The sequence below is a fragment of the Paenibacillus sp. FSL K6-1330 genome, assembly GCF_037976825.1.
Lineage (GTDB): Bacteria > Bacillota > Bacilli > Paenibacillales > Paenibacillaceae > Paenibacillus_AQ.
Window position 1 is genome coordinate 837055 of record NZ_CP150269.1, and the last position, 115343, is coordinate 952397.

The following is a 115343-nucleotide window of genomic DNA, read 5'->3' on the forward strand; positions in this document are numbered from 1 at the left end:
GGATATGCCCAATCCGAATCATCTTCGATATGTCGACTCGAATCCGGGACATCGGAATATAGCGGGCATCCATGATTTTCTTCAACAATTCAAACGCGAAGCGTTCGCCCATTATGACATTATGACGGTTGGCGAAGCGAGTGGCATTCCGATATCGGAAGCAGACCGCTGGATTGGGGAAGAGAATGGGGCACTGAACATGATTTTTCAATTTGAGCATGTCAATCTTGATTTCGGACTCGAAGGGCGCTGGGATTATGCGATCTGGGACTTGGCCGAATTGAAGCAGATCATGCATAAATGGCAGACGGGACTTGAAGGCGTGGGCTGGAATGCCCTCTATATGGAGAATCATGATCAACCGCGCTCCGTATCCCGTTTTGGCGATCCGGTTCACTATCATAAGGAATCGGCCAAGATGCTGGCTACTTTTTTTATGCTGATGCAGGGGACGCCGTTTATTTACCAGGGGCAGGAAATCGGAATGACGAATGTTGAGTTTGCGGAGCTGAGCGATTATCGAGACGTGGAGATCTACAACTATTACCGCGAGCGGCTGTTGGACGGGAAAGACGTGTCCGAGACGATGCGCAGAATCGCGTACCGGGCAAGGGACAATGCAAGAACGCCGATGCAATGGGATGATACGCTTTATGGCGGCTTTTCCACGGTTGTGCCGTGGATCCGCTGCAATCCGAATTATCATGAGATCAACGTGAAGCAGCAGTTAAATGATCCCGATTCCATTCTCAATTACTATAAAGCCTTGATTCGTCTGCGCAAATCCAGTGAGGCGTTGATCTACGGAACATATGAAGCGGTGCTTCAGGAGCATCCGGAAATATTCGCCTATTCCAGGTCGCTCGGGAACGAGATGTACTTGGTCGTACTCAACTTCTATAGCGGAACACCGGATTTTCAATTCCCTGTCGAGTGGCGTGAGCATCAACCGGAAGTTGTACTCTCGAACTACAAGCGCTCGGAGCGAAGTTTCGGCGAATTCGCTCTACACCCTTATGAAGCGATAGTTTATCGTGTAAACTAAGTTCGTAAGCGATTTCTTGAAATGAGAGGTGAATGCAGCTTGTCACAACCAAACATGATGTCTGCCGCCGTTCTTGATCGCCCTTTATCCATTGGGGTGAAGCAGGTTCCCATTCCGGAGCCAAAGCCGGATGAAGCCTTGATTCAAGTGTATTGCATCGGCATATGCGGTTCGGATGTGCATTACTATGAGCATGGACGGATTGGCAGGTATGAGGTGAAGGAACCGTTGATTCTGGGACATGAGCTTGCCGGCGTTGTCGTAAGGACGGGGGAGAAGGTGAGAAATGTCTCCGCCGGTGACCGCGTGGCCGTGGAACCGGGCGTTACGTGCGGGCGCTGCTCTTATTGTAAAAGCGGACGTTACAACCTGTGTCCGGATGTTGTATTTATGGCCACCCCGCCGGTTGACGGAGCTTGGGCCGAATACGTCGCGGTGCGAAGCGACTTTCTGTTCCGGCTGCCGGATGAAATGTCCTTTGAGGAAGGCGCTTTGCTTGAACCGCTGTCCGTAGGACTTCATGCCGTACGCCGCGGGCGTATGCACCCGGAGGACCGGGTGCTGGTTCTCGGCCTGGGGCCGATTGGCCTGCTTGCTATGGAGGCGGCCAAAATGTCCGGAGCTTCTCAGGTATATGGCAGCGACGTCGTGGAATACCGGCGTAATTTGGCCCTTCAGATGGAAGCCTCCGGCGTGATCAATCCGATGGATGAATCCGTTCCGCAGCGGTTGAACGAACTTACGGGCGGCAAAGGGATTGATCTTATTATTGAAACGTCGGGCAACGCCGGTGCCATCGCGGATTCAATCGGTTATGTGAACCGCGGAGGCCGGATCGTGTATGTAGGTCTGCCGACAAACGATGCCATCCCGGTGGATATCGGCGCTTTGGTTGACGCCGAGCTGGATGTATACGGCGTGTTCCGCTATGCGAACACGTACCCGGCGGCTATACAGATGCTGCAAAACAAGGGCAGCCGCATACGCGATATCATCACCCACCAGTTTTCCTTGGATCAGATCGAGGAAGCTGTAGAGCTTGCTCGTACGCACAAGGACACCAGCGTAAAAGTCATGATCTATCCTCATTCAACCGCATAATATGGTTGCAGCCGGGAGAGCCGCTTCCGGGACCGGCATGTTCAATATTGCCCAAACAACGTCATTGCATCATCATAAAAAGGCACCACTCCAGCATTAGTCGGAGCGGTGCCTTTTCATGATCCAGGTTAGTTCGGGCGTTCATTGCTCATCCAGCTGTCGATACGCAGATCATCGCTGTAGCTGTCGCGAGCCGAAATTTCACCAAGCTTTTGCTCGGCTTCCTCACGGGTATCGAACCCGCCGATGACCGCGATGAAGTCACCGCCAGCGGTCTTAATGAAGGTCACGTCGTCTTCCATATAAATCTCTTCAAGAATAGCAAGGGATTCCCCTTGTGGCATGGCTTCACTGCGGATATAGAAGACCTCGCGCGGGTTTACCGGCTCGCCGGTCGAAGTGAGCTTCAGCTCAATATAGCCGGGGTCTTTATATTCGGATACGGTATGCTTCACGCCATCCTTCAGTTCAACGACAAAACGCATGGCCGAGTCATCCAAAATCACATTTTCATAGACATCCTTCACCAGCGGCAGGGCCAGCATGTCTTTCTTGAGGGTTTCATAATCAAAGTTTCGTACACCGTTAAACGTGAAGATCAGACGGTTTGGTGCATCCCGGTGATCCACGGTGTAGGACGGGACACTGGAAACGGACTTGCCTTCCTGATCAAATTGAATCTTAATCACGTCCTCGGAAGCTTCCGTACCCACGGTAACGCCGTCGGTCCGCTCGCCTCCGCCCCCGAACTGCAGAACCTGAACGATGCTGCCCACCACGGGGACTTTGGCTAAGGCGTTTGCCACCGTCGGGATGTTGACCACGAATAGTACGGCAATGGCAGCTGCAACAACGGACGAATATCTCGTCAAGCGCATGGATCGTTTGCGGGCAGCCGCCTTTTTCTGTGCTGCGGCCATAACATCGGTTAGCTGGGCAGGGATCTCAATGTGTTCGTAGCGTTCTTTTCCTGTCATAGATTATCGACCTCTCCCTCGATTAAATACGATTTTAATTTTCCGATAATGCGGTAGAATCTGGTCTTGACCGTGTTTTCGGACAATGACAGCACATCCGCCATTTCTCGAAAGCGCAGGTCCTCAAAAAACTTCAGAATAATATAGGTTTTCTCTTCTGGCATCAGTCTGTCCAGCGCATCATATAAATCCATTTTCTCTTCCAGCGGTAGGGTATGCTCTGCGGCTGCATAGTCTTGCGTTTGGTCCTCCATATAAGTTACCCGCTTCTTGCGACCGAGATGGTCGATGGCAGCGTTAATGACAATCCGGGTCATCCAGGACTCAAAATACTGCGGCGTGTTCATCCGCTCGTAAGCGAGATATCCCTTATAGGTTGCCTCGGAGACGATATCGAGTGCCTCCTGCTCATTTTTGACATAGCAATAGGCCACCCGGTATAACTTGCTTTTGCATTTCTCAATATTTTCACTGAACTGTTTTGGTTTCGACTCTTTCGCTCTCAGTTCACTCACTCCTAACTACTAGCGCTAGTATTTTATGTCATGGCACGAATTCGTTTTGATCTATTCCTGGTTTAATGGGTTGGATCATGCTCAAGTACTTGAGTGCGCTTGACTGATCATTAGACCCTGGAGCGGGCCAAATAGTTTTAGCCGGGGATAAAAAAGTTGCGGTTGGTGAGATATGCCATCTGATTCGCTTGAAAAATTAATCCGTGGACTTAACAGAAGTCCTTAACGGTGTTACTATATTAACCATATAAAATGTACGGAGGCCAGAACATGTAGGTTTTTCTACCCTAACCAACACAACTAAATACAGAATTGGGGTAGAAAGATGAAGAGGAAATCTTTTCGGTATCTCTGGATAGGTCAGGCGCTCGCCAATAGCGGCGATTTGTTTTACATTGTCGGCCTGATGGCAATTATCTATGGGATTACGGGATCCGCCATGTTGATGGCCATGATACCTTTTGTCACGACGATGGCACGGTTTATAAGCGGGAGCTTTGCGCCCGTGTTGATGGATAAATACAGCCTCAAGTCGCTGCTTGCTTCGTCGCAAATCGGGAAAACGGCCGTGTTGTTCCTATTGTTAATGACCTACTATGTGCTGGGAGAGCAGGAGGTGACGGTCTATGCGATCCTCGGATTCGTATTCCTCATCTCTTTGCTTGATGGCTGGGCTGCACCTGCAAGCCATGCCATGCTGCCGCGTCTGGTGGATGCCACCGAGCTGACGAAAGCGAATAGCTTTGTTGCCATCGTGGAGCAGCTAATTCAACTGGGGGGCTGGGCCGTTGGGGGACTGCTGGTCGTAGTCTTGGGCGGAAGCAACGTAATATGGCTGACCTTTGCCCTAGCCCTCGCCGCCGCAGTCTTCATGAAGCTTATAGAGGATCGGCATGAATCCACCCAGGAACAGAAAGAGAAGGCTCACGTTTCGAATTGGCGCTCCATTCAGGAAGGCTGGACACTCATTTGGAAACAGCCTTCTCTTCGGGCAATTCATGTGATTTATGTATTGGAGACGATGGCGGGCGTGATTTGGATCGCAGCGACCATCTACGTGTATGTAGCCGATGTGCTGCACAGGGAGGAGGCATGGTGGGGATATATCAACGCAAGCTTTTTCCTAGGACTCATGCTGGGTGGACTGTTTGGAATGAGAAACGCGGGGCTGATCGACCGCAACATCCGCAAGTTCGTCATCTGCTCTTCCTTCGGCATTAGTATCATGACGTTCGGTTTTGGATTGACCTCGGTGCCTTGGCTGGCCCTGGTGTTCTCGGCAGGCTTCGGCGTTTTTGAACAGCTTAAGGCAGTCTCGCTTCAGACTACACTGCAGCGGGGCGTATCTGTCCATGTATTGCCAAAAGTGTACGCAGCTCAAAGCGCGCTTGTTTCGCTGGTATTCGGATTATCCACCCTGTTGTTTGGGTTCATAACCGATGAATTCGGCGTTCGGGCTACGTACATCATCGCTGCCACGGTATTGTTCATCTCGGGATGTTACGCATTACGGATACGAACGAGATTGCCGGAGTTAGGGGAGGGGCTTGAACAAGGACGGATCGGATAATCAATAAACAAAAGGCGAGCTTAAAGCTCGTCTTTTTTGCATGCATAAATCGCGGGGCGATACTAGTTTGAAAATATTTGGAAATCCGGTTGACAATCCATCTACTACGTATTACGATATACCTGTAGTAGGTCACACTGAATACCGACATCACTGAACAATGAGGTTGCAAAAATATTTTAAAGAAGTTGTTGACACCCCCTGCTACTCAGTATTACAATGTACGTGTAATGAGTAATACTTAATAGTGTGTTTTTCCAAACGCTATTAAGTAAAAATTTCCTTCGGTACTATGTTATACTGAATATAGGTAATACTAAGTAGGGGAGGGCGAAATAGAGGAGGCTTTCGAATATGGAAAATTTAACTGAAATGCTGAAGGGTTCGCTGGAAGGCTGTGTGCTGGAAATCATCAGCCGCCGTGAAACCTATGGTTACGAGATTACCCGCCGTCTGAACGAGCTTGGGTTTACCGAAGTCGTGGAAGGAACGGTCTACACCATACTCGTGCGGTTAGAAAAGAAAAAGCTGGTGAACATTGAAAAGAAACCGTCAGACATGGGGCCTCCGCGCAAGTTTTACTCACTTAATGAGGCTGGCCGCCAGGAGCTTGAATCGTTTTGGGAAAGGTGGGATTTCTTATCATCAAAAATCAACGTCTTGAAGTCAATCTAGCCTCATAAGATATTCCGTCCGATATTTTTGGAGTGCCTTGTTCCGCTTTATATAAAAGGAGGAAAATTATATGTTGGAAATGTTCAAAAAAATGATTGGTGATAAAAAAGAGTACAAAATGATGATGGCACGGGTTGAAGCCCTGCCTGAGGACTACCAGTTTGTATTTAAGAAAATTCAAAACTACATGTGGAATTTCTCAGCGGGCAACGGGATGGATATGCTGCACATGCAGTATGAATTAATCGAGTTGTTCGAAGCCGGAGCAGCTGAAGGCAGACAAGTGCTGGAAATCACCGGGGAAGACGTGGCGTCCTTTGCTGACGAACTAGTAGCAAACGCTAAAACCTATGTAGCCAAGTATCGGGAAGATTTGAATCAGAGTATCATGAACCGATTGGGTAAAAAATAAATTCAATAGATCATACCGACTGATTAGCTGGTTACTAATGTGAATTGCCACCTTCGCTATTCAGTTAATTTTTAACCCGGTAGTAAGTTATACAGATTATCAGTAATACTAAATAGTTGGGTGCAGGCAACCTAGCTCCGCAAGGCGCTAATTATGAGGAGGAAAAAATATGAGGAATGCAGCGATTTCTGTAAAAGGGTTAAAAAAATCCTTTAAAGACAAGGAAGTTTTAAAGGGGGTGGATTTTGAAGTGCGGCGTGGGGAAATTTTCGCGCTGCTGGGCTCAAATGGAGCAGGCAAGACAACGACAGTCAACATTCTCTCAACGCTGATGAAGCTCGATGGCGGCCAAGTAGGTATTTGCGGCTTTGACGTCCAGCGTCAACCGGATCATGTTCGCCAGAGCATCAGCCTGACAGGGCAGTTCGCAGCTTTAGACGGCATGCTTACCGGGCGGGAAAACCTGATGATGATTGCCAAGATGCGGGGAGTTTCCAATCCAGCTCAAGTCGCCGACGATCTGCTTGCAAGATTCAGCCTGACCGATGCGGCTAGCCGCCGGGCAGATAAATATTCCGGCGGGATGAAGCGCCGGCTTGACATCGCCATGAGCCTGATCGGGACACCGGCCGTCATTTTTCTCGACGAACCGACGACAGGGCTTGACCCCGAAGCGCGGATTGAGGTCTGGAATACCGTCAAGGAGCTTGCCGGCGGCGGCACGACCATCTTGCTGACGACCCAGTACCTAGAGGAAGCCGAACAACTGGCGGACCGCATCGCCATTCTGCATGGCGGAAAAATCATCACGACCGGTACCCTTACCGAACTCAAAGAGATGTTCCCGCCAGCCAAAGTGGAGTACATTGAGAAGCAGCCGACATTGGAGGAAATTTTCCTCGCGATCATCGGCAACAAGGAGGCGATGTAAATGAAAAGCAAAACAGGGGTGTTACTAGGGCGTTTAATGCGAAACATCATGCGCAGCCCGGACACAATTATCACGGTGGCGATTACGCCGATTATGATGATGCTGCTGTTTGTCTACGTATTTGGCGGCGCCATAGAGACAGGTACGGACAATTACGTCAATTATTTATTGCCGGGAATTTTGCTGATGGCTATCGCATCCGGCGTTGCTTACACTTCCTTGCGGCTGTTTACGGATGTAAAGAGTGGGTTGATGGCGCGTTTCATTACCATGCCGATCAAGCGCTCGTCGGTATTGTGGGCTCACGTATTGACCTCACTTGTTTCCAATGCGCTTACTGTCGTGGTGGTTTTCCTCGTCGCGCTCTTGATGGGCTTCCGCTCCGGCGCCGATATCCTGGATTGGCTCGCAGTAGCTGGGATACTCGGGTTGTTTACGCTGGCGCTGACATGGCTGGCGGTCATTCCCGGATTGACAGCGGGGTCTATGGAAGGGGCGACAGCCTACTCGTACCCGCTAATTTTCCTGCCGTTTATTAGTTCGGCCTTTGTCCCCACCGAAACCATGCCTAAAATTGTCCGTGCGTTTGCTGAGAACCAGCCCGTGACTTCAATCGTGAATGCGATTCGTGCCCTCTTATATGAAGGGACGGTTGGCAACGATATCTGGATCGCGCTTGCCTGGTGTGTCGGCATCATGGTCATCGCTTACTTCTTCGCCAGTAAAACATTTAAACGCCAGTTAGGGTAAGTAACCCATTGGGAATGTGGAGAAATTGACGTAACAGAGGCCCTCCCGTGTTACCCAGGGGAGGGCCTCTTTTGGAATGCTATGGTGTTACCGTGAAGGACCGATCGCAATCCAGGACATGAAACCATAGGCGAGATTGCAGTTAGGCTGGCGGCTCACTTCAAGGACGGCGGTATCCTCGCGCTGGGATTTCAGAGAGATTTGGAAGCCAGGATTGTTGCTCATCCCCACAATGATATAGTTGATCCCACCAAAGGCTTCCTCGAATTGGACGGTTACCTCGGTTAACGTCTCAGCTCCAAATACAAATGGCGTCATGCCGAATTGCTGCAGCTTCGGCTGGCCAGGTGTGCTGCGCACTGGCGTAAAGCATAAATGTTCTTCCGTTACTGCGCCTTTAGCCAATTGTTGTCCGGTAACGGCTCCTTCGGCCAGATGGGTGCTTGTGACGGCGCCGTTTGCAAGCTTATCGCTATCAATGGAGCCTTCGGCTAAGGTGAAGTCGTTGAAGGCATCCGGACCGAGATGCTTGCTGCTGATAGTTCCATTGGCAATTTGCGCGCCTGTGAGTGAGGCGTCGGCAACGTGAGCGCCGGTGATGGAGGCATCCGCAATCTTGCTGCCGTCAATGGAGCCATCAGCTAACGAGAAGTTATCGAAGGCATCTGGTCCGAGGTGCTTGCTGCCGATAGTTCCGTCGGCAATTTGCGCGCCAGTCAGGGAGCCGTTAGCAACGTGCGATCCTGTGATGGAGGCCTTAGCAATCTTGCTGCCGCCAATGGAACCTTTGGCTAACGAGAAGTCGTTGAAGACATCCGGTCCGAGGTGCTTGCTGCTAATAGTTCCGTCAGCAATCTGCGCACCAGTCAGGGAGCCGTCAGCAACATGCTTGCCGGTGATGGAGGCATCCGCAATCTTGCTGCCGTCAATGGAGCCATCAGCTAAAGAGAAGTTATCGAAGGCATCTGGTCCGAGGTGCTTGCTGCCGATAGTTCCGTCGGCAATTTGCGCGCCCGTGAGCGAACCATCTACAACGTGCGATCCAGTGATGGAATCCTCCGCAATCTTGCTGCCGTTAATGGAGCCATCGGCTAACGAGAAGTTATCGAAGGCATCCGGACCGAGGTGCTTGCTGCCGATAGTTCCGTCGGCAATTTGTGCGCCTGTCAGGGAGCCATCAGCAATGTGCGCGCTAGTGATGGAATCCTCCGCAATCTTGCTGCCGTTAATGGAGCCATCAGCTAACGAGAAGTTATCGAAGGCATCTGGTCCGAGGTGCTTGCTGCTAATAGTTCCGTCGGCAATTTGCGCGCCCGTGAGCGAACCATCTACAACGTGCGATCCAGTGATGGAATCCTCCGCAATCTTGCTGCCGTTAATGGAGCCATCAGCTAACGAGAAGTTATCGAAGGCATCCGGTCCGAGGTGCTTGCTGCTAATAGTTCCATCTGCAATCTGTGCACCAGTCAGGGCGCCGTCAGCAACGTGCGATCCTGTGATGGAGGCCTTAGCAATCTTGCTGCCGCCAATGGAACCTTCGGCTAACGAGAAGTCGTTGAAGACATCCGGTCCGAGGTGCTTGCTGCTAATAGTTCCGTCGGCAATTTGTGCGCCAGTCAGGGAGCCATCAGCAATTTGCGCGCCCGTGAGCGAACCATCTACAACGTGCGATCCAGTGATGGAATCCTCCGCAATCTTGCTGCCGTCAATGGAGCCATCGGCTAACGAGAAGTTATCGAAGGCATCTGGACCGAGATGTTTGCTGCCGATAGCTCCGTCAGCAATCTGCGCACCAGTCAGTGAGCCGTCAGCAACATGCTTGCCGGTGATGGAATCCTCCGCAATCTTGTTGCCTGTCACCGATCCATCAGTTAACGAAAAGCTATTGAAGGCATCCGGTCCGAGGTGCTTGCTGCTAATAGTTCCGTCAGCAATCTGCGCACCAGTCAGTGAGCCGTTAGCAACGTGCGATCCTGTGATGGAGGCCTTAGCAATCTTGCTGCCTGTCACCGATCCATCAGTTAACGAAAAGCTATTGAAGGCATCTGGTCCCAGGTGCTTGCTGCCGATAGTTCCGTCGGCAATCTGCGTGCCTGTGAGCGAACTATCTACAACGTGAGCGCCAGTAATGGAGGCATTAGCAATCTTGCTGCCGTCAATGGAGCCTTCGGCTAATGTGAAGTCGTTGAAGGCATCCGGACCGAGATGCTGGCTGCCGATCGCCCCGTTGGCAATTTGCGCACCAGTCAGGGAACCTTCAGCAACATGCGTGCCAGTGATGGAAGCCTTAGCAATCTTGCTGCCGTCAATGGATCCATCGGCTAACGAGAAGTTATCGAAGGCATCCGGTCCTAGGTGTTGTCTGCCGATGGCTCCGTCAGCAATTTGCGCACCAGTCAGTGAGCCTTCGGCAATCTGCACGCCTGTGAGCGAACCATCCGCAACGTGTTCGGCGGTGATGGAAGCCTTAGCAATGTTGCTGCCGGTCACCGATCCCTCATCTAGAGTGAAGTTATCGAAGGCATCCGGTCCTAGGTGTTGTCTGCCGATGGCTCCGTCAGCAATTTGCGCACCAGTCAGTGAGCCTTCGGCAATCTGCACGCCTGTGAGCGAACCATCCGCAACGTGTTCGGCGGTGATGGAAGCCTTAGCAATGTTGCTACCGGTCACCGATCCCTCGTCTAGGGTAAAGTTATCGAAGGCATCTGGTCCTAGGTGCTGTCTGCCGATGGCTCCGTCAGCAATTTGCGCACCAGTCAGTGAGCCTTCGGCAATCTGCACGCCCATGAGCGAACCATCCGCAACGTGTTCGGCGGTGATGGAAGCCTCCGCAATCTTGCTCCCGTCAATGGATCCATCGGCTAACGAGAAGTTATCGAAGGCATCCGGTCCTAGGTGTTGTCTGCCGATGGCTCCGTCAGCAATTTGCGCACCAGTCAGTGAGCCTTCGGCAATCTGCACGCCTGTGAGCGAACCATCCGCAACGTGTTCGGCGGTGATGGAAGCCTTAGCAATGTTGCTGCCGGTCACCGATCCCTCATCTAGAGTGAAGTTATCGAAGGCATCCGGTCCTAGGTGTTGTCTGCCGATGGCTCCGTCAGCAATTTGCGCACCAGTCAGTGAGCCTTCGGCAATCTGCACGCCTGTGAGCGAACCATCCGCAACGTGTTCGGCGGTGATGGAAGCCTTAGCAATGTTGCTGCCGGTCACCGATCCCTCATCTAGAGTGAAGTTATCGAAGGCATCCAGTCCTAGGTGTTGTCTGCCGATGGCTCCGTCAGCAATTTGCGCACCAGTCAGTGAGCCTTCGGCAATCTGCACGCCTGTGAGCGAACCATCCGCAACGTGTTCGGCGGTGATGGAAGCCTTAGCAATGTTGCTGCCGGTCACCGATCCCTCATCTAGAGTGAAGTTATCGAAGGCATCCGGTCCTAGGTGCTGTCTGCCGATGGCTCCGTCAGCAATTTGCGCACCAGTCAGTGAGCCTTCGGCAATCTGCACGCCTGTGAGCGAACCATCCGCAACGTGTTCGGCGGTGATGGAAGCCTCCGCAATCATGCTGCTGGTCACCGATCCTTCATCTAGGGTAAAGTTATCGAAGGCATCCGGTCCGAGATGCCGGCTGCCGATGGTCCCATCGGCAATTTGAGCTCCTGTGAGAGAGCCGTTCGCAACGTGTTCGGCGGTGATGGAAGCCTTAGCAATCTTGCTGCCGTCAATGGATCCATCGGCTAACGAGAAGTTGTTGAAGGCATCTGGTCCGAGATGCCGGCTGCCGATGGCTCCGTCAGCAATTTGCGCACCAGTCAGTGAGCCTTCGGCAATCTGCACGCCTGTGAGCGAACCATCCGCAACGTGTTCGGCGGTGATGGAAGCCCCCGCAATCATGCTGCCAGTAACCGATCCTTCGTCTAGGGTGAAGTTATCGAAGGCATCCGGTCCGAGATGCCGGCTGCCGATGGTCCCATCGGCAATTTGAGCTCCTGTGAGAGAGCCGTTCGCAACGTGAGTACCGGATATCGTCTCCTTCGCAATCTTACTTCCCGTAATTCCACGGTCCTGCACATGTTCCGTTGTGATTGCACTGGCTTCGATATGCTGCGAACCGATGCTAGAAATTTGCAGGTGATGGGGAAGAACGGCGCCCTCCGCCAACTGCCTCGATTTAACGGCCCCCGGCTGTAAATGATCGACGCCAACACTGTCCGGCTGCAGGTGGACATGACCGACAGACTGATTTCCTAGATGTGCTGCGTTGACCGAGTACGGCGCCAAATGATGGCTCTGAATCGAGAACAATTCAACATGCTTGGAGCTCACAGCACCTTCGGCGATATGTCCGCTCTGGATCGATTCTCCGGCGACATGCTCAGGAAGGACGGCGCCGTTTGTAATATGTGCGGATTCTATGCTCTCGGCTTGAATGTGCCGGGCAGTGACAGAGCCGGAAGCAAGATGGCGGCCGGTCACAGATCCTTCATCCATATGCTGTGATTTGACAATATCCACGCCCAGGTGGTCAGACTGGACGCTCGCTTCTTGCAGATGCACTGCTGAAATGGAGAGAGGCTTGATCTTATCGCCGCTCACGGCATTCGCTTGCAATGCGGTTCCCGAGACCGACGAAGGCGAGAGATGGGCTTCTGAAATGGATTGTGATCTGATTTTTACGCCCGGGATGCTGCCGTCTGCAAACAACGCTTCTGCAGAGCGGCTTTCGTCAGCCAGATGGCTTAACGTGATGGATTTTTTCTTCAAGTGATAGCCATGAATGGCTTCCTGCACGATATGTTTGCCCAGGATGGATTCCAGTCCCAGATGCGCGCCCTCTACAGCTTGCGGAGCAATTTTCTCCGAAGTAACGGCCTTATTCTGAATCGCTTCTGAAGTTACCGAATACGGCGAGAAGTGAGTGGATTGAACCGCTTTTGGAGCTATTTTGCCAGCGGAGACACTGCTCTCAGCTAGTTTATTTGAAGTTACAGCCAGGTCTGTCAATTTATCCGTGGACACGCTTTCCGGAGACAGCTTCAGCGAGGTTACCGCATGGTCCCCCAAATGTCGTGGTGCAATGACCCCATCGCCGATTGAGGACTCCACAATGCTGCCTGCAGCAATTTTATCTGTTGTTACCGCTCCCTGGGCGAGCGCTTGTGACCGTACGCTTCCCTTCTGCAGATGGCGGCTGGCCACAGAGCCATCGGTCAGATGCGGCTCGCGAACCGCACCATTTTGCAGGGCTTCAGCACCTACACTGCCTGCTGACAAGTGCTGCTGTTGAATGGCTTCGCTGGCAATATTTCCGGAGGTTACGCCATGTTTAGCAATAATGGCTCCGCCAACCGATCCAAGCGCAAGCTTTTGGCTGGTCACGCTTTCGGGTGCCAGCATCTCTTCGCCGACGGATGCAGGCTGAAGATGCTGCTTCCCGATCGCTCCGTCTGCCAGATGTTGTTCTGCGATCGTTTTGGGCTGAATGGCACGCCCTATGACGCTCTGAGGCGCGAAATGCTGAGGTAAGATGCTGCCCTCTGCAATATGCTCTGCATTTACAGTATCCGCAGCGAGATGCCGGGTTTGAATGGCATCCGATGCAATCTGATCCGATTCTACCGCACCCTTAGCCAAATGGCGTGTTTGAACGGCTTCATTGGCAATTTTGTTAGGGAGTATGCTCTGATCCGCGATTTTCGAAGCCGTAACCGCTTGTTCAACCAGCTTTACCGTGTGGACGGATTGATCGGCAAGCTTGGAACTGGTGACACTGGAATCAGACAGATGGCGGGCGGATACAGCGTTGATGTTGATCTGATCGGAACCGATGGAGCCGGGCTGGATTTGCTCTGATCCTATGGCTCTGTCCGCTAAATGTCGGGAGCTGAGCGAGCCTTCTTTAATATGCCCGGCGTTGATGGCACCGTCTGCAATTAGGCCTGGCCCGATGCTGCCGGCAGCAATGTGCTTCGCAGTTACGGCCTCGCTGGTCAAATGTTTGCTTTCGATGCTTTGCGGTTTTATGTGAGAACCTGAGATGGTGTCATCGGCGATTTTTTTGCCTGTTACGGCTTCGTCACGGATTTTGGTTGAAGTGACTGCATCCTCTGCAATCTTGGAGCTATGGACGCTCTCATTAGCGAGATGTCGGGTTTCTACGGCGCTGGATGCGATTTTGTCCCCTTGAACCGATTGGTCTTCGAGCAGGTCGCTTGTCACGAGGAGCTGTTGCAGATGACGTGCAGTAATAGCCCCATCTGCGATTTTGTCGCTGACCACGGCGTGGTCTGCCAGTTTTTGTGAAGTTACACTACCATCCTTGATCTTGCTAGCATTTACGGAACCGTCCCGAAACTTGCGCGTAGATAAGATGCCATCCATCAAATGTTCTCCTGTGACTGATAATGGTGCGATTTTTCCGGAAGTTACAGATTCATCGGCAAGGTGCAGACTAGTGATGCTGTAATCCTGTATAGCTTCAGGTCCGACGGCACCACGTGACAGCTTGGATGCTGTGACAGCTCTCGAAGCGATCCGGCTTTCGGTTACCGCATATTCCCCTATGTCCTCTGTATATATGAATGCGCCCTTAATTTCAGGCATTTCCTTTTCCAAAATCAACTGCACATGCTCGTTCTCCATCTCTGGAAGGGATGGGGGATCGTTAGGCATGGTCGGGGGTTCAGCGGCTACAGCATCTTCTGTAGGTATGATAGCCTCTTCGTCAGAAGTCGATAGTGGGGTGTTTTCTTTATTTTCTTTGTTTTCTTCTTGTTTTAATTCCATGAGGCCGATAAGATCCTCATCCAGATCCATAATGGTTGCTGCTGAGAGGATATGGGCATCTTTATCTTTTTTGTGGCTGCGTCCTTTATTTCGCTCAAGCAGATCGAATTCCCTTGTAGTGGGATCTACCCTGTAGGGCTGGGAAGAGGAAGATGATGGGCTTTTCTTCTTTTTCTTCAAAACAACACGCTCCTTCCGAATACTCATCGTCTTCGGTATCATATGCAGCCGTTTAGGCGGCTGTCACTGGTCTTTTGGGATTCGACACACGAAAGGGCAGCGTAACATGGAAAAGGACCCGGCCAAAGGCCGAGTCCTTGATTGAGCGCTAAAAAGCACATATAAAATTTAACCCCTGACGGCCGATAACGGCTGTACAGTCGGTTCCGTATTTGAAGTATTTTCAAGAATCTTTGCTTCTAAAACGACAAAAGCCCTGCCTCTCTTTCGTCCTTGCGGCTCCGATGACCGCGCCAGTGTGAATCAGAAATCCGTTCCATAAAACTCATACTCTAGGGTCATAAAATAGGAATTTGCACTTCAACAGAGATGTAAATAACCATGTTTCGAGGAACTAACGGGGTTAAACTTCATGTAACAATTACTTATTATAGCACAGTTGCTCGCAATAAGCAAAGATATTCAAATGTATATTAGAATGTTATGCAAAAACGCTTGATTTTTTCTGGAAATCCAACGATATTCATATTAACAGTTTTTTCTTGCAAATTCTGCTGTTGGGCTCTTAAGCTTGTAGCATCATGTCGAATACGTTCGGATTCACACCTGCCTTGCCGATGTTTATTATCTGTTAATGAAAGTAGGCGTTCCATGCAACTGTATAAGTCTTTTCTTAAACAGCTAATCCGGAACTATATGATCGGGTCCATTGCAGCTGTGCTTGTTGTGGGTGGCGTATTAATGGTAACAACTCTGGAAATTCCTTTTGAGGAAGGCGCGCGTCTTGTGGTCATACTGGCTATTTCGTTCATGGTGATGATGGCGTCGGAGCTGACCGTCTTTCTTCGGTATTTACGACCGATTCACGCGGGCTTTGATGAAGGCCATACGGATTTGGAAACGTTGGAAAAAGCATATTTGAGTATACACCGCATGCCGCGTATGGTGGTATACCGCATATTCGGACCTCATCTGCTCGGTTTGTCACTTCCGGCTATACTGCTTACGGTTTGGATGATGGAGCAGGGAAAACTGAATTTTCCGCCGTTCTATATATGGCTGGCTTGCCTGGGGGCGGTCTTGCTAGCCAGCTGTCATGCCATGATCGAATTCTTCCTGACGATTGCTGCTATCCGTCCGCTGATCAAGGAGATCCGGCGGCAGGCGTTGTCGCGATATGGCGTGGATTTTTCCCTTGAGGGCCATGTATTCATGGCGATTCGGACGAAGTTTCTGCTGAGCACGATGCTGATCGGCACCTTTCCGCTGTTTCTGTTCAGTCTAGCGGTGCAGATCCGCCTGGAGGGGCTCAGTCAGATTGTAGCTCAGCAGTACTGGGGTTGGGCGGGATTTATATTGCTGCTGGGTGTCGGTTTTGCTTATATCGGCGCTTGGCTCTTGACCCAGGATTTACAGCGGCCGATCCGGCAGCTGTACCGGGCGATGAATGAGATTAAGGAAGGACGTCTGATCCAGACCTCCAATCTCTATTCCGATGAATTTTCCAATTTGATCGCTGGTTTCAATATGATGGTTCGCGGTCTGCAGGTGCGGGAGGAGCGGAACCGCAAGCTGCTGGACAGCTACTTTGCTGCCCTGGCAGCGGCGCTGGATGCCAGAGATCCTTACACAGCAGGACATTCGCTTCGGGTGGCGGAATACTCGGTATTAATCGGCCAGCTGGCGGGACTCAGCGAAGTGCAGGTTGATCTTTTGCACAAGACGGCATTGCTGCATGATATCGGTAAAATCGGGGTCCGGGACAACATTTTGCTGAAGGAAGGAAAGCTGACGGCAGAGGAGTTCGATCAGGTAAAGGCCCACCCGGCTCAAGGAGAGAACATTCTGCTGCAGATCGAGCCTGCCGATGCGATGGCGCCTTATCTGGAGGGAGTGCGATCCCATCATGAGCGTTATGACGGGGGCGGATATCCTGATGGGTTGAAGGGGAAGGAAATCCCGCTGTTTGGCCGGATTATTGCTGTTGCCGATGCCTATGATGCCATGACGTCGGATCGGCCCTACCGCAGCGGCATGAAATCCGTTGATGCCTTGAACATATTAGAAGCCGGTAGGGGAACCCAGTGGGATCCCGATTATGCGGGCATGTTCGTTAAATATATGAAAGCGGAGAAGAAGGTCATTACGATCCGCTAGAGGTGACAAGCAGGGAATCGCAGCTGGGTCTGTGGAATAGGAATAAGAAGGAGACCGTACCTTGCAGGTAAACGGCCTCTTTTTTGTGTGGCTGTCGTTAACATATCACTGGACCCCAGGGCAGCCAGACAAGTGTTGCGATTTTCATGCTGCTTCTGCCAGTTGGCTAGAGATGAATGAAATATGGATATCATATCATCTGGTGAGTCGCATACCGTCTCATCGTGATGACATCGTTTGCCAGGATTCAGAGAAACTTCTACGGGGTATACACAAGTACAGGCAATTCTACATTTCATCATTCATTACTCTAAGAGGAGCTGATATTTATGGATAGCAACGTATTTAAAGGGAAATGGAAACAGATGAAGGGTGAAGCGAAGAAGCAATGGGGCAAATTGACGGATGACGATCTTGATGTGATCGACGGCGAGAAAGATAAATTGGTTGGCAAGCTGCAGGAACGCTACGGACATACGAAGGATGCGGCGGAGCGTGAATATACGGATTGGAGTTCAAGATACCGCGACTAGTCTTGAGGAAGATAAGGGAGGCAGAACGAATCATGTTGGAATCCCGGGTTGTGACCGGCAAGGTGATCGATATTCGTGACGGCAAGGTGTTTACCTTACACGGAGACATGGTCAGCACCTATCATTTGGGATACTATGAGATGATGAATGAGGAAGTTCTCCCTGTCGCAGACAGTCAGCAGGCGGCATTGTCCACCGCGGGGCTTATGGCGGAGGAAACGGCCGAATCCTCCGGCCGGCTCCGCAGGGAGTGGAAACCGCTGACCAGCTTCATAACCGCTTGGAGAAAGAGTGCAAATCGAGCCTGATTTGCGCTCTTTTTTTTTGTCTTTTTATGCTTGGATGTTCAGGTTATGCGCCATGAGAAATTCATGTGAGTTTTATATTTAAAAAGTCATATTGACTTGGGTCCGATGCGGTGTAGAATGGGGTCAAAAGGAAGTATGATCAGCCCATTTGAAGTCATCGAAGGAGTGTATCACCATCAAGGCTGTCCAGGTTATTCACAAGCCGCACAAACAGGTTTCGCATCAGCGTAAACATTTGATGACGGCCACATGGGAAGGGGTGCCGGCTGTCATCTTGCAGACACTGTTGGGCGGTCCCTTCTTGACAGGGTATTTATTGTACTTAGGTGCGGAATCCAGTGAGGTTGGGTTTGTTCTGGCTGTCACTACGCTGTTCAACGTACTTCAGATTCTGGTTGCGTACCTGATCCAGCGCCTGCAGTACCGCAAGAAGGCGATGATTGTCTTCACCTTTATGCACCGCATTTTGTGGGGGGCCACGGGGATCATCCCGTTGATCTTCCCGGAACGATGGTGGATTCCGGTGTTTATGATCCTCTATATGGCCGCCTTTATTGCCAATACCGTATCCGCTATGCTCTGGACCTCGCTGATCAGCGATATGGTGCCGTCCAAGGTCCGGGGACGTTATTTTGGCATACGTAATACCATCTTGAATGCGCTCGGCGCCTTGACCCTGTTTGTTGGCGGGATCATCCTGGACCGTGTTCCCGGCGGCGGGGGCTTTCTTATTCTGTTCATCATCTCTTGGATCGCCATTGCTTCGAACTTATCCTTATTCTTTTTATACCCTGACCCTCCCTTCGAGCACTCGAGCGAGCGTCAGTTTAAGGCGATGATCCGAAAGCCGCTGTCGGATACCACATTTATCAAATCTACACTGTTTCTGGCGGGCTGGCTCTTTCTGCAGACGTTGATTGTTCCGCTCTACTCGTATGCCATGCTGGACATCCTGCATATCTCGTATTCGGTCGTATCCATTATGACCGTTGCACAGACCGTGATCATGATGATCGGTTTCTACGTATGGGGGAATTTGAATGCGCGCTACCGCAACAGAACCTTGCTCTATTGGACATTGCCGCTAATTGCGGGGTCATGCTTGACATGGGGCTTGCTGTCCGTCCTGCCCATGATTCCGGTGCTGCTGCTGTCTCATATGCTGCTTGGTGCCGGCGTAGGTGGCTTTAACCAGCTTGCCTTTAACTTTATGATCGGGGATACGCCGAAAAGCGAACGACCAATGTTTATCGCCGTATACTCCGCCATCACGGGGTTTACCTCTTTTCTAGGTCCCGTGCTGGGCGGGTTCATATTCAAAAGGATCGCAGATGCACCGGACTGGGTAGCCCGATATGGCTTCCAAACCACAGTGGGCCTGCTGATGGTGCTCATTGCTTTGACGGTGGGGCGGAGAGTGCTTCGTGCTGCTTAGAAGAGCGGCAGGCTGCAGAGGCCTTTCATGTTATTCATATTTCATATCATGAATTGAGGGAGGGTGTGAGGTGGAGTGGTTGCACTCGTAGTCGGGGCCACAGGGCTTGTGGGTCGTATGGTAGCCGAAGAACTGCTGGGCCGTGAGGAGGTGGAGGAGGTCCGCGTGCTGGTACGAAGACTTCCTGATGTTGCGCATCCCAAGCTGTTGCCTATTCTGGTGGAATGGGATCAGCTAGATCGATATAGCGAAGCTTTTTCCGGCGTCCATAGCGTGTATTGCTGCCTGGGAACAACGATCAAAAGGGCCGGTTCCCAGCAGCAGTTCCATAAAGTGGATGTGGACTATGTCATCAAGACAGCGGAGCTGGCTAAGCGGCACGGGGTAAGACAATTTATGGCGGTCAGCTCCGCAGGCGCCAATCCGAAGGTGCGTAATTTTTATCTTCGGACCAAGGGAGAGGTTGAAGAGAAGCTGGCGAAGATTGGTTTTTGGGGGCTGCATCTGTTCAGACCGTCATTACTGCTGGGCGAGCGGCCCGAGTGGCGGTTTGGAGAGCGGGTGGCATCGGTTCTCATGACTTCCCTCGACTTTGCATTCAAAGGTCCGAAGCTGGCCCCATACCGGGCTATACCTGCGAGAAAAGTAGCCAAGTCGATGGTGAATATCGGCTTAACGGATATGAAAGGCCACCATGTGTATACCAATGAAGTCATCCATGTTCTCGGCGAGGCTGCCGATTAAATTTGCCAGAGTACCTGTGGCAGATTACAATGTACACAGATAGGAATACATAGAAAGGGTGACAAAACATGAGTAAACATATCATATCGACCAACAAAGCCCCTGGAGCTATCGGACCATACAGCCAAGCTGTTGAAATCAATGGATTTGTGTATACTTCAGGCCAACTGGGATTGAATCCGGAAACAGGGGAATTCGGTGAAGGGGTTCAGGAGCAAGCGAAGTTGTCGCTCAACAACGTAAAGGCGATTCTTGAAGCAGCCGGGACAAGCCTCGACCACGTGGTGAAAACCACCGTATTTTTGAAGGATATGAACGATTTTGCAGCGGTGAACGAAGTGTACGGCAGCTTCTTCTCCGAGCCATACCCAGCACGCAGCGCCGTTGAGGTTGCTCGTTTGCCGAAGGACGGACTGGTTGAGATTGAGGTCATCGCCGTTAAGCAATAAGCGATTATCAATGTAAAAAGGAGCTTTGCCTGCATTGGCAAAGCTCCTTTTTTAAGAGACAAGAAAGTATAAAGATCCGAGGCTCAGCATCCTTATCTCGCAAGAAAAACTTCCTGTCTTCTGAGAAAGTACGTCGATGGACGTTTTTCTTATGTTTATTGGAGATCGTGCACATTGAGTAATACGAACCTACGTTCTATAATAAACGGAGAAGCAAGTATATAGGTCAAACTAATAATAGGGAGGGGATATCTTGGGGATGGAGCCTAATATGAATAAGAATATTCGAGAATGGATGGAGCAATATCAGGTATCCGGTTTAAGCATGGCACGGATTGCTGAAGGTCATATTCGGGTGGCAGAAAGCTACGGCACTTTGGAAGCTGGAACCGGCAACATGGTAACCGGACATTCAATATTTAATGCTTGTTCGATCAGTAAATTCGTTACCTCGATGCTCGTTATGAAGCTGGTTGGTCAAGGGCTGCTGGATTTGGATGAAGATGTTAATGTTAAACTTACCACCTGGAAAGTTCCAGAGAACGAATTCACCCGGCATAGCAAAGTGACCCTCCGAACATTATTGTGCCATCAGTCGGGAATCATGGATCCTGAAGGCAGTTTTGGCGAATGGGACTCCGCGCATGGTTTCCCTTCTATGGTAGAACTGTTGGAGGGAAGGACGCCATATTGCAATGAAGCGATTCGTGTCACATATGAGCCCGGGAGTGAATTTGCATACTCGGATGCCGGTTTTTGCATCATTCAATTGCTGATCGAAGACGTGTCTCGTAAGCCATTTCAGGTGCTGATGAAGGAGCAGGTATTTGAACCGTTAAATATGAAGGACAGTATACTGAATCCGACCATTTCCCAATCCATAAGCGGACAGTTATCATGTGGCCATAACAAGAACGGGGAGTTAGTTCAGGGCAAATATCCGATGTACCCCTACGCGGCAGCATCCGGTTTATGGACCACACCATCCGATCTAGCCATCTTGGCGATTGAATTCATGGATTCTTTAAATGGCAGAAGCAGAATAGGGTTATCCGAGGATAGAGCGAAGGAATGGATTACTCCTCAATGCAGCAAGGAATGGACCGGGCTGGGTGTTTTTTTGGGTGAGTCTGATCAAGAGGTTGAGGTTTCATCACTCGGATGGGGTGTAGGATTTCAATGCATGATGACCATGCGGCCGTATTCAGGGAAGGGGATCATAATCATGACAAATACAGATCTGGGTGTTCATCAATCCAAGGGGATTATAGGAGATATTCAAAGATCAATGGAATAGAACCCTTTCAACCCCTTGGATTAGATCAACAACAGTCTTTACGTTTGATCGAGTAGGAAGCGAATCGAAAGCAAGAAACTTCTCTTTTGCGTAAGATCCGGTCTCGGTTTAATACCGGGATCTTCTCCGATTGCGCGTAAAGAAGAGCCATATGGCATATACAAGCAGGACGATAGAGAGTACAAAGGCGGTCATTAAGATGCTGTCGGTCTCCCGGTGCTCGGCTGCGATGGCGATGTAAGCCCAGGTGAAGACCAGCGGCACGATGCTGTCCCGGTAACGTTGACCGATCAATATGGCGAGTAATGCACCAATACAGAGCAGCACAATCCCCAAAGTGGTCTCGCGCAGGCCAAAGAGGCTCCAGTCATTCTTCTGAAACACGATCCCGACATTGACGATAAAGGCAGGGCACACCCAGCCGATATATAGGCTGAACGGCAATTTCAGACAGAACTTCTCGCCTGTCGTCGGATAATCTATCGTATGCGTACGCACATACAGAACCCACAGGGTTAACAGCAGTAAGAACATCATCACGACAGACCATTCAATATACAAATAGTGCCACAATACAAGCCACGCCATATTAAATACACAGCTAAGTATAAACCATGGTCCGATGGATCTTACGGAATCGCGGTTTCCGGTATCACGACGCAGCTGGTAGATGACAAAAAAGAACAGCAGCACATAGATGACGGACCATATGGAAAAGGCATATCCTGCGGGGGTGATCGCCGTATAATACATATCCGATATCTCCCCGGTTGTTCTGCCGCCAAGCGGCAGCATGCCTGATAACACATTCATGGCGATTACCCCGGCGAAAAACAGCAGATTCCACCAGCGGTACGGGTTGTTGCGGTACATATAATCTCCTCCTGATATCAGTCTGGAATATATAGAATATACCCAAAAGAATGAATATCGAGCCAGCAGCTAAGAAAGGGGCACCGGCCCTTCACTTAACTCATATGTTTCTTGCGGTATTCGTTGGGCGTGAACCCCTCCATCTTCTTGAACACTTTGCTGAAATACTTCTCATCCTGGTAACCGACCATCTCCGCGATTTGGGCGATCCGGATCTGGGGATTGAGCAGCAGCGTTTTAGCCTTGTCGATTCGAATCCTCCCGAGAAAATCCGATAGCGTCACACCGAATTCCTGCTTGAATTTGCGCGAAATGTATTCCCTGCTAAGAAAGAACTTCCCCGCAATTTGCTGAAGTGAAATCTCCTCATGATAGTGCTGCTCCAAATAGCGGGCAATGTCATGAATGATATGATTGTCCTTGGAATGAATCTGAGTAAGAACGCGGGATGCCGCATAAAGCCTTCCGCTGATCTGTTCGCGCCAGCGATCCCAGCAGATCATGCCATCCTCGCTGTAAGGAAGCGGGAAGGGAGGGTCTTGCGAGATTTCAGCGTCTTCGACGGGTTCTTGCGTGCTGCTTACCTCATTTTCCGTCCAGTGATACTGAATCCAGTCCCATTCTGAATTCCACCTTGCCAGATGCTCAGGCGATACGAGATCCCTCTCCCGAACATCCTGCAGCCACTCTTCCGTGGCTGTCTCGATGCGTTCCTTACTCCCGCTGAGTGCAGCCAGCTTGAATTTCTCCTCGTAGGAGGAGAGCCGCAGGGTGCGCGAGCCTTCGCTTTCAACGGCACGTTCGCGATGAATACGGCATTTGCCGGTTAATAAATTGCGGCTGTATAAGGCTTGGACGGCATTTAGATAAGCCTTCGGCAGATCGTCGGGAAAGGCGCCTGCTTTGGCGGCACCGAAATGGCTCCGCCTGCGAAGGGTAGAGAAGAACCCGTCATTTATTCGATCCAGTACGTCGTTAAAGGGAAGCCGCGGATTCCAACAGAGAATAATGATTTCCCCGGGTTTGTCGATATGTCGAAAGGCAACCCCCTGATCCATTAACAGCTCATTGCAAATATTAATGAGCGTGAAGGATAACAGATGGCGCCTGTTGCGGAATTTGGACAGCAAAGCTTCGTCAAATTGATCATCGCGTAGCACCGCAACATTATAGACCATGCTGGTTACTGGCAGCGTCATCCGGTTCCGCAATTGAGAAACCACGCTGTCCTTGTTGCCATAGCCGTTAACTAGATCCGAGAGCAGGCGGTCCATATAGAAAGGGGTCATCTGATTCATTTCGATATTCTGATTGGTAATCTGCTGCCGTTTCTCTTCCTCGAGCTGCCAGGTTTGAACCGCTTTGGTCAGTGCCTCGTTCAAGCTGTCCGGTTCAACGGGCTTGAGAATATAGTCAATGCCTCCCGAACGGATCGTATGACGTACATATTCAAAATCATCATATCCGCTAATGACGAGCACTTTAATATCCGGTTTCGTGTTATGCAGCCAGGTGAGCAGCTCCAGTCCGTTTTTGCGGGGCATTCGCATGTCGGTCATGACAATTTGCGGTTTGTTCTCCTCGATTAAGCGCACCGCTTCCTCACCGTCAGCGGCCTGATCGATTTCCGTGATTCCATGCCGCTCCCAGTCTGCCAGGAGCCCTATAGCCTCCCGCACATGCTGTTCGTCATCTACGATCAATACTCTCATTCTACTGTTCACTCTCCCATATGTTGATATCGAGCGTGACCCTGACGCCGTGTGGCACTACATTCTCTATCGTTAACCCAGCCTTGTTGTCGGAGTATAAGTTCAAACGCATCAATACGTTTAAGAGCCCGATCGAATCATTGCCGGCATCGTGTCGGTCAGGGTGGCCGTAAGCAGTTGCAAGCTTGCTGCGAATCGAAGCGAGCTCGGCCTCTTCGATGGATGACCCGTTATTTTCAACGACGACGATCAAGCGGAGATCTTCCGAGATGAGGGAAGATATGGATATATGTCCGACGCCGGCGTGTGTATTCATGCCATGCTTGAAATAATTCTCGACAATCGGCTGCAGGATCATTTTTGGAACCGGAGCCGTAAGGCTCTCCGGATCCAAATCCCATGTGATGTCCAGTTGGTCCCGGAACCGTTGCTTCTGCAGCTCAAGGTACAGCCGCACATGGTTGATCTCATCCTGGAGCGTTACTTTGCCCTCGCTGTTGCGCATATTGTAGCGCATCATATTCGCCAGTGAAGAGAGCAGGGAATAGATTCGCGGCACATTGTGCTGCAGGGCCAAGGTACCAATCGACTGAAGCGAATTGTATAGGAAATGCGGATCGATCTGAGCTTGGAGTGCCTTCAACTGATTGGTTTTATTGGCGATTTCCAGCCGGTACTCACGCAGGATCAGGTTGTTGATGGTGTCCATCATGGTTCGGAAGCGGCGGGAGAGAATCCCGATCTCATCCGGGCTTGTAACCTCAATATCCACGTCAAGCCGCCCGGTTTTCACCTGATTCATATAGCTTGTGAGTTGTTTAATGGGTTTTGTAATCCGAATGGATATCCATAGCGTGCCGAATATGACAATGAACAGTGCTAATATCGCAATAATCGCGTTAATGCTCGTTAGTTCTGTCGAATGTTTGTACAGCGTTTGATGCGGGATTTGTTTGACTAGCGTCCAGGGAGCATAGGGCAAATCCAGCTTCTCGTAGACGATCATCGCGTCTGCGCCATCGTAATATCCATGATCCGCTTGAGCGATTTTGCCCATAAGCACAGGGTCGTCCAGACGTTGCCCTCTCTGCTGCGGATCCGGACCGTAGATGATGCTTCCCTTGTCATCAATCAAGTATAGCTGTTCTTCCCCTTTAGCATACAGCTGATCGCAAATAGCCAAAATACTGTCAAGTTTCACATCGATGGCCATAAGGGCATATTGGTCGGGTGACGGTACGTTGGTGATGGATCGATAGAAGGTGAAAACTTCAAAATTCAGAATGTCCGCAGGCCGCGGTGGGAACCCGTAACTGTGCACCTGATGGACGGGCTCGATGGCCGTATTGCCCGTGCCGAACTCTTCAATTTTGTGATAGGGCGCCTGTCGGAATTCCCTGCGAGGCAGATTGCTGGATACTTGGGTGGACTGTCCAGTCAAATTATTGTGCAGATAGATTTGATGCACGTCTTGCGTGCCCGTTTGAATGGCCTGCAAGGTCGTATATAGCTCGGCTACAACCCGGTGATTATCGGGATCCAGAGCAAGATTGCGCAGAAAATGGGGATCGGAATATACGGACAGGGAGGCGCGGTCGATGCCGCGCAAATAGTTCATCAGATTGGTCGCTCCTTGATAAATCAACCGTATATTTTCATTCACCGTCTGCTCCTTCACGGACTCGCGGGTATGCGTAAAAGTAATGAATAGCGAGAGCAGGAGCGGAATGGTAGTGACAGCGAGCATGAACGTGATCAGCCGGGTCTGGATGCTGCGGTATTTCATGAAGGATCACCCCCTGGATTATCGAATGGGCATAAGCGCGTATGGTCAATATTTTACACCTAACGGTTCATGATTCTCCGTGTTTATTGTTTACAGGTTACCGCATAATGGCTGTACATCATACAACAACTTAACGAAAAGGGGAGATCAAGGGATGAATCGAAAAAAATCTTCGGCGCTGCTGCAGCAGTTTCTTTTCGTGGGACCTTCCACTATTTTTTTCATCCTGATCATGATCATTCCGTTCCTTCTGGGTCTTTATTATTCCTTCACGAACTGGAATGGCGTGTCAAGCAAAATCGACTTTGTCGGCTTTGATAATTTTGTTACCATCTTTACCAATGATGATAAATTCCGTGATGCTTTCTGGTTCACAACCCGGTTTACGGTGCTTGGCGTCATCCTGACGAATCTGCTCGGATTTTTACTGGCTTACTTCCTGACCAAGCCGCTTAAGACGCGAAACATCCTCCGGACGATCTTCTTCATGCCAAACGTGATCGGCGGCTTGCTGCTCGGTTTCATCTGGCAGTTTATCTTTGTCAAAGGGTTTGCAGCGATCGGCAATGCCACGAACCTGGGATTCTTTAACTTGCCGTGGCTTGGCACCAAGGGGACAGCCTTTTGGGCAATTGTAATCGTTTTCGTCTGGCAGACGGCCGGTTACCTGATGGTTATCTACATCTCCTCACTTAACAACGTGCCGAAGGATATTCTGGAGGCTGCCGAAATTGACGGTGCGAGCAGAGGGCAGGTCCTGCGGTCCATTATTATCCCGCTTGTCATGCCGGCGGTTACGGTATGTTTGTTCCTGGCAATTTCCTGGTCCTTCAAAATGTTCGATTTGAACCTTTCCCTGACCAAAGGCGGGCCGTTCGGTTCCACGGAGTCGGTGGCCATGAATATTTACAACGAGGCTTATACGAATAACCGTCTCGGACTCGGAACGGCGAAGGCAGTCATCTTCTTCATCGTAGTTGCCATCATAACAAGTCTGCAGGTTCGATTCACGAAGAGCAAGGAGGTTGAGGCGTAATGGAGACCACGAGAAAATACCGGCTGAACACCATGGCCACCGAGATCATCATGATCATCGTAGCCTTGCTCTTCCTGGTCCCGTTCTACTTCCTGTTCGTGAACTCTGTCAAAACCTTCGGCGATCTGTTGACGGACTCAGCAGGGCTTCCGACCACTCTTGAATGGAGCAACTATTCACGGGCGTGGGATATCACCAACTTTCCGCAGGCGTTCTGGAACTCGCTGGTCGTTACGATTGCGAGCAATCTGCTGCTGGCGATGTTAAGTGCCATGACCGCCTACCAGATGGTTCGCCGGAACACGCGTTTTAACCAGATCATGTTTGCGCTGTTTGTGGCGGCGATGGTCATTCCGTTCCAATCGATCATGATTCCGCTCGTGAAAGTGACGGCAACGCTTGGGATTAACAACAGCTTGTATGGACTTATTATCTGTTACTTGGGCTTTGGAGTTCCGCTTAGCGTATTCCTGTTCCATGGGTTCGTGAAATCGATTCCGATGGAGATCGAAGAAGCTGCAACTGTAGATGGATCCAGCGGATACGGCGTCTTCTTCCGGGTGGTATTCCCGCTGATGAAGCCGATGTTCGTTACAGTCATCATCCTGAACACCCTGTGGATCTGGAATGACTATCTGCTACCATCCTTGATCCTGCAGTCCGCAGAGCTTCGGACCATTCCAATTGCTACTTTTGCCTTTTTTGGGCAGTATACGAAGCAGTGGGATTTGGCTCTTCCGGCGCTGGTGCTGGGGATCATGCCGGTCATTATTTTCTTCCTGGCCATGCAGAAATACATCATTGAAGGCATCACGCAAGGAGCGGTGAAGGGATAGCCGTCAATCGGTCAATTCCCTCCCCCTCAAAGATCAATATAATACCTGATTTAACGAAAAAAGGTTGATTATACTGAAAAAGAAAACGCTATCAATGAATGCTGCACACAATTTATAGAAAAAAAGGGAGGATTCACAATGAAGAAATACGGTAAGCTGCTCCTGGTCATGGTTCTGGCTTTCTCCACGCTTCTTGCGGCCTGCGGCGGCAAGAGTGAGGACAATCAAGGCGCTGAAGGTGGTGCCGAAGGCGGAACGAAAACAATTAAGATTTTCCAATTTAAAGTCGAAATCGCCGAGGCTCTGAATAAACTGAAAGCTGAATACGAAAAAGAACATCCCGGCATTAAGCTGGACATTCAAACCGTTGGCGGCGGCTCCGATTATGGCGCGGCGCTGAAAGCGAAGTTCGCTTCCGGCGATGAGCCGGACATTTTCAACGTTGGCGGATATCGCGATCTCGAAACGTGGTTCGAGAATGTCGAGGATCTCTCGGATCAGCCATGGGTGAAGGACGTGGTTGACGTTGCTAAAGAGCCTATGACCAAAGACGGTAAACTGTACGGACAACCGATGACTATCGAGGGTTATGGATTCATTTATAATAAAGACTTGTTTGAGAAAGCGGGTATTACCGAGCTTCCTAAGACGCTTACGGAGCTTGAGGAAGCGGCCAAAAAACTGCAAGCGGCTGGCATTACGCCATTCGTTAATGGATACCAAGAGACCTGGATTTTGGCCAACCACTTGTTGAACATTCCATTCGCCCATCAGGAAGATCCAGGTTCATTCGTCAAAGGAATGAATGAAGGTACGGAGAAACTGGTAGGCAACGCGAGATTCGACGAATGGATGAGACTGTTCGACCTTACTGTTCAGTACGGTCAGAAGAACCCGCTGACGACAGATTACAACACGGAAATCACGACCTTTGCCAGCGGTGAAGCAGCTATGACCCAGAACGGGAACTGGACGCAAGTGCAAATCGACGGCATCAATCCGGATCTGAACATTGGCCTTCTGCCAATGCCGATCAATGACAATGCCGAAGAGAATGACAAGCTTCCGATCGGTGTGCCAAACAACTGGGTCGTGAACAACAAATCCAAGGTGAAGGATGAAGCCAAGGAATTCCTGAACTGGCTCGTTACTTCGGAGACCGGTAAACGTTATATTACAGAAGAGTTCAAGTTCATCCCGGCACTGACCAGCATCGAGGCGAATAGCGAGACGCTTGGCGATTTGGGTAACGATGTCGTGAAATACAGTAAAGAAAACAAAGCGCTCAGCTGGGAGTTCAACAAATTCCCTGATGGCGGTATGAATGAATTCGGCAGCCAGATGCAGGGTTATGTTGCTGGCAATGTGGACAAGAACCAATTGTTCGAAGGCATTCAGAAATCATGGGAAAGCTTGAAGGCGAAGTAATCACGAAGGTGACGTCTACCATGCTATACCATCGAAATGATCCATTGACGTGAATAGGGGCTGTCTCAAAGATATATCGTCTTTTTGAAAACAGTCCCGATGTCATTCATGCATCATAAAAGGTCGAAGACAGACTCATTTAGAGCGCTGGTCTTCGACCTTTTTGTTTGTCACATACCTTAGCTTTGGGGCAACGTCTTTATAGTTGATAAGTATGCCCCGTCCCAAGGGGAAGAAGAATCGGAGCATGGTTATTACTAATAATTATTTCGGATCAGTAAATAAATAATGAGACCGACAATAGGGAAGAACAACAAGCCCAGCACAACCAGAATCGCAAATTCGGGGCTGCGGCCTTTTCGCCGGGCGTCATTATAACCCCATACGCAGACGGCGATGTGAAGAAAGAAGAAGAAGAATCCCAGTAATAACGTCACAATTCCTAAGATACCAAAGCCAACAAAACTCATAATAAAATACCCTCCCGAACTCTAAATGTATGATTTACATACGGTCGATCAGCAGAAGGGTCGCAAAAAAACAAAAAGATTTGGAATTTTCCTGCCGGGGGTAACCGGAGATTGCATAAGAATAGGGATATTTTATTAACCTATATAGGAGAATTCTGCAATACATAGATCACAACGAAATAGTAAATACATGGTATGATAAAGGTTGACGTTATTTTGGCGTGGGAACGATTTCGCCATCGTTTTGAAATGTTGAAGCTATCGTATAAGATAGTAATAATATCTATAAAGCAGGAAAAGACGGGAGACAACGATGAATCAACCGCTCTATGGCGTATGGCTAGGTGACGTATTCTTTTGTTTTTCCGGTGAGGTTTCGGAACCGAGAGTGGATGCTTGGAGCCGCGTGGTCCGTACCTTTCGCAAACCGGATGGAACCCGTCCCTTCGCTAACGCTTCCCTCCGGCTTGCCGAGCTCAGATATCCGGCCAAAGTCCTCGGATCGAAAAGCACACGGCGTCCGGAACGGAAGACACTTGGCGGACGGACGATGGAAGGGCTTGCTCTGACACCGGGAGACGCATTTCAATTGCTGATCTCGCTGGATTCTGAGTATTATCAGACTCAGGGACTAAACGTCGGTGAAGAAATGGAATATTGGGTACAAGTGAGCAGATTTGCATTGGAGCTGCTCCTGCAAGGGAAGTTTGCACCGGGGACAGCCGAGGTGCCTGCCGTGGGCAGGCGCCGGACAACGATGCAAAATATAAAAGCGGTATGGAAGCCGCAGCTGTCTGCCGAGGATACAGCACGCTTTTTGCAGCTGGCAGCGAATATCCCGCCCATTGCGATGGGGACGCCCGCAGCTCTTGCCGGATTCGATCCTTCAACCCGTGAGGAAGCAGGGGCTATTGTGCTGTATTCTTTTCTGTGCGGTGTGATCGACAGCCAGGCCCGGGCAGCTGTCCGTGAATCGGAGGATAAGCTTCGGACCTATCTGGCGAATTATCGGCGGGGACAATCTCCCCTGGCCGAGCTGTGGTGGAACAGCCTGTTGACCGTCAGTCGGGATATTCCCATTCAAGGGACGGCTGAGGAAGTCAGCGAGCTGGAGGAAGCTGTTGAACGTGTTGGAGGGACAACGTTTCCTTATGCCAGCGGGGAGGATCAGCCTCCCGAGAATGGAACCGTTGGACTTGGGCTGCGGCTTGAGCCGCCTTTGGACGAGACCCAGAAGGACTGGAAGGTGTCCTTCTGGGTACGAAGCCAGGAGGACGAAGGCTTATCAATGCCAGTCCGCAGCATTTGGGGAAATCCGGAATCCGATCAGCTGATCCGTGGACGGATGTATTCTAGGATTCAGCTGCAGCTGTTAATGAAGCTGGGAGAAGCGGTAGAACTGGCACCGGAGCTGGCCGCAGGCTTGTACGGGCGTGCTCCCGAGAGCGTGTCGCTATCGCTTGACCGCTTGTCCACGTTTATGAAGGAATCGGTTCCGAAATTAACGGCGAGCGGAGTCACGGTCCAAATGCCTTCACGATGGAGCAGGGAAGGGCGCCGCCGCGTCGGCTTATCTCTCAAAATGATGCCGGATGCAAAATCATCCGGTGAAGCGCATCGACTGCCGGTGTTAGGCATGGAGCATCTGGTCAGCTTTCAGATCTCTGCAGCGATGGGAGGCCAATCCCTGACGCGCGAAGAGTTAAAGTTTCTGGCCGAACAGAATCTGCCCTATGTCCAGTTCCGCGGGGAATGGGTTGAGGTGGATCTGAAGGAGATCAACCAAGTGCTGCGGTTCATGAAGCGCCATGAGAAGGGCGAGATGGAGCTTGCGGAATGGATGCACCTTAGCGCTGATATGGATGGAGAACGCCTGTGGAAGGGTCTCTTTATCGAAGAAGTGGAGACAACGGGTTTGCTATCTTCTTTACTGGATGGAGAGACGTCCCGCAAGCTGCCATCCCGCCCGATTCCTTCCTCGCTTCACGGCGAACTGAGACCGTATCAGGAACGGGGATATCAGTGGCTAAGCGTGATGCGCGATTTGGGATTTGGTGTTTGCCTTGCCGACGATATGGGACTTGGAAAAACGGTACAGGTCATCACCTGTCTGCTGGAGCGTCTCAATACGGAATCCGCTGGCGGTCCGGTGCTGATTATTTGCCCGACCTCGCTTCTGGGTAACTGGCAGCGGGAAATTCAGCGATTTGCACCGGATCTGACCTTGCATGTGCACCATGGCGTTCGACGCCTGCGTGGCGAAGACTTTTTGCAGGAAGCGGCCAATCATGATATCGTGCTGACCACCTATCACTTGGCGGGAAGAGACGGCGGTGATTTATCCTCTATCCAGTGGTCGAGTGTGGTGCTCGACGAAGCACAATATATTAAGAATTACCGTACGAAGCAAGCGCAGAGCGTCATGAAATTATCCGCGCCTCACCGTATTGCCATGACCGGAACACCGGTGGAGAACCGTTTGGCGGAGCTGTGGTCGATCTTTCATTTTCTCAATCCGGGATATCTCGGCTCCTTTAACACCTTCCGTCAGCGCTATGCGCCAGGAGAGGGGCAGCAGGAGAGATTCCGTGAGCTTCATAAGCTGGTATCTCCATTCATGCTGCGCAGACTCAAGAGCGATCCGGATATTCGCAAGGATCTGCCGGAGAAGCTGGAATTGAAATCATATTGCCCGCTGACCGAGGTTCAAGGCGCGATGTACCAAGCGGTTGTCGATGAGATGATGGGGCAGATCGAGAGCCGATCGGGCATAGCCCGCAAGGGACTCGTGCTTTCGTCCCTCACCAAGCTGAAGCAAATATGCGATCATCCGCAGCTCCTTCGACATGACGAAGGACGCGCGGTGCGTGCGGAGTCCTCGGGCAAAATGGAGCGTATGCTTGAAATTCTCGACAACATCGCAGATGTCGGAGAATCGGCGTTGATCTTTACCCAGTATGTGGGCATGGGTGAACTGCTGGTAAGCATGCTTGGACGTAAATACGGGAAGGAGCCGTATTTCCTTCACGGAGGGGTGCCCAAACGGGAACGGGATGAGATGGTACGGGCATTCCAGGCAGGCGAGGGGCCCGAGTTCTTTGTTCTCTCGTTAAAAGCCGGGGGCGTAGGCCTGAATTTGACCCGCGCGAACCATGTGCTTCACTATGACCGGTGGTGGAACCCGGCGGTCGAGAATCAGGCGACGGACCGTGTATTCCGGATCGGGCAGCACCGTAACGTTCAGGTGCACAAGCTGATTTCTCAGGGAACGCTGGAGGAGCGGATTGACGAGCTGATCGAACAGAAGAAGGCGTTATCCGAGCAGGTTGTCGGGTCAGGCGAAACATGGCTGACGGAAATGTCGGACGGTGAGCTCCGCCAGCTGATTGAGCTGCAGGAGCAAGATTGGATGTAACCGGATTGCGTACGGCGCATGGAGCAGCCGATAAGACATACAAAAATGGATGCCAGGGAGGTGTGGGCTATGGAATCTGCGGAATCGGCCGAACGAATCAGGCTGGAGATCGAACCTGGATGGTTAAAGGGGAAAGTGGACGGAGCTGATGAATCATCGGGGACGTATGAGGTCAGCGTTCAGGTGAAGACGCTGAACCCCGCTGCCCGTGAGGCGGTGCTGGCTTATCTAGAGGAAGACCCGCAGGCGCTGTACCGCCTGCTTGCAGGGCAGGACGCCCTTTGGCTGGCCGAGCTGGCGCCATCGCCCCTGCAGGGCGAAGAGCCGGCCGCCGATGCCCGCTGCACCTGCGGCCAAAGGGCCTGCGGGCATGCCGCAGCCTTGCTGGCTGCCGCGGCCCTGCGGCTTGCGGCAGAGCCGCTCCAGCAGCTGACGCTGCTGGGGCTGCCGCGGGAAGCGCTGCTGGCCGGCGTCTTCGACGCCTGGGCCAAAGCAGCCCCGCCGCCAGCAGGCGGCTCTGCCGCAGAGCAGGCCACCCGGGCGAAGGAGAAGGGACCGTCCGGTCCTTCTCCGGGCGAATGGGTGGCCGAAGCGGCGGCCGAGGGCCGATTGCACCGGCCTGGCCCGCAGCTTAGCGAGCTGGCGGTGCAGCTATCACCGCCGCCTCCGGCAGATCAGCTAGGTCCAGTCGGCGACTGGACAAGCTTACTGCCTGGCGTTCGCGGCGCTTCCAAAGCGCTCAGCGTGATTGCCCGCGGAGCGGCCAAGCAAGCCGAGCAGAAGCGTCGCAATTTGAAGTCGCCGTAAGGTTGGAAATCCATCACAGAATTGTAATGGATTTGATAGAAGCGGCGCCATAAATCGAGGGAAACGGCCGGATATTTGACGTAAACGGAGATTATCCGGCAGGATTCGACAGCTGCTCGTTTGTTCTGTTCATTCTGAATGAGGTACAATGGGGTCAGGACAAACCGTGGGAAAGGAAGAAGCAATAGATGAATGCATTTTCGGGAAAACGAACACGATTTACAAGCGTAATGCTGTCATCCTTGATGTTAGCAGGGGCCATTTTGGCAGGATGTCAATCGAATGATACCGGTTCCGGTAAGGAACAGGGTCAGGAATTGCAGTCGCCGGCCGAGGGCCAGGAAGGAAACACAATTCCTGAGGGTGGCGCGGGTAATGGAGAGGCAGGGGCTGAGAATCAGCCAGCGGATCCGGTTATGGCGAAGCGCAGCGAGAATGCACTTCAAGCCACGATCCAGGAGAGCGGCGGCAAGCAGGTCGTAACCAACGCGGAGGCTATGACGGTGGTTGTAAATAAGCAGCGCAGCTTGCCTGATGGTTATGAACCAAGTGATCTCGTGGAGCCGAATGTCCCATTTTCTTTTGATGAGCCGCATGAAAAACGGCATCTGAGAAAAGAAGCGGCTGACGCGCTCGAGGAATTGTTCGATGCGGCCAAAGCGGATGGCATCGAACTGCGCGCCGTATCGGGATACCGTTCCTATGCCCGTCAGAAAAGTATATATGAGAATAATGTTCGTACCAAAGGGGAAGTCGAGGCTAATCGTGTAAGCGCGGTGCCGGGTACGAGTGAGCATCAGACAGGCCTTACGATTGACGTGTCCAGTCCAAGTGCAGGTAATGCGCTGGAGGAAACGTTCGGTCATACGGCGGAAGGGCAGTGGCTGGCGCAACACGCGTCGGAATTCGGCTTCATTATTCGTTATCCAGAAGGAGCCGAGAATATTACCGGTTATGTATACGAGCCATGGCATATCCGTTATGTAGGCAAGGATCTGGCGCCGGATATTGCCGACAGCGGCATGACGCTGGAAGAATACCTCGATGAGGCGAACATTAAACTGTAAGCTGTGCTAATAGTCGTAGGATAAACGGGACTTTTTATCCTTGTACACCGGCTTGCGAATCTATAAAGTAGAACAGGACCTGCGCAAGGCCGGGTGATGTTCTTGTTATACGAATGAATCCCGGGGCGGCTTGGCTCCGGGATTCATTCGTATTTTAAGAGATAAGAAAGCATCAACTTCAGAGGCTTACCATCCTGATCTCGCAAGAAAAACTTCCGCTAAATACGGTCTGTCATCTGAAAAAGTTCGTCGATATACGTACGGACTGATAGTCTTTACTTATTTAATGGCGAGTCCTCATAACCGGGATCATCGTAGCCGGTGTCGGTCAGCTTGCCGAGGATATTCATGTCCTCAATGGTTTTGCGCGTGCGTTCATCACCATGTTCATGGAGAAAGTGGTAGAGGTTCATCGTTCGTTCATCATATTGCTCGGCAGCATCGTCATGATCCGCCGACTTGTAAGGGACGAAAGTACGTTTAAACGCATACCGATCGCTGCTGCTGACTTCATACAGCAGCCCCCTCAGCTTGGAGACCTCTTCATCATCCATATATACGACATATTCATTCGTATCGTTCGGTACATCCTGGATCAGATTGTGATTGACTGAAACATAATACGTCTTTTTATCGTTTCTCATATTAAATCCCTCCAGACTTCGGCAGCTAAGGGCTGCTCGGATTAGGACGAGGCTGCAAGCCGACAGTATAATGGCATGGTACTGACCAGTTTTCTAATCATATACACGTTCGAGACACGGATGAATCAGCAGCGGGGTTGGAAGGTGCTTCCTTTTTCACATGGGGCAAGGAATTTGGTATGATAGAATCACCATGGTAGCAGTATACTGGACGATGAGGAGCATATCATCACAATAAGTAGTATGCGAAACGGTAAAAAAACATGGGATAGCCGGTTTATGGCTAGCTAAAAATCGTTAATAACCTTAATGAAGAGATATGACAATGCGCCGGCGGCTCGCTGGTGAATCGGATATGAGAAAGAGGAGGATTCATAAATGAATATTTTACAAAAGCTCAAGGATGGAGCCAACCGCGCAACGGAAAAGGCTCAGCACGTGGTGGAAGTGAATAAGCTCAACAGCCAAATTTCCGAAATCGAACAGCAGAAGAACACATATTACTTGCAGATGGGTAAAGTGTTCTATGAGGGCTACCGTCAGCAGGACATGGCGATGGCTGAAAAAGAAATGGTCGAGCTTGCGCAAACCTGCGATGGATTGCAGGAGCAAATCGAAGCAATTCGGAACCGCATTGCGGTCCTCAAGAATGAGCGGGTCTGTGAATGCGGGCGGGTGGTCGCGCTGGATGCAAATTTCTGTCCATACTGTGGGAATAAGCTTGATAATTTAATTCACCCTGAGAAGTCAACAGCGGAAGAACCAAGGGAGCCTGAGCGTAAGATCATGTTTGATAAACATGAATATGCAGCGGCTGAAGAACAACAGGAGCAGGACGAATTGCATACCTATGATTTCCGTTCGAATCCGGATCCATACGAGCCGGATATGTATGAACCGGAGCCGGAGCGGCAGCACGAGGAAATGGAGCTGTCTGAACCGGAGGTTGATCCGGAACAGCTGCGTATCGAGCAGGAGGAGCAGGAGAAGGAGCGCCGTCACTGGGAAGAACTCGAGCGGGAGCGGGAGAGGCAGCTGGAACTGGACCGCCGCATTCGTTTCTGGCAGGAGAATAACCAAAGTCAGGACTATGTTGGTGATGATGAGGCGGTGCGCGATATGGTGAAGTGCCAGATTTGCAGTGTCGACCTGCCAAAAGGCTCAAAATGGTGTCCGCGCTGCGGAGCTGAACAGATTTAAGATATAGGGATTCGGACGATCATGCCCTTAACGCGAGTGTTAATATGACAGTATGAATGATAGAGCAAGCGTTCGAGCATCTTGGGAGGACTAATATTATGGAACAATTGCTGCATCATTTGCGGAATTTGGGATTTACGGAGATTGAATCGAAAATTATGGTGGACCTTGCCGAGTATGGGCCGGCGGGTGGTTATGAGGTAGCTAAACGACTTGGAGCTTCGCGCTCTAATGTCTATGCAGCCATGCAGCGTTTGGAGCGGCAAGGGGCACTTGAGCGAATGGACGGGGAACCCGTCCGTTACCGTTCGTTGAAACCGGAGGAACTGACACGAATGATATCCGGCCGTGTGGAGGCATCACTCGCTTTTGTTGAGAAGAGCTTGCCGCGAGGAAGCGGTACCGCTGCTCCCTTCCTTAGTATGGAAGGTGATCAGGCGGTGCTTGATGTGCTCGTCCGGGAATTGAAGCGAGCGAAACAAGAGATCGTGGTTGACGTCTGGCGTGAAGAGGCATCGCTTCTGCGTGAACCGCTGGCGGAAGCGGAGGCTAGGGGAGTCAAGGTGCTGTGGGCTTGTGACGGCCCGGACCAGGGACTCTCAAGAACGCTGGCATGGTCTGGCTGGAACGGCCTTGCGGAGCGCAGAGGAGGCGGCCGGAAATTTTCCTTTGTTGTGGACCGGCAGTGGTGCATATTAGGGATGCGCGGCGGGGAATATGATACAGGAGCGGTCATCACGGAGCATCCGGTACTAGCGGAGCTCCTGCTGCATCATTTTACTCAGGAGATGGTATTGTTCCAGCTGGAACAGGACATGGGTGAGCAGCTGGAGGCGCGTTATGGAGAGCACTTTGGTCTGATCCAGAGCCTGTATCTTAATGCGGAAGCCGATGCCGAAGCTCAGGAAGACCAGGCTCCAGAACCGAAATCCAAACTAGTGGAGTATGAAGCTGATTCTAACTCAATGGACGGGGATAGCAGTCGAAATACGGCCTAGGGTTTCGGCTCAGCTCATGGGAAGCTTTTCTAGAAGTGACTTTTGTCACAGTTAGACATTATGGTTCATCGTACAATGTAATAAACATATAGATAAGGAACGCCGGGATTTATCTTGGCGTTTATTTGCTTAAGATCCAGCAACAGGTGGGAATGAAGGTATGTAGCTGGTAGGAGAGCATGAATGAGACGATTTTTAATCGCAATCATGACAACCAAGAGAAGGGGGATGAATGAGCATGGAATGCATCGTTCATTTTACAGTGGGACATAAGGAAGAACCTAAGAAGCTTCGGGGATTGATTTTTGTGGATAAAGGAGAGAATCCCACAGGTCAGCAGCTGCTCGATATGTTTCATGAAATGGAGTATAAGGTGGTACCTGACCCGCATGATGAACTTCTTTTTAAACCAGAGAATCCCACGGAAAGTTATACTTATATACGTGTGAACGAACTCGATATGGGTCAAGAAAAATATACGGAAGACCGCAATCTGAAATCACTGCTAAACGAGCTGCTGCCTAAACAGCGCACCGGCCTGTAACGGCTTGCTGGAGACATCATACTTGCGAAGAAATGAATAACCCCATCTGCCTTTCGTAACGTCCGCTGGGATTCGCAAAATCCGCTTGTTATAATGGATGTACGGAAGGGGATGGAGATGTTTATTTTTGCAGGAATCGTTGCATTATTGATTTACGGCTTGCTGGTTTATTATATTGGTCGAAGCGTATGGAGCTGGATGAAACCGGGCCCATCCCTTGTGCTCAAATGGACATACATAGTCGTACTGACGGTGGTATCGACATCGTTTATTTCAGGACGGTTCTTTGGTAACCTCACCTTGCTGAGTGTGATAGGATCGTATTGGATGGCTATTTTCTATGTCCTGATCATCCTTCTCCCGTTGATGCATATCATGTTGTGGCTGCTGAGATTGACGGCATTGCGAAGAGATGGCCTGGAGAAGGCGGCGGGTTCTATCGTGTTGGTGCTCATGGTGATTGTGATCGGTTTCGGCTCATTTAATGCGTATAGTCCAACGGTTCGAGCTTATGATATTCACGTAGATAAGAACGCCGGCACACTTGAGCAGCTGAATATCGTTATGGCATCCGACATGCACTTCGGCGTCTTGTCAGGTAAAGCCCATGCTGCGCGCATGGTGAAGGAGATCAATGACTTAAAGCCGGATCTGGTATTGTTTCCAGGTGATATCATCGATGACGACCTGGATGCTTATTTACGCCAGGGGATCGATCAGATTCTGACCGGTATCCAGGCAACGTATGGTGTGTATGCCTCACTGGGCAATCATGACCGATTCGAAGGGGAAATTCCGGAACTGATCGAAGCACTTGAGCAGAGCGGCATGACCGTGCTGTATGATGAGAAATTGACGGTGGAGGGCCTGACGCTGGTTGGCAGACGGGATAAACAGGATCAGGAGCGGGCCGAATTGTCCACGATCATGGATGGGACCGATCTATCCCAGCCGATCCTTCTGCTTGATCATCAGCCGAATGCGCTGGAGGAAGCACAGCAGCAGGGCGTAGACCTTATCGTTTCTGGGCATACGCACCGTGGGCAGGTATTCCCGGCACATCTGATTACGGAGGCCATGTTCGAGAATGATTGGGGATATCTGCAAAAAGGCCAGATGCATTCCATCGTGTCCTCGGGCTACGGCTTCTGGGGACCGCCGATTCGTCTGGGTTCCCGCTCCGAGATTGTTCAAATCCATGTTACATTTCAATAGATGATATTGAGGGTTGAGGGGTATACCGAGTGAACGCAGGTTTAACCGCTGGTGACATGGAAATGGAATGGAAGGGAATGGGAATGGGAATGGGAATGGGAATGATATCTTATTCCCCTAGCAGCAAGCTCATGGTGGAACTTATACGCTCCGTATCCAACTGGTTGATGTAAACGGCGATGTGTCGGTGCCCATCGGTGATCCTATGGAATCGATTATGGAGGTTTTTTAGCGGATTTAGTGCCTCTGCAGGCTGTCCCATGAAACTTATGGGGCAGCTTTTTTTCCTTTAATTGACCGGCAGTTTATTATTTCCGTAAATTTTCACTTTATTTTTTCATAGGGAATGCGTTATACTTCATTCATTCGGAAATATACCATTTACACGTAAGCATTCTAAGGAATTTGGATATTATACATTTTCTCGTATAGGTGCAGGAATTGGCCTGCATGTCTCTACCCGATCACCGGAAATGATTGGACTACGGGTTATAGCAGCAGCAGCGGACAAGCCAGGTCAATTCCATTTGACCTCAGGTGGCTCACGGTGCGTTTTTGTTGCTTATGCCCACTTGTTTCTTTCCCGGCGATTCGGTGAAAGGAGGAAGTGGGCTTTTTTTGCTTGGAATGTAAACAAATTTAAGGGGGAGCATCATGCAATTACTGCAGAACAAAGTGAAAGAGGAAGGCATTGTATTAAGCGGACAGGTACTTAAGGTGGATTCATTCCTGAACCACCAGATGGACCCGGTATTGATGAAAGAGGTGGGGAAGGAATTTACGCGATTGTTTAAGGAAGCGAACGTGACTCGTGTATTGACCATTGAATCCTCCGGCATCGCGCCCGGCATTATGACCGCCCTTGAGATGGAAGTGCCTCTCATCTTTGCACGGAAGCAGAAGTCGCTGACCCTCCGTGAGGATATATTCGTGGAGAAGGTGTATTCCTTCACCAAGCAGGAGACGAACGAAATTACGGTCGCGAAGAAATTCATCAAACCCGGCGATAAAGTGCTGATCGTGGATGACTTCCTTGCTAACGGCGAGGCGGCATTCGGGCTTGCTCGAATCGTAGAGCAGGCGGGCGCCGAGGTGGTAGGCATCGGGATCGTCATTGAAAAGGCATTTCAACCAGGCGGACGCTTGTTAGCCGAAGCGGGCTACCGGGTAGAATCGCTCGTACGGATTGCATCACTTGAAGATGGGGTAGTGACATTCGCATAGACCGAAAGCTGACAATTTAATTGGGGGGAATCAAGGAGCCATGGAACAACAGAAACAAGCGGTGCAAGAACCGATTTTTGATAAAAATCGGAGTCCGGGCAAAACCTTTTCACTGGGTTTACAGCATGTATTGGCAATGTACGCAGGGGCTATCATCGTACCGCTTATCGTTGGCGGGCAGCTCGGCTTAACGACGGAGCAGCTGACGTATCTCATCGCCATCGACCTGCTTGCTTGCGGGGTTGCAACCTTGCTGCAGGTATTCGGCAACAAGTACTTGGGTATCGGTCTTCCGGTCATGCTCGGCTGCGCATTCCAGGCTGTAGGTCCGATGATCATTATCGGGCAGAAGCACGGGATGTCGGCAATTTATGGAGCGATTATCGCTTCCGGTTTATTTGTCATTCTGTTCTCCGGTTTATTCGGTAAGCTGATTAAGGTATTCCCGCCTGTCGTGACAGGCTCGGTTGTTACAATTATCGGGTTGACGCTGATTCCCGTAGCTTTGAATGATCTTGGCGGCGGTCAAGGCAGCGAGGATTTTGGCAGTGCGCTCAACATTTCCCTTGGCTTCGGCGTTCTTGCCTTCATCATTATCATGAATCGGTTTGCCAAAGGTTTCTTGCGTTCGATATCGGTACTTCTAGGTCTTATTCTAGGCACCTTGGTAGCCGCATTCTACGGTGGAGTGGATTTAACCCCGCTGCGCGAAGCCGGCTGGTTCCGTGCTCCGCAGCCTTTCTTTTTTGGTACGCCGGAGTTTAAGATCGTTCCGATCATGACAATGATTCTGGTGGCGATTGTCAGTGTTGCCGAATCGACAGGCGTATTTATGGCGCTTGGCAAAATCGTGGATCGTGACATTACCTCCAAGGATTTGTCCCGTGGTTACCGTGCGGAGGGTCTTGCGATTGTGGTAGGCGGTATTTTCAATTCGTTCCCTTATACGACATACTCTCAAAACGTGGGTCTGATTCAGATGAGCCGTGTGAAGACGCGTGACGTGATCGTTGTGGCAGGCGGCTTGCTGGTCTTGATCGGATTTGTTCCGAAGATTGCCGCCATGACACAGCTTGTACCAACATCCGTTCTGGGTGGAGCCATGGTAGCCCTGTTCGGCATGGTTGTATCTTCCGGTATTCGGATGTTAGGGGATCAAGTAGACCTTAACCGACACGAGAACCTTTTTATTATTGCATGTTCCGTCGGCATGGGCCTTGGTGTGACAACCGTACCGGGTCTGTTCGCGAGTCTGCCTGACAACCTGCGTATTCTTGCCGATAACGGCATTGTGGCGGGCAGCTTGACAGCGATTGTGCTGAACCTGATCTTCAATGGTTTGAGAAATACCAAGCCCACTTCCACAGAGCAAGGTGATTCAGCAGAAGGACACGCTGCGTAACAAATGTCTTTAAAAGCAGCCGGATGAACTCCGGCTGCTTTTTTGTCCGGTCCCGTTAGTTCGAACCCCAACAAAACGGCTACCTTCATAGAGTGAAGGTAGCCGTTTTTTACGTGAGGTACAAAATCTTTAGACTCGCTGCATTTGTTTCTCTGCAATATTGCCGATCCAGGGCAGCTTGAACCATTTTCCCTGAATGGCGTTGGCCATAAGCACCAGCCACATCAAGACGCCGACCAGCGCCAGGAGGGCGGAGGCCAGTAGGCCGATGATGGGCACCGCGCTCGACAGCAGGTGAGCGACGGCCAGGATGCCGAAGGCCAGCAAGGACTGCAGAGCATGGAATATGACGTAGCGGCTTCTTTTTTCTAATGATAGAAACAGAATTCCTCCGACCATCGGAAATAGATAGCACAGCGTAGCCGCCAGATTCTCGGGAAGTCCTGTGGACGATTTGAAAGGGGACATCTCATCAACTCCTTGTCTTAGACCGGTACTGGGGTAGGGCAAGCTTTATACCTTACCTTATGAGCCGATGGGACAAAGTATGATGGTTAAATCCCGAACTTATTTCATTTTTAATTGCAGCAGATACTTCACGAGAGCATCCTGCTGCTCTTGCGTGAAACCGCTGCTTTCGTCCACCCAATACTCATGCCCCTGACCGGTGACATGGGTGTCTCTCAGCCTTGAATCCTTGCGGTTCGCCTCGATGACCTGCAGTCTCAGCTTGCGGTCAATCAGGGCTTTCAGGCTGTTGTATGGGTCCGGGTGAATCCCTTTCATAAGCGTCTGCGAGACGCCGGTTTGTGTCAGCTCAGGCCCAACCGCTACGCCGCCGTCGTGCAAATACGGTGCGGACCAGCGAAGACCGATCAACCCTTTGACCTTATAACCGCCGCCCAACTGTTTATGGCCGAAGCCCAACTCGATCTGCTCGGGGGCGATATCATCCAGCGGGATTTTGGTTACCTTGGCATCCGGAGGGATCGGCACAGGCGTGTCGGGTGGATAGAACTCTGCTTCGCCAAAAGCGTTCTGCGTACGATGGAAAGCCTTGGCCCTAGCAGGCTCGGTACCAATTTCGGTCGCGCGCATAACGCGATTATTCGTAAAGAAGTCGCCAGCATGGCAAGTGATGCATTGTGCTTTTTTGAAGACTTCCGCTCCGAGGTTGATCGTTTTGGCATCCGAGATTTCCTTGGGATCCGTTTCAGGCGGACGGATGGTATTCTGATAGGCGGACATGGCATTAACCTGCTCCCCAGCCTTGAATCCCGGAGAGCTGACGTACAGCCCGTTCGGTGCGATGGCTGAAACCTTCGGGAAATTCGGAATCTTAATCACCTCATTCACGCCGGGGGTTCCAGGATTGGGATCCAGCCGGTTAAAGAATTCGGTTGGCTTCAGCCCGCTGCTCGGATCATAGCGAAATTTGCGATGGGCTGCATTTTGCAGAATGGTGCCCACATAAATCTCTTTATCGATCCCCCATAACGGTTCGCTAACCTCAGTTTGACTCAGGGTGTCCGTATTCTGGGCGTGAACATTGTTGCTGAAGGTACTAAGTCCCTTGAAGGGACCCATGGTAGCGAAGCCGCTCCAGCTGTAGGGATGATCGCCCTTCGTAAACATATCGGGAATTTGGGTCACGTCGCTCACCAGATCCACGGTTGTATCGAAAGTGCCGGGCATCCATTTGATCAGATTTTCGTCAACGGCTTTCTCTAGCAGGGTGGGATCGGGCAGCGCTTCGGTTTTTCCTTTAGAGTTTACAACCGTACGCTGCTCATTCTTAACGTAATCCACCAGACTCGTAATGTCAGTATGGGTAAAATACGCCGCGCTATTCGGAGCCAGTGCCAGCATTAAACCGAGGTTTAGATCGGAATTGGGCGCTCCTTCCACAACCATTCCCGTTTCCCGGTTTACGGTCGCATGGCAGGCCATGCAGCTAACGCCGATGCGGGCTTTGCCTTCGGCATATTTAACCGTAACGCCAATGGGGGAATAGGCGCCTTTGGCTACGTCAAAGCCGGTATCAATCTTATCTCCCTTACGGAAGGATTTGTCGCCGATCGTAACATCCTGATCGAGTTCAACGCGTAGATTGGTTGTTCCGCGTCCCTTTAACTCGGCGATAGCTTTTGCCACGTTTTTCAGCTTCATCGGACCATCGACGATCCCCAAGATATCCGTTAAAAACACCTCATTGCCAAAGGACTCCTCATACAGTGTACGGCGCCCTAAGGCAAGCAGCTCTTTCGTCACCTCAACGGCGCCATGGGCGGCTGTTAATCTGGGGTCCTGATCCTTCAAGGCGGTACCGGGAACCGTAAGTGTCTTGCCCCAGATATCATACTGACGAATGAAACCCGTTTGCTGGGCTTGGAGCTGCGTAGTATTCTCAAGCTTATGTGCCGGTGGTATATAGGCGTATTCCGGCTCCACGATAGAAGCTGCAAGCCATATGGCTCCTACGATGGCGATCGGGATCAGCCATAGCAGAAGACGCTTCGATTTTCGCATGTCATATCACCCTTTTATAAGCAGGTCTGATGAATCATCTCTTCACTGCCGATATGCAAGGGTTTTAATCTACTTCCACATCATGCCGCAGCGGAGATTCGGCATTCACCTGTTTATCAGGACCTTTTTCCTTCGGAACCAGTCGCTCATCTGTCATGCCTCGATGGTGGTTTTCAAAATCATACTCCGCCAGCCGCCACTCCGTGGAGCCCTTCTGGGGATCGAACGGAAATTCCTCACCGCGTTTCAAATATTCCTCCCGTCCCCATTCATTCGTGTAGGTTCCGTCTACTTCAACCTCTTCTCGTGAAATAGGGTGGAGATCCTTGTCTTTACCGGACATGTCGTATGCTCCTCTCAGGCTTGATTTTAGAAATGATTCATATCGCATAAAGTAACCAGAAAGAGGAGGTACTATCCGCTGAAATTTGCATGAAAGGTCAGGTTATCGGCGTGCCAACGAATCGAGTGCTTCTTGCACAGAGTCCGACGCTGGCGATCTGTCAGCTATTTGGCGAAGACGTTGCGGATATTGATTTTAGAGCATCGAGAATATAGCGCTCCAGCAGAAACCGCGGGTTCTTCCAACGGCTGACCTTGCTGTCGGCCGTAAATACGGCGACTGTACCCAATTGGGGGAAAAGGTAGATTTGCTGTCCCCCATGGCCGTGTGCGAGTGCAAAGGGAGTCCCGTTCTGAACTCCGGTCCACCACTGGAATCCGTAATCGCCAAACGCGGGATAGCCCTCAACCTGCGGAGCGAGTGCTTGCTTAAGCCATGATTCCGGGATGAGTGTTGCACCTTGCCAACGTCCCCCATTCAGGCAGCAAAGACCGAATTTGGCCATGTCGCGTGAGGTAAGATTGAGGCCAATGTGACCCATACTGTGGCCCTCGGGGCTTGGGGACCAGGCGGTATGACGAATGCCGAGCGGCTCGAATACATGTTGTCTGGCATAGGCGTAAGCATCCATTCCTGTAGCCTCGCTAATGGCAACGGAGAGCAGATGGGAATCAATGCTCCGGTATTGAAAGAGGCCCATTTCCTGTTCAATGACAGGGAGGGATAGCGCGAAGCTCGTCCATTTTCGGGTGGCGTGGAACCGGTGAATGAGCGGTTCCCCGAGCTTTTTACCGGTTTGCCACGCAAAGCCTGAGGTCATCGTCAGCAGATGATGAAGGGAAACCTTTTGCAATAGGGGATGGGCTCGTTCGGGAACATATCGCTGGAAGATTTCAATTACTGAGGAATTCAGGTCAGGTAATTCGCCGCGTGAGTGGGCGATGCCGCATAATACCGACGTAAAACTCTTGGTAGCGGACCTGAGATCATTCAGCGAGGTCATGCCATGACCGTTGTAATAGCGTTCGTAGATGAGTTTGCCGGCATGGAGCAGAAGAAAGCTGCGCATTTTCGGGTATTGTTTCTGAATAATCTGATCGACCTGATCGAGCACATCGCGCTGAAGGCCTGCGTCTTCAGGCTCCGCGACAGGAATAGGCGAGCTTATGTCAACAGAGGAGTGGAGAAAAGACTGGGTATTCGACATCATATTTAAAGCCTCCTTGTATCTTACATATGTTATTCTGAGTATCAATTTGTGATATTCACTGATTTCTAGAGTTGGCGGGAGGTTCGATTGAATGTATCTTAACCAATTCCGGGCACAAAGAATGACCTGATGAAAAAACATAGGACATAAAAACATTTTTTGGGAAAGATGAAACAAACAGAAGAATATGATATAATATATTAATGATTCAGTTGCATGCTGTTAGGGTATGTATAGTGTCAGGTGCATTGGTAAGTTGCTGAATATCAACCTAATCATCACCGTAAGAACTGCAATATGGCTTCAACTTAATGAGGTAGATCTTTTCGGCATTCTCTTTAAACGGAGTAATTTTATTCCACACGTTTTGGGAGGGATCCATCATGGCAACGAAAGGTCACAATGAGGTTAAGGAAAGTCTGCGGGAAATGACACGAATTTTCCGGCCTAAAGATCCGAAAAAATTTGTAAAGGAGTATGTCCGGAAGTACCATATTATGGGAGGCTATGAAGAAGAGCTTACTCTTGTTGTTGAGCATGAACTTGGCAAGCTGAATTCCTCCGTTTCGTAACCTGTAATAGCACCTGGTCTATAGAAATATCACCAACACGCATCGCATCTTCACCTTGTTAATGACTAATGACATGAACCATTTAGATTCTATGGTTAAACCGTTTTTGGGACCAATGTCCCGAAAGCGGTTTTTTTGCGTTTGTCAGTCTCCGTTTTTAGTCAACAGGCTCATACTTCCTCGGAAAGTCCATTTTCTAGGGGCATTTTGCAATTGTCCCCACATATATTGTTAGCAATCGATCCGATTAGGATATAAGGGAGTGGACAGATGTGAGGATACAGCTGAGACGGAAGGAAGAGATCGGACATATCCGCGAGGCGGGACGTATATTGGCTGCGTGTCATCGTGAAATAGCGAAAGTTATTAAACCGGGGATCACAACGAGCGAGATCGATGCCAGGGTCGAGAAGTTTCTGGAGAAGAACGGAGCCTTTCCCGAGCAAAAGGGCTATAAAGGATTTCCATACGCCACTTGTGCATCAGTAAATGATGTGGTGTGTCACGGTTTTCCCGACCAGAGGCAGCTGAAAGCGGGGGATGTCGTGACCATAGATATGGTGGTGAACAAGAACGGATGGCTGGCGGACTCCGGCTGGACCTATGCGGTAGATACGGTTTCCCCAGAAGTAAAGCAGCTGATGAAACATACGCATGAAGCGTTGTTTAAAGGGATCGAGGCGGTACGGCATGGGGCAACCTTGGGTGACGTGGGCTATGCGATCGAGCAGGTTGCCGAAAGGGAAGGCTACGGGATTGTAAAATCGCTAGTCGGTCATGGCATCGGCCGGGCCATTCACGAACCGCCCGATGTGCTGAACTATGGAATTCCGGGAAGGGGACTCAAACTCAAACAAGGAATGGTGATTACCATCGAGCCGGTGTTCACCCTGGGACCTTCGGGTGCCGTGTTCTGGGGGGATGACGGCTGGACCATATCCAGTGCGGATGGATCGGTAGGCGTACAGTATGAGCATACCATTGCGGTTACTCGTGAAGGTGCTGTTATTCTGACGGATTAAGATCACGAAAAATATACCATAATAATAGAAGGTATTCTTCGCGATGTTGCCTAGGCTTGCGGAGAACACCTCCTTTATCATGGGGGCTCAGATGAACGTGGAGTGGCTGCAAACAGATTCAAAATGGCGGAAATGACTGTATATATAGCTATGAAGGCTGTCGCTGACGGGTTGCAGAGGATGTCGAATGATAGGTCGTCGGGTGGGGGATACCGCTTGAAAGCGATTGCAAAATCAGTAACGGCGCGACTTTGACGACTTTTCGAACAATTTGTGAACTCCCTGTGAATGATTGACAAAAGCAACCCATGAACTTATATTTAATAAGTGATTGCTTTAATTGACAGGATTACTTCATCCGTGATTGTGCAGGTAGATTACCGCTGTTTGCGCCGGATGGTAGTCTACGAAAATCGGAAAAGTGGGGTAGATCAATGATGAAACGGTGGCAGGCTGTAAAGCGTCTTCTTCCTTTGATGGCCATGTTTGCTTTGGTGTTATCCGGCTGCGGCCGAGAGGACTTGTCGGTCTTAAGACCACAAGGTCCGGTAGCACAAGGTCAACTGGATTTAATTAAGCTCTCCATTTCGATTATGACCGTCGTAATGGTTGTGGTATTTGGAATTGCCGCATACGTGCTTGTTAAATTCCGTAGAAAAAAGGGACAAGATGAAATTCCTGAGCAAGTAGAAGGTAACCATAAGCTGGAGATTATTTGGACGGCGATTCCGCTGCTCTTGGTTCTCGTGCTTGCAGTTCCTACTATTCAAAAGGTATTTGCTTACGGAGAGAACGACTGGAACAATCCAGAAGCAGTTAAGGTGGAAGTTACTTCTCATCAGTTCTGGTGGGAGTTCAATTATCCAGACTACGGCGTAAGAACCGCTCAAGAGCTGGTTATTCCTGTAGGCAAGAAAATTGCGTTCCAATTAAAAACGAATGATGTGCTTCACTCCTTCTGGGTACCATCGCTCGGCGGTAAGATGGATACAAACACAGAAGGCAGCGTTAACTACATGACTCTGGTTGCTGACAAAGCGGATACATACATTGGTAAATGCGCAGAGTTGTGCGGTCCTTCTCACGGCTTCATGGAATTCCGGGTGAAAGCGGTTGACGATGCGGCATTTGACAAATGGGTAGCGGCATTTAAAGAACCTGCAGTGCTTCCTGCGGATGCGGCACTCGCCGAGAAATTCAAGACCAACTGCCTTTCTTGCCACGCTGTGGGCGACCAAGGCGGAGCGATGGGTCCTAACCTGACCGGCATTGGATCACGTGAGACGATTGCGAGTATCTTGCTGAACGACATAAGCGGCAAACCAGGCACAAAGCCGACGAAAGACAACCTGGTGGAATGGCTGATGGAGCCTCAGGCTGTAAAACCTGGCAACACGATGCCTAATCCGAAGGATCTCGGCTTCAGTGATGAAGAAATCGTGCAGATCGCCGATTACTTGGCCAATTATAAGTTGGATAATTAATACAGCAGCAAGAACTTTAAAAGGGGGTACAAACCTTGGCTCACGCTCATGCTCAAAGCCATAGCGTCAAACGCTACACGGGGTTAATGGATTGGCTTACAACCGTTGACCACAAGAAAATCGGTATATTATACCTGATAGCGGGCGGCTTATTCTTCGGGATTGGCGGTATTGAAGCGATTCTGATTCGCTTGCAGTTGATCAAGCCGATGAACGATCTAGTATCAGCTCAAGTATTTAACGAATTGATTACCATGCACGGAACGACGATGATCTTCCTTGGCGTAATGCCAGTTATCTTTGCCGTGATGAATGCGGTCATTCCGCTTCAGATCGGTGCACGTGACGTCGCGTTTCCATTTTTGAACTCGCTCGGATTCTGGACATTTTTGTTCGGTGGAATTTTGCTTAACCTTAGCTGGATTATGGGCGGAGCCCCTGATGCGGGCTGGACATCCTATACGCCGCTATCCACAACGGACTATTCATCTACACATGGTGTAGACTTCTATACAATAGGTCTTCAGATTGCAGGTCTGGGTACGTTGATCGGTGGTATCAACTTCCTGGCTACCATCATAACGATGCGTGCACCTGGAATGTCATTCATGAGAATGCCAATGTTTACATGGACGGCTTTCATTACATCGGCCATGATCCTGTTCGCATTCCCTGCAGTTACGGTAGGTCTCGTATTGCTCAGCTTTGACCGTTTGCTCGGTGCCAATTTCTTTGATGTTGCGGCTGGCGGTAGCCCCGTGTTGTGGCAACATATTTTCTGGATCTTCGGTCACCCTGAAGTTTACATTCTGATTTTGCCGGCATTCGGTATTATCTCAGAAGTTATTCCGACATTCTCCCGTAAACGTTTGTTCGGATACAGCTCCATGGTATTTGCAACCATCCTGATCGCCTTCTTGGGCTTCATGGTTTGGGCTCACCATATGTTTACGACAGGTCTTGGACCTGTAGCGAATGCGCTCTTCTCCATCGCAACGATGCTGATCGCCGTTCCTACCGGTATCAAAATCTTTAACTGGCTGTTTACGATGTGGGGCGGTCAAATCCGCTTTACCAGTGCAAACCTGTTCGCGATCGGTTTCGTACCGACGTTCGTTATGGGTGGGGTTACCGGCGTCATGCTGGCATCTGCTCCTGCAGACTTCCAGTACCATGATACGTATTTCGTTGTAGCTCACTTCCACTACGTTATCGTTGGTGGTCTGGTATTCGGTTTGTTTGCCGGACTCCACTACTGGTGGCCAAAAATGTTCGGTCGCGTACTGAACGAAACGCTTGGCAAATGGACGTTCTGGTTGTTCGCAATCGGCTTCCATTTGACATTCTTCGTACAGCATTTCCTTGGACTGCTAGGTATGCAGCGGCGGATTGTCTCATACTTGCCGAACCAGAATTTTGACGAACTTAACTTTATAAGTACCATCGGCGCAATCTTGATGGGTATCGGCGTTTTGGCTTTCCTGGCAAACGTTGTTGCCACTTCGAGAAAACCGGTTGGTGCTCCGAACGATCCATGGGAAGATGGCCGTACGCTCGAGTGGAGTATTCCTTCTCCACCGCCAGAGTACAACTTCAAGCAAATTCCGCTTGTTCGCGGCATTGACGCTTATTGGAAAGAGAAGATGGCAGGCAATAAAGAGATGACACCATCCGAACCGGTTGGTCCGATTCACATGCCTTCGCCAAGTATTCTACCGTTTGTAATGTCACTGGGTCTGTTTATCGCGGGTCTTGGTTTCATGTTTAGCACGGAGGACTTCTCGAATTCGTTCATGAGCTTAATCTTCAATAAATATATCGTTCTGATTGTTGGTCTTCTGATTACGTTCGCGGCTATGATCGCTCGTTCCCTGTACGATGATCATGGATATCACATCGAAGTTGAAGAACTGGAAGGGGAGGGGAAAGCATGAGTCACGCTGAACATGTAAACGGCGAACTTCCTCACGAGCCGGAGAAGGCAACACTCGAAGGCCGTAATAAGGTTCTTGGTTTCTGGCTCTTCCTCGGTGGAGAGGCCGTGCTCTTTGGTACGTTGTTTGCAACGTTCCTGGCGCTTCGCGGCCAGAACAACGAAGGCCCAACCGCAGCCGAGCTGTTCTCTCTGCCAATTACGGCAGCAGCAACGCTGATATTGCTTGTCAGTTCCTTGACCAGTGTGTTCGCCATTCAGGCGCTTCACCGTCACAATATCGAGAAGCTGAAGTTGTGGCTGATCGTAACCGTTGTTCTGGGTCTTGGGTTCCTTGGCCTTGAGATTTATGAGTTCTATGAATATGTTGTGCATGAATCGTTTAACATGAAGACGAGTGCATTCTCGTCTGCATTCTATACGCTGGTTGGCTTCCACGGTGCCCACGTTGCTTTCGGGGTTGTGTGGATCAGCCTGTTGATCGCTCAGCTGTACAGAAAAGGGTTAACCGTGGTTACAGCACCTAAGGTATATGTTTCTGCCATGTACTGGCACTTTATCGACGTTGTATGGGTGTTCATCTTCTCGGTCGTATACCTTCTTGGAAAGGTGGGCTAAGGAATGACTGCGAATCAACAATCTAATGAGGGGCCTACAGTTAAACACCGCCATCGTGTGGAAGGCCCTGAGAAACACATTGTTGTCTTTATTTTCTCCATTGTCCTGACTGCGATTGCTTTTGCGGCTGTCGCAGCCGGTGGCATCAACACAGCATTTACGATCATCATTTTGCTGGTTATGGCTGTGTTGCAGGTGTTCGTACAAATGGGTTACTGGATGCACTTGAAGGACAAAGGGCATCTAATGCCAATCCTGTTTATGATTGGCGGCTTCTTCGTAGCTAGTACCTGTATTGTCATGGCACTGTTCTGGGTTTGGTGGTAAAATGAAAAAGAGGTGGGCTACTTTCAGCCCCCTCTTTTTTTAAATCGTAGGTAGGTGTCACAATTTGGACAGAATTTAACCCGTTATGGGGAGGTTTTTGCATGCTGGGCTTAGAATATTTTAGTTTTGCAGATAAATGGAGTCCCTTGTTCCTAGCATTTATGCTGCTCGTAACAGCAGGTTACTTCCTGTTGACCGGGCCGCTGAGCAATCGATTCGAAGGGAGTGCTCCGGTTTCCGCAGGGAGGAGAACACTGTTTGTAGGCGGTATGCTTGCGTTCTATCTTGCACAGGGTGGACCCATTGAACTGCTGGGGCATACGATGTTCTCGTTTCACATGGTCAGTATGGCAATGTCCTATTTAATGGCGATGCCGCTCTTGATTCTGGGTATTCCTGTTTGGATGTGGCGTGCCTTCGATAAGGTCAATCCGTTTAAGAATCTCGGTTTCCTTGCACGTCCGATTGTTGCCGCGGTTCTGTTTAACGGCTTATTTTCTTTTTATCACATCCCGGTTATCCATGATTTTGTTATGTTGAATTTCTGGGTGCACCGTTTGTACTATTCAATCCTGTTTATCGCTTCGCTGCTGATGTGGTGGGCCATTATTAACCCGATCCCGGAGAAGGACAAGTCCTCAGGGCTTTTGAAAATGGGGTATATTTTTCTCAATATGGTCTTGCTGACACCGGCATGTGCGCTCATTATTTTCTCGAGCGAGCCGATGTACGCAACTTATAGCGATCCGGTGGTATGGGCAAAGGCGATGGGGTACTGCGTAGCTGGCGATACCTCGGCGTTGCTTAGTAAATTCGGCGGACCTGAGTTCTTTGGTTATCTAGAGCCTGCAATTGACCAGCGAGTGGGCGGGATCATCATGAAGTTTTTCCAAGAGATTATTTTTGCTTCGATGCTGGCCTATGTGTTCTTTCATTGGTACAAACGAGAAAATCAGGAAGACGATCCTTTGCCTGGCGAGATTCCTCCCGGCAAGCTCAATCAGGCGTAACAGGATTATTGAAGGGGGATCCATATGGATTGGTTTTTTATATTTCCCACGGTCAGTACAACGTTTATTGTCATCAGCGCCGTGCTGGTAGCGATTGGCTGGGGTCTTATTATTAAGGGGAAGCGCGAAGCCCACAAGAAAGTGATGATCTGGGCGGCCGTCGCGGCTGTCATCTTCTTTATCATCTATTCCTCGCGCACCGTATTCATCGGCAACACGTCATGGGGTGGTCCCGATGATCTAAAGCCGTATTATCAGGTATTCCTGGTCTTCCACATTGTACTGGCTACCGTAGCAGCGGTCTTTGGGATCACGACATTGACCCTCGGCTTTAAGGAGAAGTATTCCAAGCACCGCAAGTGGGGCAGAGTTACGTCGATCATCTGGTTCTTTACCGCCATTACCGGCGTAGCCGTGTATACCTTGCTTTACTTGTTATATCCGGGCGGGCATACTCAGCCTGTATGGAAAGTGATATTTGGAATGTAAGCGTGGGAGAACACCCGTCAGAGAGATCTGGCGGGTGTTTTTTAATTGGCAGGGCGGCTCATTATTCAAGAGCAATTTGAGGGCGGGGGTGGGGGAGTGTATCCGTTCCGGTCGCTGTTGAAACCAGGAAACTGGATGAGATGAAATGGTTGTTTCCCGGTTTCAAAGGCGAACGCCAGGTCTCCTCCACGGCTACACTCCCTTGTGCATGGAAGCTCTGGAATGAGCCGCAGTAGGGGAAGGTGACACCCGGCAGGAAACCTCTGCCGGGAATTTTTTTACAACTTCTATTGACACTGTTTATATACACACTATATACTGTGTATAAAGATATACACAGTGAGCACAGTAATCACACTAAGCACAGTGAAACTTAGACTGCGATGATAAAACGAAATGAATATATGAAGGAATGAAAGGATGAGACGCATTGCAACAGGTTTTCCATAATGCGATGAAGATCGTGAAGAAAGACTTCGCAAGCGATAAGTTCCAACTCATATGGACGATACTGTTCATGCTGTATCTGGGGCTTTCCACGAGTTTCGTCATAAACGTTCAGTTTGAGCATCTAGAGGAATACAACAACCCATTTGTCGATTTTATCATGGTGCTTTTTGCTCCTTTTGTAGGTTTTGTATTTAACAGAAGGTCCTTCAAATATTTGAACGAGGATTCATACACCCGAATGCTGTACTTTTACCGGAGCATACCGGTGCCGGCTTCCGCGATTTTTGTTAGTCGGATCATAAATAGCCTGATCGCTTTTGCCATCAACAGCATCGTGTTTTATGGATTCATCTACGCAATGGGGAATCACCTAAGAAGTGCGATGGCTATTCCCGAATATATCGCCTTTATGCTGACGTGGGTCGGTGTCGGATTTTTATTAACGGGGCCTTATATTTACTGGGAAAACATGTGCAGCGGCAAGGTGTATCTCAGGAACACCGCTCTTCTGAATCCGCTCATTGCCGGATCAGTAGCCGTACTAAGCCTTCTGGGATACAGCATATTCGAATTCGTAGCGGATGCCGCCATGAAATGGGGACTGTTATCCCCGGTGATGTGGGGCTCGTTGATTGCGGGATTGGCGTCTATGATGCTTATGAGCAAATTAACATACATTCGGCAGCAGACCCGGGATTTATCATGAAGAATATGAAGATGAATCCGTATGGCATGCGATGGCACGGGTTTATGTTCTTAGAAAAGCGAGGTGGTAAAAGGTGCGACTTCTGATACAGATCAATGAAAATAGCGCAGAGCCTTTATATCACCAGATTGAAACACAGCTGCGCTCGCTCATAATTAGCGGTCAGATCGAGGAGGGAACGCTATTGCCATCCATTAGGGAATTTGCCGGGAATCTGAAGTGTAGCGTTATTACGGTGCGCAGGGTGTATCAGGATCTTGAGAATGAAGGGTTGCTGCGAACGAGACAAGGTACGGGAACTTTTGTTGCTGGTGTCGGCGACCAGGCCCGAGAACAATATAAACGCGATGCGGTTATAGAGGCATTAAGGATTGCTGTAGATAAAGGGCTTGCCGTTCAATTCAATGAAGATGAGATGAAAGAGATGTTCATGGAAGTTGTCCGCGAAAAATATGACACAAAAGGAGGTCGCTAACATTCCATGGAACCGCATGTTATTGAGTTTCGTAATGTCATTAAACGACGGAAAACGAAAACCATCGGTCCGATACAATTATCGATCCCTCAAGGATATATTGTTGCTCTGGTGGGGCCTAATGGCTCGGGGAAAAGCACCTTGCTGAACATGATGATGCAGACCGTGTTTCCGGACGAAGGTGAGATTACTTGGTTCGGCGAGCCTTACCGGGGAGAGCTTCCCATCTCCATCCGTAAACAAATGGGCTTCGTACCTGAACAGCTGAGCGTAGAGGAACAGAATATGTCGGTGGATGAAGCGGCCAGCTTTCGCGCATCCTGGTATGACACTTGGGACGGTTATTTTTTCGATGAGCTGTTATCCCGGTTCGATGTCCCGCGGGGCGTAAAACTTCGCAAGATGTCCAAAGGGGAACGACGCAAATTTGAGATTGCCGCTGCACTTGCGCCAAGGCCCAAGTTCTTGCTGCTGGATGAACCTTCTTCCGGTCTTGATCCTTTCGCTTGGAAGCTGATGATCGATCAGCTGCACAAAGTGATGAAGTCCATGGACACAACAATCGTGCTCTCAACCCATGTGGTGGATGAAATTCGTCGTCTGGCGGACTACGTCATTCTAATCCATCATGGGAAGCTGCTGGGCATGGTGGAGAAGGACTCGCTGCTGGATAACTGGAAGGAGTGCTGGATTCAAGAGGATGCCTCCATTGTCGAGGAGCTGCCGGGTATTCTGAGTTTCAAACAAGAGACAGCGACTACGATTTCTTTTATAACGACGGAATGCTTGGAAGTGGAGAAGATCCTGCAGTCTGCAGGCATACCGTTTATTCAGACCCGTTCCCTGGAGCTGGATGAAGTGCTTCGATTATGGATTGACGGAAACATTCCTGCCAACGTGCAGAACTAGGATAGAGAGGGGTTTTTACGATATGCAACGCTTGCAATTAGACAATGTAGTTAAGATTTATGCGGACAAAACGGCGGTAAACCGGATTTCGCTTCAGGTTGAGGAAGGTGAAATCTACGGACTGCTGGGTGCGAACGGCGCCGGCAAAACAACCACCATGCGAATGGTGCTTGGATTGATCTACCCGGATGACGGAACAATTCTGTATAACGGAAAGCCGTATAACAAGGAACTGCGCCACATTATGGGTTACTTGCCGGAGGAGCGCGGGTTATACCCGAAAGTGAAAGTCAGTGAGCAGATTTCCTACTTGGCACAGCTGCGGGGCATGTCCGCGAAAGACGCGGATAAGAGTCTGAAATACTGGTTGGAACGGTTTGAAGTACCTGACTATTACGATAAGAAGATTGAGGAACTGTCCAAGGGTAACCAGCAAAAAATGGGCTTTATCGCAGCGGTTGTTCATGACCCGCAAATTCTGATTCTGGACGAAGCCTTCAGCGGACTGGATCCGGTGAACGTCGAACTTCTGAAATCAACAGTAAAAGAACTCCGCGACAAGGGCACAAGCATTCTGTTCTCCACCCACCGGATGGAACATGTTGAGGAGTTGTGTAAGAACATTACCATTCTGCATCGCTCCAATACGGTAGTGAAGGGGAATCTGAAGGATATCAAATCCAAGTATCCTCGTGAAGAAGTGGTGCTCGGCACGTCCGGTGAAGTCGGGGGTCTTGAAGCCCTGCCTGGCGTAACGGCTGTGGAGCGAACAGAAGACGGCTACTCCATCCGGATCAGCCAGGTTGAGGCAGCGCAAAACATTTTGAATACAGCCATGTCGCAAAGCACGATCCATCGGTTTGAAGTGAAGGAGCCGACACTCAATCAAATCTTCATAAAGGCGGTAGGTGAATCCAATGAATAATATGTGGACCGTTATCCGATTTACGTTCATGAATAAAATAAGAACAAAGTCCTTTCTCGTTTCAACCTTGATTTTTGCACTCATTATTACGATCGGGATCAATCTTCCTTTTCTGATCCAAATGTTTACGGGAGATAAGGCAGGATCCGAAGAAACCACCCGCATCGGCCTGGTATACGGACAGGAGCAGACGCTGGCTGAACAACTGGAGACTACCTGGAGTAACCTGCCGACAACCTCCTATGAATTGGTAAAATACGAAACGGCTGATGAAGCCGCTCTGAATAAGGATATTAAGGATGGCGTAATCGAAGGTTATCTGAAATTCGAAGCGCAAGAAGGCAATACGTTCCCGACCGTGGTCTACAGCTCTGAAGATGAGGCTATGAGCCCGGAACTGCAATCCAATCTGCAAGCAGCTCTGCAAGTGGCGAAGACGCGCAGCATTGTAGACGGACTTGATTTGTCCGATGCGCAGATTAATGAACTGAATCAACCGGTTCAAATTGACGCTCGGAGTATCGATCCTACAGAAACAGGTAACGCTGACGGAGCTTCCGGAGAGAAGGAAGGAGCTTCCGAGGTTATTAACTACATTGTTGTGTATGCACTGATTATTCTCTTCTTCTTCACTTTGATGGGGACAGGTAACATGATCGCTTCGGAAGTAACAACAGAGAAGAGCTCCCGCATTATGGAGATTTTGATTACAAGCGTATCTCCGCTGAGCCAAATGTTTGGTAAGGTTATTGGCATGTTCCTGCTGGGACTGTCCCAGATCGCGGCATTTGGAGTTGTAGTTGTTGTGAACTTGATACTGCCGCACAATATAGATACATTGAAGGACATGAATCTCGACCTGACAGCCATAGACCCGATGCTGCTGGTGTTCGGTTTAATCTTCTACATCCTTGGCTATTTCTTGTATGCGATGCTCTACGCGGCTATCGGTTCGATTGTCAGCCGTACCGAGGATTTGGGGCAGGCGGTCATGCCGATTACGATGCTGTCCCTGGTGGCATTCTATATCGCCATCTTTAGCCTAAACGCTCCGAATTCGATGCTGATGAAGGTATCCACCTACATTCCGTTCATCTCGCCGACCACGATTCTGGTTCGTATCGGCCTTGGCAGTATCCCATTCTGGGAGATCCTGCTTTCGCTGGCGATCCTGATTGTATCCATCCTCGTTTTCGGTTGGCTGGCTGCGAAAATCTATCGTACCGGTGTCCTGATGTACGGCAAGCGCCCTACATTCAAGGAGCTTAGAAAAGCGATGAAGGCTTATAAGATGTAAGCATAGGCAGCACTAATATGTGTGGTGTCTCATGAATAAATATATAACTGCATTCATTGTTAATGGTTAATATGTAAGGAGAAACGGAGAGGTGACTCTCCGTTTTTTTTTGATTTTTATATGTATTTTCCAAGTCATACTTAACAGCCATTGTTCGCAGCCTATGAATTTCCTATGTTACGACGTACAATGGGTATTTAACGTCTAGCATCCATAGGGTTCGGCTGTATATATTTTTGTGTGCTGTCAGTTGAAATCAGATTTTACAACTTCTATACAAGATGATCTAACTTATCATATATCGACTTGCTACACTTGTTGAGTCATTGAAGATATCAGCATGTACCGATTAATCGGAGTAAGGAGATCGTATGAAAAGGAAAAACAGAAAACAGCGTCAACGCCGCCAAGCGATATTGGTGGTCATTGTTGTTGCTTTGATAGGAATGATTTGGTCGATCTATGAGCAATTTTCACCCTCGGTTTCCGCGGAGCTAAAAGTTGCACTGTTCCCAAAAACGGCAGTGCCACAAGAAATATCTAAGCGCTACAAAATCGTGATCGATCCAGGGCATGGAGGCAAGGATCCTGGTGCGGAAGGAGTCAGCGGAAACCATGAGAGAGCGTACACACTAGCGCTGTCACAGAAGGTATTCGACCTGCTCCAGCAAGAGCCAATGTTCGAGGCGTACATGACACGTACGGACGATACCTTTGTCGATCTAGAGGATCGTAACCAATTCGCAAACGATCTTGATGTGGATGCATTGGTCTCCATTCATGGGAACACCTATGCAGATCCCGATGTATCTGGCACCGAAACATATTATTACGCGGACGATAGTATTCCGTTTGCACGCGAGGTGCACGAGCACTTGGTGGAGGCTACTGGATTCAGGGATCGCGGCGTGAGAAAGGAAAGTTGGAAGGTACTGACAGGAAGCAACAATCTCGCGATTCTGTTGGAGGTAGGGTTCCTCACCAACCCGAGCGATGAAATGGAGATGCTCAGCGAGAGTCATCAGGATCGAACCGCTCAGGGCATAGTGGAAGGGATCAAAGATTATTTTACGGATAGAGAAGATTGGAAAGGGGTTCGTGACACAACTGAAAATTCATAGAAGGGCTAGATAAATAATGAGAATATCACGAAATGATAATAAAAAAAACAGGGTAATTAAGGCGAGAAGAAGATTAGTCGTTGTTCTAGCAGCTAGCTTCCTAATGATCTTTTTAATAGGGAAACTCACTGCTGCTCCTGAAGAAGATGTCGTAGCCAAAGAAAATATTGTACAAAGTACCGAACAACCAGCCAAACAAAAAAGGACAGATGGAAAGCCTGGGGATAAAGTTGTTTATTTAACATTTGATGATGGTCCTACTAAATTAACGAATCAATTCTTAGATTTATTAAAAGAGCAAGATATACAAGCCACCTTTTTCATGCAGGGGACGAATTTACAAAAAACCGACTTACAGGAAAGTGTCAAACGAGCCACAGAAGAAGGCCATTATGTTGGAGCTCATAGTATATCGCATGATTACAAAAAGTTATACAATAACGGACAGTTTGTATCAGAGATGAAAGAAACACTGTCTCTGATTGAAGATATTACAGGTACAAATCCTAAGTTGGTTCGTCCACCTTATGGATCAGCACCAGGATTGGAAAGTGAACAGGTTCGTAATCAAGTTGTGAAATCTGGAATTAAGGTTTGGGATTGGACCATTGATTCTAAAGACTGGGATTTAAAAGATAATCCAAGCCAAATTGTAGAAAACATTAAAAGGCAAACTAGAATTGACAGAGAAGTGATTCTCATGCATGAAAAACCACAAACCTTACAAGCGCTTCCCGAAATCATTGCATTTTACGAGGAAAAAGGATATGAGTTTGCTGTATATAATGATGCAGACCATTTTTCGGTTAACTTCCAAAATGACAAACGTTTGTAAAAGGTATTTGGCTCTCGCGAAGTTAGTGCTTGAGCCTAGGACATGGTTGCAATTTTAATGTGGCTTCGTTATCGTAGCATTAAGATCGTGACTATTACTTGTGTTAGGAGATTCAGAGGCATGAGCAAAAAGATTTTGATTGTTGAGGACGATGTTCATATATCCAAAATCATTAAAATGAATCTCAATATTGTGAGCTACGAAACGATGGAGGTTTACGATGGCGAAGCTGCGCTTGAGCTGGTGCAACAGGAAAAGTTCGATCTTATTTTGTTGGATGTCATGATTCCGAAACTGGACGGTTTTGAGCTTATGAAACGCATAAAGCCGTACAATATTCCGGTTATTTTTTTGACGGCGAGAAACTCGGTTTATGATAAGGTGGACGGGTTGAAGCTGGGGGCTGATGATTACATGGTCAAGCCTTTCGAAGCGATTGAGCTGCTGGCCCGTATAGAAACGGTACTGCGAAGATATGAAAAGGAAGAACAGGTGATGGCATTCCAAAACCTGCTCGTCGATCTGGACAAACGGGAAGTAACCAAACAGGGGAAAGTTGTAGAGCTAACGCCCAAAGAATATGATTTGCTTGTCGTTCTGTTAAAAAACAAGAACATCGCCTTATCCAGAGAGCAGTTCATCGATAAAGTATGGGGCGGCGATTATTATGGCGAAACAAGAACGGTCGATATGCATATTAAATCACTGCGCAAAAAACTAGAGCTGCAAGATCATATCAAGACCATTTATAAACTCGGCTATCGGCTGGAGGATTGAGGGGAATGAAATTTTGGCAAAAAATTTATGTCTTCTCGATTCTAGTTTTCGTCATTATCTTTAACGCAGCCTCCATTATGGTTATCGAGCGCAGCCATAATAGGATGCTTGAGCAGGAGATCAATAGCGCGTTAAGCCAAAATATGAGTATTCAATCCAGTGTTAACGCGATTGTGCCGATCCTTCGCATCTATGATTCGATTGATTACGAGAAAACCGTATTAACGAGAATCGGTAATGAATTTGTGGGTACCAATCATGAACAGCGTGTGTATTTGGATATCAGAAATCAGAAAAATCGGGTAGTCTTCAGTAATACCGATTTCCCAATACCGACACAACGTGAGGAACTGGGCAAGCTGGGCACGGATGAAATCCATTATGTTTTACGGGATATCGGTGAGCGAACGATCCTGTTCACGTCAAGTATGGTGGATGTTAACCGTACAAGCTATCTATTTACTTATATGGTAGATGTCACCTCGTTATATCAGGACCGTGTAGATCAGTATCGGTTCTTTGTGCAAGTGGATGTGGTGGCTTGTTTCCTCTATATGTTGATCATGTTTTTTGTAAGCCGGGGACTGACGAGATCGATTGATCGGCTGGGTCGAACTGCTCAGGTTATCGCACAGGGGAATTTCTCCGAACGCGTCCAGTTAAAATCAAAAGACGAAATCGGGATGCTGGCCTACAATTTCAACAATATGGCCGCTGTTGTGGAGGACACCATCACAGAACTTGAGCGGAACAATCAAGAGAAACAACGGTTTATCAATAATTTCACACATGAATTAAATACGCCGCTGACTTCGATTATCGCCTATGCGAATTTTATGAGAACAACCAAATATGATGAGGAAACGTTTCTGGACGGTCTCAATGTGATTTATTCAGAAGGCAAGCGATTACAGATGTTGTCCATGAAGCTGATGAATTTGATTGTGTTGCAAGAGGATCAATTCGAGATGGAGCCGCACGATTTGGGAGCGATTATAGCTGAAATCAAGCCTGCGCTGGACATGATGGCCAAAGAAAAGCAGGTGACGATCGTCGCGAAGTGCGAGCCGGGCGAGCTGAGATTGGAGAAGGATTTGATCAAAGTTCTGATCTTCAATCTGGTAGACAATGCAATCAAAGCTTCGGATGAACAGCAGACCATTACACTGCGCGTCGTATGGCACAACGGAGATTGTGTGCTTGAAGTGACGGATCAGGGCATTGGGATCGCTAAGGAACATCAGGATAAAATTTTTGAGCCTTTTTACATGGTGGATAAATCGAGGACAAGAAACGGTAAAGGGGCAGGTCTCGGTCTTGCGTTATGTCAAAATGTTGCGAGTGTCCACAATGCCGTCATTCGGGTAAACAGCAATGAAAACCAGGGTACTACCGTAGAAGTTGTATTCTCGCTTACCCATCCGAAAGGTGGGATAAAGGAATGAACAAACTTATTTTAGTTATCATTTGTGTGTCGTTCATCATCCTGACGACAGGGTGCCAGAGCGTCTTCAATACGATTCCCAAAGATACCGTCATGGTTAAAAAAATAATCAGAGAGAACGAGAATATGGAGGAGGAATATGAGGGCGTTCTGTCCCAGGATGCGGTGAAGACACTTAGTCTTAATGCAGTAAATAAGTACTTCGATGAAGACTTGACGAAGGACGAGCTTCAATTTGAGTTGGCGGTTATTGACCAGAACAAGTTTAAAGTTATGCTAAATGAGGCGGAAAAGGGCCTCGTTGTTACACCAACAGGGGTTTCAGCAGCGGTTCCAGAACTAAAGGTGAACGATCAAATTGATTTTGCTACGTATTCTAGCGGCGTATATTATACGACGCTGACCAAACCGACCGATCCTGATCAAGGCTATCAAATCGTGCTGAATGCGAGGGACGGCGATGTCATCAGAGCTGTCAGAAGGCGAGAAACGATGCAGGATCATGCCAAGTCTACGGTGGAAGACGATCGAATGGTAAAATATCATATGAACGAAGTTGAACCTCTCGCAACAGAGTTTATTCAGGATAAAGGGAGCTATCCATTGTCCGATTTAACGCTGAATGAGGACATGACGCGCTCGGGCGGTGTTGTGGAATTGTATTACATGAGCAAGGACGGGGAGAAGTTAAAATATAATGTTACAGTCGATTTGAAACGAAATGAAATTATCGGTTTCAGTAAGGATGTCATGGCGCTGCTTAGTTACTATTCCAGGCTCTAAGCAGACCTGCCCGCCTAACCCAGTGCTGCAAGACCACACCAAACGCTTTTAGCGGCGATAAGCAAAGGACTGTCAGGGAATCATTTATCTCTGACGGTTCTTTTTTTTTACTTTTACAACTTCATTACAAGTCGATCTAACTCCTCATATATCCCTGTACTACACTTAATGGAGTAACTTTCGCGGGATGATCGCGGAGAGATCGATTATGGGAAGGAAGAGAAACAATGAAAAAAGCGATGATAATTCTATTCACGTTCATCATGGTCATGGTCTCTGCTTGCAGTGCCCCTACTGGCGGCAATCAAGGGGGAGCACAGACGACAGATAAAACCAGCAGTAACAGTAATAATCAAGCTAAAGAAGATGAAGGAATGCCGGTTGATGAAACGAAGGACGGCAAGAAAACCGTTGTTGTCTCGCTGCTTGCAGCGGACGATTTCTTCCTGCAAGCGAAACAAAAATACGAAGTCCAGCATCCGAATACGACGATTGAGTTCAAAGAGTTTCCTGCTGAGGGGGCCATGCTGTCCCCGGCTGAAGTGGAAAGATATGCAAAACAGACCACTACGGAGGTTTTATCAGGTAAGGGAGCAGATCTATATGCTGTTTCAGTTGTTCCCCTGCCCATTGAAAAGTATGTTAACAAAAAGGCGTTTGTTAATTTAGAAGAGTTGATTCAGAGGGATAACACTTTTGATCCCAGCCTGTACGAAATGAATATTATTGAAAATTCCCGAATGAATGACGGTATTTATACCCTTCCTTTACAGTTTAACTTAGAAGTTTTGTTTGGGGATGCTGCAAATATCGAGAATGCCGGTGTCACCATCGATGATAAGAAGTGGACTTGGAGCGATTTTGCAGAGATAAGCAAAGAATTGGCTAATAAGGGAGGGCATTCGGTCTCCATGGACAATTGGCCTCCGGAGCAGCTGTTAAATAACCTTGTATCCGACAATTATGCCAAATTGGTCAATGGGCGGACCGCATCTTTTGACTCTGCGTTATTCATAGATTTGCTGAAGCAAGTGAAAGCATTGTATGACGACAATATTATCACGTCGGAAGTCATGGGTGGTTCGCAAAAAACTAATTTCTTACATTCTAGAATCCTCTCCCCTTCAGATTATCTTGTCCGTCTCAGTTTATATTATGAAAATGCAAAAATCTATCAGAAGCCGCATTCAGCCGACCAACAATCAGGTGTATCCTTTAGCGTGACCAGAGAGCTAGCGATGAATGCAAATTCTACGGTCAAAGGGGAAGCGTGGAATTTCATGAAGTTCTTAATGTCGGAAGAGATGCAGTCCTTCCCGCAGCTATCTGATATTTCTATAAATAAGGCGGTCAATGATAAAGCTATTAAAGATGTAGTGGAGAAAGGGATTAATGATCCTAAGGTTGGCAAGGTCATTAAAGCAACCGAAGAGAATCTTCAACCATTTAAGGAATTGGTATCGGAGGCTCGTTTAAGAAATTATGGATACGATGACGAACACAACATGTTTTCAAAGATCATCGCCGAGGAGGCCACAGCATTCTTCACGGGTCAGAAATCTGCCGAAGCCACTGCTGAGCTCATACAGAACCGGATCATGACCTATTTGAATGAATAAGTCCCACGCTTATTTCACTGGGCAAAAATCGCCCGAAGAGGTGGCAGCGCTTATTCAAAACAGGGTGACCACTGTATTAAACGAATAGGAAAGCAAAGAGGGATGGGCCCTAAACAGTTGATGCAGGGTTCATTCTCTCTTTTTCGAAATGGTGAAGGAGGTACAAGGTGAAAGGCAATCTATTCTGGAGAAAAATGAGGGGCAAGCTGCGTCAAGACTGGACCGTTGCAGCTCTGTTTCTGGCACCAAGTCTGATCGGTTTTTTAATCTTTTATCTCGTTCCGTTCGGCATGGGATTTCTCTATTCGTTTCAGGATAGTACGATCGATGGTTCATTTGTTGGATTGGATAATTACAATACATTGCTTGCAAGTTCTTCCTTCCGCAAGGCAGCGACGAATACGTTCCTGTTCACAAGTGTGAGCGTGCCCCTTATGATCTTGGTGTCATTGTTGCTTGCGCAGTTGTTAAACAAAAAGTTGTTTTTTCGGAATTGGCTGCAAACGGCTTTTGTATTGCCCCTTGTCGTACCCGTAGCATCAATCGTTATGATCTGGCAAATTGTATTTGACTGGAACGGAACCTTAAATGCATGGTTGCAGAATTTCAATGTGGAGCGGATCGATTGGATGAAATCGGAGTGGTCCATTGGTGTACTGGCCATCGTCTATACGTGGAAAAATATTGGCTACAACATCATATTGTTTCTAGCGGGGCTGCAGAGCATTCCCAAAGACTACTATGAAACGGCAGATATCGAAGGAGCGGGCAGATTTCATAAATGGTTCCATATTACCCTGGTTTATTTGACTCCAACGATGGTATTTGTTTTTCTGATGTCGATTATTAATTCATTCAAAGTGTTCCGCGAAACATACCTGATTGCAGGCGATTATCCACATGACCGCATTTATATGTTGCAACATTATATGAACAACATGTTTCTTTCTCTCGATGTTCAGAAATTGACAGCTGCTGCTGTGTTAATGGTAGTTTGCATTCTTATTTTCGTCATAATGATGTTAGCTGTCGAACGTCGTTTTAGGAATTCCATGGAATAGGCAAGGTGGTTGGAAAATTGACTTTCATTCAAAAGCTTAGTCTATCGTTAATGATGGGTGTGCTGGCTTTGATGATGCTGTTACCGATTGTGATTACGGTCGTAAACTCATTCATGACGGAGGCCGAAATCGAATATAACTATCATCTCATTGGCCAATTGATCAATATCGAAGCAGGGGAAAAGGATGGATTTATTAATGTAAAGCTGCTTCCTGATTGGGTATCTTTCCGCCAATATGCGGAGGTACTGGTTCACAAACCTGTGTTTCTCCAAATGTTTTGGAATTCTGTGTTTATGGTCGTACCTATTATTGTTTTGCAAGTGCTGGTTGCGTCATTAGCTGCCTATGCGTTTGCAAAGCTGAGATTTCCGGGACGAGACAAGTTGTTCTTTCTATATGTTTTAACGATGCTTATGCCATTTCAGGTGACGCTCGTGCCCAATTATATCATTGCCGATAAGCTGGGACTTATCAATACAACCTCAGCCATTATATTGCCGGGTATATTCAGTGCTTTCGGTGTATTTATGCTCAGACAGTTCGTGATGCATATTCCAAATTCTTATATTGAAGCGGCCAAAATCGATGGCGCGGGGCATTTGAGAATTTTTTATCAAATTATTGTCCCGCTTGTCCAGCCGGGAATGGCTGCGCTCGTCGTTTTACTATTCGTTGATAATTGGAATATGGTTGAGCAGCCGCTTATTTTTCTTGAGGATGCATTTAAACAACCGCTGTCTCTGTATTTGTCGCACATTAATAAAGATGCAAGGGGCGTCGCCTTTGCTGCATCCGTCTTATATATGACTCCGATGGTGCTGTTGTATTTGTACGCTGAGTCATATTTTGTACAGGGCATTCAGCTATCAGGAGTTAAAGGTTAGTTTATTACGGGGGGATATGAATGGAAGTGCAACTTGCTAGTAAAACGATATCTGGACGCAAAAGGAGGATTCGCATCTTCTTTGGCTTATTTGTGTTGCTACTCGTTGCATTGACGTTGTTTAGCAATACTCTTAAGGCGTTAACGCTCCCTAAGGTTGCAGTTACAACACCGGAAAGAGGGGAGTTAAATCATACTTTTCAAGGTATGGGAATTGTGAAGTGGCGAGAGACCGCAGCTTTATCGGGCGCTGTCGGAGGCAAAGTTGAGAAGGTCCATGCCAAGGAAGGCAAAACGGTTAAGAAAGGAGCGATCCTGGTTGTTTACAACCAACGGACCCTCCAGCGTCAGATTGAGGATGAAGAGACGCAATTGAGCCAGTTCATGCTTACGCTAAAGGAGCAGCAAGATAGTTATAAGGAAGCTTCACTAAGCGACGATGAGAAAACAATCGTAAAAGCTAAAAACGATATGAAGAGGACTCAAATGGATATCGATGTCCAAAGACGGAAAGTTCATAGATTGCAGGAGGATTTGCAAGAAAACAGCACATTGATTGCACCTTTTGACGGGATCGTTACGAAGATTAATGCAGTGGAGGGGCTTGAGTCGAAAGGGGAAGAGTCCGATGTTATAATCGCCAATTCGAAACTCGGCTTTGAGTTTGAGTTTACTGCCCCAGCGACATTAATGGATAATCTGGAAAAAGGAGCAAAATTGAATGTTCGAATAGGTGGCAGTAATGCCAGACAAGTCGAGGGGAGCATTGAGGATATTAAAGATACCGAACAACCGCTTGGTGAACCGGAAAACGGCGGAAACACACCTGCTTACACAACACCTATGAAGCAACTGGTGATTGCTATTGAGGATAAGGAGCTAAAGGGCGGAGAGCCGGCAGAGACTCAGTTGATCAAAACGGTGAATGATTTGATCCTAGTATCGAATGAAGCTATCCACAAAGAAGGAGACCAATCGTACGTATTTGGTGTCGAGGAAAGAAACGGACCGCTAGGTAACAGCTTTGTTGTTAAAAAAACCTATATTACGATCATGGATTCGAATGAAAACCAATCGGCAGTAGACGGTGTAATGGAGCATCAACCGATCATTGTTGAGAGCAGTGCTCCGCTGCAAGAAGGCGATAAGATTCGATTGCACTAAATTATTTTTATCAGGAGGTACATTGATGTACAGGCCAAAAAAGATATGTATGACCATGATGCTCAGCGCTGCGGTGTTGAGTCAATTCGTTGCCATGGATACATATGGGGCATCTGCAGCTAATGCGTCCGGTTCCAAATCTGCTGCAGCTGCTTCTATGTTCACACTGGATAAACTCGGTTCGGTCACATTGAAGCAAAACGTCAGTGTGAAGCTGACGGGGATGGATATGATGACTGCGCCTGACGGCAATATTCTGGTATACACGCTTCATTACAGTAACCGTAGTAACAATAGAATAGATCTGATCGACTATTTCTCCAAAGTTTCCACGCCGAGTGGCGCCATTGTAAAAGGAAAAGCAGTTACGAGTGATGCTGGTAAAAGAACGCTGCATGCAAATAGCAGTCAATCCGTAACGTACTATGTGAATATTGGAAAATCGTCACAGATAAACGGAATTAAGGTCTCCATGTTCGGATGGGATTTTAGCAGCCCCACTTATGATAAAAGACTGGGTGGTTTCACGATTCCTGCCCATTATTCATCTGTAGTTCCTGTAGGCAAGAGCAAGCAGATTAAGATGAATAATTATTCCGTTACGGCCAAGGCAGATACCGCGCAGAGGTATAAAATCAATGGAAAAGTATATATAAAACTGGGGATGAAACTCTCGAATGGAGGAACCACGGTACTTAGCGATCCCGGATATAAAGCATATCTAAAATCGGCCGGCGGCTCGGTATTCGAGCTCTTGCCTGATTCAGCCAGCACCAGCTACAAGCTCCAGCCTCAGGAGAGCAGAATCATCTACTATTGGACAGAGGTTCCTTCCACGATGAAGACGAATGGCATGACATTGCAGCTCGCGCTAGAAGACAAAGAGTTGAACATAAATCTTCCGGTGCAATCGTTCAAACTTTCTGCGGCAGCTTCCGAGCCTGCTGTTGCTAAAGGCAAAAGCGCAAAGGTTATGATGAAACAGCTGCCCGTTACGGTCAAGGCGGAAAGTTTGCAACGAATGAAAGATAATGGAAAAGTGTATATGAAGGTCGGGGTTCATCTCGCAAACGGAGGAAAGAGGGTACTAAGCGATCCTGGATTTAAAGCACAACTGAAGTCAGTCGGCGGCTCGGTGATCGAACTTGTGCCTGAGGATGATACAGGAGGAAGCTTTAAGATCCAGCCAGGGCAGAAAAGAACGATATACTATCTGGCTGAGGTGCCTTCCAATCTGAAAACGGACCATTTGACGATTCAATTCACCCAGGAAGACGAAGGTTTGAAAATGACGCTCCCGGTAAAAACCTTCAAGCTTCCTGCCGTTAGCGCTGACGTGCCTGCGGCTAATAATGCCGTCAAAAAAATATCCATTAATAACAGTACGATTGAAACGCAATTGAAGAGTGCTTCCGTATTTGCTGAGAATGATACCGGGAAATGGAGCCTTCAATTCCGCGTTAAAAATCTCGGTCAAAAATCAGTGAAGCTGCCAGCTTACGAACTTTCCATCCGGACTGCGGAGGGTTACAGCATACCGGTAAATACGAAGGCGTTTGAGAATGTTACGTTGAAGCCGCTGGAGGAGAAACTTATTGATCTCGAGGCAGATGTACCCTTGCACATGAAACAGAATATGCTGCAGCTGCAATTAATGGAGCCTGCTATGGAAGGGAAGATCCGTTTCCCGACGGCCTTTTATAAAATTCCTTATGCTCAGGAAGAGAAGAGCCATCTGGGCTTGGAGAACATCATGGAGAACAGTCATGGAACATTCGGCGTAAAGCTAAGCTTGTATCAACGGCTGCCTTGGGGAGACGGCGATCAAATTGCCGCCCGGATTAGTATTCGCAACACCAAAGACTCGACCGTACAGCTGCCTGAGCTAAAAGCCAAGGTTAAGGCCGATATGCGTGATTTGAGCAGTACGGCTCAAATCGTGGTGCCAACGGATCAAACGACCTTGGCGCCTAATGAAACCGTAGAGATGTATGTGCTTGCCAAGGTGCCATATTCCTATAATTTCAATCAATTACGAATGGAGCTGCAGGAAGTATCAGAAGAGAAGGTCACGAAATTTCTGTCGCTCAATACCAAAGCGCTCAACAATGTAATGAATCAGGTCGCTGCAGGCGAATCATACCGTATTTCTACTCCAGGCAAGAAAGCGGAAATCCGTGAACGCATGTCTACGGTTTACCAGGGAAGCAGCTCCAATTTGATGTATACGGAACTGGAGATGACCAGTCAGGAAACACGTTACTCCAGGCAGGCACAGTTGGTGGCGTACTACAAGACACCGGACAACGAGTATTTTGAAGCTGAAATCAATCAATCGACCGACAAGACAAGTCCGAATGGGAAAAATCTGGTTACGGTTTGGAGCAAGCTTCCGCTGAATGTGAATACTTCAGAACTTGTGCTTTATATCGGCGAAGGTGTGGCCGACGGAAAACTGACAGCTTTAGGGGAAGAATCAACAGGATCGATTAATACCATGGGATTAGCCTTAAGGCCTAGAGCTATAGATCCGGGAGCGAGTTTAGGAAATGTGGAATTGTTCCCGTACAGACTGTCCGTAACGAGAGGGGAAGCTGAGCTTAGCAAAGGGAAGGATCGGCTTGATACTGTCATTCATTATAACCTCTCCAGAGATGGCGATTACGAGACAGGCGAATATGAACACAAGCTCATCATGGAGATGATTGACCCGACCGGACAATCCACAGAGAAGGCGTTGACACTCGGCACCGATTTGACCATCGGCAGCAATAAATCATACGCCATTACATTGAATAACAACTTCGGCAAAAATGTAAGCGGAGGGACTGTTCGCATCAACCTGTATGATGAGTTCCAGGGGCGGAGAATGCTGCTTGGAAGTCAGTCGTATCCCATTATTTATGAAGAGACCCCAAGCGAAGGAACTGACAAGGCGAACGATTAACGAATGAGCGTCACATATACCTGTTACAACAACCCCGAAATAAAATTCGGGGTTATTTTTATTAAAGAGGCAGCCAGTTCGTAATGTAAGAAATGCAGCATGCCGCGAACCTTCGGAGGGCAAGTTATTGCATAAAATAGTAAAAGATATTCACGGGTTTCTTTCTAATTATGATATCATAGAAAGAGTTGTGAGTTGCTGGAGTAAGAAAGCGGAAGACAAAGGGTGTCAAATCGGTATGGCGCAAACTATCAACTCACATTGAAAATAAAGGAGATTACATAAATGAAAAACTGGAAAAAAATGCTCTTGTCCCTCGCGATTTCGGTTGGGCTGCTCGCTTCGGCAGTACCTGCCATGGCTGCCCCACAACAACAGCCGGCAGTAAAAGTGGATAACCAAGTTGTTCAATATTCGCTTGGCACACCGATTATAGATAAGGGCACAACGCTTGTTCCGCTCAGAACAACGCTTCAGGCTCTGGACGTGAAACTGAAGGGTACAGCAGATGACACGATCCATGTCGTTGTGGATGGCAAAACCATTACCCTAAAAGGTAAGCTGAAACAAATCAATGGCGTAACCTATGCACCAATTCGAGTTGTTGGGGACGCTGCCGGTTATAAGGTTAGCTGGGATGCGAAAACTCGCGCCGTTCTGCTGGTTTCCAAGGAAACAGAAACCGCACAAGCTGGCGGCCGCGGCTTCATGTGGGAAGTGGAGAGCAACGGGAATACAGTGTACCTTGTAGGTTCCATGCATATCGCGGATGATAGCTTCTACCCGTTACGTCCGGAATTTGAAGAAGCATTTGCCGAGGCCGACTATCTCGGTGTCGAAATTGATATCAGCAAAGCGGCTGATGAAGAGCAGCAGAAACTGATCATGGATCTGGGAATGTATCAGGATGGGACAACCTTGAAGGACCATGTATCCAGTGAGACCTATGCTAAGCTTGGCGGAATTCTGAAGCAAAGTGGCATGCAGCCGAATGCACTCGATGCATTCAAGCCTTGGGTTGCCGAAACCACGATCAGTAGTCTGAAATCCGTAAAAGCCGGGTACGAAGCATCAGCTGGGATCGACCTGTATTTCATCCAGAAGGCCATCGAACGCAAAGTTCCGATTCTGGAGCTGGAATCCTACGAATCCCAGCTGGGTATGTTTGATGGCTTCTCCAAGGAGCTGCAGGAGAAAAACCTCAATATCGCCCTCGATAACTTCGACGTACTGGACGAGAGTGTGAACCAGATGGCCGAAATGTGGAAAACAGGCAATGACGAGCAGCTGCTCGAGTTAACAAACAGCATGTCGGGTGACGAGGAATATAACAAAGCGATGCTGATCGACCGCAACATCGGCATGGCAGACAAAATCGACAGATATTTGAAAAACGGCAAAAACGAAGAGTATTTCATTGTGGTAGGGTCAGCTCATTATCTGGGTGAGCATGGCATTGTGAAGCTGCTTAAGGATAAAGGCTATACGGTTGTTCGCAAGTAAAATAACTGCAGGGTGGTAGTCTTCGGGAAACAAAAAACCTTCAATGATCGTCATTCGATCATTGAAGGTTTTTTGTTGTTCTTGCAGGTATATCCGTGACAAATGATGAGTAGAGCAAAACTTGCTCCCTCTGTGTAAGTTGATCTTGGAAGGGGGGGCTATTACCTTCCAGCGTAGGTGTTTCCCCAACCAAAAATTTCATGATGTTTCAGAGTCTGGATATCGGCTACAAACCGTTCTGTATCAGTCTTTGGCAGACTTCCCGTCAAATGGTTTCAGCAGCGGCAATCAATGCAGCGCTTTCATTTTTCCAAAAAAACAGTTGATAATTGAGAAATCATCCTCTATGATAATGTCATCAGACCGGATATGAAAATTAAAGCACTTTAACTTTTATACATACATCATCCTATGAAACCCTGAAAACAGGGGAAACTTTATATTGAAAGTTAAAGCGTTATAATTTTCAAAATAAAAAGAAAGGTTGGTGTTTCCGTGACCCATCGCGAAAGCCGACGGCAGACGTTATACATGTACCTCTTCATCGCTCCATGGCTTATCGGTTTCCTGGTGTTTGCCTTGTATCCGATTCTGTCATCCCTTTATTACAGTTTCACGGACTATGACATTATCCACCCACCGAAATATGTCGGCCTGGCGAACTACACCGAAATGTTTCAAGATGATCTGTTTTGGAAATCCGTTGTGGTAACGGTGCGGTATACGTTTATAAGCGTACCGATCCAACTGTTGCTGGCACTCGGGTTTGCGCTCCTGCTCAATACGAAAATACCGTTCCGTGGATTTTTCCGGACCGCCATGTATTTTCCGAGCATGGTATCCGGCGTGGCGATGTCACTGCTGTGGTACTGGATTTTCAATCCATCGATCGGTCTGTTCAACTACGTTCTGTCCTGGTTCGGCATCAGTGGCCCGTCCTGGCTTATGAGTCCGGATTATGCGCTTTACGCTCTGATGATTATGTCCTTCTGGACAGTAGGTTCAGGCATGATTCTGTTCCTCGCAGGACTCATGAGCGTGCCTGCAAGTCTCGTGGAAGCCGCCAAGCTTGACGGTGCGGGGCGCTTCCGGATTTTTCTGAATGTGACACTCCCCATGATATCACCGGTGCTGTTGTTCCAGCTGATTATGGGTGTCATTGACTCCTTCCAGGTATTTACGCAAGCGTACGTCATGACCCAGGGCGGTCCTAACTACTCGACATGGTTCTATGTTTACAACCTGTACACCAGCGCCTTCAAAGAATACCGGGCTGGATACTCATCCGCTCTCGCGTGGGTTCTGCTGATCGTTGTCATGCTGTTTACGGCACTAATTATGAAATTCTCGAACCGTTATGTTCACTATGAAGGAGGCGGACGCAAATGAGAACCATTCCGACAGCCAGTCCTTCGGCTTCACCTTCTACGAATAAACGCCGGCGCAAAATCGATGTCGTAAGCATTGCCAGCTTTATTGCCTTAGTGGTTACTACCTTTCTCATGCTCCTGCCTTTGTTCTTCATGGTTTCGACCTCGCTGAAATCGAAGAAGGAACTCCTGAAGTTTCCTCCAACCTTTTTACCAGATTCCTGGGAGTGGAGCAACTACAAGGAAATTTTCGAAACGCTAAACTTCGGCCAAATGTACATGAACAGTCTCATTATCGGCACTTTGACCGTGGTCGGCACTCTGTTGTCGTCGGCGCTGGCAGCCTACGGCTTTGCCAGATACCGGGGCAAGGGCAGCAACCTGTGGTTCATGTTGATGCTCAGCACCATGATGCTTCCTTATCCAGCGATTATGATCCCGCAGTTCATTCTTTTTTCCAAGCTGAACTGGATCGATACGTTCTTGCCGCTGATCGTACCTGCATTTTTCGGCTCGGCATACAACATCTTTTTGCTGCGCCAGTTCTTCTCCACGCTGCCGGATGAGTTGTTTGACGCTGGACGCATGGACGGTTGCAGCGAGCTGCGGATGTGGTGGCGGATTGCCTTGCCTCTGTCTGGTCCAGCACTTGCAACCGTTGCCATCTTTGCCTTCATTTACAGCTGGAACGACCTGCTGACACCCGTGCTCTACCTAAGCTCATCGGATAAATTTACGCTTCCGGTCGGTATGTCTTCCTTCACCTCGTCACGGTTTCGCATTCCGCCGTGGCATCTGCTCATGGTTGCCTCCGTGCTCGCCATGCTGCCGATTGTCACATTATTTGCGATAGCCCAGAAACGATTTGTTGAAGGAATTGTACTTACAGGCATCAAGTGAAGACCCTGCCGCAGCGGCGGCAAACAAACTTGAGTATATGGGGGACTGTAGTTCATGAAAAAAAGAAGGATTAAAAAGACCTATGCACTTCTGCTTGCGTTCAGCATGCTCGTCGTATTGGCATTGTCCGGCTGCACCGGTGGCAAATCAGCGGGAGAAGTGGCTCCCGAAGGCAAAGGCGACAGCGGCGGTTCTTCAGGCGAGCAAGTAACCATTACGCATTACACGATGGATTCGGAAGACCGGACTTTTATTGAGAAGCTGGTTCCGGACTTTGAAGCCAAACACCCTAACATCAAGGTCAGAATAGAAAAGGCTCCTTACGAGCAGTTTGATAGCAAACTGCAAACGCTGATCGCTGGCGGTAAATCGCCTGACGTGACAAGCCACTATGGCTACGGCGGCTTTGCGGAATATTTCAACAAAGATATGCTGCTTGACATGAACGACATTATAAAGGAAGACGGCTTTAAGGCATCCGATTACAGCATCCCGGAAGACCTCATGGACATCTATACCATCAAAGACCATGTATACGGGATTCCGGTCAATATGTATGTGACCCTCATGCTCTATAACAAAGACATGTTCGATGCTGCCAATGTTCCTTATCCTCCAAGCGATTACGAGGACAAGAGCTGGACGTTTGACAAAATGGTTGAAGAAGCCAAGAAAATGACGCATGTATCCGACGATATCGCTAAAACACAGTATGGCGTCGACTTCACATGGTCCGAACGCGATATGCGCCCGCTGTATTTCGGCGTTGAGCCTTACTCCCAGGATACCTGGACCAACGGCGGCGTGCCTTCGGAGACTCATTTTGATTCTCCTGAAGTGATGGCAACCTACAATAAACTGTTTGACCTGATTTTGAAGGATAAGGTCTCCCCGACGACGGAATGGAGTAAGAGCGTAGCCGGGCAAAATGGCGATGCATTCGTAACCGGCAAGGTTGGCATGACCGTCAGCGGCTCCTGGAGCCTTGCAGGCTCCAATGACTTTCCGTTCGAGGTCGGCGTGGCTGCAGTTCCTGCTGGCGGCAACGACAAGATCCGCAGCGTGCTGTTCGTCGATCCACTCTTTATTCTGAAAGGTTCCAAGCATCCGAAGGAAGCTTTTGAATGGATCAAATATCTGGTCAGCGAAGAAGTTCAGGAAAAATCCATTGACCTGAGCGGCGGCAATCCACCTGTCAATACGAAGGCAGCTGAAGCTTATTACAAGCATTTTGAGGGCATCGATCCGGAAGATGTGAAAAAGGTTTATGAAGGCGCTGTGAAATACGGCTTTGAATCCTATAATCACTTGATTACCAACTACTCGCAAATCAATGACATGTTCATCAATGAAATGCAGCCGATCGATACCGGACACAAGACCGTTGAAGAAGTGATGCCAACGATTCAGAAAAAAGTCATGGAAATTATCAAACGTTAATGCAGACTATGGTACCGCCCCGAAAGGGGCGGTGCATCTGTTAATTTAGCTTCGCGGCCAGGCCTCCGTCCATGTATACTAGTGTTAAGCCAATGTAAACGTACGGAAAATCCGCCGCAAGGAGTATAAACAATGAAGGTTAGTATATTTGACGTAGCAAAAAAATCAGGCCTGTCCGTTGTAACGGTTTCACGTGTCTTAAACGGCGCCGAATCTGTTCGAGAGAAAAACAGACAAAAGGTTCTGGAAGCCATCAAGGAGCTTGATTACCGTCCTAATGCTGCCGCTCGGAGTTTAGCCCGCGGTAAGACAGGGATTGTCGGTTTGATCGTGACCACCCTTCAGGACTCCTTCTTCGACGCTGTAGTCAAGGAGTTGAATGAAGTGCTGGCACTTCACGGTTATTTCCTGGCCATTTCGGTCTCTACGGGCATAGGCTCTGACGAAGCCCATTATCTGATTCAGGAAGACCGCGTGGACGGACTGATTCTGCTCTCGCCAATGGAAGAAGACAACTATATCGTGGAATTGAAACGGCGCAATATCCCGTATGTCCTGATTGACAACCAGAAGCCGGATAATGACGCTTTTTCCGTCACCATAGACAACTACAAAGGCGGTTATACCGCAACGAAGCACCTGCTCGATCTCGGCCATACTTCCATTGCGCATTTAAGCGGGCAGGATATGTTCCGCAGTACGAGGGAACGCCGAAGCGGCTTTCTGCAGGCACTTAAGGAAAAGAGCCTGGCGCCGTTCGAAATGATTACGGGCGATTTCGAAATCGACTTTGGTTATGATATTTGCCGCAAATGGCTGCAGGAAGGGCGACTTCCTTCCGCCGTATTCGCAGGCGATGACAATATCGCGCTCGGGGTCATGAACGCTCTTCTGGAAGAAGGCATCCGGATTCCAGAACAGGTAGCCATTGTCGGCTATGACGATCAGTATATCTCATCCAAGCTGCGCCCACATTTGACAACGGTCCGGCAGCCTACTGACCGGATTGGGCTTGCCGCAGCGGAAATGCTGCTGAAGCGTATGGATGGTACGATGAAACGCGGGGGCAATGTTCGGATTGACCCTGAACTTATCGTGAGAGAATCTACGGTTATACCTGCAGAATAGTCAGTTGTTTCATTCAAAGAAGAGTGCCTGGTCCCCGTATTTACGGGGACTTTTTCTTTTTATCGAGTGTATGAGTAGATAAGCATGCAGCTTCAAATACCATACATCGGTTAATAGTACAATGACTCGATGGAGTGATTTTTTTGTTTTTCACCGAGTTGTCGGAAAGATACGATTGTTTGTTGAACGAGAGGCTTTCGTGATTCATTTGAGACATTGCTTCGTTATAATAACGTTTAAATATCGGGTATGTACTTATTAGGGTCAATCCCGATCAACGAATGAACAGGGTTTGAAAGGAGGCAGTATCTCGTGGTTATAGATACGGTGCTGTGGAGCAAATGGCTGACAGGGCTAACCTTGGCGTTTCATGTCATTTTTGCCACGGTTGGCGTCGGTGTTCCGTTAATGATTGCCATTGCCGAATTTGTCGGTATACGTAAGAAGGATCCCCATTACATGCTCATGGCCAAAAGATGGACGCGAGGATTCGTTATTTCGGTGGCGGTTGGCGTGGTGACTGGAACGGCGATCTCCTTGCTGCTCGCGCTTGTTTGGCCGAACTTTATGCAAGTGGCGGGGAATGTTATCGCCCTCCCGTTATTTATGGAGGTTTTTGCATTCTTTTTTGAAGCCATTTTCCTGGGGATATATATGTACACGTGGGATCGGTTCCGCAACCCGTATATCCATTGGCTGCTGACGATTCCGATTGTTGCCGGGGCAGGCATGTCCGCTGTTTTTATTACGACGGTGAACGGATTCATGAATCAGCCTGGAGGCTTTGTCATGGAGGCAGGCCACTTTACGGCGGTTAACCCGCTGCAAGCGATGTTGAATACGGCGACGCCTTCAAAAGTATTCCATGTACTAACCTCGGCCTATTTGACGGGAGCTGCCCTGCTGGCGGGAATCGCAGCCTACGTTATTCTGAGAAAAGGGCCCTCGGCATATTACAAGAAAGCATTGAAGCTCATGATGGCGGTTGTTCTGGTGTTCAGCTTGCTGACAACCTTAGCCGGGGATATGTCGGCCAAGTTTTTGGCGGAGCATCAACCGGAGAAGCTGGCCGCTGCAGAATGGCATTTTGAAACGGAAAGCGGTGCGGATTTGATATTACTGGGCTGGCTTAATGCGGAGCAGAAGGTAATGGGAGCCATCCATATTCCGAAAGCGCTCAGCTTCCTGGCCTTTGGGGACTTTGATGCCGAGGTAAAGGGGCTGGAGGAGTTTCCGCTTGATGAAAGGCCGCCTCTGCTTGTCCATTATTTGTTTGATTTCATGGCCGGGATCGGTTTTGTTATGTTAGCCATTGCGGTCCTGTATTTCCTGTTTTTGTTCTGGAAGAGACGCAATGAGCTCAACAAGTGGCTGCTTCGGGCCATTGTTTTTAGTGCGCCTCTCGCATTTTTGGGCGTTGAAATGGGCTGGTTCTATGCGGAGCTCGGGCGGCAGCCGTGGATTATCCGCGGATATATGCGCGTAGAGGAGGCGGCTACGACTTCACCGAATGTGAGGATTCTCTTTTTCCTCTTCCTGCTACTGTATATTGTTCTTGGGACCATGTGTGTCTTTGTCCTGAGACGTTTGTTCCGTAACAAACCGGCAGAAGCCGAGCTGGACGAGTTCGTGAAAGAGAAACGCGATCAATCCACGGGAAAGGGTGAGCCGGTATGATCCATTACGAGTTGATAGGCATCTCCGTCCTTTGGCTGTTTTTATACGGCTATTTAATTATAGCCTCCATTGATTTCGGCGCTGGTTTTTTTGCCTTCTATGCCCGTCTGACGAAGCAGGACCACCTGATCAATCGATTAATATCCCGTTATTTATCGCCGGTCTGGGAGATTACCAATGTGTTTTTTGTCTTTTTCTTTATCGGCATCGTCGGGTTTTTCCCGGACACGGCCTATTATTATGGCTCTGCGCTGCTTATACCGGGAAGCATCGCCATTATCCTGCTGGCGATCCGTGGCTCCTTTTACGCTTTTGAAAATTACGGCTCCAAAGAAAATATCGTGTATCTGTTTTTATATGGGGCCACAGGTTTATTGATTCCGGCTTCCTTGTCGGTAGCATTAACGCTTTCCGAAGGCGGTTTTATTGTGGATAGAGGCGGAGCTGTTTCTCTGGAATATTGGACACTGATGACGAGTCCGTTGTCGTGGAGCATCGTTGCATTGGCCATCGTATCGGTGCTGTTTATAAGCGGATCGTTCCTGGCCTTCTACGCCTCCCGGGCGGACGATCAGCCAGCGCTAAAGCTGGTGCGGACATATGCCCTGTTCTGGAGTACGCCAACCATTATTGCCGCGCTCACGGCATTTATTTTCCTCAGTCAACATAATGAGCGGCATTTTCAAAACATGATGGATTTATGGTGGCTGCTGGCGCTTTCCGTTGGTTTTTTCATGATAGCCATTTGGCTGCTGTACAAAGGTCGCCGCTACGGACTCGCTTTTATTTGTGTTATGCTGCAATTTTTCTGTGCATTTTTTGCATACGGTATCGGTCAATATCCTTATATTCTGGATCCGTACATTACCATTCAAAGCGGGGCCACGCATGAGTCGATGGGTGCTGCGCTTGTGGCGGCCTTTATCGGCGGCCTCTGCCTGCTGATTCCGTCCCTTATACTGGTCTTCAGGCTATTCCTGTTTGATGCGGATTATGTAAAAGGCAAAAAATAATAATCGTGCGTGGGTATCACTTCATTTAGGAGTACCTTGCAGTGGTTTGGTATAAAGGAGGGGAGTTACTTGAAGGGGAAAACCAGTCTGCTGTCTCAGCAAATGTCCGCACAAAGGAAACGTATTATTCTCTTGGGGATTATGTCGCTTGCGCTCGGTGCAGCCATGACAGGCCAGGCCGCGCTGCTCGCCGAAGCGGTCCAGAGGATTTTTGTGCAGCGGGCTTCCTTTTCGTCGGTTGTTGTCATACTTGGCTCATTGCTGGCTGTGATGGCTGCGCGGACGCTGCTGTCTTATGGAAACGGGATCATTGGCTTGCACATGGCCGCAAGCGCCAAGACGGAGATGCGAGCAGCGGTGCTGCGTAAGCTGGCCCATGCTTCCGTAGCTTCAACGCTTCGTGGACAAACGGGCGGAAAGGTCAGTGTGGCGCTGGATGCGGTGGATGAGGCGGACAGTTATTTCAGCCAGTATATGCCGCGTATGATAGAAGCCGCCATCATTCCCGTCCTGATTCTGGTCATTGTTTTTACTAAGCATATGAATTCCGGCTTGATTATGCTGGTTACCGCCCCCTTTATCCCGATTTTTATGGTGCTTGTGGGGCTGAAAACGAAGAACAAATCGGAGGAGAAATTCGCACAGCTGGCCGAGTTTTCCGGTACGTTTCTCGACTCTCTTCAAGGGCTGGTTTCGCTCAAGCTGTTTGGTCGGACAGATCATCAGCAACAGGAAATTGAACGCAGCAGCCTGGGCTATCGGGATGCAACGATGGGCATTTTACGGATTGCGTTTACCAACACCTTCATGCTGGAATCCATCGTTATGCTTAGCATTGGCGTTGTGGCGCTTGAGCTGGCGCTGCAGCTGCTGGTTTTCAAATCGCTTTCCTTCCACGCTGCCTTTTTGATCCTGCTGCTGGTGCCCGAGTTTTATAGCCTGCTAAAAAACACGGGAACTGCTTTTCATAGCGGTCGTACCAGCATGGGGGCTGTCCGAAAAGTAGAGGAGATGCTCACTGAAACAAGGGAAGCAGGAGCAGTGACAGATGGGCAAGAGGGCACCGGGAAAAAGGACAGAACAAACTGGGGTGATCAGATGGATACGGCGGATAAGCCTGAGACAGCCGACTTGGGTTTGATTCGGATGCCGCCATCCATCGAACTGAGGGATGTCCGGTTTCGGTATGCGCCGGATTCGTTCGAGCTTGCAGCCGGCTCCATGTCGTTTGGACCAGGGGAGCAAATCGCCATTGTCGGTAAAAGCGGATCCGGTAAAACCACTTTGCTGCATGTGATTGCCGGGCTGCTTGGGCCGACGTCGGGAGAAGTGCTGGTGAACGGACGTCCGCTTGCGGGGTACGATGAGGCTCACTGGTTTGATCATGTTAGCTACATTACCCAGCATCCGTATATTTTTGCCGGCACGTTTGCCGACAATATTGCGATTGGTGCGGGCAGGGACGCCTCCAGGGGCGAAGTCGTGCAGGCGGCGGAGGCCGCCGGACTAGCTGCGGTTGCAGCCGAGTTGGAACAGGGCTATGACACCTTTGTCGGCGAAGGGGGCCGGGGGTTGTCGGGCGGCGAGAAGCAGAGGCTAGCGCTGGCGCGTGCTTTTTTGAAGCGGCCTGCCGTTATTTTGTTTGATGAACCCACCGTCGGATTAGACTTGCACACCGAACGCGTCTTACAGCGGTCCATTGCCGAGCTTGCAAGCAAGGCGACCATGATTACCGTGGCGCACCGCTTGTACACGATACGGCATGCCGACCGAATATTGTTTATGGACAACGGAGTGCTGCTGGACAGCGGGCGCCATGATGAGCTTCTAGCGCGTCTGCCCCAATATGCTGAAATGGTGGATGTCCAGCGGAAAGGGGGATTCGCATGAATGAGCTGGCTATTTTAACCAAGGCGATGATTCAGGAACGGAAGGATATTGCCATCGCCATCATTGGAGGATTCGTTGCCGGCATCGCAGGTGTATGCCTCTTCGCCGCAAGCGGGTATCTGATCTCCCAGACTGTATTTGCCCCGCCGCTCTATACCTTGATTGTGCTGACGTCCCTGGTAAAAATACTTGGTCTGCTGCGGGCGGCAAGCCGCTATGCGGAACGCTTGTATTCCCATCGGGCGACATTCTCTCTGCTCAGCCGTTTGCGTACATCCTTTTTTGCCAAGCTTGTTCCTTTGACGCCAGGGATATTGGGCAAAAAACGGAGCGGAGAACTGCTCGCACGGATCGTTGGGGATGTAGAGAGCTTACAACATTACTTTCTGCGTGTCGCCTATCCGCCTGTCATTGTTGTCATGGTCTTTCTGGCTACGGTTTTGTTTACTTCCGCCTTTTCATTCTGGATTGCCTGTTTGTTTGTGCTGGGGATGCTGGCAACGGCTTTTGTGGTTCCTGCACTTGTTCTTCTTGGACAGAGAAGGATATATGGTCGCGTTCGCCAAGAGCGAGCGGCGCTTTCCACAGAAGTGACCGAACTGCTTTACGGCTTCCGCGATTTGAAAGTATACGGGCAAATGAACAAGCGCGAGCAGCAGCTGCAGCGTACCTCCGCCGCATTGGCAGCGGAACAGCAAGCGGCAGCCCGGCATTTGCTGCGCGGGCAATCACTGCATGTTTTTGTAACGTATCTGATTTCGTGGGGCGTACTGATTCTTGGCGCCTTTTTGATTATGGACGGCTCGCTTGCCGGCGTGTTTCTCGCCATGCTGGTCATGGCTTCGCTTACGGTGTTTGAAGAAGCTGCGCCAATGGCCACACTGCCCGCTTATAAGCTGGATAGCGAACATGCGGCTAAGCGGCTTGCGGAAACGGTTCTTGCCGCAGATAGGCAGCCGCCGCAGCCAAGCGGTGTCCTTTCCGTCGAGAAAGCCGTTTCCATTGAGCTAAGCGGTGTTTCATTTCAATATGAAGATGAATGGCGTCCAGCGCTGAAGGACATTTCCCTCTATCTTCCGCCGGGGTCTAAAACCGCTATTGTCGGTCCGAGTGGATCAGGGAAAACAACCCTCATCGAATTGCTGCTCAAGCTGCGCACACCGACAGACGGCCAGATTCGTTTAAATGATACTTCGATTAAGGAACTGGATGAAGCGAGCATTTGGCAAGCCTCAAAGGTAGTGCTGCAGCACAGTCATTTCTTTCGGGGCACCGTTCGGGACAACCTGCTGTTGAATGAGGAACATCATTCCGATCAGGTGTTGTCGGTTATGCTGGATAAAGTACAGCTGCCGAATAAGTCCCTGGACGATATGGTATATGAAAAAGGGGAGAACTTGTCGGATGGAGAGAAGCAGCGCTTAGCCTTGGCCCGGGCGATGCTCCGAGAAGGACGGTTATGGCTTCTGGACGAACCGACGTCTTCACTGGATTACGTTACGGAGCAGCGTGTTTTTCGGCATCTGTTGGCGCAAGCGGTTAACGACACGCTTCTTCTGATTTGTCATCGGCTGACCGGCTTGGAAGAGATGGACCAGATTCTGGTGATGGACCAAGGCAGAGTCATCGAAGCGGGCACGTATTTAGAGCTGATGGAGCAACAGGGATATTTTTATGAAATGAAACAAATTGAGCTGCAAATGATCGGCGAAGATGGGTAGAACGAGTGTGTTAGCATGAACTGTTGTGGAGCACGCCTACTTATAGTTTCGATTTAGAAAACCTTTATGTTTAGCGTTTGATATAATACAAATTAGCTTTTGAAATATAATCGGAAGTACAAAAAGAAGTCGATTAATCGGGCTTCTTTTTTTTTGTTACTGATGCAATTGAAAGCTTCCTTCCATTACCATATATACTTATTATTTATATATCGGACATATAATATATTATTTCTTAATGACTTGTCTCTGTATACTTAGGATGCACCACGAGACTGGACTATACGAGAAATGGAGATGATTCGTGTGAGAAAAAGTGTGCTGCCCTTGATTGCAATTGTATGTTTATTGATCTCTGCCGCCTGTTCCGGCGTTGGCGGGGGAGAAGCCAAAGAATCGGAAAAGCTGCAAGTTGAAGTGAATCCTGTTCAAGACGTCCTCGTATCCGGCCGCGCCATTCTCATAGATGCCCATATAACGAAGGGAAGCGATCCAATCGTCGATACCGCGCAAGTTGAATTCGAAATATGGAAAAAAGACAGCGCCGAACATGATATGATCACTGCCATTCCAGACCAGGATGGGAATTACCGGATTAAAACGCTGTTCTCTGAAGGCGGGGAGTATTTCGTCAAAGTCCACGTGGAAAATGGAGGGGCGTCGGTAACGACGAGTGAAAAGAAACTGGTCGTTCAAAACGATGAGATGAGCTAAGAATCACTGCTTATTAATGGATAGTACCATTTGGAGGAAGCCGGAAAAAACGGCTTCCTTTTTTAATCGATAGACGACCATTGACCATTTCAGCGTGGATCTAGCCTTTTTTTGCGATCGAAATAAAATCGCGGATGAATCCCTCCAGATCATCTTTATCATGAGAGCAGAGCACGATTTTGTTGGTAAAACGGACGCCAATGACATCCACTTTAGCTAATTCTCCCCGTTTGATGAATGGACTGGCCACAAGAGAGGATACAAAACTGACGCCATATCCGGCGACCACAGCCTGGATGGTTTCATTAAGGCCGTTAAATTGCAGTTCGATCTTTGGTGGGCTGACATCTTGAACGCTGCACAGCTCAAGGAGCCTCTTTCGGGTCGTGCTGCCTTCCTCCCGCATAATAAATGGCTCTTTCACCATGTCTTCCATGGAAATTTGCCTGTTGGCATACTTATGATTTGGCGCAACCACAAATTTGAATTCGTCTTGATATAATTCCAGGCAATGGAGGGAATGGTCATTCTGATTTGTAATTTCGCTATTTCCAAAGATGGCGATATCCGCCTCGTAATTCGTCAATCTTTCAAGTGCAACTTGTGAATTCACCGTCGTAATTTCCACTTCCACTTTCGGATACCTTTGCTTGAATAAGGAAGCCCACTTGGGGATCAGAACGCTGGTCGCCAGGTAATTTCCGGAGAGCCGAAGTTTTCCCTGCGGATGTTTATGATAGTCTTTAATCATGGTTTCGATTTGCTCTTCGAGAAGAAACAGCTTTTCGGTGGGTTTAAACAGCTTTTGGCCAAAAGAGGTCAAAACCAGGTTTCTTCCTTTTTTCTCAAATAAAATGACGTTGTACTGTTTTTCAAAATTCCGAATTTGGGCAGAGATGGCAGGCTGGCTGATATTCAGCCTCTTGGAGGCCTCGGTAACGCTTCCGGCAAGAGCAACGTTATAGAACAGCATCAATGCATGCAGATTGAGAGACAATCCAATCACCTTCTATACATTTTGTTGATACATAATATAAAACATATATTTTTATTTTATACATTACGGACGTATACTTCAATTACCAACAAAGGAGGGAGCAACATGACGACCACCACCATTTATTTCGTAAGACACGGCCAGACCCAGTGGAACGTGGAAGAGAAGATGCAGGGGCATATGGACTCACCGTTAACATCTGAAGGCAGACGGCAGGCTGCACGGTTGCGTGACCGGTTACAGACGGTTACGTTTGATGCGATTTTTTCGAGTCCCAGTCCGAGAGCGTTGACAACGGCCCAGATGATTTGCGGAAGCACATCGGAAAGTATCAGTATATTAGATGAACTGAAGGAAATTCACATGGGGCTGTGGGAAGGACAAGACGTACCAACAATACAGAATGAGCATACCGCTGAGTTTGATCATTTTTTGCATAAGCCTCATTTATACCGTCCAACAGGACAGGGAGAGACCTATCCCGAGCTGCTGGATCGGGCGGTAATCGCTGTGGAAAGAATCCTGCTAAGCTGCCCAGGAGGAACCGTTCTGATCGTAACCCACCGCATGACCTTAAAAACGTTAATGAACCATTATTCCGGAATGCAGTTGAGCGACATGGGGAATTTGCCGGATATTCCTTCAGCGAGCTTAAGCAAAATTGTATTTCATGATTCTCATCCATTCATCGAGTTGTACGGAGACACCTCTCATTACGAGGAAAGCGCAGAAGTGTTACCGGAATAAGGGGAGGATGCATGAACACGAAGAAAAGGAAAAATCTCTTGGCTTACACGATGGCCTTCGCCATGATTATCCTGATGGCCGCGGCTTCGGAACTTAGTCATAATCATGAGTTCATCCTGCCCGAAATCGCAGCCATGGTGATCGCCATGTGGGTCTACCGGGATCCGAATTGGCTCAGGCATCCGCTTCAGATTTTCCTTGCTCCCACACTCACATCCGTGATCGGTTTTACCGTCAATCATCTTCCTGCTGCTTATCTCTGTAAAGTGGGTATCGATTTCATCTTGATTATGGCCTGTTTGCGTTTGATCCAATCCAACTTCGCTCCGTCCCGGTGCGGGAAATCCGCGCGCCGGGTTCTGTGGGGGTTCGGGCCACCAGTTGGGTGGTCCTTACAGCAATAGAATGGCAGCACCAATCATTGGGGTGAGGACCATGCAGGTTTTCAGCCAGACAACGGGTACCCGCTTCGTAAACTTTGCCCCCACATACGAGCCGGACATCGTACCGATCACAACAGCGACGAGCAGTTGAACATCCAGGTACCCGATCGAGAAGTACCCGGCTCCTCCAGCCAGTGCGATTGGCATAATGACCAGCATGGTCGTGCCTGCGGCAAAACGCATCGACATGCCGAGGATCAGCATAAGCCCTAACTGGATGAAAGGGGTGGAGCCGATTCCGAACAGCCCCGATAAGGCGCCGGTTATGAGTCCGATGAGCAGCGCCTGCAGCCAGTATCGGAAGCCATGGATGACGGGTGGCACCGAGTCCCCGGAAGCCTTCGACCGACGTGAGACGTACAGCATCCTGAACCATAAGGCTAGTCCAGAGGCGAACAACATGCCGGATGTCATGAAGCCCAGCTTATCCTCGGGAATCAGCGAGGACCAGCCCGAGCTGATCCATGCCCCTGCCGCACCGGCCAAGCCGACGATGGCCCCCGTCTTCAGTGTCATGTTCCCTTCCCGGTAATGGCTGACAGAACCGGAAAGTGACGAGAAGAACATCGCCGCGAGTGCGGTACCCAGCGCGGTATGAATGGGATAACCGAATACGACGGTCAGGATGGATATAATGAAACCTGAGCCGCCTGCACCTACAAAACCGAGAAGGAGTCCGAGCAGCACCATAACGAGGGCAATATCGACCAACTGCATCAGACTATCCTCCAAACCTGATGAGGAACGCCGATCCCAGCCGGAACCGGCAGGTCATAGCGAACGCAGCAGTTTTGGTCCAGTACCATGGTGGGGTGCCCGCTCCCATAGACGGTCCAAACCGGCAGCGCACGGATATTTGGGTCTCCGCTCTGTATGAATGCAACCCATGCTTCCCGCATGGCGCGTGCCAGCGCATAGCTCTCGGCTGCTACAGCATACGGATCCTCATTGGTGGGCATTTCGGACATAGGATTGCGGGTTACCACCGCATGGATGAGACTGCCTTCATAACCGTGTATCGCGCCTAGCGAGCCGCCGCCTTGGAGCCGATACATCCATACCGATGTTCCGGACGATGCCGCGGCTTCTGCGAACTGCATCGCTCCAATCGTATAGAGATGTTCGGTCAATGCTTTGCTCCACGCTTCACCCGATGCCATCGATTGCTCATAACGAGCATAAGCATTCCACGCCACAGCGGCATTCCCTCCGAAGAATCGTTCGAGCGTCTCGAAAGCCGGAGACTGAAGCACGGGATCGTTATGGATAAAAATAGCCGCTTCATTCTCATTCGTGCCGATCAGCAGCGGTGGAAGGTCGGCGTTCCCGGTTAGACTCGCCAGCGGATCCAACGGAATGACATGGCCGTCGGCAACCGGGCCGAACATATGCAGACTGCGCGAGGTGTCGGAGCCGATCGCCGACTGCGCTTCGATGATTCTCTCCGCAGGCAGTTCAAGCAGCTGATGCGCCTGCGCTTGCGATAACCCCAGCTCTTCAAGCAGCCGGTGAGTCGTGACATTGGCGGTTTGGCAATCCCGTATCGACTGCGTTGCGCCGCTTTGGGCAATGGCCCGGTGAAATAAGCCCTGTGCCGCTTCCATCACGTAGAGGGTGGCGGTACACTTGGCCCCGGCAGAGTTGCCAATGACGGTTACGCGTGACGGGTCGCCGCCGAAAGCAGCAATATTAAGCTGGACCCATTGGAGGGCAGCAGCGATATCCAGCATTCCATTGTTACCGGAGGTTTCATACTTTTTGCCCAGCACTCCTCCCAAATATAAGAAACCTAGCGCACCAAGCCGATAATTGATCGATACGTAGACGATTCCATCCTCTGCTGCATATCGTGATCCATCACACTCCGCTCCGTTGCCCGATACGAAACCGCCGCCATGGATATAGACCATGACTGGCTTTAGCTTATCGCTTGCACCTGAAGTCCACACGTTCAAGTTTAGGCAGTCTTCGGACTGCACAAGCTCCGGCATGCAGCCTTGCGGATTATGCTTCTGCGGTGCGATGGGTCCGAATTGATTGCACTGCCTCACGCCCGGCCAGGAGAGCGGAGGTGCCGGAGGCTTGAATCTTCGCTTACCGATTGGCGGGGCTGCATAAGGGATGCCCCGGAATACATACGAACCTTTTAATCTTTCGCCTGCAACTTTTCCTGATAATATCTGTACGATCAAGTTGATTGTCCCCTATCCTTACGATTTGAGACTATTATATCTTGTATATTTCATGAACCCTAATATATATTGAATTATATTAATAATAACTTACAGGTTATGTATTGTGGAAAGTGGGGATCGGAATGGAACTGTTGCAATTAAAGTATTTTCAGACTGCCGCCCGCATGCAGCACATGACAAAAGCAGCCCATAGCCTACATATCTCTCAGCCGGCACTTAGCAAAATGATCGCGTCGCTTGAAGCCGAGCTGGGAACCAAGCTGTTCAAACGGGAGCGTAAAACGATACGGCTGAACGAGCACGGCAAGCTGTTTCTGCATCAAGTGGATATCGCGCTGCAAGCGCTGGAGGATGGAAAGCTGCAGCTGCAGGATGCTAATGGCAGCGTCCCCGCCGCCATCACGCTTGATGTTCGCGTCTCCTCGCATTTACTGCCGGATCTATTGGCTGATTTCCGCAAAGAATGGCCGAATGCAGAGTTTCAATTACAGCAGCATGTTTCGTCATTCGAAGGTATGCCGAGCTTCGATTTGTGCCTATCCGATGGCGCAACACCACCAAAGGGAACAGCGTCGGTCTGCTTGCTCGAAGAGGATATCGTGGTTGCCGTTCCCGCCGGGCACCCGCTCGCGGATCGGAACCATGTCAGCTTGCAGGAGCTTAAGGAAGAGAGTTTCATTACCCTGCCTCCGGGAAAATCGTTGCGTGAAACAACCGATGCCTTTTGCCGCCTTGCCGGATTTATCCCCCATATCCGATTTGAGAGCGACGATCCCGCCACCGTCAGAGGATTAATTCGAGCCGGTCAGGGTGTTGCCTTCCTGCCAGCCGTTACATGGGGCGGATCAACCGGACCGGATGTCGTCCAACTGCGGCTCGAAGAAAGCTGGTGCAAACGCTCAATCTCCTTGTCTTGGCCCGAGGACCGATACCTCATGCATACTGCGGTACTGTTCAGGGATTTCATCATTCGATACTTCGCAAGGCTGGCCGAATCGCACCGGCAGGACATCGCTCGAAGAGGATTCTAGCCTGTTTTTCTTATCCGTGTTGGAATTATTGTAAAAATCAAAAGCGAGAAGGAGGCGTCTTAAGTGGCAACCAAGCAGCCTCCCAGGCTAACCAATGAGGATTACCAATTGCAGCCCCACGCGCCTGTTCAGGTGTTCCACGGCATTCATCCGGGGACGATTCCGCTGCATTGGCATGAATTTTACGAGCTGAGTTATGTGGTTTCCGGAAAAGGCGAGCATAGGCTCAACGGTTCCTCGTATCCGTTGTCTTCCGGAACCATCTTCTTGCTGACGCCAGCCGATTTTCATGAGCTGGTTTCCTTGGAAGAGGAACCACTTGAAATTTATAATGTCATTTTCACCGAGGCTATGATGGATGATAACGTCTACCATTGGTTATTCGGCGGGAAACTTCTGCTGCAAGCACAGCTTGAGGAGAAGCGGCTCCCGGGGGTATTCGCCGACTATGAACGGATGAGGGAGGAGAACGGAGCCTGGCGGGAAGGCAGCGAGATCGTGATCCGGGCTACGCTTCAGCGGCTGTTGGTGGATCTGTATCGTGGCAGCGCCGCAAATCGCATCCAGCCCACGAACGGGACGCGAGATCGGCAGCTCAACTTAAACCTGCAAAAGGCTCTGATCTACATTCATCACCATTTCCGTGAGGATTTGAGATTGGAGGATGCAGCTGGCCAGGCCCAATACTCGGCTACTTATTTCAGCGAGTGTTTCTCGAAATCCGTGGGGCAATCTTTTCAACGTTATCTGCAAAATGTCAGAATGCAATTCGCTGAATCGCTGCTTCAGGCATCCGCGCTGCCTGTTACCGAAATTTGTTACGTCTCCGGCTTTAATACATTGGGGCATTTTGAAAGGGTGTTTCGTCAGCGAAAAGGAATGTCCCCCCGACAGTACCGCAACAAGGCAGAGAAAACCGAAGATATGCAGCATTTATCCTAACGAATGCGCAGTATGGCTCTGACCGTCCGGGATATAATGACCACAGTTAACGAAATCCCTACTTGACTGGAGGTTACGATGATGACAACGCAAGCCCTTTCGAAGCAAGAAGTTGAGTTTTATAAGGAAAATGGGTACTACTTGTACAAGAAACCGCTCTTTAGTGCCGAAAAAATGCAGGTTCTGACATCGATCTTTGAAGAGCAGCTGGAGGAGAAGGGCAGCAAATTATCCGACGAGCTGGATACGCCGCATTTCCGTGAAGAAAGGCTGCTCGACTTTCTATTATCCGATGAGGTACTGGATCTGGTTGAACCGATCATCGGCCCGAACATCGGGTTGTGGTCCAGCCACTTTATCTGTAAAGATCCGCATGTCGGACGTGCTACGCCATGGCATGAGGATTCGGCTTACTGGAACGGCAGATTAAGCAGCTTCGACAAAATTATCACCGTATGGTTGGCGATCGACCGCAGTTGGAAGGAAAACGGATGCATGCGGGTCATTCCAGGTACGCACCGCAACGGTTTCTCGGATTATGAGGAAGTGGACCGGGCGAGCAATTTGTTTGACACCCAAATTAAGAGCGGTTCCGTCGATGAGTCTCAAGCGGTTTACTTCGAGTTGGAAGCGGGAGAATGCTCGCTTCACGATTCGCGCATCATTCATGGCGCAGCCCCAAATACTAGCCCGTACCGTCGCTGCGGCTACACCATGCGGTATTTCTCGACGGAAGCGCTTGTCTATCCGGATAAGAACCCCGGCTTTAAGGTGTGGCTGGCCCGCGGAAAGAACATAGCCGGAACGAAATTCGTCAACGAATAACCTGAAGGGGAAAAGGAGAATTCGCGAATTGAATATTCAGCTGTATAAAGCCCTATGGGGCATGGAAGGAAGCTACAGGGACCAATTGACGCGGGCTGCACAAGCCGGTTACGCGGGGATTGAAGCCCCGCTGCCTCCTCGGGATCTGGAACGCGAATTCAAAGACCTGCTTGCCGAACTGCAGCTTCACTATATTGCACAGGTGATCACTGCCGTTCCCCATCAAGAAACCTTCGCTGAGCAGGTTCGCCGGGCAACCGATTTCGATCCGAAGCTGATTGTATCCCATAGTGCCCGCGACGGCATGAAGATAGAGGACCAGTTGCGTTTTTTCGAAGCTGCGTTGAAGATCGAGCAAGGGGTCGGCATTACCATCGGACACGAAACCCACCGATCGCGGGCGATGTTCACGCCATGGACGACGCGCACCCTGCTTGAGGAGTTCCCCGAGCTGAGCATTACAGCTGACTTCAGCCATTGGTGCTGTGTGACGGAGACCATGTTGGAGGACTATGCGGAAGACATGGAGGTCGCTATTCGCCGCGCCGTTCATATTCACGCCCGCGTAGGTTACGCTCAGGGCCCGCAGGTTCCCCATCCCGGAGCGCCTGAATATAGGCGGGAACTGGCCGCATTTGAAACGTGGTGGAATCGAATTGTCCAATACCGGAAAGAGCAAGGGTTCAGCTATACCAGTATGACGCCTGAATTCGGGCCTGCCAATTCCGGTTACATGCATACGCTGCCCTTCACAGGAGCTCCTGTTACTGATCTATGGGAAGTAAACGAGTGGATGGCCAAGAGGATTTCGGAACGGATGACACCATAAAAAAGGAAACCAAAACAAGCCGGACCATGAAGGTTCCGGCTTGTTATTCGTGCTTTGGAAAGGCAACCTTGTCCAATCCTTCACGTACGGCCGACAGCCATCCAACTTATTAGAATAAAACAATACCGGCAGCGCCGGCCATGAGAAGTATCAACAACGGGTGAAGTTTATACTTCAGCAAGAGAAATAAACAGGCTCCGCAAATCAGCAGCGTAGGAATGAGGCCCTGAATGAGCCCTTCACCCTCATCGGGATACCCAAAATGAATAGCTGCATATATAATGAGTCCTGTCGTTACGGGACGCAGGCCATATAAAGAAGATTGTACATATGGATTGCCCCGCATGCGATAGAAGAGGGCGGACAGCAGCACGATGACGACCAGCGACGGCAGGATGATTCCAGCGGTTGAGACGGCGGCTCCGATATAGCCGGCGGACTGATAGCCAATCAGCGTAGCGGCATTGGTGGCGATCGAACCGGGCGCCATGCCGGCCAGCGCCACGGTCTGCTGGAATTCCGCAGCAGTCAGCAGTCCTTTTTCCGATACCTCCTTCTGAATGACCGGGATTACCGCATAACCGCCGCCAAAGGACACGAGGCCTACACTTATGAACATCATGAACAAGTCCCAATACATGTTTCAATCGCCCCGATTCGTTTCGCTCAAATGTAATATTCCAGTTCCGGGCAGCTGTTGATCCCTGCCTTCTTCTCTGTATTCGCTTGAAGGCCCAGCCGTTTTTTTATCTGAATGACAACCATTCCGCATAGTAAGCTTAGCGCAATAAGATAGAGGGGGTGCACCCCTGTAAACAGCATCACGGATACGGTGGCTAGGGCGGATATCGTTGTCGTTGCATCAAAGACGGCATGTTTGGCCATCCGGTAAGCCGCGACAGCGATCAATGCAATAACGGCGCCATGCATCCCCTTTAAGGCAGCTTCAACCTTGGGTTGATCCCGAAAATACACGGCACCTACGCTGATCAGGATCACAATCAAAAACGTGGGGCATGTCACGCCAAGCACGGCCGAAACAGCCCCGGCAATGCCGGCTTGCCGGTGGCCGATCATCGCGGCCGCATTTACGCCGACTCCTCCAGGAGCGGAACCGGCAAGCGAGATAAGTTCACCGATTTCCTCCTCGTTTACCCACTTTTTCTTGCTCACCACTTCGTGCTCAATTATGGGCAGCATGGCATATCCGCCTCCGAAGGTGGAAGGCCCGATGCGAAAGAAGGTCCAAAATAGCCGGGCCAGCAGCGTTAACCGTTCTTTCAGCCTGCTAAAGTATGCGTTTTTCCTTTCCATTAGGCGTGATGAATTCTCGGCATCGGCATCGGCTCCTTACCAAGCTCGGCCCAGATGTATTTGAGCAGAAGCTCTGCCTTCAGCTGCTCGTACCCCGGTTCGTCCCATAAATTGCGCAGTTCGCCGGGATCTGCATCTAGGTCAAAGAGCTCGCCGTAGGTTTGATTGTAATAAACGGTGATTTTATAGCGCTGCTCGATGTACGTTTTTTGATGAATTGTCGAAGGCTCGTGCCGGAATTCGCAGATAGCGTGCTGCCGCGCGGCGTCCGCGTTACCGAGCCACACTTCCTTTTGGTCGATGCCCGTCATCGCTGGCGGGATCGGTATATTGCAGAAGGAGAGGAAGGTAGGGGCCAGGTCGACCAGGGATTGCATTGCAGTTGTCCTTTTTCCGGCAGGCACCCACCCTGGATATCGTGCAATGAATGGAAGCTTGATTAAATCCTCGTAATGGAACCCGCCCTTGGCTTGAAGGCCGTGCTGGCCGAAGAAATGTCCATGATCAGTGGTGAAGACAACGATTGTATCCTCGGTCAGTCCCAGTTCATCCAGTTTATCGAGAATGCTGCCGATATATTTATCCATCATGCTGATCATGCCGTAATACACAGCGACCAGCTTCTTCTTGTCGTACTCCGTTAACCTGGATTTCGAACCGTATTCGTAATAGTGATGGGAACGGTAGCCGTGAATGCCGAACCCGGTTTCAGCGAGATGTGAAAAATCCGGATCTTCTTCCTGCGTCAAGCGGAAGTGCGGCGGATTGCGGTCATGCTCACCTGGCTTCAGGGATGGGATCGTGAGTTTATCCGGATCGTACATCGAAGCCCATGGTTCCGGTACCAGGTATTCCGGGTGCGGGTCGAAGAAACTCGCCCACATAAAGAAGGGGTCATCCGCTTTCTTATATTCTTCCAAAAGAGAGTTGGTTCGATCAGCGATCCAGGTGTTGTAGTGGTATTTTTCCGGGATGGGCCAGGTGTATGTTTTGGAAGGATCCATGGTTCCCGTAGGCGGCAGGAAGTAATCCCGCCAATTGGCACATCCTTGCTCCTCGAGCCATAGGGCATAATGTTGTCCGACATGGGCCTCATTCGTATGGTTGCGGGCCAGCTCGACGTGATCGAATCCGTAAAAAGGCCCGTTAAAATTCCGCCAATACTCCAAATCCTGAAGAATCGGGTAGGCCTCCACGGATGGGTAATCTTCCGTTGATTTCAACGGCTGAAAATGCGCTTTTCCCACCAGTGCGGTCCGGTAGCCTGCGTCTTGGAAGCTTTCCCCCACAGTATGGCGGTCTTCCAGCAGCTTCGTCCCCAGGGTCCATGCTCCATGCTGGCTCGGGTACTGCCCCGTAATGATGGAGGCTCGACTCGGCGTGCAGGTGGGATTGGGGCAATACGCCCGATCGAACGTTGTCCCTTGACGCGCAAGGCGATCCAGGTTGGGCGTAGAGATTTCAGGCTGAAAGGCTCCGATTGTATTCCAATGCTGCTGATCGCTTGTGATTAGCAAAATGTTAGGTCTTCTCGACAAGTGTAATCGCCTCCTAGTATGATGATATTGAAAATAACGGGTTATAAAAATAGCGAGGTGTTATATTTTTGTTGTCATTTTGTTATTCTTGATGGAAAAATGAAGGAAGAGGAGGGAGCCATGATGCAGGAATACGAATATGAATATGCGGAATTCATCTATTATACGCCGGGATATTTGGATAAAGAGGAACAGATCTGGCCTGTCCGGGCGGGGCGAAGCATTGCCAAGCCCAATTACAGAGTCGGACCGAAGCGAATCGAGTGTTATAGCCTGCATTTTGTACATGAGGGCATGGTACGGCTAGAGTTCGATGACAAGCGAGTGGATCTGCAGAAGAATGATCTGTTCTGCCTGTTCCCGGGCCGGACCTATTATTATCACATGCTTCCCGCGGATACACCGCTTCAGATGAGCTGGTTGGCAGTGGACGGGAACAGGGTCAAGCCATTGCTTGCGCTGGCCGGCTTATTTCCGGAAAGCCCGTTCGGCAAACAGATGATATCCTCTAAGGTCAAAGAATCCTCCGAACGCGTGATTGATGCCCTGGCCGGTGTCGAGCGCTGGAAACCGGCGGTATCGCTGGAGCTGCACGGCTTGATTTATGGACTGCTCGCCGGCATGGTCCCGGATATGGCTTCCGCACAGCCGACGGAGCTAGCGGGATGGATTCACGAGTGTTTGGATTATATGGAGCTGCATGCTACCGAGGGGATTTCCGTACAACAGGTTGCCGAATTCGCGGGGGTGCATCGGTCGTACTTCTCCAATATGTTCACCCATCAGGTAGGAATGCCGCCGTTAAAATACCTTCAGCGCATACGAATGGAAAAGGCAAAACGGTTGTTACAAGAAACGGACGCAACGATTACCGAGATTGCCTTGTCTCTCGGCTATCCGAATTTGTATTCGTTCACCAGGGCTTTCAAGATCTATTATAAGGTGCCTCCCATAACCATGCGCGGAGCTAAATGCTGACCGTACGTACGGCAACACGCTTTTGTAAACGTTTACTATCGATTTCTTCTGATCTGGAAAAAGGAGACACGCCATGAAACTCTCTACGATTCAAAGGTGGATATCACCCAGACGAAGTATTCAGGGGAAAATTTTCATTGCGTTCAGTGCGGTTACGCTCGTGTCCATCGTCTCCATTACGGTCATCGTGTATATGAGCATGCGCGAGACGATCATGCAAAATGCGATCACCTCGGTTTCGGACAGCATCAGGCAGGCGGATGAATCACTGAATATGATGCTGGAAGAGATCGACCGGCTGAACACCGTCGTGGTGACCAACAAAAATACGGTGATCGACACCTTACTGAGCCCTCATGAAGAAATTAGCTATGAATGGTTTCAAGAGCAGAAACGGATCGATGAGTTTCTATCCGTGCTGATCGATTACAAGCCTTATATTTCACGGATTGCCGTGGTCGGTTTGAACGGCAAGGTGTTTTTCTCGGGTGGTCCGTGGCTGGACAAGACGGTCTTGGGGACCGGAATGATGGATTACATGCTCCAGAATGGATCACGTCATGCGTATTTCAAGCAGACCGGGGTGTCGGATGCCATCACGATCGGGCGGGAGATCCGATATAACCGGGAACCGATCGGGGTTGTCATGGTGGATTTGAATTATGATTTCATCCAAAAAACATACGGCGTGAAGCCGACCACCGATAGCATGATCTACGTGCTGGACAAGCAGGGCGGGTTTGTCTATGAGGCCGAATCGGCGCCGTCCTTTGCCCCTTCGTTCGAGAAGATCCTCAGCATCCACGGAGAACTCGCAGGGAATGGGGATGCCATCAAGCAAGCCATTGACGGCAGAGACTACATCGTTGTCAGCCGCCAATCCGGTTATACGGGATGGACTACCCTGGCTTTGATACCGATGGATTCGCTGCTTAGCGAATCGACAAAGCTCCGTAAACTGTTGGCGGAGGTATCGGTTATCGTCTTCGTCGTTGTCCTGATCGGTTCGCTGCAGGTATCTTCCCGAATCACCCTTAATATCCGGAGGTTGAAGTCATTAATGATGTTTGTGAAGGAAGGGAATCTGACGTTTCCGAGAAAAGAGATAACAAGCGAAGACGAGACCGGGCAGCTGTACCGCGTCTTTATCAGCATGGTGGAGGAATTGAAGCGACTGCTGGAAGGGATCCGGGTCAGCGAGAAGGAGAAGCGGGAGGCCGAGTTAACGGCGCTTCAGGCGCAAATTCATCCCCATTTTTTATACAACTCGCTGAACACGATCAAGTATTTGGCCAAGATGAATGGCGTGCCGAATATCGAAGAGGTGTCCGGATCGCTGATTGAGCTCATGCGCGGCGTTCTGGGCAATTCGAGTGAATTTCTGACGGTGAGGGAGGAGCTGGATTATGTTGAACGCTATATCTCGATCGTGAAGTACAGGTATATGGAGCCGATCCGAATGGTTACCCAGATCGAGGACGACGTTTTGCTGGAATGCCGGGTGCTGAAGCTGATGCTGCAGCCCCTTGTGGAGAATGCCATCATTCATGGAATCGGAGCGATGGAGCAGGAAGGGCTCGTGCTGATACGCGTATGCGATGAGGGCAGCGATCTGAGGATTGAAGTGATCGACAATGGCAAGGGCATCACGGAAGGGCAAAGGGCACACCTGCTGGGTGAGACGGGCAAGAAGGGGGAAACCTCCCGTTTTAGCGGTATGGGCGTGCGCAATGTGCATGAGCGGATCGTTCACATGTACGGCGATTCGTACGGCGTCAAGCTGTACAGTGAGCCAGGTTTATATACAAAGGCCGAGATCCGGCTGCCGAAAAAAATGGAGAGTAAGGACAAATCCCGACAAGAGGTGATATAAAGCTATGTTTCAAGTGCTGCTCGTTGATGATGAGCCGCTCGTGCGGCATGATCTGAGAACGTTATTGGACTGGAATGAGCATGGATTCGAATTATGCGGCCAAGCGCATAACGGATTGATGGCCTTGGCCATGATTGAGCAGTCTCCCCCGCATATTGCGATCATTGACGTGAATATGCCCGATATGAACGGTGTAGAGCTCAACCGGGCGATTAAAGAACGGTTTCCGTTCATTCAGACGATTATGCTCAGTAGCTTTGATGATTATGACTACGTGCGGGAGTGCCTGAAGAACGGCTCCATCGATTATCTGTTGAAGCATCGGCTGGACGGTGCAGCGCTAGTCACCTTATTAAACAAAGCGGTCCTGGAATTGCGGCAGGAAGATCGGTTGCTGGAAGTACGCATGACTCACGAGGTCGTGGCCGAAAGGCCGAGTCCCGTGCTGCTCCGTGATTATATCGTGTATCTCGTTAGCGGGAGGAAGGATGCAACCACGGAGGTGGAAGCTTTTTCACAAAAAAAGCGCCTGTACCCCCACGCCTTAAGCTATGCGGCAGCGGCTGTGCAGATTGTTCCGTTTCTGCTGCTGACGGAGTCATACAGCGACGTGCAAACGAACCGGCTGGTTCAGCAGGTGGTCGATATGATGCAGCAGAGCTTGGGTGATATTCAGGAGCGGACGGCGGCTTACGTGGAGGATGGGCGGTTTATTGTCGTGTTTGCGTTCAAGGAGCGGAGCGAACATGCCATAAAGAATGAGATAGCCGGAAGGATGAGGAAGCTTCAGCATGCGCTCGAGCTGTTCCTTAATCTAAAATGCGTGGTCTCCGTCGGACATGTATGCACCAGCTTGTCACAACTTGGCTCAAGTTATAGCTCCGCTGAGCGGATGCTCGACGCTTCCACCATGGAGCCGTCCGGAAGCCATGCGGCACCAAGGATGCCGGGCCGGGCGGGGGGACTTGCAGGCGGCAACCATCAGCGCGTATCTTTGACGATCGAGGAACACAAACAGCTGCTGCTTTCGATTGAACGACTGGACATCGAAGGTGTGCACGGTTTAATCGCCTCTGTTTTTGCTTCGATCCGTCATCTTCCGGTCCATTCGCATACGATCCAGATGATCGTCAGCGAGCTCATGCAAACCGGGGATAAGGCGTGGAAGACATGGATGCCATCTGTTGGAGCCGCGAAGGAGAAGCTTCCTTCAAGAAGCGAGCTCGGAAGAATCGGCAGTGTCGGGGAGCTGGTGCAATGGCTGCAATCCTACTATGCGGACTTGCTTGCCCTGCTGAAGCAGCATCGTGCGGCGGGACCGTATTCCCGCCATGTCACGCAGGCTGTTCATTTTATTCTGGAGAGGTATCCGGGTTATGTCACGCTGGAGCTTGCCGCGGGTGCCATCGGCCTGAACTCTTCTTATTTAAGCAGAATATTCAAGGAAGAGACGCAGCGGACGTTCTCGGAGTATCTGAATCGGGTTCGAATTGACGCAGGGCGGAAGCTGCTGGAAAGCGGCAAATACTCGATCAAGGAAATCAGCAATCAAGTGGGATTCACGACCCATAACTATTTTTTTAAAGTATTCAAGGAAATAACGGGGGTAACCCCGCAGGAGTATTTGAACCGCTTGGGAAGAGGATAGGCCAAAAACCAAGTATTCAGATCGGCAGAAGAGCCGTGCGGGGAGGCCGCCGCTCACAAACCGTAAAATATGTGGAGTAAATGGTCATATTTTTGTAATGGGCCGTCTTGAAGGGTGAATTATAATAATCACACACCAATAGTAAACGCTTACAAATGGCGCTTGGTGAATGAAGGGATATGGGGGTCGCTTATTTATGCGTAAACGCTGGGGAAGAAACGCGGTCATCACAATGATCGCTTCCAGCTTGATGCTGGCTGGATGCAGTTCCGATGGAGGTTCGAAGAAAGAGGCAACACCCAAAGGTACAGAGAATGTGGTTCATGCTACAGGGTTTCCGATTGTAGAGCAGCCCGTGGATCTCAAGATGTTCACCCGGATTGCACCCGTGAACGGTCCGTTCAAAGAGATGCCGGTATTTCAGGATTACGAGAAATTGAGCAATGTGAAGGTTGAATTCATTGAAGCGCCGACGGATGGCTTCCAGGAGAAGAAAAATCTGTTATTCGCCTCCAACGAGCTGCCTGATGCCTTGTTCCGTTCCGGCCTATCCCCGCTCGAGGCCGTTCGCTACGGATCGGCAGGGCAATTGATTCCGCTGGAAGGCCTAATCGATGAATATGCGCCGAATCTGAAAAAATTGATGGAGCAATATCCCGAAATTCGCTCGGGCATCACAACGCCGGAGGGGCATATCTATGCGATTCCGGGCATTGTAACACTGGGCGCGGCACGGACGGATAAGAAATGGATCAACCAGATGTGGCTGGAGAAGCTGAATCTGGAGGTGCCGGAGACGACGGAAGAATTGTATGAAGTGCTGTTGGCCTTCCGTGACGGGGACCCGAACGGCAACGGTAAACAGGACGAAATCCCGATGACGGCTCGGCTCGGATTGCCGGTTGTGGCCGCAATGAGCGGATCATTCGGACTGGATTCCCAGCTCGGCTATAACGTCAATATCGAGAATGACAAAGTCAGCATCTGGATGGGCAGCGACAAGAATAAAGAGATGCTCATGTACTTAAACAAGCTTTACAAGGAGAAGCTTCTGGATCCCGAGATATTCTCGCACACCGAAGCGCAATATTTGGCCAAGCAGGGGTCGGGCAATGCGGGATTCTTCTTTGACCAGACCAACAATAATTTCTTGTCGATCCAGGACCAGTATACCGGAATCGCGCCTCCGGCTGGCCCGAACGGAGATCGGATGCAAAGCCAGGCCTTGCCGATTGCGCGGGATTTTGGAGCCTTTGCCATCACGTCCATTAATAAGTACCCGGAAGTAACGATGCGCTGGATCGACTATTTCTATAGCGACGAAGGATCGACGCTTCTGAGGTTCGGCAGGGAAGGAGAGCATTATGAGCTCAAGGACGGGATTCCGTTCTATACCGAGGATTTCCTGAAGGATATTACCAATCAGGCCAAAATCACGCCTTACGCCGGGGGAGGGGCACCTCATCTCATCAGCGAGCAGGTTTCTTCTTTCATCAATCCGCCGCAGGTACAGGAGGCGCAGCAGAAGCTGGATCCGTTCATGCCGGAGGTTCGTTATGCGGCTCCAATGTTTGATGAGCAAACCGCACAGCAGGTCAACATCCTGCGAAACGATATCGACAAATATTACGAAGAGCAAAGCACGAAATTCATTGTTGGCGCGCTTAGCTTCGACAAGTGGGGAGAATTCCAATCCACACTCAAGAAGATGAAAGTAGACGAGCTGGAGAAATTGTATCAGGATGCCTATGACAAGATGCAGAAATAATGCTGCTACATCATGGATAAGGAGTGGATGCCCTTGAAGCGTGTCAAAGCCGATTCATCAATGGCTCTGCCTCGAAGCGATTCGAGGCGGGGTTCCCGTCTTTTAAGGCAAATGGCCAAGCGATATGACCTGTATCTCATGCTGCTTCTGCCAGTCATCTGGTATCTGGTCTTTCATTATGGTCCGTTGTACGGGCTGCAAATCGCGTTTAAAAACTTTAATCCGGCAAAAGGTATCCTCGGCAGCAGCTGGGAGGGCTTCGGGCATTTCGAACGCTTCTTTGATTCGTATTATTTTTGGCGGCTGCTGTGGAATACGCTGTCCATCAATTTGTTTTCCTTGTTGATCGCCTTCCCGATTCCGATCTTGCTGGCGTTGATCATCAATGAAATACGCAACAAGACTTTCAGCAAATGGCTGCAGAACATTACGTACATTCCGCATTTTATTTCGGTGGTCGTGATTGTTGGCATTCTGAACGTGTTCCTCTCGCCCAATAGCGGTCCGATCAATCTGTTGATCGAGGCCGTCGGCGGTACGCCGATTCGTTTTCTTGAGGAAGCCGGCTGGTTCAAGACCATCTTTATCGGCTCTAACATCTGGCAGAACATGGGGTGGCAGTCCATTATCTATATTGCGGCGCTGAGCGGGGTGAACCCGCAGCTCTACGAGGCGGCCAAGATGGACGGGGCGTCGAGGCTGCGGCGCATTTGGCACATCTCTTTACCGGGAATCGCGCCTGTCGTTATCATTTTGCTTATTTTGGATATCGGCCATTTCATGAACATTGGCTTTGAGAAAATATTGTTGATGCAGAACAACTTGAATCTGGAATCGAGCGACGTCATTTCCACGTTTGTCTACACGACAGGCATTTTAAAGGGAGAATACAGTTACACGGCAGCGATCGGGCTGTTTAATTCGGTCATCAATCTGATCCTGCTGCTGTTCGTAAACCGGATTGCGCGCAAGACGTCAGAGACAAGCTTATGGTAAAGGAGGGGACGCGCCATGCCCAAGCCGTCGATAGTAAAAGAAGCCGCGAATGAGCGGGTATTCGATGTCATTATATACGTGATTGCCTCGATCATTATCGTCATTGTGCTGTACCCGTTGATTTTTATTGTCAGCGCTTCGTTCAGTGATCCGACAAGGGTATTGAATGGCGAAGTTTGGCTGCTGCCGAAAAGCGTCACGCTGGATGCCTACACGAATATATTGCAAAACGAAAAGATTTGGATAGGATATCGCAACACGATCTTCTATACGATCGTCGGTACAGTGATCAATATTATCATGACGATCTTGGCGGCCTACCCGCTATCGAGGCCTGACCTTCCGGGGCGCAATGCCATCATGGTGTTTATCACGCTGACCATGTTCTTCAGCGGAGGGTTGATTCCAACGTATCTGCTGGTCAAGGATTTGGGAATGGTCGATACGATGTGGGCGCTGATTGTTCCCGGCGCCATTGCGACTTACAATCTGATTGTGATGAGGACCTATTTCCAATCGAGCATTCCCTGGGAGCTGCAGGAGGCCGCCCATATCGACGGCTGCTCCAACTGGAGGCTGCTTTTCAGTATCATTCTGCCTCTGTCCAAGCCGATCCTGGCAGTCATGGTTTTGTTTTATGCGGTAGGTCACTGGAATTCATTCTTTAATGCGCTCATCTATATTCGCAACGAGAATTTGCACCCGCTTCAACTGGTGCTGCGCGAAATTTTGCTGATCAGCCAATCCGCTTCCGTGGACGGTAGCGTTGGACTGGAGGATAAAATTTTACTTGCCGAGAGTATTAAATACGCGGTAATTATCGTCTCAAGTTTACCTGTACTGTTGATGTATCCGTTCGTGCAGCGGCATTTCGTTAAAGGCGTCATGATTGGCTCGATTAAAGGTTGATTTCCGATACCGATCGTACGGGCCAGCCTAAAATTCCTTTGGGAGGTTTTATGTTGAAAACGAACGCAACGATTACCATTAATTGCAGCCGAAAGAGCGATCATACGATCAATCCTTATCTGTTCGGGCATTTTGTGGAGGATATTCGGGACCATATGGAGGCGATGCTCGCGTTTCCGCTGAAGGACATGGATTTTGAAAGCGATGCAGAAACGAAGACACCGGTATCGGGAAGCTGGCGCCCCTATACCAACGGGCGTAACACCAGGTACGCGATGGAAGCCCCGGCACCCCGGCATTCGGGACGCGCCCAGCGCATCCGCATCCTGAGCGATGACGAAGCCTATGCCGGCATTGCGCAGAAAGCGGCATTAAAGGGTCCGATGAAGTATACGGTCCGGCTTGTTGCCCGCGCTTCCATTGAGCTTCAATACGTAACGGTCGATGTCGTGGACCGGCGCACGGAAGAAACGCTTGGACAGCTTCGCGTGGAGCTGGGCAGCCACAACTGGCAGGAATACGAGGGAGAGCTGTCCATAACACGCGCTTGCAGCGATGCCGAGATCCGGGTGTATGTTCCGGCCGAGCATCCAAGGTGGATCGATCACGTATCCACCGGCATGCTCTGGATCGATCACGTGTCTCTGCTGCCGATCGATAGCATTGCGATGGTGAAGCGTGAAGTGATCGAGATGACGAGAGGACTGAATGCGGGCATGATGAGGCTCGCGGGCAATTACATCAGCGCATACCATTGGGAGCATGGCATCGGCCCGGTTCTGGAGCGACCGGTCATGTACAATGAGGCTTGGGGAGGATGGACCAGCAAATATTTCGGAACGGACGAATTCATCCGCTTTTGCCGCGAGCTGCAGGTGGAACCTTTGATATGCGTGAACGATGGATCGGGTACACCTGAAGAAGCCGCACAGTGGATCGAATACTGCAACGGAAGCGCGGAAACGCCGATGGGGGCTTTACGAACCCAAAACGGCTTCCCTGAGCCGTATAACGTCAAGTATTGGGAAATCGGCAACGAAGTATGGGGCCAATGGCAGGTCGGCACTTGTACGGCAGACCGGTTTGCGAAGCGGACGATCTCGTTTGCCAAGGCTATGAAGGAGGCGGACGCTTCCATCGTGCTGCTGGCCTGCGGGCATTACGAGCAGGAATGGAACCGAACCGTGCTGGATCTGGCAGGCGAGTATATGGATTATTTGACACTGCATTTGTATCACGGCTACGGACCTTTCGGCATGAACCGCGAAACGCCGGCGGAGGAACGCTATAAGGCGATTGCCTCTTATCCCGAGTGGACCCGGCACCATATCCGTCAAACGACGGAGTTGATCCGATCCCAGTCGAAGCACAGCCACGTGAAGCTGGCGATCACCGAATACAACACGATGTACTATCCGAATACGGTGCGAAAAGGGCTGCCTAACGAACATACGCTGGGAGCCGCGGTGGCCAATGCCGCCAACCTGAACGAAATGATTCGCTGCAGCGACATGGTGCATATCGGCAGCTTCTCCGATCTTGTGAATGGCTGGCTTGGAGGATGCATCCGGGTCGGGGACTACTATGCGGATCAGTATTGCGGCAAGGAGCCCGGATGGAGCGGGCTTCCGCTCACGGTATACGGGACGCCGACCTATGAAGTGTTAAAGCTTTACGCGAATCGGGACGTCCGGCGTATTCTCCCCGTCCAAGCGGAATGCGGAACTTTCTCCGTGGCATCAAGCAAGAAGACGCCTGTGGAGCTTGGCGCGCTTTTGGACCTGGACATTGTGGCCGGGACGAATGACGACGGCAGCAAAGTAACCGTATTTATCGTTAACCGAAGTCTGGAGGAGGTAACGGCCGTGCTGGATCTGCAGGCCTTCGAGGCTTCCGGGGAAACGATCCTTTATGAAATCACCGGCAATTCTTACGATGATATTAACTCCGTATTCCAGCCGGATCATATTGTGTGCAAGGAAAGCAGGGTGCCGGTAGAAGCATGGCGCCAAGGTTACAACTTGCGGCCTTCATCCGTTTACGCGCTTGAATTCAAAGCGAGTGTATAGTGGCGGAAGGTACAGAGGAATGATGTAAGCTCCATAACAAATCGTTGCACCAAAAAAGTCGGACTGCGCTGGCAGTTTCCGGCTTTTTGTGGTGCAGGTGGATGGTTTAGGCTCCGCCTGGATCATGATAGATGACCCTGCAAAGGAAAACGGAATTATAAAGGATTCATCGTTTAACTTATTTTGGGGAAGTGTAAATACAGACTAAACACAAGGATGGGGTGATTCAGATGTCAAACGAAACCGTAGTGAACCAAGAAGCGGTCGAGACCGTGAAGGATATTATTAAGGATATTGAAACAGCGATGTTCTCCACGATATCGGAGGGCGGGATCAATTCCAGACCGATGCAAACGCAGGATATCGAATTCGACGGCGATTTGTGGTTTTTAACGAAAAGGGACACCAGCAAATATCAAGAAATTATGGCTAATCCCAACGTCAATGTCGCTTATGTCGGCAACTCCTATGTATCGATTCGGGGAACGGCCCAAGTCGTGGATGACCTTGAGCGGAAAAAGGCGCTTTGGAATGCGGCATATGAGAAGTTTCTGCAAACGTCCTACGACGATCCCAACATTATTTTGATCAAGGTGGATACAGATACTGCGGAGTATTGGGAAACCGGGAACAAAACGAAAACGGTGAAAGCCTTCTTCAAAAAAATGGTGGGCCAACAGCCGGAGGGTGACTCGGATATTAACAAAACCGTCGATCTCCATGGATAACGAAATACGTAACAACATGATGGAAAAACCGCAGGATCCAGCCACGATCCTGCGGTTTTTTCCTGTAAGTTGAACCAGCCTGCACGGATCCCTCTAGACGAATGCCATTATGGTTATGAATGGATGAACAATAGATGAAGCGTACATTTTAATACATAACAGGGTATATTTAGTACCGCCTGGGAATATACCTCATCAAACAAGTGAGAATTATGTGAATTCGTGCTGGGACCCGCCCTCAACCATAACGTGCAACTGGATGGTTTGAGGGCTGCCATGATATAATTTTTTCATAAATATGAAAAATAGATTCCAGGAGAGGAGGTAGTACATTGGGAAGGCGTTATTGCAAATGGATCAAATTGCGGAATTAGGCTGTAATATTCTCATCTGCGAACTACCTCTTTTTCATGGAAATATCGTATATAGACATGACCTGTTCTGATGCACAACATATGGCCTTTAATTCAATCTGGAGGTGAATCCCTCTGAAGAGGGAAATCATTGGACATTATTACCATCACTAATTTAATCATACTTGCCATACTGATTGCGTTGACCGCTTTTTTCGTAGCGTCCGAGTTTGCTATCGTTAAAATCCGCATGTCGCGGATCGATCAATTGATAACGGAAGGAAACAAAAAGGCGGTTGTTGCCAAAAAGGTAGCCGGGGATCTCGATTACTATCTCTCGGCCTGCCAGCTCGGCATTACGGTTACAGCGCTGGGGCTCGGGGCCATCGGCAAGCCGGCCGTTGAACGTTTCATGTACCCGGTATTCGATTGGTTTGACGTATCGGCTTCAACGGCCTCGATTGCCTCTTACGCCATTGCGTTTATTCTCGTGACATTTTTGCATGTCGTGGTGGGGGAGATGGCGCCCAAGACCTTGGCTATTCAATTCTCGGAAAAGACGACGCTGCTCCTTGCAGCCCCGCTGTATTGGTTCGGAAAGTTGATGTATCCGTTCATTTGGGCGTTAAATGGAGCCTCGCGCGTGCTGCTTCGCTTGTTCGGCGTGAAACCTACGCCCCATGAGCAGGCCTACTCGGAAGAGGAACTGCGCATCGTCATGGCGCAGAGTTTTCAGGGTGGCGAGATTAATGAGACCAAGCTGGCTTACATGGAAAACGTGTTTTCGTTTGATGAGCGGGTGGCTAAAGACATTATGGTACCGAGAACGGATCTGATCACACTTGATAAAGGCATGAAACACCCGGACATCGTCCGCATCCTGGATGAGCACAACTATACGCGGTACCCTGTCATCGAGGATGGCAGCAAGGATCGGGTGGTTGGCGTCGTCAACGTCAAAAAGATGCTGCCCCACATCGTGGCCGGACGAGACCGCAAGCTGGAAGAATTCGTTCTGGATCTCCCGGTCGTCCTTGAATTTACGCCGATCCAGGATGCCATGCTGAAGATGCAGCAGGAGCAGATGCATATGGCTTTGGTGATTGATGAATACGGCGGTACGGCGGGGATTCTGACCCTGGAGGATATCTTGGAAGAGATCGTAGGGGAAATTCGCGACGAATTCGATGAAGATGAAGTAGCGGATATCCGCAAGATCGGTGAACGGGAATACCTGATAAACGGACGGGTTCTCTTGGAGGAGCTTGAGAAGCGCTTCGGCTTGGTATTCGAGGATAACGAGGAGATGGATACGATCGGCGGCTGGATACAGTATCAGAAAGGCACGACGGCTCAAGACGGCGATGAGATCCAGCATGGCGAGCATGTATGGGCCGTAGCCGAAACGGATAATTTTCAGATCAAACACGTCATTCTCAGACACGGGTGATCAAGGGCATAGCGTGATCCCGTGTACATTCAGACCATAACTTTTTTGGAGGTGAATCCCTCGCAAGAGGGAAATCATTGGACGGAATAATCGTGTTAAATTTATTTTTGGTAGCTGTGTTTATAGGACTGACTGCATTTTTCGTGGGCGCCGAATTCGCCATCTTGAAGGTGCGGCTGTCCCGAATCGATCAATTGATCGCAGAGGGGAATAAACGGGCGGTCACGGCCAGGAAGGTAGCCCATGAACTGGATTACTACTTGTCCGCTTGCCAGCTTGGAATCACCATTACGGCCCTCGTGCTCGGCGCGCTGGGCGAACCGACCGTCGAAAGAATGCTGCATCCGCTGTTTGATCGATTCGACGTGCCGGCGGCGGTGGCAACGGTACTCTCTTATGCCATTGCGCTTGGGATCATTACGTTCCTGCACGTCGTCATCGGGGAACTGGCACCTAAAACATTAGCGATCCAATTTGCCGAGAAAATGACGTTACTGCTGGCATCTCCCTTGTATTGGTTCGGGAAGATCATGTATCCGTTTATCTATGCACTGAATGGAGCTTCGCGTCTTCTGCTTCGATTATTCGGCGTAAAGCCGGCAGGGCATGAAACGGTCCATTCCGAAGAGGAATTGAAGTGGATCGTGGATCAGAGTTACGAGAGCGGCGAAATTAACCAAACCGAAATGGGTTATTTGACCAATATATTTGCTTTTGAGGAGCGCACCTTGCGGGAAATCATGGTCCCAAGAGATCGCATCGTAACATTAGAACGAGGGTGGCCCCTTGCCAATATCCTGGAAGTTCTCGGCGAGTACGACTATACCCGTTACCCGGTGACGGAAGCGGGACGCGCAGAGGATTTCATCGGGTTTATCAATACGAAGGAGATGCTGACGGGCATAGCGGCCGGAAGAAACTGCAGCGTGAATGACTTTATTCATGACATGCCGCGTTTTCCGGAATCGTCTTCGATCAAGGACGTCCTGATCAAGATGCAGCAAATCCGCGTTCATATGGCCGTCGTCGCGAACGAATCCGGCGCGGCAATTGGGCTGGTGACGATGGAGGATATCCTGGAGGAAATCGTGGGCGACATTCGGGACGAATCGGATCGTCACGAGCTGCAGGGTGCACAGGCCTAAGCAATGGCGAATTAGCATCGGGCACGATCTAAGAATATGAAAATGCCATTTGCACCGTTCGGTGGTGAGAGGGCATGATCTTGAATCATGGAAAGAGCAGCTTCTAATCTTAGAAGCTGCTCTTTTTTGCTTTTGTTCTATAGACTAGGTCAGCGTGCTGCCCCCATCGTAAAGCCGAAGCTGTACGTGCGGTTGGAAGGCAGCGTGAATTCTTCATGGATCGGCGCTCCCCAGCTGTCGTCGCCGCCGACGCCCATCTGCTTGTAGTTGACGCGCAGGACGGTTTTATCGCTTGGTGGGAGCTTGTACGCATGGTCGCTGCCCTCCAGTTCCTCCGGCGTCCACGGCAGGGCGCATACCTCCATGAGGGAGGAGCTCTCGAATTCCAGGCCGTCCCCGCTATGCTCCCCGGTTAGCAGCGCGAAGCGCACATCCGTTTTGTTCCCGCACTCTTGAGGCCTCAGATAAGGGACGAACTGATCGGCGACCTTGCCCGCGTATCGGCCGATTTTGGCTCCTGTCTTCCGGTCCCAATAATTATCATGTGGTCCCCGTCCATACCAGCTGAGCATATCGAGACTTTCATCCAGCAAGAACAGCATGCCGATTTCCGGAATGTCAGGCAAGCCGCTGCCCGGGACAAAGGTTTCTTGCACGCGGATGGTTCCATCCGGGAAGATTCGATACTCCAAGGTCAGTCCGGATATAGGAGCGGTCTCGATCTGATAGTGACTGGTGACCACGACGGCAGGACCTTCTGCATGCCAGCTTAGAGCCAGCAGCTTCCGCTGATCATGGGCTGTTCTCCATACGCCGCAGCGTTCTGAGAGCCGGTTGCCCAGATCGTTATCCGTGACGGCTCGCCAGAAATTCGGTCTGGCGGGTGCCAGCAGGAATTCCTTACCGGATCGCGCGTAAGATGTCAGATCACCGGTGCCAAGGTGGAAGCGTAACGAAACGGCAGGACCCGTGATGAGGAGCTCTTCATCCGATTCGGTAACTTCTAGGATCTCCGCGTTTGAAAGAGAGTCTGTTTCCGATTGGCTCGCTATATAAGGCGTTAGCGCGAACTGCTCCCAAGCCTCTTCATGTCCTGCGGGTGCCCACTTGGTGCTCTCCTTCCGAACCAGGGAGACGGTGAGAATCGTTTCTTTTCCATCGTCCTCTATAGGAGAATAAGGAATCTTGATTTCGGTATGGTCACCGGGCTGGAGCGAGAGCTGGAGCGTGCCGGATTGGCTTTCTTCTCCGTTCAGTTGGATCTCCCATTTTATAAGATACTGATCGAGATTAGTGAACAAGAAACGGTTGCTGACCCGAATCCGGCCTGCAGCAGGGTCCAAACATTCGAACTTGACGTTCTGGTAGCATTTTTTCACTTCGTCCAGCTTGGGGGTTTTGCTGCGGTCGGCGAAGATCAGGCCGTTTCCGCTGAAATTGCCGTCATGCGGCGTTTCGTTAAAGTCCCCACCATACGCTAAATATTCGATACCATCGGCCGTTTGGGTGCGGATCGCTTGATCGATCCAGTCCCATATAAAAGCTCCCTGTAAAATGTCATACTTCTCAAACAGCTCCCAATACAGGTGAAGCCCGCCGCAGGAATTGCCCATCGCGTGACTGTATTCGCAAATGATGTAAGGCTTGCTCGGGTTGCTGATTGCATACTTCTCCACTTCCTGAGGTTTTGCATACATGGTGGACTCCATATCGCTAGCCGCCTCGGACGCCCTGTAATGAAAGATCCCTTCATAGTGAACGAGCCGTGACGGATCGGCCTCCTTCAGGAAATCGTGCATCGCAATGAAGTTGTCGCCTCCGAAGGATTCGTTGCCAAGCGACCAGATGATGACGGAGGGGTGATTCTTGTCGCGTTGAAACATCGAATTGCAGCGGTCCAAAACATTGTCCCGCCACTCGAGCTTGCTGCCGGGGATCGTTTCTTTCAGTTCCTGCTGCCCATACTCCCACGTTCCGTGCGTCTCCAGATTCGTCTCATCGATCACATATAATCCATATTCATCGCAGAGGTCATACCATACGGATTGATTCGGGTAATGGGAAGTCCGTACCGCATTGATGTTATGCGTCTTCATCAGCTCAATATCGGTGATCATGTCTTCGCGGCTAAGCGCCCGTCCGGTATCCGGGGAGAATTCATGCCGGTTCACGCCTTTGAACAGAATGCGCTGACCATTAATCCGCATCAATCCGTCCTTCAGCTCGAAGCGGCGGAAGCCGGTGCGGCAGCTTACGGCCCCAAGGCAAACTCCGTCCGTGTCCTTTAATGCCAGAACGACGGTATACAGATAAGGCGATTCCGCGCTCCATTTTTTAGGTTCGGGTACGTTCATGCTAAGGGTGAAGGTGCTCTCCTCCATAATGTAATCCGCTATGGTGAGCGTTTGTTTCCGAACCAGCTGACGGTCCTGGTCGTATAGAAGCGCCTCAAGCTGAAGCTTGTCCTTATCAATGGTTTCATGAAAGTAATTCGTAACGGTTGCATCGATCTCCAGCTCGGCATCCCGGTATTCGTCATCCAGAACCGGCCGGACGAAGAAATCGGAGATATGGATGGCAGGGACGGTATAGAGGTAGACCTCGCGGAAGATCCCGCTAAGCCTCCAGAAATCCTGATCCTCGAGCCAACTCGCATCACACCAGCGATACACTTCAACAGCCAATTTATTCTCGCCTTCAATCAGATAGGGGGTAATGTCGAACTTGGCCGGCGTAAATGTATCTTCGCTGTATCCGACCATCTCGCCATTCACCCATACATAGAAAGCGGATTCAACACCTTGGAAGCTAATATAAACGGGCTGTTCCTTCCATGTGTCCGGTACCGTGAATTCACGAATGTAGGAGCCCACGGGATTGTATCGTGTTGGCGCGAAGGGGGTTTTCAATTCAGGCTCCGATTCGGACCAGGGGTATCTAACATTCGTATATTGAGGATAGTCATAGCCTTGAAGCTGCCAATGGGAAGGGACGGGCATATCGGCCCAGCTGCTGGAATCATAATCGGTCTCGTAGAAATGTTGGATGCGCTTGTCAGGGGTTTCGGCAAATGCAAACTTCCACATCCCGTTCAATGACTGATACCAGGGAGACATGGAGTGGGCATGGCTCAGCGCCTCGGACTCCGACGGGAACGTCATCATGTAAGCATGGGCTTTGTGGCGGTTTAGCTGAAAAATATTCGGATTATTATTCCATTCGGGATAACCGTTTGCAGGTGCCTGGTAAATGAATTTGGTACGCAATGTGCTCAGCTCCTCCTAGATTATGGTTTCCTTCTACTGCCAGTATAGAGGTTAACTCGGTCCAAGAGTATAAGGAAGTTGCATTTTTCTATTAAAAACGACAGCCGGATTACACACCAGAGCGGTCAGCAGAGGTGAACAGAGCCTTTTTGCAGGAGACAGGCTGTATCTTGATGTGTGTGATCGCCTCTAGGCATTTCACGGTTTACATTGGAGAAGGTTTATGAAACAATAGTTAGTAAATGATCATTCACTAACCATAGGGAGGCAATTACGCATGGTAAGACCTCGCGAATTTCAAGATGAGGCTATCTTCTACGGTGTCTACCGGGCACTGTGCAAAAAAGGATACGGTCAAGCAGCATTAACCGACATCACGCATGAAGTGAATATTTCGCCGGCAGCCTTAATGAAGCGATTCGGTTCGAAGAAGAATTTGTTCCTGGCCTACAGCGATTATGTTATTGAATTAACCAAGCATGCCTTCCAGGAGGCCAGCCTATCCGATCAATCCAGACTTGATGCACTAAAGGCCGTGTTTAAGCATGCGGTTTTACATATGAAAGATCCTGTTGAATTGGCTAACCATACTTCCTTCTATCTGGAAGGGACGAATGATCCGGATTTGTTGGAGAAGACCCGGTACCGACTGCAGCTCATCGATGAGTTTACCCGGCAGATGCTCAGCCAGGCGATTACGAACAAAGAAATCGCTGAATGCGACGTGGCTATGGTTAGCAGGGTACTGCAAGCCTCCATCAGCGGGGCTATGATGATCTGGATTAAAGAATCAAACCGAACGTTGGATGAACTGTTTGATGAGTGCTTTCAGGTGATATTTGCTCCGTTATGGCATGTCGGTACGGAATCATTTCAAATATAGCAAGGAGGATGGTTATATGCCGATTTTCAAAGGAAGGGAAGTCGATCTGTACTATGAAGTAAAGGGAGAAGGAAAACCGCTTGTTTTTACGCATGGGGCCTCGTGGAATCATGAACAATGGCGGCCGCAAGTCGATTATTTCTCACGTCAGTATCAAACCGTCGTATGGGATGTTCGGGGGCATGGTTCGTCTTCCTTGCCGGACGGCAAGGTGGACTCGGAGGATTTTAGCAGGGATTTGGCGGATCTGCTAAGTCATCTGGGCATCGAGAAAGCGATCCTTTGCGGGTTATCCCTGGGTGGGCATATTTCGCTGCAGACTGCCGTTCGCTATCCTGACAAGGTTGCAGCCCTGGTACTGATCGGCACTCCGTTCACGAATGCGTTCAATTGGTATGAGCGAATGTTCGTGCCGCTAAATCGCTGGTCAAGTTACTTGATGCCGATGTCCTTATCGGGAAAAATGCAAGGGAAAATGCTATCCAAGTACAATCAGAGCAATCAAGCTTATATAGAGAAAGCCTTTCGTTCCATCCCGCATTCCAACTGGGTTCGGATATGGGATGCGGTGACCCGGATGGAGAGCACGCAGGATCTGCATAAGATCCATTGTCCAACCTTGCTTCTTCAAGGAGAGAGCGACACGATGATCCGAAGGCAGCAGGAATACATGCAGGAGAGAATTGCGAATTCGCGATTAAGAATCATCCGGAACGCTCACCATGCAACGAATTTGGATAACCCGGATGAAGTCAATGAAGCCATCGCTTCATTTCTGACAGAGAACGCGATGTAGACTATCCTATTTGCGTCTTGGATCCGCGTAGTTTCTGCAGCGCGGATTTTTTTGCGAGAAAAACTTCATCTAAACGCGGTCTGTCTTCTATGGATTCGGAATTCATACACTGGATATATCCGAACTAAAGGGGGGAGCGGCGATCGGTGAGCCCCTCATTGACACCCCAAAATAGGGTTGCTACAATTTTATGTATATATCTATCGGAATACAAGGGTTAGCAAGGAGGGGACGAACTTGAATCGATCCGGTTCCACAGATCCATTCATACGTAATGAACGCGAAGCCATGATCGCAACTCGGGCCGATAAGCTTGGAGCGAAATTCGCGGAAAGAGCTCCACGGCACGACTTGGAGGGATCGTTTCCGTTCGAGAATTTTGATGACTTGAAGGAGTCGGGCTATCTGAAGCTGACCGTCCCGGCATCCTTTGGAGGAGAAGAAGCCTCCGTATACGAGATGGTGCTTGCCCAGGAACGACTCGCCAGAGGTGACGGCTCTACGGCGCTGGCGGTCGGTTGGCATATCGGGCAAATACTCCAGCTGCGCCTATCCGAGGCTTGGCCGGAGCCTTTATTTGAGAGACTGTGCAAAGACGTTGTAGCTGAAGGCGTGGTTATTAATGAGCTGGCGAGCGAACCTGCGACAGGGAGTCCCAGCCGGGGCGGAAGGCCGGAGACCACGGCGCGGCGGGTGTCGGGCGGCTGGCGCATTACCGGACGCAAAACCTTCAGCACGTTAAGCCCGATCTTGAAGCAATTTGTGGTTACGGCAGGTATCGAGCATAGCGAGAAGGTCGGTGCGTTCCTCGT

98 protein-coding genes and 1 riboswitch (2 of these 99 only partly in view) are annotated in these 115343 nt (G+C 49.7%); of the genes, 79 read left to right on the forward strand and 19 right to left on the reverse strand.

Annotated features, from left to right (window positions below):
• Positions 1-1045: the 3' portion of an alpha-glucosidase gene (locus tag NYE54_RS03690; RefSeq protein ID WP_339270113.1), read on the forward strand. 632 nt of this gene lie to the left of the window's left edge; the window shows 1045 of its 1677 coding nt (coding positions 633-1677); its start codon lies beyond the left edge, outside the window; the stop codon is at positions 1043-1045.
• 39 nt (positions 1046-1084) lie between these two features.
• Positions 1085-2146, forward strand: a complete 1062-nt coding sequence (locus NYE54_RS03695; protein WP_339270115.1) for an NAD(P)-dependent alcohol dehydrogenase — start codon at positions 1085-1087, stop codon at positions 2144-2146.
• Positions 2147-2274: 128 nt separating this feature from the next.
• On the opposite strand, the gene NYE54_RS03700 is transcribed toward NYE54_RS03695, so the two are convergent.
• Positions 2275-3123 carry a DUF4179 domain-containing protein gene (locus NYE54_RS03700; RefSeq protein ID WP_339270117.1) on the reverse strand — a complete coding sequence of 283 codons (849 nt, stop codon included), beginning with the start codon at positions 3121-3123 and terminating at the stop codon, positions 2275-2277.
• Positions 3120-3638, reverse strand: a complete 519-nt coding sequence (locus NYE54_RS03705) for a sigma-70 family RNA polymerase sigma factor (protein WP_339270119.1) — start codon at positions 3636-3638, stop codon at positions 3120-3122. The genes NYE54_RS03700 and NYE54_RS03705 overlap by 4 nt, the downstream gene beginning before the upstream one ends.
• 325 nt (positions 3639-3963) lie before the next feature.
• On the opposite strand from NYE54_RS03705, the gene NYE54_RS03710 reads away from it, so the two are divergent.
• The 5 genes from NYE54_RS03710 to NYE54_RS03730 all read left to right on the forward strand — a co-directional run bounded on the left by NYE54_RS03710 (position 3964) and on the right by NYE54_RS03730 (position 7976).
• The gene (locus tag NYE54_RS03710) at positions 3964-5208 is read left to right on the forward strand and encodes an MFS transporter (RefSeq protein ID WP_339270121.1); all 1245 of its coding nucleotides are present in this window, start codon (positions 3964-3966) and stop codon (positions 5206-5208) included.
• A 354-nt stretch (positions 5209-5562) separates the two neighbouring features.
• Positions 5563-5883 carry a PadR family transcriptional regulator gene (locus NYE54_RS03715; protein WP_076322212.1) on the forward strand — a complete coding sequence of 107 codons (321 nt, stop codon included), beginning with the start codon at positions 5563-5565 and terminating at the stop codon, positions 5881-5883.
• A gap of 70 nt (positions 5884-5953) precedes the next feature.
• Complete coding sequence (locus NYE54_RS03720) at positions 5954-6295, forward strand: DUF1048 domain-containing protein (RefSeq protein ID WP_076322211.1); 342 nt, start codon at positions 5954-5956, stop codon at positions 6293-6295.
• 169 nt (positions 6296-6464) lie between these two features.
• Positions 6465-7226 carry an ATP-binding cassette domain-containing protein gene (locus NYE54_RS03725; protein ID WP_076322210.1) on the forward strand — a complete coding sequence of 254 codons (762 nt, stop codon included), beginning with the start codon at positions 6465-6467 and terminating at the stop codon, positions 7224-7226.
• Positions 7227-7976 carry an ABC transporter permease gene (locus NYE54_RS03730; protein ID WP_215163258.1) on the forward strand — a complete coding sequence of 250 codons (750 nt, stop codon included), beginning with the start codon at positions 7227-7229 and terminating at the stop codon, positions 7974-7976.
• 87 nt (positions 7977-8063) lie between these two features.
• Here NYE54_RS03730 and NYE54_RS03735 read toward each other — a convergent pair whose 3' ends face one another.
• Entirely contained in the window at positions 8064-14936 is a 6873-nt protein-coding gene (locus tag NYE54_RS03735; protein ID WP_339270125.1) for a WIAG-tail domain, read from the reverse strand.
• Positions 14937-15587: 651 nt separating this feature from the next.
• Here NYE54_RS03735 and NYE54_RS03740 point away from each other — a divergent pair.
• The 7 genes from NYE54_RS03740 (at position 15588) to NYE54_RS03770 (ending at position 21859) form a co-directional block, all read left to right on the forward strand.
• Positions 15588-17093: an HD domain-containing phosphohydrolase gene (locus NYE54_RS03740; RefSeq protein ID WP_076326030.1), complete on the forward strand. Its 1506-nt coding sequence runs from the start codon at positions 15588-15590 to the stop codon at positions 17091-17093.
• A 329-nt stretch (positions 17094-17422) separates the two neighbouring features.
• The gene (locus NYE54_RS03745) at positions 17423-17626 is read left to right on the forward strand and encodes a CsbD family protein (RefSeq protein WP_076326026.1); all 204 of its coding nucleotides are present in this window, start codon (positions 17423-17425) and stop codon (positions 17624-17626) included.
• 32 nt (positions 17627-17658) lie between these two features.
• Positions 17659-17934, forward strand: coding sequence for a hypothetical protein (locus NYE54_RS03750; protein WP_339270128.1), 276 nt, complete (start codon positions 17659-17661; stop codon positions 17932-17934).
• A 148-nt stretch (positions 17935-18082) separates the two neighbouring features.
• Entirely contained in the window at positions 18083-19369 is a 1287-nt protein-coding gene (locus NYE54_RS03755; RefSeq protein ID WP_339270129.1) for an MFS transporter, read from the forward strand.
• A gap of 117 nt (positions 19370-19486) precedes the next feature.
• Positions 19487-20113 (forward strand): NAD(P)H-binding protein, encoded by a 627-nt coding sequence (locus NYE54_RS03760; RefSeq protein WP_339273383.1) that lies wholly within the window; start codon positions 19487-19489, stop codon positions 20111-20113.
• A gap of 68 nt (positions 20114-20181) precedes the next feature.
• Positions 20182-20562 carry a RidA family protein gene (locus tag NYE54_RS03765; protein ID WP_213647915.1) on the forward strand — a complete coding sequence of 127 codons (381 nt, stop codon included), beginning with the start codon at positions 20182-20184 and terminating at the stop codon, positions 20560-20562.
• Between the two features lie 271 nt (positions 20563-20833).
• On the forward strand, positions 20834-21859 hold the full coding sequence (locus NYE54_RS03770; protein WP_339270132.1) for a serine hydrolase domain-containing protein: 1026 nt from the start codon (positions 20834-20836) through the stop codon (positions 21857-21859).
• A 108-nt stretch (positions 21860-21967) separates the two neighbouring features.
• On the opposite strand, the gene NYE54_RS03775 is transcribed toward NYE54_RS03770, so the two are convergent.
• The 3 genes from NYE54_RS03775 to NYE54_RS03785 form a co-directional block, all read right to left on the reverse strand.
• Positions 21968-22732, reverse strand: coding sequence for a tryptophan-rich sensory protein (locus NYE54_RS03775; RefSeq protein WP_339270134.1), 765 nt, complete (start codon positions 22730-22732; stop codon positions 21968-21970).
• A gap of 95 nt (positions 22733-22827) precedes the next feature.
• The gene (locus tag NYE54_RS03780; RefSeq protein ID WP_339270136.1) at positions 22828-24444 is read right to left on the reverse strand and encodes a response regulator; all 1617 of its coding nucleotides are present in this window, start codon (positions 24442-24444) and stop codon (positions 22828-22830) included.
• Position 24445: 1 nt separating this feature from the next.
• Complete coding sequence (locus NYE54_RS03785; RefSeq protein WP_339270137.1) at positions 24446-26230, reverse strand: sensor histidine kinase; 1785 nt, start codon at positions 26228-26230, stop codon at positions 24446-24448.
• Between the two features lie 154 nt (positions 26231-26384).
• On the opposite strand from NYE54_RS03785, the gene NYE54_RS03790 reads away from it, so the two are divergent.
• From NYE54_RS03790 to NYE54_RS03800, 3 genes are all read left to right on the forward strand, one after another.
• On the forward strand, positions 26385-27266 hold the full coding sequence (locus NYE54_RS03790; protein WP_076326018.1) for a sugar ABC transporter permease: 882 nt from the start codon (positions 26385-26387) through the stop codon (positions 27264-27266).
• The gene (locus NYE54_RS03795) at positions 27266-28102 is read left to right on the forward strand and encodes a carbohydrate ABC transporter permease (protein WP_339270139.1); all 837 of its coding nucleotides are present in this window, start codon (positions 27266-27268) and stop codon (positions 28100-28102) included. The genes NYE54_RS03790 and NYE54_RS03795 overlap by 1 nt, the downstream gene beginning before the upstream one ends.
• 138 nt (positions 28103-28240) lie before the next feature.
• Positions 28241-29530 (forward strand): ABC transporter substrate-binding protein, encoded by a 1290-nt coding sequence (locus NYE54_RS03800; protein ID WP_339270141.1) that lies wholly within the window; start codon positions 28241-28243, stop codon positions 29528-29530.
• A 257-nt stretch (positions 29531-29787) separates the two neighbouring features.
• Here NYE54_RS03800 and NYE54_RS03805 read toward each other — a convergent pair whose 3' ends face one another.
• A complete protein-coding gene (locus NYE54_RS03805) occupies positions 29788-30000 on the reverse strand; it encodes a PLDc N-terminal domain-containing protein (RefSeq protein WP_076326015.1) in 213 nt (70 codons plus the stop codon).
• 313 nt (positions 30001-30313) lie between these two features.
• On the opposite strand from NYE54_RS03805, the gene NYE54_RS03810 reads away from it, so the two are divergent.
• The 3 genes from NYE54_RS03810 (at position 30314) to NYE54_RS03820 (ending at position 35289) form a co-directional block, all read left to right on the forward strand.
• Positions 30314-33415 (forward strand): DEAD/DEAH box helicase, encoded by a 3102-nt coding sequence (locus NYE54_RS03810; protein WP_339270143.1) that lies wholly within the window; start codon positions 30314-30316, stop codon positions 33413-33415.
• Positions 33416-33433: 18 nt separating this feature from the next.
• Positions 33434-34222 carry a hypothetical protein gene (locus NYE54_RS03815; protein ID WP_339270145.1) on the forward strand — a complete coding sequence of 263 codons (789 nt, stop codon included), beginning with the start codon at positions 33434-33436 and terminating at the stop codon, positions 34220-34222.
• Positions 34223-34410: 188 nt separating this feature from the next.
• Positions 34411-35289 carry a M15 family metallopeptidase gene (locus NYE54_RS03820; RefSeq protein ID WP_339270147.1) on the forward strand — a complete coding sequence of 293 codons (879 nt, stop codon included), beginning with the start codon at positions 34411-34413 and terminating at the stop codon, positions 35287-35289.
• Positions 35290-35564: 275 nt separating this feature from the next.
• On the opposite strand, the gene NYE54_RS03825 is transcribed toward NYE54_RS03820, so the two are convergent.
• On the reverse strand, positions 35565-35933 hold the full coding sequence (locus NYE54_RS03825; RefSeq protein WP_076326011.1) for a hypothetical protein: 369 nt from the start codon (positions 35931-35933) through the stop codon (positions 35565-35567).
• 378 nt (positions 35934-36311) lie between these two features.
• On the opposite strand from NYE54_RS03825, the gene NYE54_RS03830 reads away from it, so the two are divergent.
• The 7 genes from NYE54_RS03830 to NYE54_RS03860 all read left to right on the forward strand — a co-directional run bounded on the left by NYE54_RS03830 (position 36312) and on the right by NYE54_RS03860 (position 42516).
• Entirely contained in the window at positions 36312-37133 is an 822-nt protein-coding gene (locus NYE54_RS03830) for a zinc ribbon domain-containing protein (RefSeq protein WP_339270150.1), read from the forward strand.
• A gap of 98 nt (positions 37134-37231) precedes the next feature.
• Positions 37232-38131: a helix-turn-helix domain-containing protein gene (locus tag NYE54_RS03835; RefSeq protein ID WP_339270152.1), complete on the forward strand. Its 900-nt coding sequence runs from the start codon at positions 37232-37234 to the stop codon at positions 38129-38131.
• A gap of 238 nt (positions 38132-38369) precedes the next feature.
• Positions 38370-38675 carry a hypothetical protein gene (locus tag NYE54_RS03840; RefSeq protein ID WP_179090732.1) on the forward strand — a complete coding sequence of 102 codons (306 nt, stop codon included), beginning with the start codon at positions 38370-38372 and terminating at the stop codon, positions 38673-38675.
• A 117-nt stretch (positions 38676-38792) separates the two neighbouring features.
• A complete protein-coding gene (locus NYE54_RS03845) occupies positions 38793-39890 on the forward strand; it encodes a metallophosphoesterase (RefSeq protein WP_339270155.1) in 1098 nt (365 codons plus the stop codon).
• Between the two features lie 29 nt (positions 39891-39919).
• On the forward strand, positions 39920-40063 hold the full coding sequence (locus NYE54_RS03850; protein WP_339270157.1) for a hypothetical protein: 144 nt from the start codon (positions 39920-39922) through the stop codon (positions 40061-40063).
• 231 nt (positions 40064-40294) lie between these two features.
• Positions 40295-40395, forward strand: a riboswitch (purine riboswitch).
• A gap of 149 nt (positions 40396-40544) precedes the next feature.
• Entirely contained in the window at positions 40545-41114 is a 570-nt protein-coding gene (locus NYE54_RS03855; protein ID WP_009593434.1) for a xanthine phosphoribosyltransferase, read from the forward strand.
• A 40-nt stretch (positions 41115-41154) separates the two neighbouring features.
• Positions 41155-42516: a nucleobase:cation symporter-2 family protein gene (locus NYE54_RS03860; protein WP_339270160.1), complete on the forward strand. Its 1362-nt coding sequence runs from the start codon at positions 41155-41157 to the stop codon at positions 42514-42516.
• A 129-nt stretch (positions 42517-42645) separates the two neighbouring features.
• Here the strand turns inward: NYE54_RS03860 and NYE54_RS03865 are convergent, their stop codons facing one another.
• The 4 genes from NYE54_RS03865 to NYE54_RS03880 all read right to left on the reverse strand — a co-directional run bounded on the left by NYE54_RS03865 (position 42646) and on the right by NYE54_RS03880 (position 46595).
• Positions 42646-42984 carry a hypothetical protein gene (locus NYE54_RS03865; RefSeq protein WP_076326004.1) on the reverse strand — a complete coding sequence of 113 codons (339 nt, stop codon included), beginning with the start codon at positions 42982-42984 and terminating at the stop codon, positions 42646-42648.
• A gap of 99 nt (positions 42985-43083) precedes the next feature.
• Complete coding sequence (locus NYE54_RS03870; protein ID WP_339270162.1) at positions 43084-45045, reverse strand: electron transport protein; 1962 nt, start codon at positions 45043-45045, stop codon at positions 43084-43086.
• A 64-nt stretch (positions 45046-45109) separates the two neighbouring features.
• Positions 45110-45388: a transposase gene (locus NYE54_RS03875; RefSeq protein ID WP_076326002.1), complete on the reverse strand. Its 279-nt coding sequence runs from the start codon at positions 45386-45388 to the stop codon at positions 45110-45112.
• 160 nt (positions 45389-45548) lie between these two features.
• A complete protein-coding gene (locus tag NYE54_RS03880; RefSeq protein WP_339273385.1) occupies positions 45549-46595 on the reverse strand; it encodes a serine hydrolase in 1047 nt (348 codons plus the stop codon).
• 386 nt (positions 46596-46981) lie between these two features.
• Here NYE54_RS03880 and NYE54_RS03885 point away from each other — a divergent pair, with 386 nt between their 5' ends.
• The 33 genes from NYE54_RS03885 to NYE54_RS04045 all read left to right on the forward strand — a co-directional run bounded on the left by NYE54_RS03885 (position 46982) and on the right by NYE54_RS04045 (position 84808).
• Positions 46982-47170, forward strand: coding sequence for a hypothetical protein (locus tag NYE54_RS03885; RefSeq protein ID WP_006208082.1), 189 nt, complete (start codon positions 46982-46984; stop codon positions 47168-47170).
• Between the two features lie 272 nt (positions 47171-47442).
• The gene (map, locus tag NYE54_RS03890; protein ID WP_339270164.1) at positions 47443-48192 is read left to right on the forward strand and encodes a type I methionyl aminopeptidase; all 750 of its coding nucleotides are present in this window, start codon (positions 47443-47445) and stop codon (positions 48190-48192) included.
• Between the two features lie 434 nt (positions 48193-48626).
• The gene (gene coxB / locus NYE54_RS03895) at positions 48627-49676 is read left to right on the forward strand and encodes a cytochrome c oxidase subunit II (protein WP_339270166.1); all 1050 of its coding nucleotides are present in this window, start codon (positions 48627-48629) and stop codon (positions 49674-49676) included.
• A gap of 35 nt (positions 49677-49711) precedes the next feature.
• Positions 49712-51610 (forward strand): cytochrome c oxidase subunit I, encoded by a 1899-nt coding sequence (gene ctaD / locus NYE54_RS03900; protein WP_215163282.1) that lies wholly within the window; start codon positions 49712-49714, stop codon positions 51608-51610.
• On the forward strand, positions 51607-52227 hold the full coding sequence (locus NYE54_RS03905) for a cytochrome (ubi)quinol oxidase subunit III (protein WP_009590523.1): 621 nt from the start codon (positions 51607-51609) through the stop codon (positions 52225-52227). The genes ctaD and NYE54_RS03905 overlap by 4 nt, the downstream gene beginning before the upstream one ends.
• 3 nt (positions 52228-52230) lie before the next feature.
• Positions 52231-52554, forward strand: coding sequence for a cytochrome C oxidase subunit IV family protein (locus tag NYE54_RS03910; RefSeq protein WP_071222061.1), 324 nt, complete (start codon positions 52231-52233; stop codon positions 52552-52554).
• A gap of 101 nt (positions 52555-52655) precedes the next feature.
• Positions 52656-53564 (forward strand): cytochrome c oxidase assembly factor CtaG, encoded by a 909-nt coding sequence (gene ctaG, locus NYE54_RS03915; protein WP_076325997.1) that lies wholly within the window; start codon positions 52656-52658, stop codon positions 53562-53564.
• A gap of 24 nt (positions 53565-53588) precedes the next feature.
• Positions 53589-54053 carry a DUF420 domain-containing protein gene (locus NYE54_RS03920; RefSeq protein WP_339270169.1) on the forward strand — a complete coding sequence of 155 codons (465 nt, stop codon included), beginning with the start codon at positions 53589-53591 and terminating at the stop codon, positions 54051-54053.
• Between the two features lie 430 nt (positions 54054-54483).
• The gene (locus NYE54_RS03925) at positions 54484-55209 is read left to right on the forward strand and encodes a hypothetical protein (RefSeq protein WP_339270171.1); all 726 of its coding nucleotides are present in this window, start codon (positions 54484-54486) and stop codon (positions 55207-55209) included.
• A 73-nt stretch (positions 55210-55282) separates the two neighbouring features.
• A complete protein-coding gene (locus tag NYE54_RS03930; RefSeq protein ID WP_098741842.1) occupies positions 55283-55684 on the forward strand; it encodes a GntR family transcriptional regulator in 402 nt (133 codons plus the stop codon).
• 6 nt (positions 55685-55690) lie between these two features.
• On the forward strand, positions 55691-56593 hold the full coding sequence (locus NYE54_RS03935; RefSeq protein WP_339270174.1) for an ABC transporter ATP-binding protein: 903 nt from the start codon (positions 55691-55693) through the stop codon (positions 56591-56593).
• 22 nt (positions 56594-56615) lie between these two features.
• Complete coding sequence (locus NYE54_RS03940) at positions 56616-57518, forward strand: ATP-binding cassette domain-containing protein (protein ID WP_339270175.1); 903 nt, start codon at positions 56616-56618, stop codon at positions 57516-57518.
• Entirely contained in the window at positions 57511-58815 is a 1305-nt protein-coding gene (locus tag NYE54_RS03945) for an ABC transporter permease (RefSeq protein ID WP_339270177.1), read from the forward strand. The genes NYE54_RS03940 and NYE54_RS03945 overlap by 8 nt, the downstream gene beginning before the upstream one ends.
• Before the next feature lie 371 nt (positions 58816-59186).
• Complete coding sequence (locus tag NYE54_RS03950) at positions 59187-59936, forward strand: N-acetylmuramoyl-L-alanine amidase (protein WP_339270179.1); 750 nt, start codon at positions 59187-59189, stop codon at positions 59934-59936.
• A 16-nt stretch (positions 59937-59952) separates the two neighbouring features.
• Positions 59953-60771: a polysaccharide deacetylase family protein gene (locus tag NYE54_RS03955; protein ID WP_339270181.1), complete on the forward strand. Its 819-nt coding sequence runs from the start codon at positions 59953-59955 to the stop codon at positions 60769-60771.
• Positions 60772-60891: 120 nt separating this feature from the next.
• On the forward strand, positions 60892-61548 hold the full coding sequence (locus NYE54_RS03960; RefSeq protein WP_213647895.1) for a response regulator transcription factor: 657 nt from the start codon (positions 60892-60894) through the stop codon (positions 61546-61548).
• Positions 61549-61553: 5 nt separating this feature from the next.
• Positions 61554-62993 (forward strand): HAMP domain-containing sensor histidine kinase, encoded by a 1440-nt coding sequence (locus NYE54_RS03965; RefSeq protein WP_339270183.1) that lies wholly within the window; start codon positions 61554-61556, stop codon positions 62991-62993.
• The gene (locus NYE54_RS03970) at positions 62990-63775 is read left to right on the forward strand and encodes a hypothetical protein (RefSeq protein WP_339270185.1); all 786 of its coding nucleotides are present in this window, start codon (positions 62990-62992) and stop codon (positions 63773-63775) included. The genes NYE54_RS03965 and NYE54_RS03970 overlap by 4 nt, the downstream gene beginning before the upstream one ends.
• A gap of 227 nt (positions 63776-64002) precedes the next feature.
• On the forward strand, positions 64003-65394 hold the full coding sequence (locus NYE54_RS03975; RefSeq protein ID WP_339270187.1) for an ABC transporter substrate-binding protein: 1392 nt from the start codon (positions 64003-64005) through the stop codon (positions 65392-65394).
• Positions 65395-65588: 194 nt separating this feature from the next.
• Entirely contained in the window at positions 65589-66455 is an 867-nt protein-coding gene (locus NYE54_RS03980) for a sugar ABC transporter permease (RefSeq protein WP_215163345.1), read from the forward strand.
• A 50-nt stretch (positions 66456-66505) separates the two neighbouring features.
• A complete protein-coding gene (locus tag NYE54_RS03985; RefSeq protein WP_339273387.1) occupies positions 66506-67342 on the forward strand; it encodes a carbohydrate ABC transporter permease in 837 nt (278 codons plus the stop codon).
• Between the two features lie 20 nt (positions 67343-67362).
• Entirely contained in the window at positions 67363-68505 is a 1143-nt protein-coding gene (locus tag NYE54_RS03990) for an efflux RND transporter periplasmic adaptor subunit (protein WP_339270189.1), read from the forward strand.
• Positions 68506-68530: 25 nt separating this feature from the next.
• Positions 68531-71452 carry a hypothetical protein gene (locus NYE54_RS03995; protein ID WP_339270191.1) on the forward strand — a complete coding sequence of 974 codons (2922 nt, stop codon included), beginning with the start codon at positions 68531-68533 and terminating at the stop codon, positions 71450-71452.
• Positions 71453-71737: 285 nt separating this feature from the next.
• Positions 71738-72955 (forward strand): TraB/GumN family protein, encoded by a 1218-nt coding sequence (locus NYE54_RS04000; protein ID WP_339270193.1) that lies wholly within the window; start codon positions 71738-71740, stop codon positions 72953-72955.
• A gap of 495 nt (positions 72956-73450) precedes the next feature.
• Positions 73451-74344: a sugar ABC transporter permease gene (locus NYE54_RS04005; protein WP_256720821.1), complete on the forward strand. Its 894-nt coding sequence runs from the start codon at positions 73451-73453 to the stop codon at positions 74342-74344.
• Positions 74341-75225: a carbohydrate ABC transporter permease gene (locus tag NYE54_RS04010; RefSeq protein WP_339270196.1), complete on the forward strand. Its 885-nt coding sequence runs from the start codon at positions 74341-74343 to the stop codon at positions 75223-75225. The genes NYE54_RS04005 and NYE54_RS04010 overlap by 4 nt, the downstream gene beginning before the upstream one ends.
• A gap of 54 nt (positions 75226-75279) precedes the next feature.
• Positions 75280-76665, forward strand: a complete 1386-nt coding sequence (locus NYE54_RS04015; protein ID WP_339270198.1) for a sugar ABC transporter substrate-binding protein — start codon at positions 75280-75282, stop codon at positions 76663-76665.
• 132 nt (positions 76666-76797) lie between these two features.
• Positions 76798-77793, forward strand: a complete 996-nt coding sequence (locus tag NYE54_RS04020) for a LacI family DNA-binding transcriptional regulator (protein ID WP_339270200.1) — start codon at positions 76798-76800, stop codon at positions 77791-77793.
• Positions 77794-78105: 312 nt separating this feature from the next.
• Positions 78106-79470 carry a cytochrome ubiquinol oxidase subunit I gene (locus NYE54_RS04025; protein WP_339270202.1) on the forward strand — a complete coding sequence of 455 codons (1365 nt, stop codon included), beginning with the start codon at positions 78106-78108 and terminating at the stop codon, positions 79468-79470.
• Positions 79467-80483: a cytochrome d ubiquinol oxidase subunit II gene (locus NYE54_RS04030; RefSeq protein WP_339270204.1), complete on the forward strand. Its 1017-nt coding sequence runs from the start codon at positions 79467-79469 to the stop codon at positions 80481-80483. The genes NYE54_RS04025 and NYE54_RS04030 overlap by 4 nt, the downstream gene beginning before the upstream one ends.
• Before the next feature lie 69 nt (positions 80484-80552).
• A complete protein-coding gene (gene cydD, locus NYE54_RS04035) occupies positions 80553-82373 on the forward strand; it encodes a thiol reductant ABC exporter subunit CydD (RefSeq protein ID WP_339270206.1) in 1821 nt (606 codons plus the stop codon).
• Positions 82370-84094, forward strand: a complete 1725-nt coding sequence (gene cydC / locus NYE54_RS04040; protein ID WP_339270208.1) for a thiol reductant ABC exporter subunit CydC — start codon at positions 82370-82372, stop codon at positions 84092-84094. Before cydD ends, cydC begins: the two co-directional genes overlap by 4 nt.
• Before the next feature lie 306 nt (positions 84095-84400).
• Entirely contained in the window at positions 84401-84808 is a 408-nt protein-coding gene (locus NYE54_RS04045; protein ID WP_339270210.1) for a FixH family protein, read from the forward strand.
• A gap of 100 nt (positions 84809-84908) precedes the next feature.
• Here the strand turns inward: NYE54_RS04045 and NYE54_RS04050 are convergent, their stop codons facing one another.
• A complete protein-coding gene (locus tag NYE54_RS04050; RefSeq protein ID WP_339270212.1) occupies positions 84909-85805 on the reverse strand; it encodes a LysR family transcriptional regulator in 897 nt (298 codons plus the stop codon).
• Between the two features lie 105 nt (positions 85806-85910).
• Between NYE54_RS04050 and NYE54_RS04055 the strand changes: the two genes are divergently transcribed.
• Together NYE54_RS04055 and NYE54_RS04060 are read left to right on the forward strand one after the other, a co-directional pair.
• Complete coding sequence (locus NYE54_RS04055; protein WP_339270214.1) at positions 85911-86552, forward strand: histidine phosphatase family protein; 642 nt, start codon at positions 85911-85913, stop codon at positions 86550-86552.
• Between the two features lie 11 nt (positions 86553-86563).
• Positions 86564-86956 (forward strand): hypothetical protein, encoded by a 393-nt coding sequence (locus tag NYE54_RS04060; protein WP_339270216.1) that lies wholly within the window; start codon positions 86564-86566, stop codon positions 86954-86956.
• On the opposite strand, the gene NYE54_RS04065 is transcribed toward NYE54_RS04060, so the two are convergent.
• Positions 86945-87712 carry a sulfite exporter TauE/SafE family protein gene (locus tag NYE54_RS04065; RefSeq protein WP_339270218.1) on the reverse strand — a complete coding sequence of 256 codons (768 nt, stop codon included), beginning with the start codon at positions 87710-87712 and terminating at the stop codon, positions 86945-86947. The genes NYE54_RS04060 and NYE54_RS04065 overlap by 12 nt on opposite strands.
• The gene (locus tag NYE54_RS04070; RefSeq protein ID WP_339270219.1) at positions 87712-89187 is read right to left on the reverse strand and encodes a carboxylesterase family protein; all 1476 of its coding nucleotides are present in this window, start codon (positions 89185-89187) and stop codon (positions 87712-87714) included. Before NYE54_RS04070 ends, NYE54_RS04065 begins: the two co-directional genes overlap by 1 nt.
• Before the next feature lie 125 nt (positions 89188-89312).
• Here NYE54_RS04070 and NYE54_RS04075 point away from each other — a divergent pair, with 125 nt between their 5' ends.
• From NYE54_RS04075 to NYE54_RS04090, 4 genes are all read left to right on the forward strand, one after another.
• Complete coding sequence (locus tag NYE54_RS04075; protein ID WP_339270221.1) at positions 89313-90221, forward strand: LysR family transcriptional regulator; 909 nt, start codon at positions 89313-89315, stop codon at positions 90219-90221.
• Positions 90222-90284: 63 nt separating this feature from the next.
• Positions 90285-91163, forward strand: coding sequence for an AraC family transcriptional regulator (locus tag NYE54_RS04080; RefSeq protein ID WP_339270223.1), 879 nt, complete (start codon positions 90285-90287; stop codon positions 91161-91163).
• Between the two features lie 78 nt (positions 91164-91241).
• Positions 91242-91988, forward strand: coding sequence for a phytanoyl-CoA dioxygenase family protein (locus tag NYE54_RS04085; protein WP_339270225.1), 747 nt, complete (start codon positions 91242-91244; stop codon positions 91986-91988).
• Between the two features lie 28 nt (positions 91989-92016).
• Complete coding sequence (locus NYE54_RS04090) at positions 92017-92817, forward strand: TIM barrel protein (protein WP_339270226.1); 801 nt, start codon at positions 92017-92019, stop codon at positions 92815-92817.
• A 109-nt stretch (positions 92818-92926) separates the two neighbouring features.
• Here the strand turns inward: NYE54_RS04090 and NYE54_RS04095 are convergent, their stop codons facing one another.
• From NYE54_RS04095 to NYE54_RS04105, 3 genes are read right to left on the reverse strand one after another with little or no spacing between them, the layout of a single operon-like run.
• Complete coding sequence (locus tag NYE54_RS04095; protein ID WP_339270227.1) at positions 92927-93457, reverse strand: chromate transporter; 531 nt, start codon at positions 93455-93457, stop codon at positions 92927-92929.
• A gap of 26 nt (positions 93458-93483) precedes the next feature.
• Positions 93484-94131, reverse strand: coding sequence for a chromate transporter (locus tag NYE54_RS04100; RefSeq protein WP_339270229.1), 648 nt, complete (start codon positions 94129-94131; stop codon positions 93484-93486).
• A complete protein-coding gene (locus tag NYE54_RS04105) occupies positions 94131-95669 on the reverse strand; it encodes a sulfatase-like hydrolase/transferase (protein ID WP_339270231.1) in 1539 nt (512 codons plus the stop codon). The genes NYE54_RS04100 and NYE54_RS04105 overlap by 1 nt, the downstream gene beginning before the upstream one ends.
• Positions 95670-95792: 123 nt before the next feature.
• Here NYE54_RS04105 and NYE54_RS04110 point away from each other — a divergent pair, with 123 nt between their 5' ends.
• From NYE54_RS04110 to NYE54_RS04155, 10 genes are all read left to right on the forward strand, one after another.
• Positions 95793-96647, forward strand: coding sequence for an AraC family transcriptional regulator (locus NYE54_RS04110; protein ID WP_339273389.1), 855 nt, complete (start codon positions 95793-95795; stop codon positions 96645-96647).
• A 73-nt stretch (positions 96648-96720) separates the two neighbouring features.
• Positions 96721-98520, forward strand: a complete 1800-nt coding sequence (locus tag NYE54_RS04115) for a histidine kinase (protein WP_339270233.1) — start codon at positions 96721-96723, stop codon at positions 98518-98520.
• Positions 98521-98524: 4 nt separating this feature from the next.
• Positions 98525-100168, forward strand: a complete 1644-nt coding sequence (locus NYE54_RS04120) for a response regulator (protein ID WP_339270234.1) — start codon at positions 98525-98527, stop codon at positions 100166-100168.
• A gap of 196 nt (positions 100169-100364) precedes the next feature.
• Positions 100365-101936 (forward strand): extracellular solute-binding protein, encoded by a 1572-nt coding sequence (locus NYE54_RS04125; RefSeq protein ID WP_339270235.1) that lies wholly within the window; start codon positions 100365-100367, stop codon positions 101934-101936.
• 33 nt (positions 101937-101969) lie between these two features.
• A complete protein-coding gene (locus NYE54_RS04130) occupies positions 101970-102932 on the forward strand; it encodes an ABC transporter permease subunit (protein ID WP_339270237.1) in 963 nt (320 codons plus the stop codon).
• A gap of 15 nt (positions 102933-102947) precedes the next feature.
• On the forward strand, positions 102948-103841 hold the full coding sequence (locus NYE54_RS04135) for a carbohydrate ABC transporter permease (RefSeq protein ID WP_339270239.1): 894 nt from the start codon (positions 102948-102950) through the stop codon (positions 103839-103841).
• A gap of 53 nt (positions 103842-103894) precedes the next feature.
• The gene (locus NYE54_RS04140) at positions 103895-105910 is read left to right on the forward strand and encodes an alpha-L-arabinofuranosidase C-terminal domain-containing protein (protein ID WP_339273390.1); all 2016 of its coding nucleotides are present in this window, start codon (positions 103895-103897) and stop codon (positions 105908-105910) included.
• Positions 105911-106140: 230 nt separating this feature from the next.
• On the forward strand, positions 106141-106638 hold the full coding sequence (locus NYE54_RS04145) for a pyridoxamine 5'-phosphate oxidase family protein (protein ID WP_339270241.1): 498 nt from the start codon (positions 106141-106143) through the stop codon (positions 106636-106638).
• Positions 106639-107142: 504 nt separating this feature from the next.
• Complete coding sequence (locus NYE54_RS04150; RefSeq protein ID WP_339270243.1) at positions 107143-108441, forward strand: hemolysin family protein; 1299 nt, start codon at positions 107143-107145, stop codon at positions 108439-108441.
• A gap of 77 nt (positions 108442-108518) precedes the next feature.
• Entirely contained in the window at positions 108519-109586 is a 1068-nt protein-coding gene (locus tag NYE54_RS04155) for a hemolysin family protein (RefSeq protein WP_339270244.1), read from the forward strand.
• A gap of 149 nt (positions 109587-109735) precedes the next feature.
• Here the strand turns inward: NYE54_RS04155 and NYE54_RS04160 are convergent, their stop codons facing one another.
• The gene (locus NYE54_RS04160; RefSeq protein ID WP_339270246.1) at positions 109736-112852 is read right to left on the reverse strand and encodes a glycoside hydrolase family 2 TIM barrel-domain containing protein; all 3117 of its coding nucleotides are present in this window, start codon (positions 112850-112852) and stop codon (positions 109736-109738) included.
• Positions 112853-113129: 277 nt separating this feature from the next.
• Here NYE54_RS04160 and NYE54_RS04165 point away from each other — a divergent pair, with 277 nt between their 5' ends.
• The 3 genes from NYE54_RS04165 to NYE54_RS04175 form a co-directional block, all read left to right on the forward strand.
• A complete protein-coding gene (locus NYE54_RS04165; protein ID WP_339270248.1) occupies positions 113130-113735 on the forward strand; it encodes a TetR/AcrR family transcriptional regulator in 606 nt (201 codons plus the stop codon).
• A gap of 16 nt (positions 113736-113751) precedes the next feature.
• Positions 113752-114531: an alpha/beta hydrolase gene (locus tag NYE54_RS04170; protein WP_339270250.1), complete on the forward strand. Its 780-nt coding sequence runs from the start codon at positions 113752-113754 to the stop codon at positions 114529-114531.
• Between the two features lie 237 nt (positions 114532-114768).
• On the forward strand, positions 114769-115343 hold the beginning of the coding sequence (locus NYE54_RS04175; protein WP_339270251.1) for an acyl-CoA dehydrogenase family protein. It continues 610 nt past the right edge of the window; only the first 575 of its 1185 coding nucleotides appear in the window; the start codon lies at positions 114769-114771; the stop codon falls past the right edge of the window.

Bases quoted from the DNA above. Each gene is read 5' to 3' on its own strand.
- NYE54_RS03700 (WP_339270117.1), bottom strand. From the start codon at position 3,123: ATGACAGGAAAAGAACGCTACGAACACATTGAGATCCCTGCCCAGCTA.
- NYE54_RS03710 (WP_339270121.1), top strand. From the start codon at position 3,964: ATGAAGAGGAAATCTTTTCGGTATCTCTGGATAGGTCAGGCGCTCGCC.
- NYE54_RS03715 (WP_076322212.1), top strand. From the start codon at position 5,563: ATGGAAAATTTAACTGAAATGCTGAAGGGTTCGCTGGAAGGCTGTGTG.
- NYE54_RS03720 (WP_076322211.1), top strand. From the start codon at position 5,954: ATGTTGGAAATGTTCAAAAAAATGATTGGTGATAAAAAAGAGTACAAA.
- NYE54_RS03725 (WP_076322210.1), top strand. From the start codon at position 6,465: ATGAGGAATGCAGCGATTTCTGTAAAAGGGTTAAAAAAATCCTTTAAA.
- NYE54_RS03730 (WP_215163258.1), top strand. From the start codon at position 7,227: ATGAAAAGCAAAACAGGGGTGTTACTAGGGCGTTTAATGCGAAACATC.
- NYE54_RS03740 (WP_076326030.1), top strand. From the start codon at position 15,588: ATGCAACTGTATAAGTCTTTTCTTAAACAGCTAATCCGGAACTATATG.
- NYE54_RS03745 (WP_076326026.1), top strand. From the start codon at position 17,423: ATGGATAGCAACGTATTTAAAGGGAAATGGAAACAGATGAAGGGTGAA.
- NYE54_RS03750 (WP_339270128.1), top strand. From the start codon at position 17,659: ATGTTGGAATCCCGGGTTGTGACCGGCAAGGTGATCGATATTCGTGAC.
- NYE54_RS03760 (WP_339273383.1), top strand. From the start codon at position 19,487: ATGGTAGCCGAAGAACTGCTGGGCCGTGAGGAGGTGGAGGAGGTCCGC.
- NYE54_RS03765 (WP_213647915.1), top strand. From the start codon at position 20,182: ATGAGTAAACATATCATATCGACCAACAAAGCCCCTGGAGCTATCGGA.
- NYE54_RS03770 (WP_339270132.1), top strand. From the start codon at position 20,834: ATGAATAAGAATATTCGAGAATGGATGGAGCAATATCAGGTATCCGGT.
- NYE54_RS03775 (WP_339270134.1), bottom strand. From the start codon at position 22,732: ATGTACCGCAACAACCCGTACCGCTGGTGGAATCTGCTGTTTTTCGCC.
- NYE54_RS03780 (WP_339270136.1), bottom strand. From the start codon at position 24,444: ATGAGAGTATTGATCGTAGATGACGAACAGCATGTGCGGGAGGCTATA.
- NYE54_RS03785 (WP_339270137.1), bottom strand. From the start codon at position 26,230: ATGAAATACCGCAGCATCCAGACCCGGCTGATCACGTTCATGCTCGCT.
- NYE54_RS03790 (WP_076326018.1), top strand. From the start codon at position 26,385: ATGAATCGAAAAAAATCTTCGGCGCTGCTGCAGCAGTTTCTTTTCGTG.
- NYE54_RS03795 (WP_339270139.1), top strand. From the start codon at position 27,266: ATGGAGACCACGAGAAAATACCGGCTGAACACCATGGCCACCGAGATC.
- NYE54_RS03800 (WP_339270141.1), top strand. From the start codon at position 28,241: ATGAAGAAATACGGTAAGCTGCTCCTGGTCATGGTTCTGGCTTTCTCC.
- NYE54_RS03805 (WP_076326015.1), bottom strand. From the start codon at position 30,000: ATGAGTTTTGTTGGCTTTGGTATCTTAGGAATTGTGACGTTATTACTG.
- NYE54_RS03810 (WP_339270143.1), top strand. From the start codon at position 30,314: ATGAATCAACCGCTCTATGGCGTATGGCTAGGTGACGTATTCTTTTGT.
- NYE54_RS03815 (WP_339270145.1), top strand. From the start codon at position 33,434: ATGGAGCAGCCGATAAGACATACAAAAATGGATGCCAGGGAGGTGTGG.
- NYE54_RS03820 (WP_339270147.1), top strand. From the start codon at position 34,411: ATGAATGCATTTTCGGGAAAACGAACACGATTTACAAGCGTAATGCTG.
- NYE54_RS03825 (WP_076326011.1), bottom strand. From the start codon at position 35,933: ATGAGAAACGATAAAAAGACGTATTATGTTTCAGTCAATCACAATCTG.
- NYE54_RS03830 (WP_339270150.1), top strand. From the start codon at position 36,312: ATGAATATTTTACAAAAGCTCAAGGATGGAGCCAACCGCGCAACGGAA.
- NYE54_RS03835 (WP_339270152.1), top strand. From the start codon at position 37,232: ATGGAACAATTGCTGCATCATTTGCGGAATTTGGGATTTACGGAGATT.
- NYE54_RS03840 (WP_179090732.1), top strand. From the start codon at position 38,370: ATGGAATGCATCGTTCATTTTACAGTGGGACATAAGGAAGAACCTAAG.
- NYE54_RS03845 (WP_339270155.1), top strand. From the start codon at position 38,793: ATGTTTATTTTTGCAGGAATCGTTGCATTATTGATTTACGGCTTGCTG.
- NYE54_RS03855 (WP_009593434.1), top strand. From the start codon at position 40,545: ATGCAATTACTGCAGAACAAAGTGAAAGAGGAAGGCATTGTATTAAGC.
- NYE54_RS03860 (WP_339270160.1), top strand. From the start codon at position 41,155: ATGGAACAACAGAAACAAGCGGTGCAAGAACCGATTTTTGATAAAAAT.
- NYE54_RS03865 (WP_076326004.1), bottom strand. From the start codon at position 42,984: ATGTCCCCTTTCAAATCGTCCACAGGACTTCCCGAGAATCTGGCGGCT.
- NYE54_RS03870 (WP_339270162.1), bottom strand. From the start codon at position 45,045: ATGCGAAAATCGAAGCGTCTTCTGCTATGGCTGATCCCGATCGCCATC.
- NYE54_RS03875 (WP_076326002.1), bottom strand. From the start codon at position 45,388: ATGTCCGGTAAAGACAAGGATCTCCACCCTATTTCACGAGAAGAGGTT.
- NYE54_RS03880 (WP_339273385.1), bottom strand. From the start codon at position 46,595: ATGTCGAATACCCAGTCTTTTCTCCACTCCTCTGTTGACATAAGCTCG.
- NYE54_RS03885 (WP_006208082.1), top strand. From the start codon at position 46,982: ATGGCAACGAAAGGTCACAATGAGGTTAAGGAAAGTCTGCGGGAAATG.
- coxB (WP_339270166.1), top strand. From the start codon at position 48,627: ATGATGAAACGGTGGCAGGCTGTAAAGCGTCTTCTTCCTTTGATGGCC.
- NYE54_RS03905 (WP_009590523.1), top strand. From the start codon at position 51,607: ATGAGTCACGCTGAACATGTAAACGGCGAACTTCCTCACGAGCCGGAG.
- NYE54_RS03910 (WP_071222061.1), top strand. From the start codon at position 52,231: ATGACTGCGAATCAACAATCTAATGAGGGGCCTACAGTTAAACACCGC.
- ctaG (WP_076325997.1), top strand. From the start codon at position 52,656: ATGCTGGGCTTAGAATATTTTAGTTTTGCAGATAAATGGAGTCCCTTG.
- NYE54_RS03920 (WP_339270169.1), top strand. From the start codon at position 53,589: ATGGATTGGTTTTTTATATTTCCCACGGTCAGTACAACGTTTATTGTC.
- NYE54_RS03935 (WP_339270174.1), top strand. From the start codon at position 55,691: ATGGAACCGCATGTTATTGAGTTTCGTAATGTCATTAAACGACGGAAA.
- NYE54_RS03940 (WP_339270175.1), top strand. From the start codon at position 56,616: ATGCAACGCTTGCAATTAGACAATGTAGTTAAGATTTATGCGGACAAA.
- NYE54_RS03945 (WP_339270177.1), top strand. From the start codon at position 57,511: ATGAATAATATGTGGACCGTTATCCGATTTACGTTCATGAATAAAATA.
- NYE54_RS03950 (WP_339270179.1), top strand. From the start codon at position 59,187: ATGAAAAGGAAAAACAGAAAACAGCGTCAACGCCGCCAAGCGATATTG.
- NYE54_RS03955 (WP_339270181.1), top strand. From the start codon at position 59,953: ATGAGAATATCACGAAATGATAATAAAAAAAACAGGGTAATTAAGGCG.
- NYE54_RS03960 (WP_213647895.1), top strand. From the start codon at position 60,892: ATGAGCAAAAAGATTTTGATTGTTGAGGACGATGTTCATATATCCAAA.
- NYE54_RS03965 (WP_339270183.1), top strand. From the start codon at position 61,554: ATGAAATTTTGGCAAAAAATTTATGTCTTCTCGATTCTAGTTTTCGTC.
- NYE54_RS03970 (WP_339270185.1), top strand. From the start codon at position 62,990: ATGAACAAACTTATTTTAGTTATCATTTGTGTGTCGTTCATCATCCTG.
- NYE54_RS03975 (WP_339270187.1), top strand. From the start codon at position 64,003: ATGAAAAAAGCGATGATAATTCTATTCACGTTCATCATGGTCATGGTC.
- NYE54_RS03980 (WP_215163345.1), top strand. From the start codon at position 65,589: ATGAGGGGCAAGCTGCGTCAAGACTGGACCGTTGCAGCTCTGTTTCTG.
- NYE54_RS03985 (WP_339273387.1), top strand. From the start codon at position 66,506: ATGATGGGTGTGCTGGCTTTGATGATGCTGTTACCGATTGTGATTACG.
- NYE54_RS03990 (WP_339270189.1), top strand. From the start codon at position 67,363: ATGGAAGTGCAACTTGCTAGTAAAACGATATCTGGACGCAAAAGGAGG.
- NYE54_RS03995 (WP_339270191.1), top strand. From the start codon at position 68,531: ATGTACAGGCCAAAAAAGATATGTATGACCATGATGCTCAGCGCTGCG.
- NYE54_RS04000 (WP_339270193.1), top strand. From the start codon at position 71,738: ATGAAAAACTGGAAAAAAATGCTCTTGTCCCTCGCGATTTCGGTTGGG.
- NYE54_RS04010 (WP_339270196.1), top strand. From the start codon at position 74,341: ATGAGAACCATTCCGACAGCCAGTCCTTCGGCTTCACCTTCTACGAAT.
- NYE54_RS04015 (WP_339270198.1), top strand. From the start codon at position 75,280: ATGAAAAAAAGAAGGATTAAAAAGACCTATGCACTTCTGCTTGCGTTC.
- NYE54_RS04020 (WP_339270200.1), top strand. From the start codon at position 76,798: ATGAAGGTTAGTATATTTGACGTAGCAAAAAAATCAGGCCTGTCCGTT.
- NYE54_RS04030 (WP_339270204.1), top strand. From the start codon at position 79,467: ATGATCCATTACGAGTTGATAGGCATCTCCGTCCTTTGGCTGTTTTTA.
- cydC (WP_339270208.1), top strand. From the start codon at position 82,370: ATGAATGAGCTGGCTATTTTAACCAAGGCGATGATTCAGGAACGGAAG.
- NYE54_RS04055 (WP_339270214.1), top strand. From the start codon at position 85,911: ATGACGACCACCACCATTTATTTCGTAAGACACGGCCAGACCCAGTGG.
- NYE54_RS04060 (WP_339270216.1), top strand. From the start codon at position 86,564: ATGAACACGAAGAAAAGGAAAAATCTCTTGGCTTACACGATGGCCTTC.
- NYE54_RS04065 (WP_339270218.1), bottom strand. From the start codon at position 87,712: ATGCAGTTGGTCGATATTGCCCTCGTTATGGTGCTGCTCGGACTCCTT.
- NYE54_RS04075 (WP_339270221.1), top strand. From the start codon at position 89,313: ATGGAACTGTTGCAATTAAAGTATTTTCAGACTGCCGCCCGCATGCAG.
- NYE54_RS04085 (WP_339270225.1), top strand. From the start codon at position 91,242: ATGATGACAACGCAAGCCCTTTCGAAGCAAGAAGTTGAGTTTTATAAG.
- NYE54_RS04095 (WP_339270227.1), bottom strand. From the start codon at position 93,457: ATGTATTGGGACTTGTTCATGATGTTCATAAGTGTAGGCCTCGTGTCC.
- NYE54_RS04100 (WP_339270229.1), bottom strand. From the start codon at position 94,131: ATGGAAAGGAAAAACGCATACTTTAGCAGGCTGAAAGAACGGTTAACG.
- NYE54_RS04110 (WP_339273389.1), top strand. From the start codon at position 95,793: ATGCAGGAATACGAATATGAATATGCGGAATTCATCTATTATACGCCG.
- NYE54_RS04115 (WP_339270233.1), top strand. From the start codon at position 96,721: ATGAAACTCTCTACGATTCAAAGGTGGATATCACCCAGACGAAGTATT.
- NYE54_RS04120 (WP_339270234.1), top strand. From the start codon at position 98,525: ATGTTTCAAGTGCTGCTCGTTGATGATGAGCCGCTCGTGCGGCATGAT.
- NYE54_RS04125 (WP_339270235.1), top strand. From the start codon at position 100,365: ATGCGTAAACGCTGGGGAAGAAACGCGGTCATCACAATGATCGCTTCC.
- NYE54_RS04135 (WP_339270239.1), top strand. From the start codon at position 102,948: ATGCCCAAGCCGTCGATAGTAAAAGAAGCCGCGAATGAGCGGGTATTC.
- NYE54_RS04145 (WP_339270241.1), top strand. From the start codon at position 106,141: ATGTCAAACGAAACCGTAGTGAACCAAGAAGCGGTCGAGACCGTGAAG.
- NYE54_RS04165 (WP_339270248.1), top strand. From the start codon at position 113,130: ATGGTAAGACCTCGCGAATTTCAAGATGAGGCTATCTTCTACGGTGTC.
- NYE54_RS04170 (WP_339270250.1), top strand. From the start codon at position 113,752: ATGCCGATTTTCAAAGGAAGGGAAGTCGATCTGTACTATGAAGTAAAG.